Source organism: Sulfitobacter sp. L-8 (assembly GCF_056859255.1).
Genome location: NZ_JBSXOD010000056.1, coordinates 1 through 112,349 on the forward strand (window position 1 = coordinate 1; position 112,349 = coordinate 112,349).

A 112,349-nucleotide genomic window follows, 5' to 3' on the forward strand; every position below is an offset into this window, starting at 1 on the left:
TGTCGCCCACGAAGTCCTCAAGATGGTCGGGGAATAGAACCCCTTGCTCTCGATTATCACCTTCAATGAAACGCTTCATCCGACATCTCCTGATTACTCATTCAGAATAGCAGAAATATACGTTTCCACACAGCCTCGGCCATGATCGGCCTGATGAAAACCCTTGCCATGGAGCTGGGACCGTTTGGCATTCGCGCCAATGCAATCTGCCCCGGTGCGGTCGAAGGGCCGCGCATGGAAGGTGTGCTGAACCGAGAGGCCAAAGCCAAGGGGATGACCCGTGATCAGGTCTATGATGGATATGCGTCGGGCACATCAATGCGCAGCTTTGTCCAAGCCCGTGACATTGCCAATATGGCGGTGTTTTTGGGGTCAGACGGGGCGAGATTGGTTTCGGGTCAGGTGATTGCGGTGGACGGGCACACAGAAAACCCCGATCCGAAGTTATAGATTGCCTGGATACGTGCTGGCCCTTAGGTCAGATTCAGGCCAATAGAATTGCATGAACTACGTCATTCCCGATCTTTGGATCCTCGTCACCCTTGCGGCTGCGGTCTTTCAGACCGGCCGGTTCATGCTGCAAAAGTATCTTGCCACAGCCACGCTGTCGGCTGCGGGGGCTACATTTTCGCGGTTCTTGTATTCGGCACCGTTCATAGTTGCGGGCCTGGTTGGGTATCTAGGGTTAACCGGCACCGCGTTGCCGGTGATGCTACCTGAATTCTGGGCGTATGGGCTTATCGGCGGTACCGCCCAAATTCTCGCTACCATTTGCGTGGTTTTGCTCTTCAAGCAACGCAATTTTGCCGTTGGCATCACCTTCAAGAAAACCGAAGTCATATTGACGGTTCTGGTTGGCTGGATGGTCTTGGGCGAAGGTGTGACACTGCTTGGCTTTTCCGCCATCGGACTTGGCGTTGTAGGGCTGTTGCTGTTGTCGGGGGGCGCGAACGCGAAAGGCTTTGCCGTGCGCGACTTGCGTAACCGCGCGGCTGGATTGGGAATTGCGTCAGGGTTTCTGTTCGCGATTTCAGCAGTAAGCTATCGCGGCGCGTCGCTGGCGGTGCTGACTGAACTTCCGGTTTTGCGGGCAGGAGTCACACTGGCGGCCGTTGTCTGTATGCAAGCCGTCATCATGGCAGCTTATCTGCGGCTACGCGAGCCGGGGCAGATGCGCGATGTCTGGGCGGCACGAAATGTCGCCGTCTGGATCGGGCTGACCTCGATGGGCGGTTCGCTTTGCTGGTTTATCGCGTTTACCCTGCAAAACGCCGCCTATGTGAAGGCTCTCGGACAGGTTGAACTGATCCTGAGCGTGATGGCATCTACGATGTTTTTTCGCGAAAAGATAAACCTGCGCGAATGGATGGGGATGGCTGTGCTGGTAGGGTCAATTCTGATGCTGGTCGCAGCGACCTGAGCAGGGGCGTGTCCGAACGTCGAGGGCCACACCCGTCAGTCGACTTTTTGTCGAAGCAATGACTATTCCGGCATCGGTTGACCACGCAGGCGCATGAACAGGCTTTCTTCGTCGTTATTCTTGAAATAGGGCACCGAAACAGGTGGTGACGTTTCTTTGGCGCGTGCCTCGACCTCGGCCAGCACGACTTCGGTAATGAACGGCATATCAAAGGCGCGCGCATCGGACAGCGACACCCATTGAAGATGCGAAAGTTCATCACAGGCCGCGTCGAAATCATCAAGGTCCGTCGCCACGTCGTCGGCATCTACCAAAAAGAACCTGGCGTCGAAACGGCGCGGACGACCGGGGGGTGTCAGCGCACGAAACACAAATTGCAGCGGCGCGGCATGGGGAAGATACCCGCGTTCAGCAAAAGTGAGCCAATCCGCCGGTGGGGTTCCCTGCCAGTCGCCTTTTTGCCCAAGAATAAGCCCCGTTTCCTCCCAAAGCTCGCGAATTGCAGCTACAGCCAAGGCATGTGCAAGGTCGGCATCACTGTCTTCGGCCAAGCGATCGCGGCACATCCGGGGAAGATCGCTGGCAAGCGCTATCTGCGCATCGCCCAAATCAACCGCACCGCCCGGAAACACAAACTTGTTCGGCATGAACGCGGCCTTAGCCCCGCGTTGCCCCATCAGGATACGTGGGCTTTCATACCGGTCGCGTATCACGATCACCGTTGCGGCATTGCGGATCTGGCTTTTGTCGATGGTCATTGAACGGCCCCTAAGTTGACGTGCTTTCCGGGCCGAGGGACGGTTGGCTAATCGTCGTTGCCGAATCCGCCCATGCCCTTTGCCCACTGGAAGCCGATCATGGCTCCTTTCAGTCTTGGCAGAAGGTAAAGCGACAAGCCGACACAGCCAACAGCAAAAATTGTAAACAACGTCAGCGGTTCCGGGCGCCAGGTGACAAATACGATATGCAGGCTCGGGGCCATCAGATGCCCAACAATGAGAATTGTCAGATAAGCGGGCCCGTCATCGGCACGATGGTGAAACAGTTCCTCGCGGCACACCGTGCACACGTCATTCACCTTGAGATATCCCCGAAGCAGCGGACCGGCACCGCAATTTGGGCATTTCCTGCGCCAGCCCCGCAAAAGCGAATGCTTCAGGCCGCGCTGTTCTGATCGTAAATGTCCGATGTTTACCGTCTGATCTGTCATTGGCGGGTATCCTTGTTGCATGCTTACATGGGGGTAAACGGGACCAAAGGAAAGCAGCCAATGTACCGTTGCGGCGGGATGTCGCAAAGCAGGTGCAAAAAAAATCGATCAATAACGACGGAAGTTCCGGTTGGCATCGTTTGACCCAGTATCGCCGCGCCAAACACGGTGGGCGAAACTGAGATCACCAAAAAGGAAGAATACGATGACAAAACGACAAAATCTTCAAATCACCCTTCTTAGCGGTTTGATTGCAATCGGTGGCACGGCATTACTGGCCCAAGGCACACCTGGTAATGGCGCGTCGAGCCAGGACCGCTTTGTCCAGATGGACACCAACGGCGACGGGCAACTCAGCGCCGACGAAATGAAAGCGCATTCAGCGGAGCGCTTTGGCAAAGCCGACACTGATGGCGACGGTTTCCTGACTGCGGAGGAGATGCAGGCCGCAGCGGCGGCACGTCGTGCCGAACACAGTGCGCGGATGCTCAAGAAACTCGACAAGGATGGCAACGGATCTTTGTCCGCTACCGAGCTTGAGGCGATGGGCGAGGATCGCATGGGCGATCGTGCTGCCAAGATGATGAAACGCATGGATGCCAATAAAGACGGTAAGCTGTCTATGGAAGAAATGGCGGGGCGTCATTCCCCAGAGGATATGATCAAGAGAATGGATGCCGACAACAACGGTACCCTAAGTGCTGACGAATTCGCCAAGGCCCATATGGACGGTCGGCATGGTAAAAAAGGCATGGGCATGGGGATGAAAGACATGGACATGGATGACATGGACATGGAAGGCATGGAAATGAAAGACATGGACATGAAACACGGCGATGATGACGGCGATAAAAAGCCGGCGTCCGAGTAATCGGATGGCGCGGGCGTACTTGCATTGCATGCCCGCGCCAACTAGCTCGACGGTGATGAATGAACGCGCCTCCTCCGATGTGGACCGTGATGATCCCGTCGCCGCACTGTTGTCGCGCTATGCGCAGGGCGACTCCGCGGCGGCGCGGCTTTTGACCATACAACTGACGCCGCTTGCATACGGCCATGCGTTTCGGGTCTTGGGTGACGCCGCAGAGGCAGAAGATGTTGCGCAAGAGGCTCTCATGCGTCTTTGGAAAGTCGCACCCGACTGGCGCGAGGGCGACGCCAAGGTTTCGACGTGGCTGTACCGGGTCGTGGCGAACCTATGTATCGACAAGTTGCGCAAACGCGGTCGGGGTGCCATCCCCCTTGAGGATATCGCCGAACCTGCCGACCCGACCGAAAGCGCTGCGACGAAGTTGCAGCACAAAGCCCGCCGGGACGCTCTTCAATCCGCATTGAATGTCTTGCCAGAAAGACAGAGACAGGCCGTCGTGTTGCGCCATATCGACGGTTTGGCGAATTCTGAAATTGCAACGATTCTGGACGTGAGCATCGAAGCAGTAGAAAGTCTGACGGCACGCGGCAAGCAAGCGCTGGCCAAACTGTTGCGCGGGCGGCGCGACGCATTGGGGTATGACGATGACTAGATCTGACACAGATATGCTTGAAATTTTCTTTCAAGACGCCCGGGCCACGCCGCCGCGCATGCCTGGCGGTCTCATGGATCGAGCGTTGGCAGACGCTATCGATGCGCAACCTAAGCCCGCGTCGAAGGGGTGGCGTGGCCTATGGCGTGCGTTCGGCGGGGCACCGGCACTGGGGGGCGTGGTGACGGCGACCGCTGTCGGGTTTTGGCTCGGGGTATCTGCGCCAGGTCTGTTGCCTGATCTTGCCACCGAGATCATCACAGGGGACACGCTTGCCGCTGCTGACGACATCCGCGTTCCCGAATTGACGGCGTTCGGCTGGGACATAGACGGAGGATAGACCATGGCGGCAATGAAATCGCGCAACGACAAGATATTACGCTGGGCCCTGGGTCTGTCGCTTGGCACCAACCTGCTTATTGTGGGGCTTGTCGCCGGTACCGCCTACCGTTTCTCGGCTCCGCACATGGCTGGCGGGGGGTACAATATGCATGAATACGGAACGCCGTACCTGATGGCGATGCCCAGCGAACGGCGGAGGGAAATTTTTCAGGACGTGCGCGCTTCAAACGCTGACAAGTTCGTGACCAAAGCCGCCCGCCGGGGGCTGTATGATCAAGCCCTCGCCACCTTGCGAACTGACCCCTTCGACATTGATGCCATGAAGCAGGTGCTGAAAGAGCAACGCACGACAACGTTGAATGTGCAACAGATGGTACAAGACGCGTGGCTGGATGAAATTGCACAAATGGACAAAGCTTCCCGCAACGCCTATGCGGATCGGCTGCAAGCCATGCTGGAACGTGGGCCTATGCACGGCGGCGGACGTATGAAGCGTGATAACTGAACGGTGAACGTGGGATTTACCCACCCAATGCACCGTTTCGACAGCGCACGACCTTGCCAAAACCTTGCGCGAAAGGGTAGGCAAGGCGATCTTAAAGGAAAGCGCTGAACATGACCCTCGAATTCACAGACCCAAATGAAGTTCTGGCGACCGTCAAGGCGTCCTCCGGGCGCCGCCTGATAGGGCTGACGTCGCTCGGCGCGTTGGGCGTTTTCCTTGCATACATCGCTTTTACGTCTTCCCCCGGTCTGGGGTGGCAACTGTTCTTGCTGGTTTGTGGCGGGGCAGCGATCTGGATGGCTGATCGTATGCGGCGCGCGACTGCCAGCGTGATCGAATTGACGCCGACTGAACTGCGTGACGGCGATGGCACCGTCATCGCCCGCGTCGCGGATATCGAAGCTTTGGACAGAGGCGTATTTGCGTTCAAACCCTCGAACGGATTTTTGCTGCGTACAGCCGCAGGTACCCAAGACGGAAACGTGTGGCGGCCCGGGCTTTGGTGGCGGATAGGACGACGCGTTGGCATCGGTGGCATGACACCCGGCAGTCAGACAAAATTCATGTCCGAAATCATTTCGGCAATGATGGCAAGCCGCCCTTAGATACACAGGGCAGGGCGCTGCGCTGTAGCAACGCGGCGGATCTTTGGTTTGTTTTATGTCGCGCCCGAATACAGCACCCGTGGCGCATATCGCGGCCGGGTATAGACAAAGTTTTCGATATCCTGTGCCCCCAGGCCGACGTTGAACGGCGGCTTGTACTTGGTCCAGGTTTCGGTGATGACGATAAATTCACCATCCGGCATGACCGGGATACGTGATGTCCACGTCGACACATCGGCATCGTTCACCGGGGGTTTCAGCCCGCGTGAACGCGACCAGTGAACATAGAACCTCTTGTCGGCCAGACTGTATTGTAGCGATGTAATGCGCACGCTGGCTTGTTCTGATGATCGGGTCATGTAGTCCAGCAGCTGCTGCACGCCGTTCAGATAGTCGGCATCCAAGGGCAATGTCTCGCGCGAAATCATGTCTCCGATCGTATAGGCGGCTTTCTGGTTGGCATTGTATTCCTGATAGGTCTGAAAAAAGGCGAACATCGCAAGGTAGACCCAGAATACCATGGGTATCATGATCATCGCTTCGATTGAGGCGCTGCCTCTTTCATCTCGGCCAAATCGACTGATGTTGCATCGTGAAGGTACAAGCCTGCGCATCAATTCGGCTCCTGCACAAAGGAGGCGATTGCGATCATACGGCCCTGACCGGACCCGTCGGTTTCAAAGTCGAAACCATAGTTTGAGCCGGGGAGCATCGTATCAAACTTCACACAGGCCCTTAGCAACATAAGCTCGTGTTGTTTGCCAAGAACAAACCCGCGCTCCGGCTCCACCGGCAGGGATTTATCGACACAATCCGCCGTTTGGTTAAGCTGGCTGAAAGCGCGGGGGTCAACCTTGACCATTTCAAGGCGCAGGGTGTTTTCACAATCGCCAATGGTTCCGGCACCGCTGCAAATCATGTTTTTGATCATCGTATGCGTAATGGGGGAACGCGTGTGTAGCCGGATATAACGCACCGCGTCTTCCAGGCCCCGGTTCAGGTGAACCTGCCGCAACGAATAAAGGCTCATGTCGATCGACAGCAGGAAGATGCCGAACACCAGCGGCATCAGGATGACGAATTCGATCAGGACAACGGCACCGTCTTCCGCTTTGCGAAAACGCCCCAAAGCCGATTTGAACCGCCCCATCACTGTGTGAGCCTCAACTGATTGATCTGACGCGCGATTGCACGGAAGGCTTCGGACAGTTCGATACCCTCAACCCTGAAGAAATGGCTGGGTGATGACGCGCAGCTTTTCATGACATTCGCGCCGCGATCCTCAACTTCAAAGCCGATAGACCAGATGACAATGTTTTTCTGTTTGGCAGCGGTGCAAATGCTATTGAGAAGCTGGTCGCCTAGTGTGGGAGTGTATTTTCTCCACGAATACTTGTACCAGTCGCTGTAACTGACGGCGTTATACAGGTAGTAATTAAAGTTGTATTTGCTCCAGTGCACGACCTTGCTTGGCGTATTGTAATATTCGGCCGAGATGCGGTTCGATATCGAATTTTCGCCGTCGGTCATCAAGATGATGGTCTTGAGGGTTTCCGGATCATCATACGCCTTTGGACGTCCAGAGAATTTGCTGTCGACAAGTCCCGCTGCTACCAACCCGTCGTTGATACTGCGAAACGACGGATCAAGCATGGCAGTGGCCCATTTCATGCCCAGAAAGATCGACGTACCGGCCCGTGGCACCAAGGCGTTGATCTGGTTTTTCAGCACCGTATTGTTTTGGGACAACGGCGTGATGCGTTCATAGCTGGCGCGCGGGCAGACGGTGCTGCTGCGGTCGTTGCTCCGCCCGTCATAGTTCCACTGGAAATGTTGCGCTTGCTCGTGCGGTTTGCTGACGTCTAGTGCAGAGCTTTTGAATTCGGTTTCGTCGAATTCAACGCAGTGGGAAAAGTCGTGGGATTTATTCATCGGGATACGTTTCATGATCTCGGGACCAGCGTTGACCTGTTCGGAATAGGGAATCACCGAAACAGAAATCAGATCCTGGCTTTCCTTGGTCAGAACCGTATCCACGAACACAGAAGCCGCTTTGCGCAATTCAGAGATGCGGCCGTTCAGCGCCATGGAGCCCGAAATATCGAGAACCAGTGAAATTTCGACGTTTGCCACACGTTCTTCCGCTTGGCTTCTTGCTGGCACGCTCAAGGTCGGGTAACCGAACCGTCCCAAGAACTGGGTGGGCATTTCCATACTTGCATCGACCGTAACCGTGCGAAAGTTCAGACCGTTGGCAACCGTGACGTTTGACAGGTAATCGATCATTCCGGCCTTTGCGAAGTAATCCTTCACCACCGCAGACGGATCAAGCGTTTGATCAAGGTCAGCGGCCGCCAGCACAGCGCGGTCAGCTACTGCTTGCAGGCGCGACCGTTCCATCTCGTGACGCATGAAGTCCAGCTGAATACCGCCCACCAGCACCATCATCATGATCATGAAAAGCGCCAGAATGGTGAATACACCATCTTCCTCGCGAGCAAACCTGACGAGCCTGCGCCGCAAAGCGGGCTGTAACCGTGCTTTCGCTTCGTTGAACGTCATCATTCCTGTTCCCAATTGCCTGCGCGCGTTACAAGTCATCCCGCACAAGGACCCGTATGTGAGGTTTATGAAGGATGAAGGTGGCCGAAATAGGGCGAAATCACGTGTATTATGGACACATCCTGTCACGCTGCCGCAGGTGCAATTGATCTTACCAAGGGGCGCGGGGCGGGTGACGATGTTCACACGGTCTGGGAAATGGAATGTACGGAGCAGGCTTCAAAGTTTTCAAATCGCCTAAATTCTGTGCATTTTTGTCCCCTAAATCGCGTTTGCACCTTTATTACCGACGCCGTGCATGTTCAAACTGCGGCGCGGTGATGCATCATCACAAAGGTCACTTTGCCAAACAGGAGCAAACAAATGATCCTCGGAAATGAACCCAGCTTTCGCGATAGCGTCGACATTATGTTCAACAGGGCGGTGGCGCTCATGGATTTGTCGCCGGGACTGGAGGAAAAGATCAGGGTCTGCAATGCCACGTATACGGTGCGTTTCGGGGTGCGCCTGCGCGGCAGTATCCAAACATTCACCGGCTATCGGTCGGTGCATTCCGAACACATGGAGCCAGTGAAGGGCGGTATTCGCTATAGCCTTGGCGTGAACCAGAACGAAGTCGAAGCGCTGGCGGCCTTGATGACATATAAATGCGCTTTGGTGAACGCGCCATTCGGCGGCTCGAAAGGCGGGCTTTGTATTGATCCGCGCGAATATAACGAACACGAGTTGGAGCTGATAACGCGCCGCTTTGCCTATGAGTTGATCAAGCGAGACATGATCAACCCCGCGCAGAACGTGCCCGCGCCCGATATGGGCACGGGCGAACGGGAGATGGCGTGGATCGCCGACCAGTACAAGCGCATGAACACCACCGACATCAACGGGGCTGCATGTGTCACCGGTAAACCGATCATTTCCGGCGGCATTCAAGGGCGCACCGAGGCCACAGGCCGTGGTGTGCAATATGCATTGCACGCGTTTTTCCGGGATGTGGAGGGCATGGAAAAAGCAGGCCTTACCGGAGAGCTGGACGGCAAGCGCGTAGTGGTTCAGGGGCTGGGCAATGTCGGGTATCACGCAGCGAGATTTCTAAGCGAGGAAGACGGTTGCAAGATAACCGCGATTATTGAACGCGACGGGGCGTTGTTTGATGACAAAGGTCTGGATGTCGAGGAAGTTCACCGCTGGATCACGCAACATGGCACCGTAAAAGGCTACCCAGATGCGCCTTTGGAGGAGAATGGGGCGAAACTGCTTGAGGCGGAATGCGAAATCCTGATCCCGGCCGCGCTCGAGGGCGTGATCAACATGAGCAACGCGGAAGATATCAAGGCACCGCTGATCGTGGAAGCTGCAAACGGTCCGGTAACCGCAGGAGCGGATGAAATCCTGCGGGGCAAAGGAATCGTGATCATTCCGGATATGTACGCCAATGCCGGGGGGGTGACCGTGTCATATTTCGAGTGGGTCAAAAACCTGAGCCATATCCGCTTTGGCCGGATGCAGCGGCGTAACGAAGAAAGCCGTCACCAGTTATTGGTGGACGAACTTGAGCGTCTGAGCGCGGATAGCGGCATCGGCTGGCAGTTGAGCCCGAACTTCAAGGACAAATACCTGCGCGGTGCCGGAGAACTGGAGCTGGTACGGTCGGGGCTTTATGACACGATGAGCGATGCGTACCAGACCATGGCAGAGGTTTGGCACAACCGCACAGATGTCACCGATCTGCGCACCGCGGCGTATCTGGTGAGCATCGGCAAAGTAGCGGCCAGCTATCGCACCAAGGGGCTTTGACCGGGTCCGCGCATTGACGGCGTGCATGCGCCGTGGACTGTCCTGTTCACGGCGCGAATTTTTACGACGCAAATCGCACACGATCAACGCCACTGCCATTGCACCTTGACGCAGGAGACGATTGAGTAGCGCATATGGCGCTGGTGTGGGGATCATGGGTCAGGGGGGAGTATGCGGTTTTCAGGCTTGCGCGTGTTGCGCGAAGGATTGACTGGCAACAAAGGTTGGTCGCCACATTGGCGCGATGCCGACCCCAAGGCCGAATATGACGCGATCATCATCGGCGGTGGTGGGCATGGGCTGAGCACCGCGTATTATCTGGCAAAAGAACACGGGCTTACCAATGTAGCCGTTCTTGAGAAAGGTTATCTTGGCGGCGGAAACGTAGGGCGCAACACCACGATTGTACGCGCCAACTATTTCTTGCCCGGCAATTCCGAGTTTTATTCGCATTCGCTCAAGTTATGGGAGGGGCTGGAACAAGACCTGAACTATAACGTGATGCATTCGCAGCGGGGGTTGATCAATCTGTTCCATTCCGACGGGCAGCGTGACGCGTTTGCCCGGCGCGGCAACGCAATGATCAACCAAGGCGATGATGCCGTGCTGCTGGACCGCGCGGGCGTGCGCAAGCATTTGCCATACCTTGATTTCGACAATGCGCGATTCCCCATATATGGTGGTTTGCTGCATCCCCGGGGTGGGACGGCACGCCATGACGCGGTGGCATGGGGGTATGCGCGCGGCGCGTCCGAGCGCGGCGTTGATCTGATCCAGCAATGCGAAGTCACCGGGATCGATATCGAAAACGGACGTGTACGCGGCGTGCAGACCACGCTTGGTGCGATCCGGGCCAAGAAGGTCGGGATCGTGGTGGCCGGACGGTCGGGGCAGGTCGCGGCTATGGCAGGTATGCGTCTGCCGATTGAAAGCCACGTGTTGCAGGCGTTTGTGACCGAAGGGCTAAAACCGTGTATTGATCATGTCGTGAGTTTTGGCATGGGGCATTTTTATATTTCCCAGTCGGACAAAGGCGGGCTGGTCTTCGGGGGCGATCTGGATTTTTATGCATCATACGCGGCACGGGGCAACCTGCCGATGGCCGAACATGTCATGGAGGCGGGCATGGCGCTGATGCCGATGATCGGCAAGGCACGCGTGTTGCGCAGCTGGGGCGGGATCATGGACATGACGCCAGATGGCAGCCCGATCATCGACAAGACCGATACCCAAGGTTTGTTCATTGATTGCGGCTGGTGTTATGGTGGGTTCAAGGCGGTGCCGGGGTCCGGCTTCAGCTTTGCGCATTTGATGGCAACCGGTCATCACCACGGACCGGCAGCGCGCTATCGGCTGGACCGCTTCCGCACCGGCCGGGGGTTGATGGATGAAGAGGGCACCGGTTCCCAGCATAACCTGCATTAGGCGGTGGGTGTGGGAGCCTTCGGCGAGAGTTTATTTGGCAAAATGAAAGAGGGGCGGTTTCGGGCCCTGGGGAGAGTGGCATGAGGCTGGACTGTCCAATTTGTGGAAGCCGTGACCGGCGAGAGTTCTATTACCAGGGCGATGCCGTGCTGCTGGAGCGTCCCGCGCCGGATGCGGGGGCCGCGGCGTGGGACGGGTATCTGCATCTGCGTGCCAACCCTGCCGGAGAGACGCGCGATCTATGGCTGCATGAATCGGGATGCGGGGCGTGGTTGGTTGTCACACGTAACACGGTGACGCATGCGGTCGAGTCGGTGGAGCTTGCATCAGGCGTCAAGGAAGGTTTGCGATGAGGATCAGGGGCAGGGGGCTTGTCGACCGGTCCGACACCGTGACGTTCCGCTTTGACGGGCGCAGCTATGACGGGTTCGCGGGTGACACCGTGGCGTCGGCGTTGCTGGCGAATGGTGTCAGGCTGATGGGGCGATCGTTCAAGTATCATCGGCCGCGTGGCGTATTGACGGCGGGCAGCGAAGAGCCGAACGCCTTGGTCACTGTCGGGGTCGGCGCAGCTGCGGAGCCGAATGTGCGCGCTACGACTCAGGAGATTTTCGAGGGGTTGGAGGTGCGCAGCCAGAATGCGTGGCCGTCCCTGGATCTGGATCTGCTGGCGGTCAACAATCTGTTTGCGTCTTGGTTGGGCGCGGGGTTCTACTACAAGACTTTCATGTGGCCGAAGGCGTTCTGGGAGCGGGTGTATGAGCCCGTGATCCGGCGCGCGGCCGGGCTGGGGGGGCTTAGCGGAGAACCCGACCCGGACACCTATGAGAGGGCATTTGCGTTTTGCGATGTATTGGTTATCGGCGCGGGGCCCGCGGGGTTGATGGCGGCACTGACAGCAGCCCGCGCCGGCGCAGATGTCATCATTGCCGATGAAGACGCGCGACCAGGAGGTCGGCTGAATGCCGAGGTTCTGGAAATTGACGGTGAACCCGGGCATGTGTGGGCCGCGCGCGCCGTGGCCGAGTTGGAAAGCATGCGCAACGTTCGGGTGATGTCACGCACGACGGTCACGGGCGCATACGATCAGGGAACGTTTGGCGCGTTGGAGCGGGTGAACCAGCATCGAGGCGGGCGCGGTGACGGAGCCCCCTTGGCGTGTTTTTGGCGCATTGTTGCCAAGCACAGCATTCTGGCGGCTGGTGCGATAGAACGGCCGGTGGCGTTTCAGAACAACGACCGTCCCGGCATCATGACCGCCGGAGCTGTGCGCGCATACCTGAACCGGTGGGGCGTCAGCCCGGGCAGGGCAGTCACGGTATTTGCAAACAATGACGACGCACATCGCACGGCGCAGGATATGACCGCTGCCGGCGTGCGGGTGGCCGCTGTGATAGACAGTCGGGCGGAGGTGCGTTCGACTGCGGAATATCCGGTGTACCGGAATGCGCAGGTCAGCAATTCACAAGGAGGCAAGGAGCTGGAAAGCATCAGCATTCTTGTTAACGGGAAGACCGAAAAGATACAGACGGATTGTCTGGCGATGTCCGGGGGGTGGAATCCGTCTGTGCATTTGACGTGCCACATGAATGGTCGACCGACATGGCGCGCCGACATTCAGGCGTTCGTGCCGACCGAAGGGGCCGTACCCGGGATGACGACGGCGGGAGCATGCAGGGGTTCGTTTTCCACCCACGGGTGTCTGGCCGATGGAGTCGCAGCCGCCCGGCAGGTGTTGGACGCTTTGGGAAAAAAGGCACCCGATAGTGCTTTGCCTCAGACCGAGGACGCGCCCTATAACCTGGCACCGTTATGGGCTGTGGCAGGCAAGGGCCGTGCCTGGCTGGATTTCCAGAATGATGTCTGCGTGAAAGACGTCAAGCAGGCGGTGGTAGAGAACTTTCGGTCGGTAGAACATATGAAGCGCTATACGACGCAAGGTATGGCGACAGATCAGGGAAAGAATTCAAACGTCGCGGCATTGGCGGTGTTGGCCGACGCCACGGGGCGCGGGATACCGAAGACCGGCACCACGACGTTCCGTCCGCCCTATTCCCCGGTTTCGATTGCGGCGATGGGGGCGGGGGCGCAAGGCCAGGGGTTTGCCCCGCAGCGGTTTACCACCTCGCATCGTGCCGGTATCGCAGCGGGGGCACCGATGATCGAAACCGGCTTGTGGTATCGCCCCAGCTATTTTCCCAAACCGGGCGAAAAGACGTGGCGGCAATCTTGTGATCGTGAGGTAGGTCACGTGCGCAACGCCGTGGGGGTCTGTGATGTCTCGACGTTGGGCAAGATTGATATTCAGGGGCCCGATGCGGCGGCGCTGCTGGATCTTGTGTATGTCAACACGTTCTCCACCTTGAAGGTCGGGCGGGTCCGGTATGGGTTGATGCTGCGGGAAGACGGTACGGTCATGGATGACGGGACATGCGCCCGGTTGGGCACGACGCATTTTGTCATCACCACCACCACTGCAGCCGCGGGTACGGTAATGCGGCATCTGGAATTTGTGGCGCAATGTCTGCGTCCCGAGTGGCGGGTCGCGATGACATCCACCACCGAACAATGGGCGCAGTTCGCCGTGGCGGGGCCAAGATCCCGGGATTTGCTGAACGGATTGCTGGATGCGCCGATCGACAATGACACCTGGCCGTTCATGGCCTGCGGAGACGTATCGGTATTGGGCGTGGCCGCGCGGCTTTTCCGCATCTCGTTTTCGGGTGAACATGCCTATGAAATCGCTGTGGGCGCGCGTTACGGGGAGGCCCTGTTTCGCGAGTTGGTCGCGCGGGCTGAGGGGCTTGGGGGTGGAGCCTATGGCATGGAGGCGATGAACGTGTTGCGGATCGAAAAGGGGTTTATCACCCATGCCGAAATCCACGGTCGTACCACTGCTTTCGACGTGGGCATGGGCGCTATGATAAGCGCCACCAAGGATTGCATCGGGAAGGTCATGGCCGCGCGTCCTGGGTTGATGGACCGGGATCGCGAGCGGTTGGTCGGGTTCAAGCCGACAGGTGCCGTGAAGCAGCTGAGCGCTGGTGCGCATGTCTTTGCCGCAGGTAAGGAGGCAACACGCGAAAACGATCAAGGCTATATCACGTCGGTGGGCTTTTCCCCTTCCTATGGGACTTATATCGGTTTGGGTTTTGTCAAAAGTGGCCCTGAGCGCTATGGCGAGGTGATGCGCGTGGTCGACCATCTGCGCGAGCTGGACGTCGAGGTAGAGATATGTCCGCCGGTTTTTGTGGACCCCGAGGGGAGGCGCGCGCGTGGCTGAACTGAAAGCGAGGATGCCCTGTGAGGGTCTGCTGCCGTTAACGTTTGGCAGTGTGAACCTGGACGAAGCCGACCTGGGGGTGATGACCTCGGTCGTGCTTTTGGGCGAGGAAGCGGCCTTGTCTTCCGCGTTAAGTGATGCGCACGGGGTGGATTTTCCCAAGGCAAACCGGACTTCGGGCAAGGAGGGCGGGGTGCGCTGCATCTGGTTCGGACAGCGTCAGGCGATGTTGGTGGGCACGGCACCGGCAGATGCTTTGCAGGAACACGCGGCCCTGGTGGATCAAAGCGACGGATGGTGTGCAGTCACGGTCGAGGGAGAGGATGTGGAGCAGGTGTTGGAACGGCTTGTCCCCATCGACGTGCGCCGGATGCATTTCAAGCGTGGCTACACCGCGCGCACGCAAGTGGGGCATATGTCGGCGTCCGTCACGCGCACCGGGCCGCGGGCGTTTCTGATCCTTGTATTCCGATCCATGGCGGCTAGTTTGGTGCATGAACTAGGCCAAGCCATGCGGGCAGTCGCCTCGCGGCGCGGCGAAGGTTGAATTGATGTTGATATGTGGAGATGTGATGATGAAGGTATTATCAGTGACAATAATGGCGGCCTCTGTGAGCCTGGCTGCTCCGGCCTGGGCGGTCAGCAGCGACGCCGAGGTTAGTTGCGCCTATCAGGCAGATGTAGTGCAGGCAGTGCGTCAGGCCCGACTGGACCGGGTGAAAGAACGCGGCGTGGCAAAGCATGTCGCGGCGTCCGCCCCCGCCTGGCCCGCGAAGTACAACGCTGTCGTGCCTCTGGTCACCCCATGGGTTTATGAAATGAAAATGCGTGATGTCAAAGCCAATGATCTGGGGGCGGCCTGGAAAGAGATGTGCCTGGGCAGGTGAGGACATCGCCCGGCGGTGGGGGCAGGGAGGGGCCAGCCCCATCGCCCTGACGGGCGATCCCCCGGAGTTTATCTGGCAAAATGAAACGGTAGATCTACACGTTGGGTGCTGGACTTCGAGCCTCGTGCGGCGATATATACAGCTATGAGCCTGCCCCCTGGATTTTTGGATGAATTGCGCAGCCGCGCCAGCCTTTCACAGGTGGTGGGGCGCAAGGTCATGTGGGATCCACACAAGTCCAACCAGGGTAAAGGCGACATGTGGGCACCTTGCCCGTTTCATCAGGAGAAATCCGCCAGTTTCCACGTGGATGATCGCAAGGGCTTTTATTATTGTTTTGGCTGCCATGCCAAAGGCGATGCTATCTCGTTCGTGCGTGAAACCGAAAATGTGAGTTTTATGGAGGCGGTCGAGATCTTGGCCCGCGAAGCGGGAATGCCGGTGCCGCGGCAGGATCCCCGGGCACAACAAAAAGCTGACAAGCGTGGTCAGTTGACCGAGGTGATGGAGCTGGCAGTGCAGTACTTCCGGCTGCAACTGCGCACGGCACCGGCTGGTGGCGCGCGGGATTATCTGGCGAAACGCGGATTGACCGCCGACGCGCTGGAGCGGTGGGAAATCGGCTTTGCCCCCAATCAATGGCAGGGGTTATGGGACCATCTGAAGGCGAAAGACGTCGAGGATGCGTTGATTTTCGGTGCGGGGCTTGCCAAGCCTTCGACCAAGGGCGGGCGCGCTTATGATACGTTCCGCGGGCGGATCATGTATCCTATCCGCGATGCAAGGGGACGCGCGATCGCGTTTGGCGGGCGGGCAATGGACCCGGATGACCCCGCGAAATACCTGAACTCTCCGGAAACCGAGCTTTTTGACAAGGGGAGAAGCCTTTACAACGTGAAGGACGCCCGGGCCGCCGCCGGGCAGGGCAAGCCCTTGGTGGTTGCGGAAGGGTATATGGATGTCATCGCTTTGGTACAGGCGGGGTTTGGCGCGGCGGTGGCCCCATTGGGGACAGCGATAACCGAAAACCAATTACAGATGTTGTGGCGCATCGCACCCGAGCCGATCATCACATTGGACGGCGATGCCGCGGGTCAGCGCGCGGCGTTACGCCTGGTTGATCTGGCATTGCCCTTGCTTGAGGCGGGGCGTTCCCTGCGCTTTGCGGTGATGCCGGACGGGCTGGACCCTGATGACCTGCTACGGGCCCAGGGAGCCCCGGCGCTGCAGGATCTGTTGGACAATGCGATCCCTATGGTCCGCCTGCTGTGGCAGCGAGAAACCGAAGGTCGGGTTTTTGACAGTCCCGAACGCAAGGCCGCGCTTGACAAGTCGCTGCGCGAAAAAATCATGATGATTAAAGACCCGTCGATCCGCAGCCATTATGGGCAAGAGATCAAGGACCTGCGGTGGCAGTTGTTCCGACCACAAAGGAAGCCGGGCAGCTTTGCACCGGTGCCACGATCCGTTGGCGGCAGCGGGCAGGGACGCTGGAGCGCGGCCCCCATGGGACCCTCGCCGGGGGCTAAATCGTCGATGCTTGGAACCGCTGCGGGCGACGGCGCGACAGAGCATTTACGCGAAGCGGTCATTCTATGTGCGCTGCTGTGCTGCCCGCAACTGGTAGAGGAATTCGAAACCGGGCTGGCGACGATGCGTTGCCAGAATGCAGACCACCGCAGGATTCGTGATTTGATGATCCGCCATTCACATATATCACCTGACGCGTTGCGTGAAAAAATATACGACGCACTGGGTGCAGTGACCCTTGAAAACATGCTCGCGCAGCGCCACGTTGCCATTACACCATGCATTCGCAGCCCCGGCAATCTTGAGATCACGCGCATGACGGTAGCGGAAGAAATTGCCAAGCTGGAAGCTGCGAGGGGGCTGGACGCCGAGATCGCCGATGCGATGGAGGATTTGACGGGTGGTGCTGACGAGGGTTTGACATGGCGGCTGAGCGAAGCCGCGCGCAACGCAGACCGCGCGCAACGCAGCGGGCAAGAAGATACAGCCGAATATGATATCGGAGAAAACGGCGCGCATATCAGCCGAGAGGAGCGAAGTGCACTGGATGCACTGATCGGTACAATTCGCGGAAGACCCGCCAAAGATGAAAAATGAACCCAGCGTGGCTTTTTCGCCGGGATGTTTAACAAAATACAGGGTAACGGGTTTAAGAATCACCCAGAACCCCGCATGATTCTATGGAATCGAATCGCCGTAGGTGATTCGCGCCCATTCGCTGGAGGAAATTCATGGCCGCCAAAGATGCCAACGAAGACACGAAGTCTGACGACCAAGACGCCGGCCATTCGCTTGATATGAGCCAAGCCGCCGTCAAGAAGATGATCGGCGACGCGCGTGAAAAAGGTTACATCACCTACGATCAGCTCAATACTGTGCTGCCACCCGATCAAGTCAGTTCGGAGCAGATTGAAGATGTCATGTCGATGCTTTCGGAAATGGGCATCAACGTCATCGAGGATGAAGACGCCGAGGATGAAGAAGCCAAGGGTGGTACAGATCTGACCACCACGGACAGTAACCGCGACGTTGCGTTGTCGACGGGCACGTCCGAAAAGCTTGACCGGACGGATGACCCCGTGCGGATGTACCTGCGCGAGATGGGGTCGGTTGAACTGCTGAGCCGCGAGGGCGAGATCGCGATTGCCAAGCGGATCGAAGCAGGGCGCAATACGATGATCGCAGGGCTTTGCGAAAGCCCGCTGACCTTTCAGGCGATTACCATCTGGCGCGACGAGCTTTTGTCCGAAGACATCTTGTTGCGTGACGTTATCGACCTTGAAGCGACCTTTGGCACGCAGATGGGCGAAGAAGAGGATTCAACGCCCGTCGTACCCGCTGTCGGGCTCGAGACGAAGCCGACTGAATCGTCAAACGAAGTGGATGCCGACGGCAATCCGATTTCCAATGACGACGATGATGAGGATGATGATGAACAGGCCAACATGTCGTTGGCCGCCATGGAAGCCGCACTTAAACCACAGGTTCTTGAGGCGCTTGACATCATCGCTGATGATTACGTCAAGCTGAGCCAAATCCAGGATAGCCGCATATCGGCAACCTTGAACGAAGACGGTACTTTTTCAAAGGCCGACGAAGAAGAATATCAGCGTGTGCGGTCGGAAATTGTGTTGTTGGTGAATGAACTGCACCTGCACAACAACCGTATCGAAGCGTTGATCGACCAGCTTTATGGTATCAACCGCCGTATCATGCAGATTGACTCTGCGATGGTGAAATTGGCTGACCAGGCACGGATTAACCGTAAGGAATTCGTAGACAACTATCGCGGTTACGAGCTTGATCCGAACTGGATGGAGCGTATGGCCGAGAAGTCCGGCCGTGGCTGGCAGATGTTCATCGAACGCTCGGCCGACAAGGTGGACGAGCTGCGCTCGGATATGGCGCAGGTCGGGCAATATGTTGGTTTGGATATTTCCGAATTCCGTCGCATCGTGCAGCAGGTTCAGAAGGGCGAAAAAGAGGCCCGTCAGGCCAAGAAGGAAATGGTCGAGGCGAACCTGCGTTTGGTCATCTCGATCGCCAAAAAATACACCAACCGCGGTTTGCAGTTCCTTGATCTTATCCAGGAAGGCAACATCGGCCTGATGAAGGCCGTCGACAAGTTTGAATACCGTCGCGGCTACAAGTTTTCGACCTATGCGACATGGTGGATCAGGCAAGCGATCACGCGGTCGATCGCGGATCAGGCGCGTACCATCCGTATTCCTGTGCACATGATCGAAACGATCAATAAACTGGTCCGTACCGGTCGTCAGATGCTGCACGAGATCGGCCGCGAGCCGACGCCGGAGGAACTGGCCGAAAAGCTGCAAATGCCTTTGGAAAAGGTTCGCAAGGTGATGAAGATCGCCAAGGAACCGATTTCGCTGGAAACACCCATCGGCGACGAAGAGGACAGCCAGCTCGGTGATTTCATCGAGGACAAGAATGCCGTGCTGCCCTTGGACAGCGCCATTCAGGAAAACCTCAAGGAAACGACGACACGGGTGCTGGCATCGCTTACCCCGCGCGAGGAACGTGTTTTGCGGATGCGGTTTGGCATTGGCATGAATACCGACCATACTTTGGAAGAAGTTGGCCAGCAGTTCAGTGTTACGCGTGAACGTATTCGCCAGATCGAGGCAAAAGCGCTGCGTAAGCTCAAGCATCCAAGTCGTTCGCGCAAGTTGCGGTCGTTCCTGGATCAGTAAACGGTCAACGATTGCTGTAGAAGAAGGGGCGGATGTTTTGGCATCCGCCCCTTTGCGTTCCAGCCCTTTTGCATTCGACCGGATGGTTGTCGCAATGCGGCAAAACCTACGCATTCGATCGCACTGCGATGCTTCTCGGCCGGCCGCAGAACCGGGTCGCGGAACGTTGTCCGGTCGGGACAATGACAAAGCTGTGATTTTGCGAACGGTGAAACCATCCTTATCTCATGGTATCAATCTGTTCAGGAGCACCCGATGCGACGTATATTGGTTTCGGCAGTGCTGGTGGTTCTGCCTCTTGCTGCTGTGGCACAACCCTACACTGCGATAAATCGGCTCAAAGTTGTGCCGTTGACGGCCGCCGGGGATTTCGAAGTGATCGAAAATTACGGCGAAGGTCCACGGGGGATCTGGTGCGCCGCTGCAAGTTACGCCCGCGACCGGTTGGGCGCAGGAGGTCCGGCAGAACTCTACGTCAAATCCTCTCGGGGGCGATCCGTCAGCGGGTTAGGGCGCACCAGCGTCGTATTCACATTGAATCGCTCAGACCTGTTGGTGGCCCCCTCTAAATCATACTCGATATCCGTTAACCAACCGGGCCTTAGCCTGCCGGTAGGCCATGCTGTTCAGTTCTGTCAGGATTATATAATTCCGACACATATCTTTTAACACGAGGGTTGATCATGATTCGCTGCACCACATTTGCGCTTATCGCCATGTTGGCCGCCGGTCCTTCGAGCGCGAGCAACTACATATCCGATGGCAGTCTTGAATTCGCGCCACTGCCCGACGGCGTACAGATAACCGGAAATACCGGACGGGGGGCCCGGGGAACGTGGTGTGCGGCCGCGGATTATGCGGTGAACCGGCTTGATGCACGGCGAAGCCAGAAACTCTATGTGAGTGAGCCGCTCGCAAAGGGTTTGGGTCGCTCGAGCGCTGTAGGTTTTACGCTGAACCCGGCCAGTCTGACGCCGTCCAATGTTTTCATCGTCGGAGGATCCTTGACCCGGCGAGGGTCGGCGATGACCATCAGCCACGCGCTGGCGTTCTGTCCCGACGTTACTTTGCCAATTCGCTAGCCGCCAAAGAAGGGCGAAGTTTAGCCCGATGACTGGTTCATGATCACAGATTTCAAAGTATTCACGCAGGGGCAGGGCCTGTACGAATTCACCGACGACATCAGGCGGTGGCTGGCAGGCCAGCGTGATGGGTTGCTGACCTTGATGGTGCAGCATACATCCGCATCACTTTTGATCCAAGAGAACGCCGACCCCGACGTGCAAAGGGACTTGTTGGCCTTTTTTCAGCGCCGTGTACCACCATCAACGGATCCGTCCATGGCTTTCCTGCGTCACACTGCCGAAGGGCCGGATGATATGCCCGCCCATATCAAGGCGGCGGTTTTGCCGGTTAGCCTCGGTATTCCTGTCAGGGCGGGCCAGATGATGCTGGGCCAATGGCAGGGCATCTATCTCTTCGAACACCGCGACGCGCCTCATACCCGGCGCGTCGCGGCCCATTTCGCTTGATTGGTCAGCCGGTAGGCATAAGATGAATCTCGCGTATTGCGGCACGCGCGGGGGCGTCAAGTGCGTGCATGACCGCGGCGGCGACATCGTCGGGGTGCAGCTTGTCCGGTTTTTCTTCGTCAAAGAACGGCGTGTTTACCATGCCGGGGGAAACGACCATGCACCGCCCGCCCCACTCGGCCATCTCATCGGCTAGGTTGCCGGCAAACCCGTGGATAAAGAATTTTGTCGCGCCGTATATCGACCCTTTGATATGCCTGCGCCCGGCGGCGGACCCGGTTACGATATATTGTCCGGTTGTCTTACGCAGATAGGGCATCGCAAGATGCGCCGTATAGAGCGCCCCCATTATGTTCAGATCGACCATCGCTTTCCACTCTTCGGGGTTGCCGTTCTCAGTCCCGCTTTTCGACGTGCCTTTGCCTGCATTGGCAAACACCGCATCCAATTGGCCGAACCGGTTAACCAGCCTTTCGATTGCGTCGCGTTGATCTTCATAAACCGTGGCATCGCCGGTCAGCACCATGGCCTGTTCGCCAATCTCGGCGGCCAATTCGTCAAGCTTTGCCCGGCTGCGTGCGAAAAGGCCCACGTTCCAACCTGTGTGTGCCGCAGCGCGGGCGGTCGCCGCACCAATGCCGCTGGATGCGCCGGTGATGAATAACGTCTTGCTCATGGGATACCCTATCTGTCTTGAACTACGCAGGGTAAACGCGTGGCAGGGAAGATGGTTCAGGTGACCCGGTTGCCCTACAACATCTAGCTGTGCATTTCGCCTCTACCCAAAACCTCGCATAGGCCCTATAGTTATAGACAAGAGGGCGATGTGCCCCACAAGTGAGGCAGATCAGATAATAAAGGGGACCGGCCATGCGCTGCCCGTTTTGCGGAAATATCGACACACAAGTAAAAGACAGCCGCCCGGCAGAGGATCACGTATCCATCCGGCGCCGTCGCTTTTGCCCGGCATGCGGCGGCCGCTTCACCACCTACGAACGCGTGCAGCTGCGCGATCTTGTGGTGATCAAGACCTCCGGCAAACGAGAAGACTTCGACCGCGACAAGCTCGAACGCTCGATCCGCATTTCCATGCAGAAACGGCCAATTGACCCCGAACGCATCGACCAGATGATCAGCGGGATCGTGCGTCGTCTCGAAAGCATGGGCGAAACTGATATAGGGTCAAAACAGATCGGCGAGATCGTGATGGAAGCCTTGGCGCGTATCGACACCGTCGCATATGTGCGGTTCGCCAGCGTGTACAAGAACTTCCAGGCCGCGGATGATTTCGACAAGTTCGTTCAGGAACTGCGGCCCGATACCCCCACGGAAGAATAACATGTCACAAGACGCCCGCTATATGGCGTTGGCCCTGTCGTTGGGCCGACGCGGGCAGGGCAGTGTTTGGCCAAACCCGGCTGTGGGATGCGTGATCGTCAACAACAACCGCGTGGTCGGTCGTGGCTGGACCCAACCCGGCGGCAGGCCTCACGCAGAAACCCATGCGCTGTCCCAGGCGGGTGCGGCGGCTTATGGGGCGGTGGCCTACGTCACCCTGGAACCCTGCGCCCACACCGGTAAAACCCCACCCTGCGCTCAAGCTTTGATCAATGCAGGGGTGGCCCGTGTTGTCATCGCCTGTACCGACAGCGACCCGCGCGTCAGCGGCCGTGGCGTGGAAATGCTCAAAGCGGCCGGTATATGCGTCGAAACCGGCCTGCTCGAAGCTGAAGCCCGCGCCGACCACGCGGGATTTTTCCTGCGCATCAACGACGGCCGCCCGATGCTGACCCTCAAGCTGGCCACCAGCGTCGACGGTCGTATCGCCACCGCATCGGGCGAGAGCCAGTGGATCACCGGTGCCACGGCCCGACGTATGGTGCACGGCCTGCGAAGCCGCCACGACGCGGTAATGGTCGGTGGCGGAACCGTGCGCCAGGATGACCCCAGTCTGACCGTGCGCGACCTCGGCATCGACCGTCAGCCCACGCGCATTGTCATTTCCAACGGCCTCGATATCCCCTTGGACTCCAGGCTCGCGCAAACTGCCGCAGACATCCCGTTGATCCTGTGCCACGGTCCCGAAGCGCCGAAAAACCACATTCGCGACTGGCAGGACAGGGGGGCAACGCTGCTGTCATGTGACGCGCGGCAGGGTTACGTCGATCCTGTTGACATGATGCAAAAACTGGGCGCCTGCGGCCTGACCCGCATCTTCTGCGAGGGTGGCGGCCAAATCGCCGCTTCCCTGTTGAAATTTGACCTCGTCGACCGGTTGATCGGCTTTACTGCTGGCGTCACCATCGGGGCCGACGGACTCCCCGGTATCGCCCCCCTGCACGTGAACCGCCTGTCAAACGCACCGCGCTTCACCTTGGACAGTATAGCGCAGACAGGTGCCGATACTGTCCAGATCTGGTCGCGTCGCTAGGTCTTGTTCCAAATGGCTGCAAATCCCGGGGGGCCGGGGGCTGGCCCCCGGATCAATCGCTCGCTCTAGCGCCACAGATGCGCCTGACTGGCAAAAACCCCCTGACCCTTTGCCAGCAACCGGTTCGCCAGACCCGCGCGCAGGCCCGTGCCTGTTTCCAAACGGTCCAGCACGACCTCAACCGGGCAGGCCAGTCCGTTGAGAGGGTCGAAATAGCGCGGATAATCTATCAGAACAGCATGAACCAACCCTTCCAGCGTGATATTGGCGTGACGTCGCGCGGGCACATCGCCCCTGTCCTCCGTCAAACCCCACCCGGCGTAGAACGGTGCACCAAGGGTGACGACCTTGACCCCGCGCAACAGCGCCTCGAACCCCAGAAGTGAGGTCATCGTCCAGACTTCGTCGACATATGGCAGCAGGGCCGCGGGATCGGCTTGGCGCAATATGCGATCCGCGATACCTTCCGCTTCGATGTCGCCTTGCCGCAAACCGGCTTCGACGTCCGGGTGGGGTTTATACAGGATCACCGCATCGGGGTTGGCTGCCCGGGCGGCTTGCAACAGGCCCAGGTTGGTGGATACTCCCGTCGTGCCTGATTTGATGGATGCGTCATCTTCTACCTGTCCAGGTACCAAAATGCGCCGACCCTCCGGAAGGTCGGACCATTTGGCAGAGCCACCAAGATTGTATTTGCTCAGGCCTTTTTCGCGCAGTGCAGCGATCAGCCGCGTGGCGCGCTGCATCTGGTCAGGCCGCAGCTTCGACCGCTGATCGATCCACGCTTCAAGGCGACTGGCGCGGCGTGGGTCGTAATAGATACCCAGATCATCGCAGACCAGCGACAACGGCGGGATCAGGTCCGCCCCCAACCCGCGTGAGCGCAGAAATCCATCCTCCACGCGCCAGATGTTCGCTTGATCGGGGGTTGCCTTTCCTGCCCAGACCATCACCCGTTTATCACTGGTCGCTGCGGCAGCCGCTGCTGTGGCGGTATCGCGCGAAAAGGTGACCGGGGTCCATTTTCCGAAAAATCGCTGCAAGGGGCGGCGTTTCCATAGCCGCATCCCGGACGCGACCCATCCGCCGTGGTCTTCGCGCCATGCCCGACTTTGAGCGTCCATGATGTCTATCGCGGTATTCAGGTCGCACAGCTGATCGCGGTGCGGGTTATACCACTTGGGGTAAAGGATCATCGCCGCGGCGAAAATCTGTGCGCGGGTCAGTGTGCGCTGCCGCCGTTGCAGGGGAAATTCATCCTCGGTCAAGCCCCATCCTGCGTAAAACGGTTGGCCAAAGACGCGTGGTTTGTGGCCTGCGAAAATCGCTTCGAACCCCATCTGAGAGGACACCGTATAGACGCCAACCGCTCCTTCGAACAACCGCCACGGGCTGACGGCATCGGTCAGCAACGAGATATGTTCATTGGTGTCTTGCGGGCCAAAGTACCCCTGCCGATAGCCTTTTGCGGTTTCGGGGTGGGTTTTTATGATGATCCGCGCGCCAGGGTTTTCCTGTTGGGCGTAGACCAGCATCTCCAGAAACCGCGCACGGTCCGCACCCGACGCGGTCACCGAGGCATCGCCACGAGTCTGGTCGATCACCAACACGTAACCGGGGGCCGGCGCAGGATGAAGGGGGTCGAAGCCGTTGTATTTGGTCAAATGCGCCTCGATCATCCGCGCGATGGCGCCGCGCGCGCTGTTCAGCAGCTCCGTGTCATCCAGCGGATGCTTTGACAGCAACTGTTCAAGGTCCGAAGGCTGGGCCGGATCAAAGTGGTTCCCGCGATGGTCCACCAACAGCCCGACCGGGGGCTCTCCGGCTCTGCCAGGGAACAAGGATCGCAGCATGGCGTCTTCGACCCATACCAGCGGTACCCTGCGCTTGTCCGCGATGGCGATGCCACGATGCGCCGTTTTCGCGTTACCCCAGACAGCGACGGCATCACCTGGTCCGGGCAGTCCCAGATGGAGAGAATAGCCTGACAGTTGCAGAATCCGGCGTACGCGGCGCTGTGTTACAAACCCTCCATTAAACACAAAAAGCCGCCGGTCCTGTTCGGAACCGGCGGCAGGGAGAAAGCACGGGTAAGGCCCTTCAGCCATCTGTTAGATCAATTTTTTCTGACCAACGACGACAGGCCGTTTACCGAGTTGGCCGACCCGGTGATCGAAGAGATCACCTTGCTCCATTGGGTGAAGGGGGCTTCGGTCACGTATATGGTATCTCTGTCGCGGATAACGAAATCCCGCGCCATGAACATGCCATTGGGTTTGGTCAGGTCGAGGACATACACCATGCGCTGTGCACCTTGCAGATCGGTGCGGCCCAGAACCTGTTCCGCGACGGCCTGAGGCTCGTTGCGGAACACGAATACGCCGGTAGGGTCGGCCGTACCTGCGTTCAGACCACCGACTTGGGCGATCCCTTCAAGCGCGGACAGATTTTGCGTCTCGAACGGGACCTTTCGCTGTGCACCGGTCGCACCCAAAGCCACAAACGAACGTTTGTCTTCTTCGACCAGAATGCGATCACCCCCGCGCAGCGCAATGTCGAGCTCTGGATGATTGTAAAGATCTTCGAACCAGATCTGGCCGGTCTGTCCACCGCGTAAAACTGTGATCTGGGTAATTTCGGGCACGATTGACACGCCACCGGCCCGTGCCAGCATGGTAGACAACGTGCGCGTAGGCCGTTCGATGGCATAGACGCCTTGCGCCCCTACCGACCCGATCAAGGACACTGTCGCGCCGTCACCCGCCAGCCGACGTACCTGCACCTGAGGGTCGGGCGTCTGTTCGGACAAGCGCTGCGTGATGATCCTGCGTATGGCTTCGGGTGAATTCCCGGCTGCTCTGATACGTCCGGCATAGGGCACAAAGATGAAGCCCGAGCCATCGACCTGGACTTCCTCAAGCGTGGTGGCGTTTATGCCCTGCGCGGCCAACAGCCCGTCATCGACGTTTTCCCAGATCGTCAGGCCCAGCGTATCGCCGGGGTTGATCGTGTCAGACCCGATTTGACCGGCATTGATGAACGCCTGGCTGAATCCGAGCGCGGGGGTCACCGCTGTCGCGCGTGTCACACGGTCATTGACCGCCACGATGAAAGCGTCGCCCTCCCGTTGGACAGAGCCTGCGTAAATCTCGCGTTTGTTCGGCCCTACTTTTGGCAAGCCACATGAAGATAACACGGCGACCGCCGTCAATAGAACGATGGGACGTGCCCACCGGAAAGGTACGGATTTCACTGCCCGGTCTCCTCGACCTGATATTGTTCTGCCTCACATTCGCCAGTTTATTCGGCGTAATTACGTCAAGGCTATCTTAGTCCTGAACAAAAATCTACTGTCTGAGGGGATTTGCACTAGGTGACGACATGTAACTGTTGCCGAGGTGCCGCGGTTCCGGTTTCCAGAGCATCATACGGGTCTTCGCTCGCCAGCATCATATCGACCACCTGACGCATCAGCTGGGTGCGGGCCCGTGCCGCATAAAACCCCCCTGGGATCTGCGACGTTTCAAGCAGATAGCGCCTGTAGTCCTTGTATGCCTTGTTGTCCGGCCGCGCAGCGGCAGCAAAGAAATCGCTGATGGGCTGGTCCGAGACAAACTCGGGTTTTGCATAGACCGCATCACCGAACACCTTGAGCGGTATGCCGCGCCACAAAACCTGTTGGCCGGCGGTGGAATTGACCGTGACCGCCGTGCGCGCGTCATTCAACAATTGCGCCAGTTTGCCGCCGCGCACGTAATGGACACGATCAGCCACGCCAAGCTCGCGCGCCAGCTGCCTGATAACATGGCGCACGGGGACACGGCCATCCTCAAGCGGGTGTGCCTTCACGACCAGATGGTGATGGCGCGGTGCGCCTTTGGCAAACCCTTCGAGAACGACAGTCAGAAAGTCGGCCATTGTCTCGAAGGGGGAATGTTCTTGGAACGAACTGTCATGTTCAAGCTGAAGCAGCGCGAGGTGATAGGGAAACCCCCCCAGGCGAATGCGTAAGGTTGCGATCAGACGGTCCAGTGACAGGAACGGCATGAGCAGCAAACGCTTGACGTAAAGCTGGAATTCCTTGGTCACGGGAATGCTGCGGTGGGGGCGAAAATTACGGTAATCCCCGTTCCGGAAAAGTATGAACCAGTGATAGAGCGCCCCGTAGAAGACATGGTGGCGCATGTCGCCCCAATGGCCGGGTGGAAGCGGGGCTTCCATATCGGAATTCGCCAATGCGATCTGCATATGCTTGATGGTCATGTCCATCAAACGGGAGTTGCCGTTGGAACCGTCACGTTCGTAGGTCACCCAGTACGGGCGCATATAGCCTTCCTCGAAAACGTGCACGGTCAGGCCTCGTGCCTTGGCCTCGGCCACTGCCTGGGCGTGGATCGGGCGCGTGTCACCATAAAGCACGATATCAGTGACACCCTTGTCGGCGAGCAGCGCGACAAAGGTGTCTTTCCATTCGTCGGCAGCACCCCGGAACGGGATATAGCTGCGTGGATGGAACCAAAAGGCCCGATCGCCGGCATTGAACCCCACTCGCCAGACATCTGCCCCCGCCAGCCGCAGCATCTTGCCCAGCCGGTTGAAGAAGGGGCCGTGAGGCCCCTGAAGGAACAAGAATACCCGGTCTTTGGGTGCGGCGGCGGTCATTGCAATCTTTCGTCTTTGGAATGGATGCGGCTAGATAGCAACGGGATGCGGGCGGGAATGAGGCGACGGCGCGGTCTTGTCATGACGATTGCTGAGGGCTACTTCGGTAGGGGATCTATAGAAGAGGCGCGCGCATGTTTACAGGTATTATTACGGACATTGGCAAGATCACTTTGCTGGAACAGCAGGGCGATCTGCGGGCGCGTATCGAAACCGGGTACGATACCGATGGAATCGACATGGGGGCGTCCATCGCCAGCGACGGGGTCTGCCTGACCGTCGTGGATCTTGGGGCGGATTGGTACGAAGTTCAGATCAGCGCGGAGACGGTGACCAAGACCAATATTGGAGACTGGAAACCGGGCCGGCGTCTGAACCTGGAGAGAGCCTTGAAGGTCGGCGACGAATTGGGCGGGCACATCGTGTCGGGCCATGTAGACGGGGTGGCCGAGGTGATAGCGGCGCATGACGAAGGCGACAGTACCCGCGTGACGTTACGTGCGCCCAAGGCGCTGGCGCGTTTCATTGCGCCGAAGGGGTCAGTTGCCCTGAACGGGACCTCACTGACCGTGAACGAAGTCGATGGCTGTGATTTTGGCATCAACTTCATTCCACATACCAAGGAGGTGACCACATGGGGGGGCGTGGCCGTGGGTGATCGGATCAACCTCGAGATCGACACGCTGGCCCGGTACGTGGCGCGGCTGGCGGATATGTCATGATCGCGGGCATCGGGCACAACAAGGGTCCCAGCCTGGAGCGAGGACAGAAATGGCGGGCGTTCCAGTGGCAAAAGGCGCGCGAGGCCGCAATGCCCAGGACGATACCTTTGATGGTGGTAAAGATGCGCGTTGCACGCGCCCGGGAGCTGGGGTTGGATTACAAGGCTTATGCAGCGATCCGGCAAGCGACGGGACGCGATATTCTGGCACTGCTGTTTTCGTCAAATGCCCTGAAGGTGATGCGGGCGGATGCGCCGCGGATCCCGGTGCGCGAGGCTGACATTCTGGGGGCTGTGGAGAACGCTCAAAAGCTGGCTCTGGTGCATCTTCCGCTGAGCGCCGCCGCCGTGCATTCGGCGAACCCTGTCTTGGATCATGTCGATGCGGCACCGCGATTTACCGCAAGCTGGTCGCAGATGCGCGACCATCTGGGGGACATGGTGCAACGGCGCAAGCTGGTCGGAGATCAGGTGTTGATTGTCGGAGATACCGGGCTGGAACGCGATTGGGTGGCGGCTGCGCAGGCGGCCGGATATCTGGAGGCTTCGCGATATTTCGGAGCCTAACAGCAGCGGACCGGCAAGGTTGACGGCGTGTAAATGAGTTTAATTGGCAAAATGAAAATGAGGCGGGGGTGACCCTGCTCTGGCAAACGCGGCTGCGGTGGGTTATGTGCCAGTCTAGGCAAGGATTGAGGTAACGCCCATGCAGTTTGAGACACCGGGACCCGTTGAAGCAGAACTGTCTGCAGCTATCGCGCCCATCGAGGAGATCATCGAGGAAGCGCGGCAGGGCCGGATGTTCATTCTGGTCGATCATGAGGACCGTGAGAACGAGGGTGATCTGGTGATACCGGCGCAATTTGCCGATGCACAGGCGATCAACTTTATGGCGACGCATGGGCGCGGTCTGATTTGCCTGCCAATGACGCAGGACCGGGTGGACAGCCTGGGGCTGCCGATGATGGCGGTGAATAACTCCGCGCGTCACGAGACTGCATTTACCGTGTCGATCGAGGCGCGCGAAGGGGTGACCACCGGCATATCTGCCGCCGACCGGGCGCTGACCGTCAAGGTGGCGATAAACGAGGACATGGGGGCGGCTGATATTGCGACCCCCGGCCATGTGTTTCCGCTGCGGGCCCGCGATGGCGGAGTATTGGTGCGGGCAGGGCATACCGAAGCGGCGGTGGATATTTCGCGACTGGCTGGGTTGCATCCGTCGGGGGTGATTTGCGAGATCATGAAAGACGATGGCACCATGGCGCGTCTGCCCGACCTGGTGGCGTTCTCCGAGCAGCACGAGATGAAGATCGGAACCATCAGCGATCTGATTGCCTATCGCCACAAGCATGACAACCTGCTGGTTGAACGCGACAGCCGTACTGTGCATTCGGCTTATGGCGGCGAATGGAAGATGCAGATTTTCACCGACGAGATCAGCGGTACGGATCACGTCGTTCTCTCGAAGGGAGATCTGACCACATCCGAGCCGGTGCTGGTGCGTACCCATGCGATAAATGCGCTGGAAGATATTCTCGGTCTGGGACCGAGCCCAGCCGATGAACTGCCGCGCGCCATGCACATCATCGCGCAGGAAGGGCGCGGGGCCGTATTGTTATTTCGCGATCCCGAGCCGCGCTTGCGCTTTGAGAATGAAGAGGACGACCGGCCACGTACCGTCAAACGCACAGGGCTGGGGTCCCAGATCATGGCGTCGATGGGGTTGCACGAGCTGATACTGCTGACCGATAATCCCGACACGCGCTATCTTGGGCTGGACGCCTATAGCCTGAGCATCGTGGGCACGCGCCCCATTTCTACGGAGTGAAAACAATGGCTGCTGGAAATCACACCACATTGGCTACACCTAAATTTGACAAACCCGCGAAGCTGTTGATCGTGGTTTCGCCTTATTATTCCGACATCGCTGCAGGGCTGCTGGCGGGAGCCAAGGCCGAAATCGAGGCGGCGGGTGCCGAATGGGAAGTTGTCGAAATGCCCGGTGCACTTGAGATACCGACTGCCATTGGCATATCCGATCGCAAAAGCAATTTTGATGGATATGTCGCACTCGGATGCGTCATTCGCGGTGAAACCACCCATTACGATACCGTGTGCAATGACAGCAGCCGTGCCTTGCAGTTGATGGGGTTGCAGGGTCTGTGTATCGGAAACGGTATCCTGACCGTGGAGAACCACGACCAAGCCGCGGTACGGGCCGATCCGTCAGGGCAAAACAAGGGGGGCGGTGCCGCGGCTGCGGCCTTGCATCTTATCGCGCTCAGCCGTAAGTGGGGCGACATTCGCAAAGACATCGGTTTCAAGCCGCGCTCGGATGAATATCTGATGGCGGGCGACAATGACGGACCCAAGACAGCATGACATCCTCTGACGGCCTTTCGGGCAATCAAAAACGCAAGATGAAATCAGCCTCGAGGCTTTACGCGGTGCAGGCGTTGTTCCAGATGGAGCATTCCTCGCAAAGCTTTGATACCGTGCGGCACGAATTTCTTGAGCATCGCTTCGGTGCCACCTATGACGGTCAGGAAATGATCGATGGTGATATCCGCCTTTTTGCCCATGTGCTTGAAACAGCGGTGACCTACCAAGCGGCGATTGACCAGATGACCGACCGAGCGCTGGTCGCGAAGTGGCCGATCGCCCGGATTGATCCAACCTTGAGAGCCCTGTTTCGCGCCGCCGGGGCCGAACTGCGTGACCAAGGAACGCCGCCAAAGGTAATCATTACCGAATACGTAGACGTGGCACGCGCCTTCTTTGAAGGCAGCGAGGAGCCGAAGTTCGTGAATGCCGTTCTCGATCACATGGCCCGCGAGGCACGGCCAGAAGCGTTTTAGAGCAGTATCACCTATTCGGTCAGTGACCCTTCGCGTGGCTTACACTGCCCTGAGCCTTGTAAGCTGAGCCTGGTAACCCGCGCTTTACAGCTTGTGTGTGACGGGACCACCACTGCCGTTCGGTTTTATATTCCCGAGGACCTGTATGTACAGGTGGGCGCCAGATAAACGAACCAGGGCTCGAACAGAGCCAGCTCCCTCGGATTTGCTTAAGGCCACTGGAATGTAACGTATACAAACAGGGCAGAACCCGTCACATCCCACAGGTAGGATCGCTACGGTGCCGCTGCAAGGGGTATCTTGGTCTCAGGACGGTTTTTTGGTGAACCCATAGCTTTCCAGCTCTTCCGGTAGCAGTAAATATATCTCGTCGGATGGAGTAGCCAGCGCATGTCGCATCACCAGCGGGTCAATTCCCATCTGGTCGAGGTACTCCATCACCTCGCCTTGCCCGCGCTGTATATCTTCAACGGCAAGAAATGTCGGCAGCAACGTGTTTTCACCGAAGAAGTGTTGATGCACGCCTACGGAGGCATCTTCGGGGATCGTTCGACTGGTGCCGGCGGCCAGAAGATAGGGGCAGGCGGAATAGCAGATATCGCCGCTGCGTAATGCGGTCGTCATCCCCATTTGCCGCAGCGCCCGCCCCAGCACCAACGCATCGCGCACGGACCCCCCCGGAGAGTTGAGAAAAACACCCTCGGGCGTCGGTTCAAGGGCGGAAAGCTGTTTCTGTATCCGTTCGGCATCGCCGGCCTGTATGGTTCCTTCAAGCAGGACGCGTGTGCCGGCTTCGACCACGGTCAGTGTCAATCGGTCGGGCAGGGGGGACGCAGGCATGGGGATACCGCCCGGGCGGGCACGATCAGGCTGGAACCGCCGGGTCTGGTCGCCCGGGCGTATAGGGTCGTCAAGCGCGGGGGCACGGGGGCTGAGGCCCGGCATCCGCAACCCGTCGGCGATGTCATCCCAGAAAAGCAGCCCGGCAAGACCCAGTTGGAAGAACAGCACCGCGACCAGCACCCTTCCGACGTGGTTGCGTTTGGGGGTATCGGTGGAGTCATTCATTTGTGTTTCAGCGGCGTGACAAGCGAAGGATTCTCTTTGACGATGTCATCCGGCGGGTCGACAGGTTCGCCCTTCATCGCCGTATCCATATCGCGCATTGCAAGAACCGCCGCCCGTAGTTCGGCCAGGGTCAATGTCTCTTCGATGGCGATCCCTTCGCGGCCTTCGCGGATGGCACCCTGAGTGATCGCAAGGATAAAGACGAGGACAGCTGGCAACAGATCAATCGCGATTGCCCCGGCCCATGACGGCGCGAAATTCCGGGCGTATTTTATCACCGCATCGGCGCTTGAAATCGGCGTATAAGTGGTCTCCGCAGGGGAGGGCATCGCCAGTACATCCTGTGCGGCACTCTCGAGCGTGGCAGCCCGTTGCGCAAGGACCTCCAACACCGAGGAGATGGTGGATGCTTGGCTGCCACGTGATTCCACCGTGCCACCGTCAAGCTCGGGCAAAACGACAGAGGCCGACAGATCCTGCGCGGCCCGCTCTACCAAAGGGGCGACAGAAAGCTGCCGCAAACGGGTGATCAACCCCGCCAACCTGACGGCTTGTTCGGAAAACTCGACCGATCGCGCTTCGACGGGGCCGGGTTCGACCGTGAGTGCGCGCATTTGGCTCAATATCTGGTTCCCTTCCACGAAAGCCGAATTAACCAAAGGTGTCTGTGTGGCGATCTGCGCCTCCAACCCGGCCAGTTCTGACGATTTTTGGCGCAGCACGCGAAACACCGCACCGCGCCCCGCCAACCCCGACAGACCGCCGGTGGCTTCCTGCTCGCTCAAATCCTCGAAACTTTGCCGGACCCGGGCCACATCGCGCTCCAGCCCCTGCGCCGACAGGGCGATCTCGTGGGCACGTTCCAGTGAGCCTTGGTAATCCTGGACTGTCTCCGCCAAATGTTGTTCGACAGCAGCAGAGCCCGCCAGGGCGGCGGCATTCAACCAACTGGACATGGCAATGATCGCGACCGACCCCAAAGCCATCGCACTTAGTAACCCGACACGAGCCCGCGCGGTGCGCACTGCCGGAAAAAGGCGCAGCATATACGACCAGAAGACAAATATACCCACCGATACGGCGACTGAATAGGCGATAGCCGCAAAGGCCGACATGGCTCCGTTGTCATCCAGCAGGGATGATACGCCGAGATAGGTATAGATACCCGACGCAACAGCCAGTACGCCCAAAGCTGTGCCTGAAAAGGTCTCGAGCCAGGCCAGATGACCCTCCAGCTCCTTGGCATACCGTATACCGCGCTGCCGATGTGCCGGTTCTTCACGTAGCCGCGCCATATGTACCCACCCTTTTATTCGTGCGCTCTAAGATAGGGCTTACCGGCTTCGTTACCAAGGGTTCCTTACCGGGTTGCAGGATGTTCATGTATTGTTCATAGTGGGCCCCATGGCCTATGACGCTCCAGACCCACCGATACCGCAACACCCCGGTCAATTGCTTGCCCGGGGAGTCGCACGTCACCTGATGTCGCTGGGCTTCACCTGTGTCGAAGAACTGGTCCCCGCGCGCGGCCTGCGGGTCGACCTTATGGCGCTCGGCCCCAAAGGTGATATCTGGATCGTCGAGTGCAAGTCGAGCCGAGCCGACTTCATGTCCGACAGCAAATGGCAGGGTTATCTCGAATGGGCCGACCGGTTCTTCTGGGCCGTGGATGCTGATTTCGAAACGGACTTGCTGCCGGCAGACACGGGGCTGATCATCGCGGACGGGTATGGCGCGGAACTGGTGCGCATGGGCTGCGAATCCCGTCTGACCGCAGCGCGGCGCAAAAAGATGACACATCTCTTTGCCACCCACGCCGCGCGTCGTTTGCAGGTCCTGAAAGACCCGCACAGTTGCACCATCATGGATTGACACAGGCCTGATTTCCAAATGGGAAACCATCCCGGGGGTGACAGCGCTTTAGCGCTGTCGGGGGCTGGCCCCCTTCGGCGGTATCGCCAATTTCAACGTTTGCCTTTTGCACCCTTGCCGGCACGATGCGCGGCCGCCATGATCTCTTCCGCGATCTCAACCGCTTCGTCAGGGGTGAAATCCATGGGTATCTCAATCCCGCCCTCGGCTTCAATGAAAAGCCGTACCATCCCCTTGTCCGTGGGCCCAATTTGCAAATTTGCTTCAATGTCGCGTTCAGTGTCGATACCCATGAGGCCCTCCGAAGTGTTGCGAAATCCGTAACGCGGCACCGCGAAGAACGCAAGTTCGTCAGTGCGCGCGCCGATGGCCCCGCCAATGCCGCGGAATTCCGGCGGAAATGAAAAACCGACTGCTTAGGGTCTTGCAATCTTTTTGCATGGGCGCTAGATCGACCGCAGTGCCGCCTTAGCTCAGTTGGTTAGAGCGCCTGATTGTGGATCAGGAGGTCCCTGGTTCGAGACCAGGAGGTGGTACCACTCCCCCCCAGAAACGTGCTGCCTCGGGTCCGGGTATCGGCTTTCGGCTCGATACGCTCGGACTATTCGATGTTGACCGTCTGCCGAAGTTTCCCCGTCATCCGATCATAAATCAGTATCTGATTGTCTTGGGTAACGACCGCATACCAGTCCGGCCCTTGGGTAAACGCCAACGCCTTTTCGCCGACAGGCATGGAGATGGCTTTTGGTAAATCGGGGCTCTCGCTTGAGAACCGGATGACAAGCAACCCAATCACGATTAGAAGGCCGAAAATCATTGTGGCGGTCAACACCGTCACCAGCCTTCGCAGAAACTTGATGTTTGGGGGCTCGGAAGGATCTGTCATGTCGCACCGCCGTATCACATTTACCATTGCGGACACGCCGCCGCCCCGTCTTGATAAAGCGCTTGCCCGGGATGTGCCAGAGGATGCGAACTTGTCACGCACCCGTCTGGGGCGTTTGCTGGAACAGGGGGCAGTTCAGGTGGACGGCACTGTCGTTACCGACCCCCGTGCCCGCATCGAGGGTGGCCAAGAGATCACCGTCGAGGTCGAGGAGGCCGAACACAGCCACATTCTCGCCGAATCCATCCCGCTTGATGTGGTGTTCGAAGACGCCGACCTTATCGTGATAAACAAGCCTGCGGGTATGGTGGTTCATCCGGCACCGGGCAGCCCGTCTGGAACCTTGGTGAATGCGCTTTTGGGGCATTGCGGCGATGATTTGTCGGGTGTGGGGGGGATGAAACGCCCCGGCATTGTGCACCGGATCGATAAAGACACTACGGGCCTTCTGGTCGTCGCCAAATCCGATGCGGCCCATCACGGTCTGGCAAAACAGTTCGAAAAGCATACGGTCGAACGCTACTATCAAGCGTTGGTATATGGCGTACCTGATGCCAATGACCCGCGGCTACGCGGGGTAAGGGGTGCCAGCTTCGAGCCCGGAAACATCCTCAAGTTGACAACTCAGCTCGCCCGGCACCGCACTGACCGCCAACGGCAGGCTGTGCTGTTTCAAGGTGGACGCCATGCAGTGACGCGTGCGCGTACCATTGATCGCTTTGGCGCACCCGCTGTTCTGGCATTGATGGAATGCTGGCTCGAAACAGGACGAACTCACCAGATTCGGGTACACATGGCTCATGCGGGTCATTCCCTGGTCGGGGATCCGACCTACGGTGGCAAGCGCAAGTTGGCCAAGAATGCTTTACCGGACCTCGCTGCGCAGGCGGTAAAGGACTTTCCACGACAAGCGCTTCACGCCGCCGTTCTGGGCTTCGAACACCCGGTTTCGGGCACCAGGGTGCGGTTCGAGGCACCGCTGCCCGATGACATGACCGAATTATTGAGGTTGGTGGCGCTAACACAGCCTTAGCGCACGGTCTTGTGAAGACGATGCAGCATTACATTTTATTAATAAAATATGAGTCCAAACCCGGTCGGAACGCGTTTACCTTAGACTTGAAATCAGCAGGGGCGCTATCCATATGAATGTTAAGCCCAATAACATGAACATGGGCCCCTGAAATCGGGGAAAGGGACAAACAAATGGCTAACTATGCAAATCTGCCCGCACCGACACCGGAAGGCGGATTAAACCGGTACATGCAGGAAATTCGCAAATTCCCCCTGCTGGAACCGGAAGAGGAATACATGCTCGCCAAGCGGTGGGTCGAAGAACAGGATACCGAAGCGGCGCACCGGATGGTGACGTCACATTTGCGTCTGGCCGCCAAAATCGCGATGGGATATCGCGGCTATGGCCTGCCGCAAGCCGAAGTGATCTCGGAGGCAAACGTGGGCCTGATGCAGGCCGTCAAACGTTTTGATCCTGAAAAGGGCTTTCGGCTCGCGACTTATGCGATGTGGTGGATACGTGCGTCGATCCAGGAATATATTCTGAGATCTTGGAGCCTGGTGAAGCTTGGCACCACCTCTGGTCAGAAAAAGCTGTTTTTCAATCTGCGCAAGGCCAAAAATCGCATCGGTGCGTTGGAAGAGGGCGATATGCGCCCCGAAAACGTAGCGCGTATCGCTACCGATTTGGGCGTTACCGAAACCGAAGTCATCTCGATGAACCGCCGGATGTCCGGCGGGGACGCCTCCTTGAATGCCACCGTCGGTTCCGAGGGCGAGGGTACCATGCAATGGCAGGACTGGCTTGAGGACGAAGACGCTGATCAGGCCGGTGACTATGCTGAACGCGACGAACTGGAAACCCGCCGTGAAATGCTGGCCGATGCGCTGGATGTGTTGAACGACCGCGAAAAGGATATCTTGACTCAACGCCGGCTGTCCGATGAAGCCGTCACGCTTGAAGACCTGAGTTCACAGTACAACGTCAGCCGAGAGCGGATTCGGCAGATTGAAGTACGAGCGTTTGAAAAACTCCAGAAACGGATGCGGGATCTGGCGCGCGAAAAGGGCATGATCGGGACGTCCTGAGGCTTTTTGCGCGCCACGGAGCTTGGCCTGCCACGCCGACGACTTCCCGCGCAGGCTCCCCGCCCGCGGGGGAAATCGTTTGCAGTCCTCGCCCCCAAAGACAATAGTCCATCATCGGGAAGGCACGGGGGATTGAGGGTGAAACCATTACGCTGGGGTATTCTGGGCGCGGCGAATTTCGCTTTGCACCACATGGGGCCTGCCATCCATGCAGCCAAAGGGGCCTCCCTCTGTGCGTTGGCCACCTCCAACCCGACCAAGGCCGCTGCCTTTGGGGCGTTTGTGCCGGATATCAAGATTTATGAAAGCTACGACAGTCTGCTCGCGGCGAACGACATTGACGCAGTCTATATCCCGCTGCCCAATCATCTGCACGTAGAATGGACCCTCAGGGCATTGGAGGCAGGAAAACACGTTCTGTGTGAAAAGCCGATAACTTTGATGGCCAGCGACTTCGACAGGTTGATCGATGCAAGGGAAAACTCCGGTCTGCTGGTTGCCGAAGCATTCATGATCGTGCATCACCCGCAATGGGCCCGTGCCCGCGATATTGTCGCATCGGGGGTTCTGGGTCGGCTGCGCCATGTGGCCGCGACCTTCTCTTTTTTCAACGACGACGCGACAAATATACGTAACATCGCGGCCGCCGGCGGCGGAGGGTTGCGCGATATCGGCATCTACGCCTTTGGATCCACCCGGTTCGTGACGCGGCAAGAACCGCGGGTGATCACCCATGCCAAGGCCGCCTACGAAAACGGCGTGGATGTTTTCGCACAGGTTGCCGCCGAATTCGACGATTTCGACTTTTCGGCAACGATCTCGATGCGGATGTTTCCACGCCAGGAATTTGTGATCCATGGTGAAAAAGGCGTGTTGAAGCTAAGCTGCCCCTTCAATCCGTCGGTACATGCACAAGCCGAGCTTCACCTCGAAACCGATACGCACACCATCACCACGCAGCGGTTCCCAAGTATCAACCACTACGTCATGCAGGTCGAAGCCTTCGGCCGATCTGTTGCTCACGACAGTCCATATGCATGCCCGCTGGAGTTCAGCAAAGGTACCCAGCAGATGATCGACATGGTTTTTGCAGAACTGACTTGAGCCAGCGGCGAGGGGCTCTACCTATGTAAAGCAGCAAGGAGGGCACGCAAATGGCTGGAGGTTGGGCGAAAGACGGCGCGGTCAGCGAACAGATCGAAGCGTCGATCAACGATGAACTGGCACGCCTAAAGGCCCGTTCTGTGCCGCAAGGCGAAAGTTTTACCCATTGTGCCGAATGCGAAGAACCGATCCCCGAGGCACGGCGCATCGCACTTCCCGGCGTAAAACTATGTATTGATTGCGTGAGAGAGCGCGACGGACAAGTCCGGGCGCGTGGCGGCATCAACCGGCGTGGCAGTAAGGACAGTCAGCTCAAATAGCCGTTTTCGACGGGGCTCGGACATGGCCAAGCCCCGTCATGCTTCCAAATGGCTTGAAATCCTCGCCGAAGGCATAAAAACTCTTATGCCCGCGCCGGATCAATCCTCCATCGCTTCGAGTTCGTCGATAAAGCCTGAAATCATCGATAATCCCTTATCCCAGAATGCGGGGTCGGACGCATCAAGCCCGAACGGTGCCAAAAGCTCCTTGTGGTGTTTGGAGCCGCCAGCTTTCAGCATATCAAAGTATTTGTCCTCGAACCCCGGCTTGCCTTCTTCATAGACGGCGTAGAGTGCGTTCACCAACCCATCGCCAAAGGCATAGGCATAAACATAGAACGGCGAATGAATGAAATGCGGTATATATGCCCAAAAGGTTTCATATCCCTCCATATACTCGAATGCCGGCCCAAGGCTCTCGGCCTGCACAGACATCCACAGTGCATTGATATCGTCCGGCGTCAGTTCTCCCGACCGGCGGGCGTCATGCAGTTTGCATTCAAAGTCGTAGAAGGCAATCTGGCGCACGACGGTGTTGATCATATCTTCGACCTTGCCTGCCAACAGCACCTTGCGTTCGGAATTGGTCTTGGCCTTTTCCAGCATTTTGCGGAAGGTAAGCATTTCCCCGAACACGCTGGCCGTTTCCGCCAGGGTCAGCGGCGTCGACGATAGCATTTCGCCCTGACCCGCGGCCAATACCTGGTGAACGCCGTGGCCCAGCTCATGTGCCAGGGTCATGACATCGCGCGGCTTTCCAAGGTAGTTCAGCATGACATACGGATGAACGTCGGTCACCGTGGGATGGGCAAAAGCGCCCGGGGCCTTGCCGGGCTTTACTCCGGCATCGATCCAGCCGTCGCTAAAGAACGGTGCCGCGATCTCGCCCATGCGGGGGTCAAAGGCTTTATAGGCCTCCATTACGGTTGTTTCGGCCTGGTCCCAGCTAATCTGTTTTGGGTCTTCCAGGGGCAGGGGGGCGTTGCGGTCCCATACCTGCATCACATCCAGCCCAAGCCATTTACGCTTCAGTTCGTAGTAGCGGTGGCTAAGCTTTGGATAGGCTTTGACGACCGCATTACGCAACGCCTCGACGACCTCTGGCTCGACATGGTTTGACAGATGACGGCCAGTCTGAGGGGTGGGCATGCCACGCCAGCGGTCGATAACCTCTTTTTCCTTGGCTTGCGTGTTATGAATACGCGCGAAAGTCTTGATATTGCTTTGAAAGACATCCGCCAGCTCTCGTGCGGCGGCTTCGCGAAGATCGCGTTTCGGGTCGGTCAGAAGGTTCAGTACACCCTCGATGTTCAGCGGCTCGCCGTCGACTTCGAATTCCAGCCCCGCAATCGTTTCATCAAAAAGGCGTTCCCATGCGTCACCTACAACACCAAGATCGTGGAGAAATTTTTCCAGCTCGTCCGAAAGCTGGTAGTCTTTCATCGCCCGAATGCGGTCAAATACCGGCTTGTAGCGCGCAAGATCAGGTTTCTGATCCAGCAGGTTGCCAAGATGGTCATCCTCAAGACGGTTCAGTTCCAGAGTGAAGAACACCAAGGGCGTGGTGAAATTGGTGATCTTTTCCTGTACATCCGACATGAACTTCGCGCGACCGGCATCGGTGGTCAGCTGATAATAGCGCAACCCGGCATAAGACATGATACGACCGGCGATCTGGTTGATCTTTTCATTGCGCAACACACACTCTAGCAGCTCGTTGGCGTCCAGTTCGGCAAGCTTGCCTTCATAGTCTTCGGCGAAGCTGCGGCAGGCTTCCTCCAACCAGTCAAGGTCACGCTTGAGCTCGGGTGCGTCCTCACCTGTGTATAGATCGTCAAGATTCCATTCCGGCAGCTTGCCAAAGGCAGACGCCCCGGAGCCAGCGTTTGCATCTAGTACGGGTGCGGGTGGTTGAAACATGTTGTACCTCATTTTGACGTTAAGCCTACCTAAGCACCGGCTTCGGGCAAAGCAAGGCAGGGGGCCTCTGACTATCCGTAAATGCGTAGCATATCTTCCAGATCGTCCAACGAATTGGCTTCCTGGATAGGCTTGTCTTGGCGCCAGCGCAGCATGCGTGGAAATCGAAGCGCCACCCCTGACTTATGCCGGGTGCTGCGTTGGATACCTTCGAAAGCGATCTCGAATACATGGTGTGGGGTGACTTTGCGCACCGGGCCAAAACGCTCCAGCGTGTTTTTGCGCACCCATGCGGTGATTTTGCGAAACTCTGCGTCCGTCAAACCGCTGTACGCCTTGGTAAACGGGATAAGGTCGTTTCCATCCCAGACCGCAAAGGTAAAGTCGGTGAACAGGTTGGCGCGCCGACCGGACCCTGACTGTGCATAGATCATAACGGCATCGACGGTGAGCGGATCCAGCTTCCACTTCCACCAATCCCCCTTCTTGCGACCGGCCAGATAGGGGCTGTCCACACGTTTCAACATGAGCCCCTCTGCCTGCGCTTCACGCGCCATGGTGCGAATTTCGGCCAGCGCTTCCCATGAGCTGAACTCCAATTGCGGCGAAATCCGCAAGGGTGCTTCTGCGGGAACCACGGCCGACAGCTTCTCCAGCAAAGCGCGACGCGCGGAGAAGGGACGGGTGCGGATGTCCTGGCCTTGCCATTCAAGCAGGTCATAGGCGTGCAACACTACCGGCGCATCGGCCAGCAGCTTTTTCGGCACGGTTTTACGGCCAATTCGGGCCTGCAGGGTGTTGAACGAAGCCGGAGTAGGCTGGCCATCGGGCCACACCAGCAGTTCGCCGTCCAGTACCGTTCCATCGGGGATGAAATCGACTGTGCGTGCCAACTCCGGGAACCGGTCGGTCATCAGTTCTTCGCCGCGTGACCAGACGAAATACTGCCCGTCGCGCCGGATAAGCTGACCCCTGATCCCGTCCCATTTCCATTCGGCACGCCACTGCGACAGCTCTCCCAAGTCGTCTGGGGAACTCTCAAGCCCGTAAGCCAGATAAAACGGGTAGGGGCGTGATGCATCGGCGGATGCGTCATCGGCCTCGACCAGCTGGTGCCAAGTGGTGGTGTCAGGATGCCAATTACCCATCAATCGGTGTGCGAGCTCGGCTTCGGGTTTATCGGTGGCGCGCGCCAAGGCGCGGGTCATCAGTTTTTGGCTGATGCCGACGCGAAACCCGCCGGTGATGAGCTTGTTGAAAATAAACCTTTCGGTGCCGCCGAGGGTCGCCCACGCCTTTAAAACAAAGTCTTTGCGGGCATCCTCCGGCTGCGTATAGATTTCACGCAAAGATTTGATCCAGTCCGACAGCGGTTGATCATCGTGCGTTACAGTAGCAGGCAGAACCAGCGCGATGGTCTCGGCGAGGTCGCCAACAATGCTGTAGCTTTCTTCGAACAACCACAGCGGTATGCCTGCCTGCTCGGCGGCCCATTCGCGCAGCTTGGTCGTGGTTACGGCGCGCTTGGGGCGGCGCCCCGAGAAAAGCGCGATGGTCCAAAGACGGTCTGGGTCGTGGGCCTGCTCGAAATAATCCGCCAACGCGGCAACTTTGGTGTTGGTCTTGGTGCTTTGATCGATGGCGGTGAACAGTTGGGCAAAACGTTTCATTCTGTCCCGTCCTTGTCCAGACTTTCGCCTTCGAACTGGGTCGGCACGACCTGCGCGGTCCATCCACTGTCGTTCAGGTAGCGGCTGAAGACATCGGTGTAACCATGTGTCACGTATATATTTTCCGCGCCGGTTTCGCGAATTGCCGACATCAGCCCGCCCCAATCCGCATGGTCGGATATTACAAACCCCCGGTCACCCACCCGTCGCCTGCGCACCCCCCGGATCGCCATCCAGCCGCTGGCAAACGCGGTTTCTTGCGCGCCAAATCCCTTTGACCACGCACTGCCCAAGGCGGATGGCGGGGCGAGAACGATGGCGTTTGGGTGACTTTTCGGGTCAAGCTCGGCATTTGCCAAAATCGTATCGGGCAGCGCGATCCCCTGATCGCGTATGATGCGGTTGGTGTTTTCAATTGCCGTGTGCGTCAGGATCGGACCGATCGCGGGATCAAGCATCGTCAGCAGCCTTTGTGCCTTTCCCAGTGCATATGCCCCGAGGAACGCAGTCTTGCCATTCGCCGCGCATGTGGCCCACCAAGCGTTGATCTCGGCCGCGACCGTCGTTTGATCTGCCCAATTGAACACCGGCAGACCGAACGTGCTTTCGGTGATGAAGCTATGGCACTCGACGGGGCTGAACGGGTCCGAAAGGCCATCATCGACAACCTTGTAATCGCCCGAGGCGACCCAGACCTCGCCTTTTACCTCTACGCGGATCTGCGCGGACCCGGGAACATGGCCCGCCGGGTGGAACGAAACTTTGGCATCGCCAATCCGGCGTATCTCACCGTAACCGATGCCCTCTGCCGTGATATCCCCCAAGCGGTGTCGCATCACGGGTAAGGCAATATGGGTGGCAAGGTACCGCTGCATCCCCCAACGCGCATGATCCGAATGGCCATGGGTGATCAGCGCCCGATCTACCGGGCGCCAAGGGTCGATGTAGAAGTCACCTGCTGTGCAATATATGCCATTTTCGGTGAAGCTGAGAACGGGTGCATTGGTCATTCGCTAAACCTAGCGGTGACGGATCATTTGAACAGAGCGAGGGTTGAATTTTGATATGATGCGCAGCCGTTCGCGCGAGTGCCGCGGCGCGCGCACCCCCTAATGGCGGTTCACTTTCTGACATTTCCCAGAAATAGCCGCGTTATATCTTCGATCGCGGCGTCACGGATCTGGGGCTTCTCCATGAGGATTTCATGTTCAGCACCCTCCATGACCTGAAGCTTTCCACCCTTCCAGGTTGCCATGCGCTTGTGGACGCGATTGATCTGGACGATCCGTTCATTCGAGCCAAGGAAAGTCACACAGGGCAGGCTGGGTGCCGCGCGCAGGGCAAGGTGTTTGGTTTCCGACAGTGCCTCGCGGAGCCAGATAAAGCTGGGCCCGCCGAGCGAGAGTTCAGGATGGGCCGCCAGTTGATCACGCATCATCGCGTACATTTCCGGGTCGGTTGTCAGCATGTTGTTCTCGAACGGAGCGAGGGACACATAAGAAGCGTTCTGAATGCCGATCGGCAGCCGGGTGCCTTGGCCGATGCGGGGCATGAACAACGACAGGCCCGTAGCGACCAATCGCATATGGGGCGCGATGTGGATGCCCCACATAGGGGCGGTGAACGCCGCTGCCTGTACTGACAGGCCTTCCATGCTGGCGCGCAGCCCAATCGCGCCGCCCATCGAATGGGCCAGCAAAAAGAAAGGTCGGGGCAATTGCAAGGCACGCGCTGTGCGCATCATCAACGCAACATCTTTTTGGTAGTCGGAAAACAGGTCGACGTGTCCAATGCTCCGATCCGGTAACAGCCGGTCTGAAAGGCCCTGACCGCGCCAGTCGATCGTCACGACCGCAAGCCCGCGTTTGGCGAACTCCGCCGCGGTGACACCGTATTTTTCAGCATATTCCGTACGGCCAGGGAACAGAACGACAGTTCCCTTGGCCCCGGAGAGCGGCCAATGGACGACCCGCAGCCTTTTGCCATCCGACGTTTCGCCCCAATGCGCCTGTCCGGTATCCGGGCCAGGGGAAACGTCAGTGAAAAGAGGTGCGGGTGTCAGTGTCATTATGCCAGAACAGTGGCAAGCTTCATCGCCATGCCCATATCGCCGTCGATCTTGAGCTTGCCGCTCATGAAAGCGCTGGTCGGGTTGGTGTCACCCGACAAGATCGACTGAAAGGTTTCGGCATCGGCCGATAAGGTCACATCTGCTGCTTCATCGGCCGCGCGTGCGCCGGTTTCGTCGATCATAACGGTGCCTTCTCCTTCGATGTCGAACTTCGCGGTGCCGTCAAAGTCGGCCCCATCTAGCTTTTCGTTCAGAACAGTTACAGCTTCGTTCACAATATCGCTCATCATGCGCCCTTTTTTGGCAAATGGTGCCGTCACATCTGGAATTGCGGCGGCAGCCTGTTACATTCACTGTTGTTATGGCCAATCCTATCGTCAACCTCAAACATACCGTAGCGGCACTTGGTTTCTGGGTGTTGCTTGGGGGTGTTGTTTTTGCCCAGAATTCCGGGCCTGCACCGGATGAACTGCTGGACAAGTTACGAACTGCGTCCCCGGCCGAAGCGGGTCGAATCGAACGCGAGGTACAGATGGCATGGTCGCGGTCAGGTTCGGCAACAATGGATTTATTGTACGGTCGGGGCCGCGAAGCGATGCGCGACGGCAATACAAAGCTGGCGATCGAACACTTTACAGCGCTGACCGATCACGCTCCGGAATTTGCCGAGGGGTATCACGCACGTGCGCAAGCCTATTTTGCGGCAGGATTATACGGCCCGGCAATTGATGATCTGGAAACAGCGCTGATGTTGAACCCGGACCAGTATAACGCGATCTTCGGGTTGGGAGCGATATTGCAGGAATTTGGCAATCTTCGTGCTGCCGCCGATCTTTATCGCAAAGTCTTGGCGATCAACCCTCACCATGAAAATGCTCAACGGGCGCTGGACGGGCTTCGCCGTGACGGCGTCGGGCGCACTCTTTAACTAGTTCAAGGATTTTCTGGTGGCAGGTGAAAGTAGGGTCGTGGCCGTTTTGGGCCCGACAAATACCGGCAAGACGACATATGCAATCGAACGTATGCTGGCGCACCGAACTGGCGTGATCGGCCTGCCGCTGCGCCTGCTTGCGCGCGAGGTCTACGACCGCATCGTGGCGCTGCGCGGGCCATCCATTGTCGCGCTTGTGACAGGGGAGGAACGGATCGTACCCCCGCGCACCCAATATTGGGTCTGCACAGTCGAGGCGATGCCAGAAGGAATGGGAGCCGATCTGGTCGCGGTCGATGAGATACAGCTATGCGCTGACCCCGAGCGCGGCCATGTGTTTACCGACCGATTGCTACGGGCCCGAGGTCAGCACGAGACGTTGTTCATGGGGTCGGATACTATGCGCGGGACCATTGCGGCGCTGGTTCCAGAGGCGCAGTTCATGCGCCGAGAGCGCATGTCCGAATTGATCTATTCTGGTCAGAAAAAGATAAGTAGGATGCGACCTCGTAGTGCGATTGTAGGATTTTCGGTTGAAAATGTATATGCGATAGCCGAGCTGATACGGCGTCAAAAGGGGGGGGCCGCAGTCGTAATGGGCGCTCTGAGCCCGCGCACCCGCAACGCGCAGGTCGCGATGTATCAGAACGGCGAGGTGGACTATCTTGTGGCAACCGATGCCATCGGAATGGGCTTGAACCTTGATGTGGATCACGTCGCATTCTCGGCCCTGAGCAAGTTTGACGGACGGCGGATGCGCCCATTGGCACCTAATGAGCTGGCGCAGATAGCCGGGCGGGCAGGGCGCGGATTCAAAAGCGGAACATTCGGGGTTACGGGGGATGTCCCACCCCTGGATGATCATGTGGCCCGCGCCATAATGGACCATCAGTTTACCCCGCAGAACAAGATTAACTGGCGTAATCCTGCGCTACAGTTTGGATCGATTGATCGATTGATCAATACGCTAGAGATGGCCCCTGATCACGAACGCCTCTTCAAGGCCCGCGAGGCAGATGATCTGCGGGCGCTAAAGACATTGGCCGAGGATGCCGAAATCGCCGCGCGTTGCACTGACGGGCAATCGGTGCGGTTGCTATGGGATGTCTGCCGAATCCCCGACTTTCGTGGTATAAGTCATGCAGAGCATGCGAACCTGCTGGAACAGATATTCAACTATCTTCATCAGCACGGGTCCGTGCCCAATGATTGGCTTGCGCGACAAATTAAGCGCATTGATCGAACCGATGGCGATATTGATGCGTTATCTAAACGATTGGCGTTTATCCGCACCTGGACATACGTCACCCAACGCAAAGGCTGGACGAATGACGAAAGCCATTGGCGACACGAGGCGCGTGTCGTAGAAGACAGACTGTCGGACGCGCTGCACGAGCGTTTGACCCAGAGATTTGTAGATCGGCGCACATCCGTGCTTTTGCGCCGGCTAGGACAGAAGGAAGCCATGGTGGCCGAAGTAAACGAGACCGGTGAAGTAACCGTTGAGGGTGAATTCGTAGGCAAGCTGGACGGGTTCCGGTTTCGCCAGGACAAAGGCGCGGGTGTTGCGGAAGACAAGACGATCAAGGCGGCCTCGTTGCAGGCGCTGGCCCCGCAATTCCATCTTCGGGCGGATCGCTTTTACAACGCCCCGGATACCGAAATAGACTTTACCGAACAGGGCGGCCTGATGTGGGGGAGCGCTGCGGTCGGCAAGCTGGTGGCGGGTTCGGATCCGCTGAAACCCGGTATCGAGGTTTTTGTGGACGATGTGGCGGGCCCTGAGGTCTCTCAGAAGGTTCAACGTCGCTTGCAGCACTTCATTGATCGTAAGATCGCACTGTTGTTCGAGCCTCTGCTGGCGTTGTCGAAAGACGAGACCCTGACCGGTCTGGCGCGCGGTTTCGCATTTCGTCTGGTCGAGAATTTCGGCATCCTGCAACGTGCTGACGTAGCGGAAGATGTCAAATCCTTGGATCAGGACGCCCGAGGTGCGTTGCGCAAGCACGGCGTGCGATTCGGACAGTTCACCATTTTCATGCCGCTTGTTCTAAAGCCTGCACCGACAAGGTTGCGTTTGGTATTGTGGTCTCTTTCACAAAACCTGAGCGAATTCCCTGAATCGCCACCTCCGGGGCTGGTGACCATTCCCGTTGATGCGGGTGCCCCCCATGGTGCGGCCACGATGTCTGGCTATCGCAATGCCGGCAACCGGGCGATCCGTATTGATATGCTCGAGCGGCTTGCGGATATGTTGCGGTCAGAAGATTCGCGTGGCGGGTTCGAAGCCAATGCGGACATGCTGTCGATTACCGGCATGACACTGGAGCAGTTCGCCGCTTTGATGGAGGGGCTGGGATACAAGGCCGAGAAATCGGAGCGCACCAAGGTGAAGGCCGTCGATGTGGTGATGCCTCATGACGGCGCTGGTATGGCTGCGGACAAGGGGGCCGATGCGACGACCCCTGTGATGGATGTAGCCGCCGAACAGCCCATCGGGGGCATTATTTCCGATCCGATGCCGGCACCCGCAGACGACGTAGTGGCAGGCACTGCCGACATCCCCGATGAGGGGCTAGCACCTATTGCCGAAGAGCTTGCCGAGACTCCGGAAGTTGATGACTATATTCCGGAATCCGACCCGGCTGAGACCCCGCAAGGCACCGCGCCCGACGCGTCGATCGCCGGGGCCGATCTTGAGACATTTTATGTCTTCACGTGGGGGCGGGTACCTCGTGCTCATAACAATGGTCAGCGCCGCGCGGCGGGGGATCGCCCTCAGGGCAAAGGAAAGCCGGGCGGTCGCGGCAAAAAGGGTGCGCCACGCGGGGACAAAGCTGCCAGAGGTGGCAAACCGCAGCACCAAAATGCGCGGCCATCCCGCGCGGAAAAACCAATTGACCCCGATAATCCCTTTGCTGCTGCCCTGATGGGGCTGAAAGACAACAAATAATTGTCAGAAGCTACGCAAAAATTACGGCTGGACAAATGGCTGTGGCATGCGCGCTTCTTCAAGACCAGATCTTTGGCTGCCGCCCGCGTGCAAGCGGGCGCAGTCAGGGTGAACGGGCAGATCGTGAAGAAACGCGCTACTTTGGTCGTGGCGGGTGACGTGTTGACGTTTGAACTGGGTGATAACATACGTGTCATCCAGATCGACGCTATCGGTCACAGGCGCGGACCGGCCCCCGAGGCACAGACGCTTTATACTGATCTGTCACCTCCCCCGCTGCGATCAGAGAAAAAGATGTCAGAAAATCCGTCATTTGAGGGAAAAGGGCGCCCCAGCAAGCGCGATCGGCGCGTACTTGATCTTTCTCGGGCACGCCATCTTGAATGATAGGCTGTGCTGATTTAGCTAGACTTCCGAACCTGCCAAAAAAGTTGATGCCATGACCTATATCGTGAATGACGCCTGTATTGCCTGCAAGTACACAGACTGTGTCGAAGTGTGCCCGGTAGACTGCTTTTACGAGGGCGAGAACATGTTGGTCATTCACCCTGACGAATGCATCGATTGCGGCGTGTGTGAACCCGAATGCCCGGCTGATGCGATCCGTCCGGATACAGAGCCGGACATGGAAAAGTGGGTCGAATTCAACCGCAAATATTCCGAGATGTGGCCGGTGATTATCACCAAAAAAGACCCATTGCCCAATGCAGAAGAACACGATGGGGAAGACGGGAAGCTGGAGAAGTATTTTTCTGAAGCGCCCGGTGAAGGGGGTTGAGTGATTCGCTGATTTGTAAAAGAACAAGTTGCGTATCAGGGATCTTTGAAGGCCTAAAACGTATAGTATACAAAGATTTAATGTAATCTGCGAAATGCGCTGCTTTCGCGGAAGCGTTTTTTGTGATATGTTCATGTATAAATGACGTTGTGCAGATACCACCTATCAACCTTCCCCGTGGTTGAACCTGAAAATCTGAAGTGACGAAACTGGGCTGACGGCTTTCCAAGCCGATCGGCTGTTGTCTTTGTGGCAACGATATTTACCCCATGCGGGCTGTCCCCGCGCCCAAGGAGCTAAATTTATGAGTAAGTCGAAAAAGCTAGATTTCCGCCCCAATGAATTCGTCGTGTATCCGGCCCATGGTGTGGGCCAGATCGTGTCGGTCGAAGAGCAGGAGGTTGCAGGAATTTCGCTGGAATTGTTCGTTATCTCGTTCGAGAAGGACAAAATGACGCTTCGTGTGCCTACGCACAAAGCGACTGAAATCGGCATGCGCGCCCTTAGCAGCCCTGACGTGATCACCCATGCGATGAAAACGCTAAAGGGTAAGGCCAAGGTCAAGCGTGCGATGTGGTCCCGGCGCGCCCAGGAATACGAGCAAAAGATCAACTCGGGTGATTTGATCGCCATCGCCGAAGTCGTGCGCGATCTTCACCGTACCGACGACCAGCGCGAACAAAGCTATTCCGAGCGTCAGCTTTACGAGGCGGCGCTGGAACGTCTGACGCGCGAAGTTGCCGCCGTGGCAGGCGGGGATGAACTGGCCGCTGCAAAGCAGGTTGGCGATGTGTTGGAAAGCCGCGTAGCCGCTGCGTAATCCATCGTCTTTGGAATGAAAAACAAGCCGTGCCGGAAATATCGGGCACGGCTTGTATCATTTGCATTGATCAAGGATCGCTGAACCTGCTTCAGGCGCGCTTTTTTTCCTCTTCGTCGATGCGGTTCAAAAAGGCAGTCTCCAAATCTTTCTGTAGTTCTTTCGCGCGCGCCACATAGGCTTTGTTTTCACTGGGTGGAATGTCGGGACGCCACAGGGCGGCGAGCTCGCGCACAGACGCCCGGTCGTGAGAATAGAACATCCGCTGCGCTTCGGCGGCCTCGTATTCCGAGAGCCCGAGGTTTTCCAGTACGTATCGCCCCGCGCGGAGCGAGCTGTCGAACATCTCGCGTACAATGTCGTCCGCCCCCGCCTGATATTGCTGGTATACATCTGTCCGGTCATGCGCACGGGTCACGATGTGAAGGTCGGGACGTTCTTTGCGTGCATACGTGATCAATTGCAGCGCTGCCTTTTGGTTGTCGAGAGCGACTACCAGGACCTTGGCATCGCGCAGGCCCGCTTTACGCAGGATATCGGCACGCGTAGGGTCGCCCAGAAACGCTTTGAATCCAAAGCGGCGCATGACTGCTATGGTTTCGGGATTGTGATCCAACACCACCGTGTTGAACCCGCTTGCCTGCACCAGACGATTGACGATCTGCCCGAACCGTCCGATTCCGGCAATGATGACCGTACCCTGTTCATCGATTTCATCGGCCACTACAGGCCCGACTATGCGATCCATGTGTTTGCTGATTTGATCGTAGGTAATAAACAAAAGCGGGGTAATCAGCATTGAAAGCGCCACGACAAGAAGCAAGGTTTCCGCCACTTCATTTGGCATCACGCCGGTCGCGACCGAAAAGCTGACCAGGACAAAGCCAAATTCCCCGGCCTGTGCCAATCCCAGGGCAAACAGCCATTTATCGCGACCTTGCAGTTTGAACAGCGTGCCCAAGGCAAACAGGATCACTCCCTTGACGGCAATCACCAGCAAGGCCATGCCGACGATGATTATCGTGTCGGCTACCAAAAGCTCAAAGTTGATCCCGGCTCCGACTGTGATGAAGAAAAGACCCAGCAACAAACCCTTGAACGGCTCGAGATCGGTCTCGAGTTCGTGACGAAATTCGCTGCTGGCCAGGACCACACCCGCCATGAACGCACCAAGTGCGGGTGACAAGCCGACAAGCATCATCAGGAAAGAAATGCCCACAACAATAAGCAAGGCGAGGGCGGTATACATTTCACGCAGCTTGGCGGCATGAATATATCGAAAGACCGGGCGCGTGAAGAAAACGCCGGTAATAATGATCCCTGCGATGGCGCCGATGGTGACCAGGGTAATGGCCCAACCTGGCAAACCCTGCACCAGCGAAATCGCCGCCTGAGCCGTTTCTGCCCCCTGACCGACGGCCTGTGCGCCTCCGTGACCCGTGCCTTCAACCGCACCGGTCACTGTCTCATGCGGGGTGACGGAGATAGACCCATCCGGCATCATTTGCGCCGGGAGCTGCGTGACAAGCAGAGGCAGTAGCGCGAGAATAGGGATCACCGCGATATCCTGCGTTAACAGAACCGAAAAAACCGAACGTCCTCCGGCAGTTTGCATCAGCCCTTTTTCTGATAGGGTCTGCAGCACGATCGCCGTAGAGGAAAGCGACAGCGTCAGGCCGATCGCGATTGCGACCCCAATCGGTTGATCATACGCCATTGCAATGCCCATGAGCGCCGCCGCGCTCAGCACTACCTGTAAACCGCCAAGCCCCAAAAGCCGGTGCCGCATGTTCCATAAGGCACGCGGTTCAAGTTCGAGACCAATCAGAAACAGCATCATGACGACGCCAAATTCAGCAAAATGTTGCAAATCCTTGGTTTCTGACCCCACCAGACCGAAGGCGGGCCCGATAATAATACCGGCCGCCAAGTACCCTAAGACCGACCCAAGACCGAGCCGTGATGCAATGGGAACTGCGATGACCGCCGCAGCCAGGTAGATTGACGCTTGGAACAGGAATCCTTCCATAGGGTACTTTCTTTGGTTGGGTCTAAAGCGACCGATGCGTTAGGTGGGTAGGGGACCGTCATGTTTAAGTTGATCCATCACGATCTGACTGTGAACTTTCGCCACAGCCCGATGGGGCAGCAGAACTTCATGGATGAGGCGATTCAGGCTTGATAGATTTTCGCAGTAGACGCGCAGCAGGTAATCGGCATCCCCCGTCATGGTCCAGGCGCTGACGATCTCGTCATGGGTGGCTAACAGCCTGGCAAAGCTTGCCGAATGCTCGGGGCCGTGGGTGCCCAGATGCACCTGGATAAAACCCTGAACGGAAAGTCCGAGCCGTTCGGGATTCAGCTTTGCGGTATAGCCCTGTATATAGCCCTCAGTTTCGAGGCGCTGCCGTCGCCGTCCGGCTTGCGACGGGGACAGGTGTAAACGCTCACCCAACTCTTGCGCGGTCAGGTGGGCGTTCTTTTGCAGAGCTGCCAACAGCCGCCCATCTGTTTCGTCCAGGGTCATGCGGGTTTCTCGCGCTATTTTTCAGAAGTGTGCGTTAATTACGCAGACATATCCAGTCCTGCCTACATAAATGCGCAGAACACGCGCTTGATAGGCGGTATTTTTCCCATAGCTACTTCCCGAACAGGAGAATCCGATGGGTCCGTTTCCACATGACGCTGAAAAGTCGAAAATCACTCGGGACAATCCCGTGGGCTGCGACGGGTTCGAATTCGTGGAATTCGCCAGTGCCGATCCGCAAAAGCTGCGAGATCTGTTTTTACAGATGGGTTATACCCATGTTGCAAACCATAAATCCAAGTTGATCGAACTTTGGCAACAAGGCGACATCACCTATGTTCTGAACGCCGACCCTGACAGCTTTGCCGCGGGCTTTGTTCAGGAACACGGCCCTTGTGCGCCGTCAATGGGCTGGCGGGTCGTTGACGCGCGTCAGGCTCTGGCGCATGTGGTGGAACAAGGCGCAGAAGAATATACCGGGGCGGGCAAAGTTCTGGACGTACCCGCGATCAAGGGGATCGGCGGTTCGCTGATATATTTCGTTGATCAATACTACGACACGTCGCCTTATAACGAAGAATATAATTGGATCGCTCAGTCCAAGCCCGAAGGGGTAGGGTTTTATTACCTCGATCACCTGACGCACAACGTATTCAAGGGCAACATGGATGTGTGGTTCAAGTTTTATGGTGACCTGTTCAATTTTCGAGAAATCAGGTTCTTTGATATCCAGGGCAAGTTCACCGGTTTGACATCCCGGGCGTTGACCTCGCCGTGTGGGCGCATCCGTATCCCCATCAACGAGGATCGCGATGAGAAGGGACAGATTGTTGCGTACCTAAAGAAATACAACGGCGAAGGCATTCAGCACATCGCAGTGGGCGCGCGCGACATTTACGATGCCACGGACAAGATCGCGGAAAACGGTCTGAAATTCATGCCCGGCCCCCCGGCAGCCTATTACAGCCTCAGCAAAACCCGTGTTACGGACCATCAAGAGCCGCTGGATCGAATGCAGAAACATGGCATCCTGATTGATGGAGAAGGAGTGGTGGACGGAGGCGAAACCCGCATTCTGCTACAGATCTTTTCAAAGACGGTAATTGGACCGATCTTTTTCGAGTTCATCGAACGCAAAGGTGACGACGGTTTCGGAGAGGGTAACTTTAAGGCTTTGTTCGAAAGCATCGAACAAGAGCAAATTGACAGCGGTGAACTTCATCAGACATGACGCCGGTGTTCTAAGTACAAAGGGAAGCCCGCTAGCAGGACGCATTGGCCAACGCCTTGCTATCCCTGTTGAAAGCACGCGGGGGGCCGTTGCGCCGTCACGGATTAGCTGCGTGGCATCCTGAGCACGACGTCACGGCCTCGCCGCTTGTAGCGCAATTCATTGTCGCCAATCGCGAGCACCCGGCCCCCATCCAGTGTGTCCCCCACGGCGACTTTCTGGTACCGGCCGTTGCTTAGCCTGATAAGGGCGCGACGGCTCGACGGTTTGCCGTATACCCCGATCAAATTTATCTCGCGCAGCTTGATCGCATTTTTCACCGTCGCCTGTTTAGCCACCGACGCCTTGGACGGAAGCGACGGCTGCACAACCTTGGGCGCAATTGCTGATGCGGCGCTGGCCACCCGGGTAGGTGCAGGGGCCGCGGCTTCCGCCGGCTTGATCCGACGGGCAAAATCATCGGGGCGTGTATCGGGTCGGATCGAAGAGCGTACTGCAAAGGCCGTGGCATTTTCAAACGACGCCGCAGGATTGTCAGGTGTTGATGGCTCTGCTGTTTCCGCTACCGCTGGCTGCGCGGCCTCCGCTGCGATCTGTTGTGCCGACGCGGGGCGTTCTTCGGGGCGAAGCGCGGCCAGTTCGGTCCGCGTGAGCCCGTCCAATACCGAACGTTCGTTTTGTTCAACTAGATCTGCGGGGCGCACTTTGGGGCGAGATCCAGCAATTTTTTTATCAACAGCAGTCTCGGAAGGCTGTTCAGGCTGGGCCCGTTCGATCTGAGGCGGTACGACTACAGGCCGTCCCGCGAATACCATGACACCGTCGGGGTTGATCGCGCCTTTGCTGGTAGGAATAACCAACCCGTTTGAGTCCAAAGCAAAAGCCGTGCCCACCGCAGCGGGGGACGCGGGCTTTAGATCCATCTGGTCGCTCGCGAAAGATGCGGCGTCAGGCAAGGCAATTGCGTCGTTCGCTGTGCTTACGGGATCAATGCTGGTTAGATATAAATCATCCAGACCTATCATGGCAGAGGGGGTCGGCATTTCGGGTGCCATCACCCAGATGCCCGACGTGGCATATTTGGCATCTATATCCCGCGGCGTCATTTCTTTTGGAGCAGTCAGCTCGGGAACCCGCAAGGCATCCAACACTGCGCCGTCCGTATCGGTCAATGTCGGGTCAAGCGACGCCAAGACCGGTTCAGACGGTGGAACGACGTCTGTCGTTGTTTCATCCGTGGGCAGCGGGTCAGCTGTGGCTTGGACAGTGCTTTCGCGGCTACCAAACAACCGAGACAGCGCAATACCGTCATCCAGGAAGACTGACGCCCATGCGGCGACCCCGGCCAGAAAAAGCAACAGTACCATAGTCAAGAGCAACCCGAGGAACCGCGGTTTGCCTTTGACTTCGTGGGGTTTGCGTGCGCCGAACACTGTCATCCGGTCTGCTTCGGACGCAATGGATTGCCCCCCGGAACCGGCGGATGCACCTGCCTGTGCCGAACGCGCAATTTGGCTAGATGGAACGGCGGGGCTTTGCGCCTTTCGGCGGCTCAGGAAACCGCGTTTAACGGGCTTGTCCTGCGGTACCGGCGCAGTCGCCAAAAGCGAACTGCTATCAGGGACAGGGTGGGGGAGCACAGGTTTTTTAGAAGCAGGACCGATGTTGTTGCGGCTGGCGCCGCCAAGGTCAGGGGGGCTGCGTCGGCTGGCAAAAGCCGCCGTATCGCTGCCGGCGTCCTTGGGCTTGATATTGGTGACTTTCGGGGTCGCGCGGTCAGGCACGCCCACTGATGGCTGGGGCTGGGGTGAGGGGGATCGCGTGGCAGGACTTTGCGAACCAGCGACGGTTTGCCCGGGGTGTGGTGGAATGCCGGGGGTGCTGGCTTCGGGCGAAACCCGCTTGACCGGGTTTTCGGCCGTTCTTGGTGGCGCGTTGACCGGTTTTTCGCCTTGGTCACGCATGGTTTTTCCAGGCGCACCAGTGCCATTCTGTTCGCTATCTACAGCCTGTGATTCCGCCTCTTTCCGCGGAATTTCATTTTTCAAGTCGGGGCTTGGTCCCTCAACGCTCGCTTCGTCATCGGCGGCATCGGGGGGCTTGGGCGCAGTGGGCGTGTCATGCGGCGTTGCGGGATCAGCAGATTCAGGCTCACCGGCATTGCCAATGATTGTCACCGTTTCGGTGTCGCGTTCAACATCGTCGCCATCCTCAAGAAGCGAACTTGCCGAATTGGTCTTGCCGAAAAAGGGTTCGCCCAGAAACTCTTCGCCACTGGGTTGGGCGGCGAAACTGACGGGATGGAACCGATATTCAGTTGCGAACGCCTCTGCCTCTGCCAGTGTCTCTCGCGCCACGGCTGCGATGTGCGTCTGCGCGCCGTTCACACTGATGTCAAACACCAGATCTTTGACATCGTAAGGCGTGGCCCCTTCCAATGCGTGTTCGGCCTGGCGTAGTCGCGCCGCATCCGACAGCCCGGGTGTCGCGATGGTCATGTATTTAATCTGATCGTTCGGAATCAGAAGCTTGGTGCGTACACCCGCGGGTTCCAGGGCCGCAGCGGTCTTGCGTAAGATAGCCAGTTCACCGGCGAGGTCGTCGCTGTCCAATGCAACATCCCCGACAACTCGCCAGCCCCCCATCGCGCGGCGTGCAAGACGGATACCTTCAAAAGAGAGAGACAGGGCAAAGTTTGGCTTCATGACAACGCTTTATTTCGAGGTTCAGAAAAGGTCTTTAGTGGCAGACGATGGTTTCTCAGCTTTTAACACGCGACTGCGACCCAAAATAGAGATGCCTCACTTAGGATCAAGAATAGAGCAGTAGTTTGCCTATGGAAAGGGTGCAGCGGCGACAGGACTTGCAGCCATTGGCCCGGCTCTCCACAACAAGATGTCACGGATTTTTAGCAGTCGAAGGTTGAGGAAATGCAAATACTGAAGATGGCCGTCATCATATGGGGCGTGCTTGCTACTGTGGTTCAGGCTCAGGAAACCATCCCCGGGATTACTGTGAACGGCGAAAGCGTCGTATCGCAAGCGCCTGATATGGCGACGCTCAGCCTGGGCGTCAGCGAGCGTGCGCCAACCGCGTCTGAGGCAATGGCCAATACATCGGGAAAAGTGCGGGGTATTCTGGCCAAGCTCGATACCTTGCAGGTCGCGGGTCTGGACCGGCAGACCAGTGGTCTGTATCTGCGTCCGGTCTATGACGAACGGTCCCGTGATGGCAGCACATCGGTACAGGTCGTAGGCTATGAGGCGGGTAATACCGTTCGAGTGACTGTGCGCGACCTGACCAAGCTGGGGCTTTTGCTGGATGCGGTGGTCGCCGAGGGCGCGAATGATTTCAATGGTCTGCAATTCGGTATCCGAGATAACTCCCAATCATTGCTCGAGGCGCGAAAGAACGCCGTTGACGATGCCATAGCTAAGGCGACGCAACTGGCCTCTGCGGCGGGTGTAAAGCTTGGAGATGTGATCAGCATGTCCGAAAGCAGTCAGGGCTATAGGCCAATGGAAATGCGCGTTTCACAGATGAAAAGCATGGATACGCCAATCGAGACAGGCGAAGTTGATGTGCGGGTGCAAGTCACCGTGCATTTTGCCATCGAACAAGGTGAATGATCAAGCGGACCGTAAGGTGGCGCTGTTCCCGGCAGACTTCAATTCTCTGCCGGGGTAATATGCAAATTCAATGGCTTAGCTGGTGGCTTTGGTCAATGCCTGGTCCAGGTCAGCGATCAGGTCATTGGCATCTTCCGTGCCGATCGACACGCGCACGACATTGGCACTGGCGCCTGCGGCCTCTTGTTGTTCAGCGCTCAGCTGTCGGTGCGTGGTGGATGCAGAGTGGATGATCAGCGAACGGGTGTCACCCAGGTTGGCGACATGGCTGAATATTTCCAACGCGTTCACCAGCTTGACGCAAGCATCGTACCCGCCCTTGACAGCAAAGGTGAACAGGCCGCCGGCCCCTTTCGGGCAAACCGATTTCGCTCTCTCGAAATAGGGTGATGATTTAAGGCCCGCATAGGTCACGTAATCAACGCGGTCATCATTTTCGAGCCAAGTGGCAATCTTCATCGCATTTTCGACATGACGGTCCATTCTCAGCGACAAAGTTTCCGTACCCATCAAGGTATAGTGAGCAGCCTGAGGGTTCATTGTCATGCCCAAATCCCGCAAACCGATGGCGATGCTATGAAAGGTAAAGGCAAGCGGACCAAAGGTCTCGTGGAATTTGAGGCCGTGATACGCTGGTTCGGGTTGGCTGAATGATGGAAACTTATCATTTGCCGACCAGTCGAATTTACCTGAATCGACGACGCAACCTCCCATTACCGTGCCGTTGCCGGTCAGGTATTTGGTTGTCGAATGTACCACGAGCGTCGCGCCAAGTTCGATGGGCCGGCATAGATATGGCGTGGCCGTGGTGTTATCAATAATCAAAGGGATACCCGCATCATCCGCCACGTCGGCAATGGCGCGCACATCCATGATATAACCGCCCGGGTTGGCAATCGCTTCGCCGAATATGGCGCGCGTGTCATCGTCAACAGCCGCTTTCACAGCGTCAACGTCGTCGAAGTCGACAAACTTGCACGACCAGCCGAAACGTTTGATCGTCTGGCTGAATTGCGTGACCGTCCCGCCATACAACCGCGTCGAGGCGATGATGTTCTTGCCCGGTCCCATCAGGGGAAAGAGCGCCATGATCTGCGCGGCATGCCCTGACGAACAGCAAACAGCACCAACGCCCCCTTCCAGGGTGGCGATACGTTCTTGCAACACAGCAACGGTCGGGTTGGTCAGGCGCGAATAGATAAAGCCCACTTCCTGCAGGTTGAACAGCGCGGCTGCATGATCGGCATCGCGGAACACATAGGCAGTGGTCTGGTAAATCGGCGTCTGGCGCGCACCTGTCGCTGGATCAGGCTTTGCACCTGCGTGAATCTGCAATGTGTCGAAACCATATGTGGGGTCGTTTGTCATGTGTGCTCTCCCGTATGTTGCTTGCGATATGGTTAGGGGAACGAAGATTCCGTTACAAGTGATTGTCGCTTGGTGCAAGGCGGGCGCACATCCTGTCGCGGCGACCGCCTAGCGCATCCAGTACCCGTTAGATTTCAGTCGATTGCGGATGGCCTGTTCCTTGCGGGGCAACTTGTTTTGGTCAAACAAGGCCCGGGCTTTTCGTCCCCGTCCCTGATACACCATCCGCTTGATCGGCTCATAGCCTTTCAACACTTTCTTAAGCTTGTTCGGTGCCGTGACGGTCTCAAGCGTATCGATCGCGAGTTGGTGTTCACGGGCGTAGAGGAGCGGCAAAAGCCGGTAGTGGCAACTGACCTGCCCATCTATCAAACCTGTCGGCAGCGTACTGCGGCCTCCGCCCAGGGAATGGATCACCAGGGGCAGGGCGATCTGATCCAGCCATGGATCGAAGGATTGCGCGCAAAGCTCGTCAGGGGGGGCATCACGGATTTCCAAGGCAAATTTCAAAAACTGGTCCCCGAATTCATGCGGACACCGGTAAAAGAAAAAACCCGCGTTAAAGTACAGATAGCGTTGCCAGTATTCATCAGGTTGACCCCGATCCAGACTGCTTTCGAAATCCAGCCCGAATTTGTCGTAAAGCGATTTCCATAGACCGGTATATTGTGGCCCATACAACTGCGGCACTGGCCAGGTGTTGGTCCGTCGCAGCGATGCAGAGGGCCGGTCAAAATCAAACGGAACCGATGTGATATCGCCGGTGATCAACGTGTCGGTGTCGAAAAACACAAACGGTTCGTCTTTGGGCAGGGCCGTCAGCATTTCGATCTTGTTGCCGTAAGGATAGGCGGTGCCAAAGTGGTTGCTTTGGAAGGGGATGATTTCCGCCCCCAAGTTGTTGAGCGCGCCACGGATTTCGGGATCCTTGATCGTGGGGTCTTCTGACCAAAGGTCGCCGGGCTGCGGTTCCATGATCAACAGACGCCCATGGAAATCCGGACTGGTGTGGCGCAGGGACGCAGCGAACAACAATGCTTCATAGGACAACCGACCGCGCTGACCAACAATCGCGATATTGAAATCTTGTGCTTGGGCGGGGGCTTGGGGCAAATCCGGAAACCTAGTTGCGTCATCAGTGGAACTGTAGATGCAAAACAAGATTCACAAAAGACACGAATTGGCCCGACAGGCGCAACGGGGTAAACCCCTAGCGCGATAAGCCGTATATTTGAGGAGGGAAAATGGTGGGCGACCCTGGAATCGAACCAGGCGTGCGTCTCCGCGAGGGAGTTACAGTCCCCTGCCACACCTTGCGGCCTGTCGCCCACTTTCACCCTGCGCATTGCACAGGACGTGGAGGCGTGATTACAAGCGGTCCGTATAGGCGTCAAGGCGAAAACCGGGGCGAAGTGCAGGGAAATTTTCCGTGCGAGACAGGATAGAAGGTTCCGTGATGAAAAAACCTAAGTGGGTTGTGCAAAAAGAGCAGGAAAAAAAGGTCGAAGCGAGCCAGACGGTGTGGCTTTTCGGTCTGCATGCGGTGCGCGATGCACTGGAGAATCCTGAGCGGGAAAAATTAAAATTAATGGTCACGCCCAATGCGCAGGCCAAGTTGGAAGAGGCAATCGCCAAGGCAGGGGTCACGCCCGAGGTCGTGGACCCGCGAAAATTCCGTCCGCCGCTTGATTCCGGATCGGTTCATCAGGGGGCGGTGCTTGAGGTGAAGCCGCTAAGCTGGGGAAGTGTGAAGGAAGTGTGCATCGGTGCGGTCGCCCCCCGTGTGTTGCTGCTGGACCGTGTGACGGACCCTCATAACGTCGGAGCGATCCTGCGTTCTGCCGAAGTGCTCGGGGCGTCGGCTGTGATCGGGATGCGTCATCATGCGGCACCTGAAACGGGCGCGCTCGCCAAATCGGCCAGTGGTGCGCTGGAGAGACAGCCGTATCTACGGGTGCGCAACTTGGCAGACACAATCAAAGAACTGCAAAATATGGGCTATCTGGTGCTGGGGCTGGACGGCGAAGCCGATATGACCGTGGAAACGGCGCTGGAGGGCAAGCGCGACCGGCCCGTCGCGTTGGTTCTGGGGGCCGAAGGACCTGGGCTGCGTGAAAAGACTAAAGAAACCGTCGATGCGCTGGTACGGATTGACGCAGGGGGTGGGTTTGGCTCGCTCAATGTCTCGAACGCGGCGGCGATCGCCTTATATGCTTCTCGGGCGCACACTTAAGGCTGCTGTTCGATTAACGGTATGGTTCGCGGCTAAGGAGAGACCGGTTGAATTACCCAACCCGAATCGCGACATGCTGCTTTTGCGGAAGTAAGGCGGCATTGACGTTGGGCGAGGGCAGGCATGAGCTTGCCTGCGCAAACTGTGGTGCCCCCTTGCACGATCTGAAATCCATTCCTGTAAAGCCACCGACGAAAGCGACACGGCCTGTTTTGCGGCAGTTTCCACAGATTAAGCAAAAGAAGGTGAAACAGAAACGCGTTAAGAAGAAGAAATCATGGCTTCAAAAGCTGGCCTATGAGGTCGCCGATGCAGTGGAGGATGTTTTTGACTAGTCTGCGTGCCGCATCGGCAGGTTTTGGCTTGTTTTTCAGCGAACTGTTCACGGATTTGTCAAAAGGTCTTTGAATCACGTATCGAATTCATACCTTGTTATCAGGACGGCAAGCCCGGAACGCTTGTCGGTCACTATACTGTCCCTCGTTCCGTACCTATGCGCCCTATGGTTATCGCCATAAGGGCGCTTTTTTTATGCCCGTGGATGTGCAAAGTAAAGCCATGACATATTCCGACGAAACGTTGAAAAAGATTCTCACGCAAACAAAACGTATTGCGGTGGTCGGCGTTTCAATGAATCCGGTGCGGCCAAGCTATTATGTTGCGCGGTACCTAAAGTTAAAGGGATATCAGGTCGTGCCTGTGAACCCAGGGCACGCTGGAGACACGCTGTTCGGCGAGACAATTGTCGGTAGCCTGTCGGATGTCGAAGGCGAGGTCGATATGGTTGATATTTTTCGCCGATCCGACGCTGTTCCTGGGATCGTGACCGAGGCACTGGATGCCTTTCCGAGGCTTGGGACAATCTGGATGCAGCTTGGCGTGCAACACGCCGAAGCCGCTCAACTGGCCGAGGCGCGTGGCGTTACCGTGATCCAGAACAGATGCCCGAAAATCGAATATCAACGTCTCTTTGGCGAACTGCGCATGGGAGGTTTCGCGACCGGGATCATTTCCAGCAAGCTTTAACATCCGGTGCTGTGGGTGGCGTAGCCAGTGCCCCCGAAGTGATGCGATGCCAACCTTGGGTAGAGTAGCCTTGCCCTGTCGCCTAGCGCGAGGCTTTTTCCGCGATACCGCTTCTGGACTGACGCGCGGCGAGTTCATCAAGGACATCTGTCAACTCGACATCGCGCGACGCGAGCATCACCAAGAGGTGGTACAGAACATCCGCGGCCTCGGATGTCAGCGCGGCCTGGTCGCCTTTCACCGCTTCAATGATCGCTTCGACGGCTTCTTCGCCAAATTTCTCGGCGCATTTTTCAGGACCCTTTGCCAGCAATTGCGCGGTCCAACTGTCCGTCGGATCAGCCGTCTTGCGGGCCTTGATCGTTTCAAAAAGGTCGTTGAGCGTCATGTGAGCCTCATCGTGATGCCTGCGGCAGCCATGTGCTGTTTCGCCTGGGCTACGGTGAATTCACCAAAGTGGAAAATCGATGCAGCGAGAACCGCTGATGCGCCTCCTTCGATGACACCGTCAACAAGGTGATCAAGGGTGCCGACGCCGCCCGAGGCGATGACAGGCACGCTTACCGCGTCTGAAATCGCACGGGTGAGGGGTAGGTTGAACCCCTGTCTGGTCCCGTCGCGATCCATCGAGGTCAAGAGAATCTCTCCGGCTCCTTTCGCGGTCACCAGCCGGGCGAACTCCACAGCATCGATACCTGTCGGTTTGCGCCCGCCGTGGGTAAAAATCTCCCATTTGCCGGGGGCGGTGGTTTTGGCGTCGATGGCACAGACGATGCACTGGCTGCCGAACTGATCCGCCGCCTCAGCGATCACGTCGGGGTTGGCAACTGCCGCAGAGTTGAAGCTGACCTTGTCTGCACCGGCCAACAGCAAGGCACGCACATCCGCCAAGCTGCGCACGCCGCCCCCTACCGTCAGTGGAATGTAGCAATGTTCGGCGGTACGCGTGACGAGGTCGAACATGGTTCCGCGGTTTTCATGAGTGGCATGGATGTCAAGAAAACACAGTTCATCGGCCCCGGCGGCGTCATAGGCGATGGCGGCATCAACCGGGTCGCCCGCATCGCGCAGGCCCACAAAATTGACGCCTTTGACCACACGACCGTCGGCGACATCCAGGCAGGGAATGATACGGGTTTTTAGCATGGTGTTTCCATAGCGGGAGGCATGGCTGATGGCAAGCCGCTGGAGGGCGGTCCGCCCTCCAGACCTCCCGAGGATTTAAGACCATTTGGAAGATCAGGCCAGTGCTTTCAGGGCCTCGGCCAGATCAATGGCACCGTCATACAAAGCACGACCCGAAATGGCACCCGAGATCACATTGGTGGCTTTGAGGGCTTGCAGATCGGCCAACGAGCTTACGCCCCCGGAGGCGATGATCGGTATGTCGACTGCGCGGGCGAGCGCCGCCGTTGCGTCGATATTGGGCCCGCCCATCGCGCCATCGCGCAGGATGTCGGTGTAGATTATCGCGGCGACGCCGGCATCTTCGAAGGAACGCGCCAGGTCGGTGACACGCACATCGGTTTCCTCGGCCCATCCTTTGGTGGCAACGCGACCGTTGCGCGCATCAATCCCCACGGCAACCTGATTTGGAAAAGCACGCGCGGCTTCACGTACCAATCCCGGGTCTTCAACCGCGACTGTTCCCAGAATCACGCGAGCCAGCCCTTTGTCCAGCCACGCCTCGATTGTCGCCATGTCGCGGATACCACCGCCCAATTGTGCGGGAACATTGCAGGTTTTCAATATCGCCTCGACGGGGGCGGCATTCACCGGCGTGCCTGCGAAGGCCCCGTTCAGATCAACCAGGTGTAACCATGAGCAGCCGGCGTCGACAAAGGCGCGGGCCTGAGCTGCCGGGTCATCGTTGAAAACGGTAGACTGGTCCATTTCACCATGAACAAGACGAACTGCCTGACCATCTTTGAGGTCGATTGCGGGGTATAGGATCATGAAATTCGCCCTTGCGCTGTGGGAGTTGTGGGCCAGATCGCACGAGGGGAGAGAATTTGCAACGGATCGCGAGTAGCCGTTACGTTAACCTTGCCTGAATCGTCAATCTCGCCCCAATGTGTGACAATGTAGGGAGGTTAAATCATGAAAAAAACAATACTGGCGACCGTGGTCGGCATCACATGGGCAGGAGCTGCACTGGCGACGGATCCCGCCATCGGCGTTTGGAAGACCCAGCCCGACGAGGGCGCTTATGCCTATGTCGAGATGGTCCCTTGTGGGGCGGCGATCTGCGGGACAATCCAGAGAACGTTCAAGGATGAAGGCGAATACATGTCGGAAAACCTGGGCAAAAAGTTGGTGATTGATATGGTGCCCGATGGAAACGGCGATTACGCAGGCAAGGTATGGCGGCCTTCCAACAACAAGATCTATAACGGGAAAATGTCGGTTTCGGGGAATAATCTCAAGCTGTCGGGCTGCGTTGCGGGCGGGTTGATATGTTCCAAACAATCCTGGCAGCGCGTACAGTAGCCGCGTCGGGCGAAAGCAAAGCGATAGGGTAATTGAACGAATCGGGGCGCAGGCGTATGATAGGCTGCGCCTTGGTTTTTTGGTGCGCTATCGAAAAACTGTAAGGCACGTGTCGCTTGGGGGAGTGATACAATGCTATTGTTTAAATCAATATTGCTTGCCGCTGTCGTCACGGGGGTATCTGCCCCGGTTTTTTCCGATGTTGTGGAACGGGTCTGGCGATCCAAGCCGGACCAGAACGGATTGGTCATACATGTTCGCGCCAAGCCATGTGGGACGGCACTGTGTGGTACGGTTGAACGTGCCAAAGACCGCTACGGTTACGAGAAAAGATCAACGGCCGTTGGCAAACGCGTTTTCTGGGATATGAAGCCCCAGGCTGACGGAAGCTATGTGGGCACGTTCCTGGAACCATCTGCGTCGAAAAAGCAGATCGCGACAATGCTGGTGAACGGAAACGCGATGAAGTTGCAAAAATGCGCCGACGGGCAGTGCGACGAGATGGTCTGGACGCGCTTGCGTTGACGGAAAGCGAAAACCTCTGACTAAGGCCGCCAGCTGAGGAAGTTGGCGATCATGCGTAAACCCGTCGTCTGGCTTTTTTCGGGGTGAAACTGCATGCCCAGCATCGTGTCCCGCCCGACCACTGCCGTTACATCGCCAGCATAGTCGACATGAGCAAGCCGTTGCTCCGAGTTGGACACATTCATCTGATAGCTATGGACAAAATAGGTGTGGGTACCCGTTTCTACACCTTCGAAAACCGGGTGAGGATGATCAATGATCAAATCATTCCACCCCATGTGAGGGACCTTCAAACCGGGGTCTTCGGGGGAAATTCTGGTCACTTCGCCGGTAATCCACCCCAGCCCTGCCGTATCTTCATACTCACGACCCCATGTCGCCATCAGCTGCATACCGACGCAGATGCCCAAAAAGGGCCGGGCCTTTACCTCGACGGCTTCGACAATAGCTGCGTAAACACCGCTCTGACCCTTGAGCGAAGCCATGCAAGCGGGAAAGGCGCCATCGCCCGGCAAGACCAGACGATCTGCGCGCGCGACGACATCGGCGTCCGCAGTGACGACTACCTGCCCGGCGTCGGTTTCGCGCGCCATGCGTTCAAATGCCTTGTGAGCCGAATGCAAGTTGCCGGATTCGTAGTCTATTATCGCCGTCAACATGGTTTACAATGCACCCTTGGTTGACGGGATGTCACCGGATTTGCGTGGGTCAATCTCGGTGGCCTGGCGCAACGCATGTGCGACAGATTTGAAAGCGGCTTCTGTTATGTGGTGGCTATTGATACCGTGTAGCATATCGACATGCAGGGTGATCCCACCATGGGTGCTGAGGGCCTGAAAAAATTCACGTACCAGTTCAGTGTCGAAATCACCGATCTTCGCCGTCGGGATAGCTACGTTCCAGATCAGAAAGGGGCGGGCTGACAGGTCAAGCGCGGTCCGAAGCAATGCGTCGTCCATCGGCAGCAGGCAAGAACCATAACGTCGGATGCCGCGTTTGTCGCCAAGCGCAGAGGTCAGTGCCTGACCCAACGCGATGCCTACATCCTCGACTGTGTGGTGGGCATCGATATGCAAATCACCTTTCGCGGTGATCTTCATATCGATCAGAGAATGCCGCGCCAATTGATCGAGCATATGGTCAAAAAAACCCACGCCGGTGTTGTTTGCATATGATCCGGTACCATCGAGGTCGATTTCGACGGTGATGTCAGTTTCAGCAGTTGAGCGTTTGATGGTGGACTGGCGCATGTGAGTTCTCCGTCTTTACGGCCTTATAGCAGGGTAGATCGCCACGCCAAGACCAAGTGACCGATCGAAGTGCGCCGAAGAGCGATTGAGTCATTGCAGCGCATACCCCCATATGTCAGCTTGAGCGCAGCATAACCAGCCGAAAGCGTCTTCATGTCGACCTGCGTCTTTATCCAAATCCGTTGCCGTCCCGGGACCACCTATCGTGTTGCAGAAGAAATTGCGCTTCGTGAGATCCATTCGGAGCTTTATTCTACGTCAGGTGATTTCGACTTGTTGATGAAGTTGTACATCCCTAAGGGCGAGGATGTAGGCGTTTATATAAATGATCATTTGCTGGACATAGACGGTATCGAACGGTCGTTGACCACGATGACGTTTAAAGTGTTTTGAACGTTCGCGTCGTTCTGCTGGCAGGATTGATTTTTGTTGCCCCGGCCGCATCAGCCCGCATTTACAAAGGGGAAGAAGCAGCCGCACTGCGCTGCGCAAACACCCTTGCCTATACGGCAGTGTTGTTGTCGCAAGCAGATTTGATCGGGCCTGACGAAACAAAAGTCATGTTGGGCATCACTGTTTTGATCCTTGAAAAGCATGTTACAGGCACACGCGCCGAAAAAAAAAGCGCGTTGGCGATAATGCGTAATCGGCGTGACCTAACGCAGACGCTAACGGATTATCAGACCAATGCAGCCAAATGCCTGGTTCAATTCCCGATAAACTAACTTATCACGCTGCGGCGCATTTTGTCGCATAACGCATCCGAGCGCGGCTCAACGCCCTTTCAAATGTCTTTTTCACGCGTTGCGTGCGGTTTGCGTTTGGCGGTATCGGAGTTCCGACCGATAGCGTGATGGACAAAGGTGCATCATCGCCGCCAATCGGCGCACGATGGTCCAGCTTTTCTTGAAGCGCTTCCTCGATCGCATCCCATTCTGGCAGGTCCGGGTCGCGTGTGATGCACAGAAATGACCCGGCACCTTCATAGCACATCAGCAGGTGCGGGCATTTGATCACTTCGGTCAGGGCTGTGCCTACATCCGATAATATCGCGAGAAATTCCTTGGACGAGGTTTTGTTGAACAACGGTTCAGACTCGTCAACGGCGACGCAAAAGACCTGACACTTTTCCAGATCATTTCGATCAAGCTGGGTAATGTAATTGCCTAACGAGAAGGATAGTATCAGGCGGTTTGTATCGGCAAGGTGCAGCTTTTCGGCGTGATCAAAGTCATGACGACCACGCTCATCGTTTTGCGGAATGTCGTCTTTGCCTATTCTTTTGATCGTCTTGGCGTTGAGAAGTAGACGCTCTGCGACCCGGATGCGATTTGAAATATCTTTTAGGTTGAATGGCTTGGCGATATAGTCATTCGCCCCGGAGGCAAACGCATTTTCAATCGAGACTGAATCGGTCTTGGCGGTCAGCATTAAAATCGGCTTGCTCTCGTAACCGGGAAGGGTGCGGATACGCTTGCACAGTTCGATGCCGTCCATTTCGGGCATGTCAACGTCGAGAAGGAAACAATCGAAAGGTTTTCGCTGAGCCTTGATCGCATCAAGCGCTGCGTGGCCAGATGGTGCTGTGTGGACATCTGTCAGATCAGTATTCGCAAAGATCGAGGGAAAAAGTTCGCGGATAAACGGATCATCATCTACGGCTAATATCTTCACTATTTAATCCTCACATACTCAGCAATGTATCAGTGGATATCAAAATACCCGCAGTAGACTAATCGATAGTAAACAATCTCGGCGAGAATATGGCGATGGTTAATTTTCGATTTACGAAAAGACCTTGAATCCGATGGAAGGCGACAGTCAGGCATGAGATCCATAGGCTATCAAATTTTACGCCCGCTTCAAAGGTGCCGCAATATCGGCACATTCTCGACATAGATTAGATTGTATATACCGACTGTAGAAACCATTCTGGACGTTGTCATGCCAAATTCTCTGATGCTCTTCCCCCTTGTTATCGCGATTGCAGTGTCAGGCTGTACTGCCCCAAATGTGGGGGCGGGTGATTGGACGGCACAGAAGGTTAGCCCGTTGTCTTTTCAAGATGGCTTTCAAGACGAAACGATAATGGTCGAGCAGGCTCGCGCACTTGATGAATTAATGCAGGATATTGTCCGCAGCTCCACCATCAAGCATGCCGCGGTAGGGGCCGCGGTGGGCTGTGGACTGGTGGTGGTAGCAGGGTCAAACGCGGCGGGATGCGCAAAAGCAGCCGCTGCGGGGGGGCTGGTTGGTGCGATCAGCGGTAATATTTCGGGAAAACGCAAAGTGAATCAGCGCGTCGAACTTGTTTCTGCCAACGCTCTGGTGCGCAGTATTCGCAAGTCGAATGACAAGCTGGGGCAGGTCAATGAAAACTTGCCCGCCATGCTGGCGCGTCAGGACGACGAAATGAAAACCCTGATGGATCTCAAGGCAAGCGGGAGCATCGACACGAAGGTATATCAGATGCGGCTGGCCGCCATCCGCGAAAACCGGGCCAAGCTTGCCCAGGCCTTGCTGCTCAGTTCGCAGCAGGCCAGCACCGCCAAAGACAACTTGCACGAAGCTGCTTCGCAAGGGCAGTCCGGGCTCGAGTGGCACATCAACGCTATCGACCGGATGGAACGCGAGACACTTTCGGCCAGGTCCCTGATATCGCTTCTATAATCGGCTGGCTTTGCAACGATAGGCCGGCATTCAGGCTGCTGGGGAACCTACTGACGGCGACGCACCGCCGACCTTGTTTCGTCGCTGTCTAAAAGCCGGGTATCAGCTTACTTATGCTGCGTTGATCAAAGGTTGTCCCGCGTTCCCGGCCAAAATTGACCTTTCCGCCGATCCCGACGAAAGGTGAACTTTCGTTGACGCCGTAAGTATTTGTTTTTCCGATGCCTGCTTCGACAAACAGATTAATATCCGTGGATAATTCGCGATCCAGTTTGACGCTGGTGCGGGTTACTCCCAGACGGTTGACCTCGGCATGGCTCCCGGTGATGCCGAGACCGTTCATCATCAGATAGCGTGCAGACACACCAAACGCATTCGTGTCATCGCGGGTCGCATTGACCCGACCAAGGTACCCTTCATATTCGATCGAGCCTGTTTCAACGCCGAACTCGAGACCGTAAAAGGTCATGTGTTGGCCCAAGGTCTTTTCCCGCGTCACAAAGGCACCGAAGGAATTGTAGGCATCGAATTTATAGATGGCGTGAGCACCGAAGTTGGTCGCGTTAGTGCCGGTGTACGCAGCACGATTGTGCCCCAAGTCGATTTGCGCGTTTATAAGCGGTGAAACCTCAAGCTCAAGGGATCCCTCGAACCCCAGCCTTCTAAAGCTTGTGTCACCGGTGAACGCCGATAAATCGACGCGCGCGGACCCACCTACCAGCTCGATTGCGTTGGCGGTAGAGGCCGCGAATAAGATGGCGCTTGTGAGCGCGATAATTAGTTTAGACATGTTTTTACTGCTCTTGATGTTGACCCATTTGCGGGTTCATTCATTCATTGTTCGATCAGCAGTCTCTGCGCTCTGTTGTGATCGCATTGATTGCACTATCTGCATCTACCGCCAATCGCACGAGCCGATCAAGAAAAGATTCGCGATCCCAATGTTTACTGGCTGGCGAGGCAGGCTTGCTAGAATATCTGCGAAGCTTGTGGGCGTAGGGCAAGGGAAAATCAAAAAGACCACCACGGCTCAAACACACAAAGGCCGCCCGAAGGCGGCCCTGTTAACTTTGCTGGGTTGCAAAGAACCAGTTGGAGCGGGCGAAGAGATTCGAACTCTCGACCCTAACCTTGGCAAGGTTATGCTCTACCCCTGAGCTACGCCCGCATCCTCTGGTGAGCCGTGATTTACCGTCAGCGGCCCTGGGCTGCAAGAGGAAAAAGACAAATTTGGGCATTTAATTCAAGCGATTTTCAGGCGGGGCCATGGCCTGCGTTTCTATGGCCACGCAAAGGCGGCAGGTCCGCTTGTTCGGGTTTTAAACTGGCCCTGGCATAAGGCTGTGCGCGACAAAAAAAGGGCCCCAACCGCCGTTGGAGCCCCGAATCTTTTTCACAGCATATGATTAGTGGCTGTGTTGCTTGTCCCAGTCTTCCTGCTTGGGCAGGATCTCGAACGTATGCTCCGGAGGCGGGCTAGGGAGCGTCCATTCAAGTGTATCGGCGAATTCGTTCCAAGGATTTGCCGCAGTGCTCCGCGCACCTTTTGTCAAGGTATAGAGCATGACGCCGAGGAAGAAGACGAACGAGGCAAAGCTGAGGAAAGCACCGATAGATGACCACAGGTTCCAGTATGCGAACGCTTCGGGGTAGTCGATGTAGCGGCGCGGCATACCCTGACGACCCAGGAAGTGTTGTGGGAAGAAGGTCAGGTTCGCGCCGATGAACATTGCCCAGAAGTGCAACTTACCTGCCCATTCAGGGTACATACGCCCCGACATTTTGGGCAGATAAAAGTAAATGCCGGCAAAGATGGCGAATACGGCACCAAGGCTCATCACATAGTGGAAGTGCGCCACGACATAGTAGGTATCATGGTAATACCGGTCGACGGCAGCCTGCGACAGCACGATGCCCGTCACACCACCAACGGTGAACAGAAACAGGAAGCCAAACGCCCAAAGCATCGGCGTCTTGAATTCAACAGATCCGCCCCACATGGTCGCGATCCAGCTGAATACCTTCACCCCTGTGGGAACAGCAATTACCATCGTTGCCAACATGAAGTAGGCTTGCTGGTTCAACGAAAGACCGACCGTATACATGTGGTGCGCCCAGACGACAAAACCGAGTGCGCCAATCGCAATGATCGCCCATACCATCGGAAGATACCCGAAAATTGGCTTGCGGCTGAATGTTGCGATAACGTGGCTGATGATGCCGAAACCCGGAAGGATGATGATGTAGACTTCAGGGTGCCCGAAGAACCACAGAATATGTTGATAAAGCACTGGATCGCCGCCACCTGCGGGATCGAAGAATGCAAAACCAAAGTTGCGATCCATCAGCAGCATGGTGATCGCACCGGCGAGCACGGGCAGTGACAGCAAGATCAACCAGCTTGTGACGAAGATCGACCAGCTGAAAAGTGGCACCTTAAACAGCGTCATGCCAGGCGCGCGCATGTTCAGGAATGTCGTAATCATGTTGATCGCGCCCAGAATGGAAGACGCGCCCGACACGTGTACGGCGAAGATTGCGAAATCCATCGACATACCGCCTTCGCGGACAGACAATGGCGGGTAAAGAACCCAACCCACACCGGACCCGAGCTGACCGTTGCCGCCTGGTGTCAGGACGGAAATCACCGCCAGGGTTGTACCACCGACGTAAAGCCAGAATGAAAGGTTGTTCATCCGGGGAAAGGCCATATCCGGTGCGCCGATCTGCAACGGCATGAAATAGTTGCCGAATCCCCCGAAAAGCGCGGGAATGACGACGAAGAACATCATCAAGATGCCGTGCCCGGTGATCAATACGTTCCAAAGATGCCCGTTGGGCGTACATGTGGCGCTGCTGTCTGCAATCAAGCGCGCACCTTCCATACACATGTACTGTACGCCAGGGTGCATAAGCTCCAGGCGCATATAGACAGTGAAGGAAACAGAGATAAAGCCAACAAGGGCTGAGACAAACAGGTACAAGATACCAATGTCTTTGTGGTTTGTGGACATGAACCAGCGTGTGAAAAAACCACGCTCGTCGTGATGGTCTTGCCCGTGAATGGCTGCGTCTGCCATGCGGTGCCTCCTGCAATTGGTGAGCCAACTCACGTTCCAACAGGGAACGCGCATTGAATTGACGTTCGTTCTAGTGCGGCTTGCCTTTAGGGGCAATGGCCCCGTTTGACGCAGGGCACGAAAATATCAGGCAAACCGCGATTGGCCTGCAAGCAGGGGCGAATGTGCAACACAGCCTTGGTCCTACGGCACCATACAACCCATTTTGGTTGCATGATCTTACCACAAACTGAATCAGACCAAGATAAATATTGTCGATTCCGTCAAAAAAGCCCTGAAGCGGTGCATGCCCGAGCGGTTCTGGCGCGCATTGACCGTAAAAACCTTTTACCGGTCAGCCGAACCCTGGACCCGCTCGGCTGAGAGAATCTTGTTAAGTAGGGTCAAACACGTCTTCAAATTGGGCTCTGAGTGCCACATCGACAGATGCCATTGTGACGGGAAGACCCAGATCCACCAAAGATGTCACCCCGTGTTGGCTGATTCCACAGGGAACGATACCACTGAAGTGATTTAGGTCAGGGTCGACGTTAATACTGATACCGTGAAAACTGACCCACTTTCGCAACCGGATACCGATCGCTGCGATCTTGTCCTCTGCCACATGTCCGTCCGGGCCCAAAGGTCGATCGGGCCGCTCGACCCAGACACCGACGCGACCGTCGCGAATTTGACCTTTGACATTGAATGTATCCAGCGTCGCGATGACCCACGCCTCGAGCTGTTGCACAAATCGCCTCACATCGCGGCCGCGCCTGCCCACATCCAACATGACATAAACAACGCGCTGACCCGGCCCATGATAGGTATACTGCCCACCGCGGCGGGTGTCATAGACGGGAAACCTTGTCGGCTCGGCGAGATCCTTCGGCTTGGCTGAGGTCCCCGCAGTATATATCGGGGGGTGTTCGACGAGCCAGATGCATTCCGAGGCTTCTCCCGCGGCGATGTGAAGCGCGCGGGTTTCCATCCAGGCCTCGGCCTCCCGAAAGTCGGTCAGGCCGTCCGATATGATCCATTCTACCATAGCGTAGCTCTACCCAGTGCGGGTCGCAAAGAAAAGGCTGGATGTCACCACGCTGCGTTGTCTGACCAGATACTGGTGCAGGTTGCCGGCTCGCTGAAGCATCCCGGAATGGTCCCTCAGATCTGCACCGCTGTGACGCCAGAGATACCGTATCGTGGGTCAACGGCACTATTGCGCATCCCCTCAAGGGTCCGCCGCCATATTGCTACGCTCTAGACCGTATAAAACCGTCGTGGTTTCGATGGGAATGAAAAATCCTATCGATTGTCTCTTCACAAGGTGCCAGAGTTTGTCTAAACGACCTTCACCATCCATGGCGTGCGGTCGTGGCGGAATGGTAGACGCGCAGCGTTGAGGTCGCTGTGGGGTAACACCCGTGAGAGTTCGAGTCTCTCCGACCGCACCACAAAACCCTGTTTCATTGATCATGCATCGCGTCGTGTTTCGGGCTCCGTCATCGGTCGTCTTGGCGTTGCTTGCAGCGCCGGAAGTTCAGGGCAGCTTGCGCGGACAGGATGCATGTCGCGCCGCCGAACTTTGCTGATGTGAATTCGGGACACTTGATCATCTGATACAGCGATGCCCGGTCCAGCCGGGCTGTCGCGGCGGCTTGCACTATCTGATCACGTTAATTTCCCAACGCCCCTCGCAGATCCGCCTTGAGATCCTCGATATCTTCGATTCCCACCGACAGACGCAGCAGGCCCTCCGGTATTCCCGTATGTGGTTCTATGGTGTGGCGATGCTCGACGAGGCTCTCGACACCCCCAAGCGATGTCGCGCGGTGAAAAAGGTTCAGCCGTCCCGCAACCTGCAAAGCCACATCTGCGCCGCCCCGGACAACGCATGACAGCAGGGACCCGTATCCACCTGCCATCTGGCTGGTGGCCAGTTTGTGCCCGGCGTGGGTCGCAAGCCCCGGGTAAAGCACGGCCTCGACCTGCGGTTGCTCGGCCAGAAACTCCGCCACGGCCAGTGCATTTTGCGTCATCTGCCGCATCCGCAGGGGGAGGGTGCGCATGCCGCGTACCAAGAGCCATGCTTCAAACGGGCCAATCACGGCACCTGTATCATGCCGGTCAACCTTGATATCGTTCCAGACCTTCGGCTCTGTATCGCGCACCGCCAAAACGCCAGCCAATACATCTGAATGACCATTGATGCCCTTGGTCGCGGAATGCATCACGATATCCGCCCCCAAGCTTAGCGGCTTTTGCAAGATCGGCGTAGCGGCGGTACTGTCTACCACCAGTATCCCGCCCGCGGCATGTGCGGCCTGCGCGGCAGCCTCGATGTCAACAATGCGCAGCCACGGGTTAGACGGGGTTTCTATCAATGCGAGCGTCGGTTTGAATGTCTCGCACAGTCGCGTGAAAGCATCTGTATCTGATGCCTCAACCTCGCGCAGCTCGATCTCCCGCCGTGCGCAAAAGTCGCGCACCCACTTTGTGGTCCCCCAATATATCTGGCTTTGCATCAACACGCGCCCGCCGTTGGGGACCGTGCGGAAAGCGGCGGCGATGGCGGCCATGCCTGACGGAAACAGCAACGCGTCCGCAGCTCCCTCGAGTTGCGCCAAAACGTTCTCGGCCACCCTTACAATATCGCTCTGATCACGCAGATAGATGTTGTCGGGTCGCAATGGCTGGTAATCTTCGCCGCGCAAGTACGTTGTCGCCATGGGTAACGCAGGCACCACGCCACCGCTATGCGTGTCAACGGCACCAGCGGCTTGGGCCGCGATTGTGGCGGGGTTCAGGCGGGACATATCACGCATTACAGGGCCATTCCTTAAAGCTGCATATTTTCAATCTTCGGTATCTAGCCCGAGCGGTCGGCCAATCGCCACCCCGAAAACTCTAGCACCGGCCGGACCTTTCATTTTGCCTCTTAAACTCCCGCCGGAGGCACCCGACCTTTACGCGCGCGATACCGTTGGCTGGTTCAGGAACACCGATCAGACTTGTCCTTTACGTCCCCGCAGTCTATCCCGCGCAGAAATCACACCCCCAAAACAGAGGTATCCTCGTATGATCCCCCGTTATTCCCGCCCCGAGATGGTCGCAATCTGGTCACCCGAAACCAAGTTCCGCATCTGGTTCGAGATCGAGGCACATGCCTGCGATGCCATGGCCGATCTCGGCGTCATTCCGCGGGCCAATGCCGAGGCGGTCTGGAAAGCCAGGGATGCTGAATTCGACGTCGCGCGCATTGACGAAATAGAGGCTATGACGAAACATGATGTTATCGCCTTTCTGACCCACCTTGCGGAACATGTCGGCAGCGACGAAGCGCGTTTCGTACATCAGGGAATGACCTCGTCCGACGTATTGGATACCTGTTTCAACGTGCAGCTGACCCGCGCCGCGGATATCTTGATCGCGGATATGCATGCGCTGCTCGCGGCGCTGAAACGCCGCGCGATGGAACATAAAAGTACGGTACGTGTGGGGCGCAGTCATGGTATCCATGCTGAACCGACCACCATGGGGCTGACATTCGCGCGTTTCTATGCCGAGATGGACCGCAACCTGACGCGCCTCAGAACCGCCCGTTCCGAAATTGCGACCGGGGCCATCTCGGGCGCTGTCGGGACCTTTGCAAACATCGACCCCCGGGTCGAAGAGCACGTGTGCGAACAACTGGGCCTTACCCCCGAACCGATCAGCACGCAAATCATACCGCGCGACCGCCATGCCGCATTCTTTGCCGCGCTCGGCGTTATCGCCAGCTCGATCGAAAATGTCGCGACCGAAGTCCGTCATATGCAACGCACCGAGGTGCTGGAAGGGGCGGAGTTCTTCTCGGCTGGGCAAAAAGGCTCATCCGCGATGCCACACAAGAAAAATCCGGTATTGACCGAAAACCTGACGGGTCTGGCCCGGACCATTCGGATGGCGGTCATCCCGGCTATGGAAAATGTCACCATGTGGCATGAACGCGACATCGCGCACTCCAGTGTAGAGCGGGCCATCGGCCCGGATACCACCATTACCCTTGATTTCGCGCTGCACCGATTGACCGGCGTCATCGACAACATGTTGATCTACCCGGATAACATGCTGGCCAATATGAACAAATTCAGCGGATTGGTGATGTCGCAGCGTGTTCTGCTGGCGTTGACCCAAGCCGGTGTCAGCCGCGAGGACAGCTATCGTCTGGTTCAGCGCAACGCGATGAAAGTCTGGGAAGAGGGTAAGGATTTCAAAACCGAACTTCTGGCAGATGACGAGGTCTTGGCCGCATTGAGCCCCGAAGAGATCGAAGCCAAGTTCGATCTCGGGTATCACACAAAACATGTGGATACGATTTTCAACCGGGTTTTCAAAGACTGACGGTAGCGGGCCCGGCACCGGGAGCGATCACGACTGACAAACCCCTTTGAGATCGTGGCAAGGGCGTGTACCCTGTGTCTGCATCTCAAAGGAGTAGTCTGATGAAACCTGGAATAGCAAATGCGTCGCTCAAGGCGCGCCCGGCCGTTTGGGTCACGTTGGCTCTGGTCGTTCTGCCCTCATTTGCTTCCGCGACCTGTTCATCCGACCAGCACGCGATGTCTTGCGCTGAGGGTACGGTGTATGATGCAGAACGTGGAAGTTGTGTAAGTTCAGTGAATTCATGAAGCTTTGCAGTGCTGCTTCGGCCTTGGCCGATCAGCAGGGCGCGACTGCGGCAATCATGACCCTGGCCAATGTCAATCACGGCAACCTGATCGGCTGCGTGTACATGCCACTGTAAAGCCCAACTGTTCGCCGTTTTGGCGGTACTCGCGGTACAGGCCGCCAAATGGTCAGGCAGGGCACGAGATGCCGTTGGGCTATTTGCCTATTGCCCTGCTTGTTGCTGCCGTCCACGCACGCTAAGAAATGAAAGCTCCTGTGCGCAGGGGCGCTTTCTCATCGTTAGTCGAGGCATATGGCCCCCTTAGCATCCCCCTCTAAAGACCCTGTCGGTCGACGTATCGGGCATTACCTGACCAATGCCGTGATCGTGGGCCTGGTTCGCTTTGCGTTGATGATTCCCTACAGTGCACGCCTGTCCTTTGTCGGATGGATGGTCGAGCGCGTTGTCGGTCCTCTTGCGGGGTACCGCAAGCGGGCTCGCCAAAACCTTGCTATGATATGGCCCGAAATTTCCGACGATCGACGCGACGAAATCGCTGACAGATGTCTTAACAACGTCGGTCGCAGCTTTATCGAAAATTATTCGCCGCGTGAATTCCCGGACCGCATGGCGAAGAATACGCCAACCGGGGCAGGGGTTTCAGCGCTCGAACAGGCCGCGGCCACCGGTCGGGCTGTGATCTTGGTCACGGGTCATTACGGAAATTACGAAGCAACCCGAGCATGTCTGGTCGCGAGGGGCTATGATATCGGCGGGCTCTACCGGGATATGAAAAACCCCTACTTCAACGCGCACTACGTGAAAACGATGGAGGCGTTCGGCGGGCCGGTGTTTGCGCAGGGGCGACGCGGTACGGCGGGTTTTGTGCGGCATCTCAAACAGGGTGGTCAGCTTGTATTGCTGTTCGATCAACATGTTTTTGGTGCCCCCCAGCTGGATTTTCTGGGCGAACCCGCGAACACGGCGCTATCGGCAGCCGAACTGGCCCTTCGATATGATGCGCTGTTGATCCCGTTTTATGGTATCCGGCAAGCTGACGGGCTGTCCTTTGAGACGGTGTTGGAAGGACCGATCCCCCATACCGATGCGTTGACCATGACCCAATTGCTGAATGATAGCCTTGCCGCGCGGATCATCGCAGATCCTGAACAGTGGTTCTGGGTGCATCGCCGTTGGCGTATCAACGACAACTAGACAGGTTTACCGAAGTCGCGCTGCGGCTGCGATAGGTCCGGCTTCGCCTTGTTGAACCAAAACCACGACCGGAAGGTCACCTGCCAGCTTGGCGTTGGTGTCAAAGGCCTTTTGGCCGCCCCATCGGCCCAGAACCTGCCAATCCTGTACGATGTTGTAATTCTCGATGGTGTTGCCCGCGTTTTCACCTCTTTTGACCTCGGTCGTGGCGTATGGACGATACCGCAACATGTGCAGGGTATAGGGGCCAGCCGCTCCGGCCAGGGGCTCGACGTGAATATGGACAACCCCCGCTGCGCGAACCAGATCAAGTTTGACCGTCACCGGATCTTGCCGGTGTTGCTCTATCGCGCGGCTCAAGGCCATCGGTTTGGTTCCGACCACGTCGGTGGTACCGTTGACCACCATTTCAGGGGTATATATGGATGTGCGCCCCGCAGCCGAAGCATAGGCCCGTTGGCGTTGCCCGTGCAACGGATCGCCAAACGGATCCTTCCAGCCGATATAGTCCCAGTAATCCACATGAAGCGCCAATGCGATCACGTCATCCCTCTCGGATAGCTCTTTCAGAACATGATCAGCCAGAGGACACGCCGAACACCCTTGCGAGGTAAATAGCTCCACTACTACGGGTCGATTTTGCGCGGCCACCGGGGCACCGGCAAATAGCCCAACGGCAAGGAGTATCGAAGTCAGACGTTTCATAGGTAGCACAACTTTCAAGCTATGTTTCTTTTTGTAGACCGGACTATCTTAGATTGCCATTCAAGCTTTGTTGACCCGATGTTACGTCAAATTACGTGGGGGGTGGTTATTTTTGTACACAACGGTATACATCTGTTATATCCAGCGCTTATAACTGTTGAAATGTATTGCCTGATAAGGCATTCAGGCCGCAAGTCACCGCACTTTTTAACCCATAAAGGGAGCCATCCATGACCATTTTTGTTGGCAAGGACACCGCCAAAACCCGTAAGACCCTTACCTCGGGCAGCCAATCCATCGCCTATTATTCGATTCCTGCTGCACAGGAAGCCGGTCTGGGTGATTTCTCCAACTTGCCTGCCGCGTTGAAGGTGGTTCTGGAAAACATGCTTCGTTTCGAAGACGGCAAAACGGTCACCGTCGATGACATCAAGGCGTTCGCCGAATGGGGCGCGAATGGTGGCAAGAACCCACGCGAAATCGCCTATCGTCCCGCACGCGTGCTGATGCAGGATTTCACCGGCGTTCCCGCCGTGGTTGACCTTGCGGCGATGCGCGACGGGCTGGTGGCCTTGGGTGGCGATGCGGACAAGATCAACCCGCTCAACCCGGTTGATCTGGTCATCGACCATTCGGTCATGATCGACGAATTTGGCAATCCGCGTGCGTTCCAGATGAACGTTGACCGCGAGTACGAACGTAACATCGAACGCTATACCTTTCTTAAATGGGGCCAGAAGGCGTTTAACAACTTTCGCGTTGTGCCCCCCGGCACTGGCATCTGCCACCAGGTCAACCTGGAGTATCTGGCGCAGACTGTCTGGACTGACAAAGACCAAAACGGTGTCGAAGTTGCTTACCCTGATACGTTGGTCGGTACCGATAGCCACACCACCATGGTCAACGGCATGGCCGTTCTGGGCTGGGGTGTTGGCGGGATCGAGGCCGAGGCCGCGATGTTGGGTCAGCCGATCTCCATGCTGATTCCCGAGGTTATCGGGTTCGAGCTGACCGGTGCCATGATGGAGGGCACCACCGGGACCGATCTGGTGCTGAAAGTGGTCGAGATGCTGCGCGAAAAAGGTGTGGTGAACAAATTCGTCGAATTCTATGGTGCCGGCCTTGATAGCCTGCCCTTGGCGGACCGCGCGACAATCGCCAACATGGCACCGGAATATGGTGCGACCTGTGGTTTCTTCCCGATTGATGGCGAAACGCTGCGGTACATGCGCACCACGGGCCGCGACGAAGGCCGGATCGCGCTTGTCGAAGCGTACGCCAAGGAAAACGGCATGTGGCGCGGTGACGACTATGCGCCGATCTATACTGACACGTTGTCGCTCGATATGGGTACGATCGTGCCTGCGATCTCGGGTCCGAAACGTCCGCAAGACTATATCGCTCTGACGACGGCCCACACTGCATTTGCCGATTACGTCAAAGGGGTACGCGAGGGCAAGGATGCTTCGGCAAGTTCGGAAGTGCGGTGGGAAGGCGAGGGCGGTCAGCCCGAGCCGTGCGACATCCCGGGTGATGAAGGCAATCACAAGCGTGGCTTTGTTCTGACGGATGACGGACATTACCAATTGCATGACGGTTCTATCGTCATCGCTTCGATCACATCGTGCACCAACACGTCCAACCCATATGTGATGATCGGTGCGGGCCTTGTCGCGCGCAAAGCCCGCGCGTTGGGGCTTACCCGCAAGCCTTGGGTCAAAACCTCGCTGGCCCCTGGGTCTCAGGTTGTGTCGCACTACCTCGAAGCCGCCGGCCTGCAAGAGGACCTGGATGCCATCGGGTTCAACCTGGTCGGCTATGGTTGCACCACCTGTATCGGCAACTCCGGTCCCTTGGAGCCCGAGATCAGCAAGGCGATCAACGACTATGATCTGATAGGCACCTCGATCCTGTCGGGTAACCGCAACTTTGAAGGGCGTATTTCGCCCGATGTGCGTGCCAACTATCTGGCGTCGCCGCCGCTGGTCGTGGCTTATGCGCTGGTGGGTGACATGAACGTCGATCTTGCGAATAGCCCGCTGGGTCAGGATCAGAACGGCAACGACGTTTATTTGAAAGATATTTGGCCCACGACGCAGGAAGTGGCCGAGCTGGTTGAAAAAACCGTTACCCGCGAAGCCTTTCAAGAAAAATACGCGGATGTGTTCAAGGGCGATGAAAAGTGGCAGTCGGTCGAAACGACGGACGCTAAAACCTATGACTGGCCACCGACCTCGACCTATGTGCAAAACCCGCCTTATTTTCAGAACATGTCACCAGAGCCGGGCGTAATCACCAACATCAATGACGCCAAAGTTCTGGCGGTTCTGGGTGATATGATCACCACCGACCATATTTCGCCTGCCGGGTCGTTCAAGGAAACAACGCCTGCGGGGCAATATCTGGTTGATCGTCAGGTGCCGGTGCGCGAATTCAACTCATACGGCAGCCGCCGGGGCAACCACGAGGTGATGATGCGCGGCACCTTTGCCAACATCCGCATCAAGAACGAGATGCTGGATGGTGTCGAAGGGGGCTATACCAAAGGGCCCGATGGCAAACAGACGTCGATCTTTGACGCTGCGATGGCCTATCAGAACATGGGCACGCCGCTGGTTATCTTTGGTGGTGAACAATACGGGGCCGGGTCTTCGCGAGATTGGGCAGCCAAAGGTACTGCCTTGCTCGGCGTGAAGGCGGTAATTGCCGAAAGCTTTGAACGTATCCACCGGTCCAACCTTGTGGGGATGGGTGTAATCCCGTTTGAGTTCACCAATGGCGACACCCGCAAGACCCTGGGCCTGACGGGCGAAGAAACCGTATCGATCAGTGGTCTGGATACGATCAAGCCTTTGCAGGAAGTGCCCTGCAAAATCACCATGGCCGATGGCACGGTCAAAGACATCATGATCAAATGCCGGATCGATACCGCGATCGAAATTGAATATATCGAACACGGTGGCGTTCTTCATTATGTTCTGCGCGATCTGGCCAAATCAGCCTGATCCTGAAAACACATCGCGCAGTCTGACTGGGCACCAAGCGAAACACCCGCCGCACCTACCTGGGCGGGTGTTTTGTATCAACTCATCGTTTTTTCGCAATTTTCTTGGTTTTGGGTGCATGAATTGACATAGATACCACCGGATTTGGTATTCACATTTCCATATTTGCCTAAGACACTGTTTGCTGAGCGATGACTGTTTCCGATATGGACCCCATGACGTTACTGCGCAGATTGCCGAGGTTGCGGCCTGCTGCACCGTGGGCCTAGAAACAGCGAATTGTCTTTGGATGACAGGAGCACCGCATGAAGTGGAAGAATTCAGACGGGTACAAGCGATCTCTTAAGGCGTCCTGCGCCGCACTCGCTTGGGTCTGGGTTGGTGGAACGGGTTTTGCGGCGACGCTCGATATTACGGGTCTCGACAAGAATTCCGATGTTTACGCAGCAGTTTCGGGCGGGTCTTTGTTGCGCGAGCAAACCGCTGAGGATGTCGTGGCATCGACGCAGGAGCTTTTGGCCGCTGCACAGGCGGATTATGCCCGCTTGTTGGCGGTGCTGTATGATCAGGGTTATTTTGCTTCGGTCATCAAGATTACCCTGGATGGTGTGGATGCGTCCGCGATTCCGCCTGTTAAACCGCCGCGCCAGATCAATCGCGCGGTGATTGCGGTGGACACAGGGAAGAAATTCAGCTTCGCCAAGGCCGAGATCAAGCCACTGGCAAAAGACACCGAATTGCCGGAAGAATTTGCGGTAGGGAAAACCGCGCGACTGGGTGTGATGAAAGACACCGTGGCCGCCGGGATCGAGGGATGGCGCAACTTGGGTCACGCCAAGGCCGCCTTGGCCGATCAACAGCTTACCGCGCGCGTCCCTGACGCCACGATCAGCGCGACCTTGCGGCTTGATCCGGGGCCTCGGCTGCGGTTCGGCGACTTGACGGTGAAAGGCGAAAGCGACGTTCGGCTGCGCCGGATCGTCAAGATTGCAGGTTTGCCCACCGGCGAAGTCTATTCGCAAGAGCAATTGGATATGGCAGCGACCCGGTTGCGCCGCACCGGGGCGTTCAGTTCGGTTGCCATGCTTGAATCCGATCAGATTGTCGCACCCGACAAGTTGCCGATCACGGCGCAGGTTGCAGATGCGCCCAAGCGGCGTTTTGGTTTTGGTGCTGAACTGTCGTCGATTGCGGGGCTTAAGGTAAGCAGTTACTGGCTGCATCGTAACTTGCTTGGGGGCGCCGAAAGCCTGCGTGTCGAGGGTGATATATCTGGCATTGCCGGTAATTCCGGTGGGGTGGATTATCGTCTGGCCACCCGGTTTGAACGCCCAGCTACCTTCAATGCAGATACGAATTTCTATGCTCTTGCCGAGATCGAACAACTTGACGAAGTCAACTTTTTCTCGCGCCAGTTGGACCTGGAAACCGGCATCGAACGGATCGCGAGCAAGGAACGGACGTATTCGTTCGGGATAGGGTTGCGCACCGCTCAGACACGCGATGCTTTCGGAACCAACAGGTACACGCTGTTTACATTGCCGCTGAGTGCGACCCACGATTACCGTGATGAACGGCTAGATGCGAAAAGTGGGTATTATGCAAAGGCGAGTCTGACACCATTCCTGGCTTTATCAGGCTCTGCCAACGGGTTGCGCAGTTATGTTGATGTGCGCGGGTACAAAACATTCGGTACGGAACGCCCGCTGACATTCGCGCTTCGTGGTCAATTGGGGTCGGTATACGGGCCGACGCTCGCCCAGGCTCCTGCTGATTACCTGTTCTACTCAGGTGGCGGTGGTACTGTTCGCGGGCAACCCTACCAGTCGTTAGGGGTCGATCTGGGCAACGGCAAGACCGTAGGCGGGCGCAGTTTTGTCGGAGTCTCGGCAGAGGCGCGCTTTCAGATACGAAAAAAGGTTGGTGTCGTCGCTTTTGCCGATGCAGGATATATTGGTGCCGAAGAGTTTTTCGATGGATCGGGAAGATGGCAGTCAGGCGCGGGGCTTGGCCTGCGCTATGCCACGGGTATCGGCCCGATCCGCGTTGACCTGGCCGTACCGGTTTCCGGCCCCGCAACAAACGAGAATTTTCAGGTTTATATTGGTATTGGACAATCGTTTTGATCCTTCTCATGCGCAAACTAGCAGTTCTGATCATGGTCTTTTTCGCGACGGTTGCGACCGCTCAAGAAGGCGACAAAGGGTTTTTGACCCGCACCATTCAAAACGCGCTTAGCGGGGCCGGGCGCACGGTAAGCATCGATGGATTCGCCGGCGCGCTGAGTTCGCGTGCACGGTTCGACACGATGACGATATCTGACGATCAGGGTGTATGGCTTACCCTTGAGGGGGTCGAGCTGGATTGGAACAGGTCAGCGCTGTTGCGGGGCCGCTTGGAGGTTCAGGCCCTGACAGCCAAACGGCTGACGGTGCCGCGCTTGCCCGTGGCCCAACCCACCGGGCTGCCAGACCCCGAAGCCAAACCCTTTACCTTTCCCACCATTCCCGATCTGCCGGTGGTGATCGACATTGCGGATTTCTCGGTGGACGAAATCAACCTCGGCGCTCCGGTTCTGGGTGAACCTGCTCAGCTGACGGTCAAGGCGAACGCATTGATCAACGATGAAATGGCAAAGGTGGATGTGCAGGCGCGCCGCACTGACGGCAAGCTGGGGGAATTCAACATCAAGGCCAATCTGGAACGTGGACAGAACGTTCTGGACCTGTTGGTGAACCTGAAAGAAGAATCTCGGGGTATTGTTGCACGCACGCTCAAAATTCCGGATGAACCATCGGTTGATCTGACCGTCGCGGGGCAAGGGCCCTTGTCGAACTTCAAGACCGACATCAATCTGTCCACCGATGGCGAGCCGCGCATCGAGGGTCAGGTGGTGGTCGCGGAGCAAGGCGACAGCACCAACCCTGACAGGCGGATCAGGGCCGACCTGAGCGGGGACGTCACGGCTTTAATTCTATCCAAATATCGCGAATTCTTTGGTCCCGACGTTGCATTGACCGTGGATTCGCTGGTGCAGGCAGATGGCGGCGTTGACATCAGTGACTTCACTCTCAAGGCGCAATCCGCCGATCTAAAGGGTAAAGTCACACTAAACAGCGATAAATGGCCTAGTCTGATCGACATTACCGGCACCGTCGCAAGCGCTGATGGAAGCCGAGTGCTCCTGCCGGTCGCGGGCGGTGACACATACGTGCGCAGCGTTGCTCTGGATGTGAAGTACGATGCGGCCGATGGCGACGCGATCAGTGCAAAATTCGATGTAGCGGAGCTTGCCACCGATGCCCTGGCGATTGAAAGCACCCAACTGGAGATGAACGGAACGTTGGAGGGCAGTGCAGGTACTGTCGGCGAATTCAATGGCGCGCTTGATTTTTCGGCCGACGGGATGGTGTTGACGAACCCGGCCATGTCCGAAGCCATCGGCACGTCGTTGAAGGGCAGTACGCTGATTGCCTATATCCAGGGAAAACCGGTGCAGATCACCGAACTTGACCTGACCGGAACAGATTACAGCCTGGCCGGAGACCTATCTATCAGCGGGGCCGCGGACAGCTTTTTGACCCAGCTCAACGCGCGCCTCGAAGCAACTGATATCAGTCGGTTTTCCGCGCTTGCCGGGCGGGAGCTTGCGGGCGGTGCCTCTGTCGATATCACCGGACAGGTGGCACCGCTTGACGGGACCTTCAATCTGAACATTGCGGGCCTGACCCAGGATCTGAAACTTGGCATCCCACAGGCCGACGCTGTGCTGGCGGGCGAAACCACGCTGAGCGTCGCGGCATCCCGCGATGAAACCGGCACTTTTGTTCGCGACCTTGTGTTGAAAAATGCCGCTGTTTCCGCCACCGGTGGCGCAGAACTGCGCAGTGATAATTCTCAGGCGCGGTTCGAAGCGACCTTGGCCGATATCAGCTTGGTTGTGCCTCAGTATTCCGGTCCGGTGAAAATCACGGCCCAAGCCGACCAGGATACCCGGGGTTGGACGATCGACGCGCAGACAGATGGCCCTTATGGGGCCGAACTGACCGCCAAGGGGTTGGCTACGGGGGAAAACGCCGCAATCAATTTCACTGCAAAGGTTCCCGAGCTCAAGGATTTCGTCCCTGACGCCCCTATCGGCGGAAAGGTCGCCTTGGACGGTGTACTGCGCCAGACCCCTGAAGGCTGGCAGGTCGACACCAAGGCATCCGCGCCTGACGATATCGTGGCGTCTGTCAAAGGTCTTGTAATGCCGCTGGATCTGAGCTTTGAAGCTTCCGTTCCACATGTTCAGACGTTCGTTCCGCAAGTTTCAGGTGGCGTCGTGGCCACTGGTACTCTCAAACAGCTTGATCAGGGGTTCCAGATCGATGCCAAGGCGACCGGTCCTTATGATGCGCAGGTTGCGGTGCAGGGGATGCTGACCCCGATGATCGACATTGCGTTTGACGCGTCCATCCCCAACGTCGGGCAGATCGTGCCGCAGGTGAATGGGCCGGTAAGTGCCTCTGGCACAGTGCGGCAAACCGATAAAGGCTTTTTCGTCAATACCAACGCCACAGGGCCGCATGGCGCACGCGCGATGGTCGAAGGGTTGGCCACTGGCCCCGATATGTCTCTTACGTTTGATGTGTCGGTGCCCAACGTCCAGCCTTTCGTGCCGACTGTTTCTGGTCCACTTTCCGCGAAAGGGTCGGTTCGCCAGACCGCGTCCGGCATCGCAATCAATACCAACGCAACGGGCCCCTATGCTGCGCGTGCGTCGATCCAAGGGACCGTGACCGGTGACCAACCGTCGTTGGATTTTGATGTGACAGTGCCCAACCTTGCGGCCATTGTGCCCAAACTGGCGGGACCTTTGAACGTGAAAGGCAATGCGCGACAAGACAGCACGGGCTGGCACGTCGACACAAATGCCACGGGGCCGTCGGGCACCCGCGCCACAGTGTCGGGCCTGGTGGCTAATAATGGCAACCTGAATTTGGATATCCAAGGTAACGCGCCTTTGGGCCTGTCGGCCCCGTTCATCGCGCCGCGAAACCTTCAGGGGCAGGCAACTTTCGACCTCAAAGTTGATGGCCCGCCTCAACTCGGTTCGGTCTCGGGCAAGATCCGGACCAGCAACGCATCCCTTTCGGCACCGAATCTGCGCATCACCCTCCAAGACATTGCGGCCTCTATCGAACTGGCGAACAACCGCGCACAGATCAACCTGTCTGCGCGCAATTCCGACGGTGGTCAGGTCAATGTTGCAGGTGCGATAACCCTGACAGGTTCGTTGCCCGCCGATCTCGATGTGCGTCTAGGCGATTTGGTCCTGATTGACCCTGCGCTTTACCGGACATCATTGAACGGTAATTTGCGCATCACAGGGCCCTTGACAGCAGGGGCGCAAATCAACGGTCAGATCGACGTCGGCGAAACCGAGATTTCGGTGCCTTCGACGGGGTTGACCAGCATAGGTGACATTCCGCAAATCGACTTTGTCGGGGCAACCGCTGATGTGATTGCAACCAGACGCAAGGCTGGGTTAGGCGGGCCGGATGCTGGCAAGGACGTCGCGGCACCTTCAACCGGTCCCGGTTTCGGTCTAAACATCCGTATCAATGCGCCGCGCCGTATCTTTGTGCGTGGTCGCGGTTTGGATGCCGAACTTGGCGGTAGCCTGCTTCTTACTGGGACGACCAACCGGATCATATCCGCTGGCCGCTTCGATCTGGTGCGCGGGCGCCTTGATATCCTGGGCAAGCGGTTTGAACTGACCGAAGGTGCGGTGCAATTCGAAGGTGACCTTGTCCCATATCTGCGCTTCGTGACATCTACCACCACCGCGACCGGCGAAGTCCGCATCATCATTGAAGGCAAGGCTACCGCTCCCGTGGTTTCGTTTGCATCCACGCCCGAATCACCACAGGACGAGGTGCTGTCCCAATTACTGTTTGGACGCAACATCTCGGAAATTTCGGCGTTTCAGGCGCTGCAATTGGCCAGCGCTGTCGCGACCCTTGCCGGACGGGGAGGCGCGGGGATCATTTCCAATCTTCGCGCAGGTTTCGGGTTGGATAATCTCGATGTGACCACCACCGACAGCGGTGCCACGGCGGTACGTGCAGGCAAATACATATCCGAGAATGTTTACACTGACGTGACGGCCGCTTCGGATGGAACGGCGGATGTTTCCATCAACCTTGATCTTACCAAAAGCCTTCGCGCAAAAGGGACGGTCGGGTCGGATGGCGACACCGGCATAGGGCTGTTTTTCCAGAAAGATTACTAAGGCAGTTATTCAGAAGCGGTGAACACACCGAAACGTCCCTGCTCAAACAACAGTGCGGGGGCGTTTTCGTCGGGGTGGAAAGCCGCGTATTGGACTTGGCCCAAGATCACGGAATGATCGCCCGCCGGATGTATCGCAAAGGTTTCGCAATGAAAGGTGGCAAGGCACCCCGGCAGCGTTGGTGCCCCGTTGGGCCCCGCCGACCAGTTCAGCCCCTCAAAGGCATGGCCGGAAATGGCAAAGCTGTCCGCCAGGTCTTTCTGGTCGGCCCCGAGTATATGCACTGCAAAATGCGCCGCTTGCGTGAATGCGTCGTGACGTTTCGAACTAAGCGCCGGCGACCACAAGACCAGCGGCGGGTCCAGCGACACCGATGAAAACGAATTCGCGGTCATTCCCAGCGGCCCGAGCGGGGTTTGCACGGTAATCACGGTTACTCCCGTGCCGAACCGGCCAAATGCACGGCGCAATTCGACCGTTGCGTCGGGAAGCGGGATGAAAGCTTGCATAGGATCACTCATGGCGCAGCGGTGCCACGGGGGCCGTCATTTGTCCAGACAGCAAAACCCCGCCACCGACGATACCATGGGGCTTTTGCTGGAACCTAAATCACAGCGCGGGGTTATTCCCGTACTGAGGGGCGAGCCTGTCACACCTGACAATCGCCTGTCGGAGAAGGGGGCTGGAGCGTGAGGTTCCAGTATCCGCCAGCAGGCACCCGAATGCCGACGCTCATACTATATACATGCGGAATTTTCCGCTGGAAGGAATTGAATATGACCTTGAACATCAATCGCTTTATGCCCGTAAAACTTACCGTGGCAGCACTGGTTACCGGTGCGGCACTTTCTACCCCGGCTTTCGCGCAGAATGGCGAATCTGTCGACCATACCGAAATCGGCTCGCTTAGCTGCGATGTCGGTGATGGCACAGGTTTCATCTTTGGTTCCACGCGTGAACTCACTTGTACGTTCAACCCAATCCAAGAGGGTCTCCCGGACGAGAAATATATCGGCAACATCAAACGTTACGGCATCGACATCGGCAAGACGCAGAACGGTCAGATGTCATGGCTGGTGTTGGCGCCAACCGAAGCAGAGCCTTACGAAGGCGGCTTGGACGGTAGCTATCAAGGCGTGTCGGCCGAAGCCACGGTCGGTGTCGGTCTAGGCGCTAACGTCATGGTCGGTGGCTCCGAAGATACGCTGGCCTTGCAGCCGATCAGCGTCAACACCCAGAATGGTCTGAACTTTGCCATCGGTGTCGGAGAAATCACTCTCCAACGTATCCCTGAATAAGACGCATTCCTGAACAAGGTGCCGCCACTGTTCGGCAGAACCTTCAGAAAAAGGGGCATCCAGATGGATGCCCCTTTTTTTGTGGTCGCGGCTGCGGGACCTTGCGGCCTAGCGGTTCATCCGATTGGCAATCAGTTCGTCGACCACCTCGGGTTCGGCAAGAGTGGATGTATCACCAAGCGAGCCAAAGTCGTTTTCGGCGATTTTTCGCAAGATGCGCCGCATGATCTTCCCCGAACGGGTTTTCGGCAAGTCTGGTGCCCACTGGATCATGTCCGGCGACGCAATAGGGCCGATCTCGTTGCGCACCCAGTTGCGCAGCTCGCCGCGCAGTTCCTCCGACGGCGTCTCACCACTCATCAGGGATACGTAACAATAGATACCTTGTCCCTTGATGGCATGGGGGAATCCAACGACCGCCGCTTCGGCAACTTTGGGGTGGGCGACCAGCGCGCTTTCCACCTCGGCGGTTCCCATGCGGTGCCCCGACACGTTGATGACATCATCCACTCGCCCGGTTATCCAGTAATCGCCGTCCTCATCGCGGCGGCACCCGTCACCGGTGAAATAATAGCCTTTGTAATCACTGAAATACGTCTGTTCAAAGCGGTCATGGTCACCCCAGACCGTACGCATCTGACCGGGCCAGCTATCGGCGATACACAGCACCCCTTCGACGTCATTACCCTCGATCACGTCACCCGTCGTAGGTTCCAGCACCACCGGCTTGATCCCGAAAAACGGCTTCATGGCGGCACCGGGCTTGGTCGCGTGGGCACCCGGAAGCGGCGTCATCAGATGGCCGCCCGTTTCGGTTTGCCACCAGGTATCCACAATAGGGCAGGACCCTTTGCCGACCACATCATTGTACCAGTTCCAGGCTTCCGGGTTGATCGGTTCTCCGACTGTGCCAAGCAGCTTGAGGCTGCTTAGATCGCACCCATCAACAAAAGACCGGCCTTTCCCCATCAGGGCCCGTATCGCGGTGGGCGCGGTGTAAAACTGGTTCACCTTGTGCTTTTCGCAAATCTGCCAAAACCGGCTGGCATCGGGATAGGTCGGCACGCCTTCGAACATCAAAGTCGTCGCGCCGTTGGCAAGCGGGCCATAAACGATATAGCTGTGCCCGGTCACCCAGCCCACGTCGGCGGTGCACCAGTATACATCACCGTCATGGTAATCGAAGGTTACCTCGTGGGTCAGCGCCGCATAGACCAGATAGCCGCCAGAGCTGTGCACCACGCCCTTCGGTTGCCCGGTCGATCCAGAAGTATACAGGATGAACAACGGATCCTCGGCATTCATCGGTTCGGGGGCACAGGCGGATTCGGCCGTCTTGGACCGCGCCGTATAGTCGACGTCGCGCGCGTCATTCCAGGCCACGTCGCCGCCGGTGCGGCGCACCACCAGGCATTTGACCGAAGCGTCACATGATGCCAAGGCCTTGTCGGCGTTTGCCTTCAACGGGGTTGCCTTGCCGCCGCGTGGGGCGAAATCAGCGGTGATCACCACCTTGGCATCAGATCCCTTGATCCGGGCCGCCAGCGCATCCGGTGAAAATCCGGCGAACACGATCGAATGGATCGCCCCGATGCGCGCGCAGGCCAGCATCGCATAGGCCGCTTCGGGGATCATCGGCATATAGATGATAACACGATCTCCCTTGGCAACGCCCAGATCCCGCAGAATGTTGGCCATCTTGCAGGTCTGGGTATGCAACTGCTTGTAAGTGATGTGCTGTGCCGCCTCGTCAGGGCTGTCAGGCTCCCAAATGATCGCTGTCTGGTCGCCCCTTGTCTCGAGATGCCGGTCAATACAATTGGCGCTAACATTCAACGTGCCATCTGCAAACCAGTTTATCTTGACGTTTCCCAAGGTGAAATCGACATCGCGGACAGTCGAGAAAGGCGACATCCAGTCGATGCGCTGCGCCTGTTCGCGCCAGAACCCATCTGAATCCTCGATCGATGCCTTGTACATGGCCTCATATTTGGCAGCGTCTACATGTGCGCCAGCAGCCATATCGGCAGACGGTGGATACTTCATTGTGTCGGCGTGTGACATGGTTCCTCCCTCAGAACTCTGGTCGCCCCGGCTAAATCAAGGGCGACCCTCCCGGCTCGGATCATAACGTGAACTGAAAAGAAGGGAATAAGTATCTGGAAACGTGACTTTTGTTTGTAAATTTTTTTCATATCCCATCTTTGGCTGGTAAATTTATGCTCCCTGTGCAGAATTTTGACAACTAAAGCCAGCTATTGCGTGTCAACGTTGGGCTTGTACGCGTGCCCGTAGCTTCCAAATGGCTCTAAATCCTCGCCGAAGGCATCCTCGTGAACCACTCACGGCGTCTTGAGGGGTTGGCAGCCCGGTTCCCTCACGATAGTCTTGCGGCCAAGCGGGCAACAACCGCGCGCATCTAGGGAGATAACCATGAATAAACTACTGAACGGCGCAGCGGTTTGCGCCCTGACTTTCGCGTTGGCTTCGCAAGCAGCCGCAACCGAATGGAACGCCTCCGTCTGGGGTAAACGTCGGGCCTTCACCGAACATGTTGAAAAAATTGCCGAATTGGTTTCCGAAAAGACCAATGGCGAATTCACCATCAATGTCAGCTACGGTGGCTTGTCGAAAAACTCCGATAACCTCGACGGCATTTCGATCGGTGCCTTCGAGATGGCGCAGTTCTGCGCCGGTTATCATCCAGACAAGAACCGTGCGATCACCGTTCTGGAATTGCCGTTTTTGGGGGTCGACACCCTGAAAGAAGAAGTCGCGGTTTCGCGCGCGGTCTATGCCCACCCCGCTGTAGCCAAGGAAATGGCGCAGTGGAATGCACGCATGTTGATGACCTCCCCCATGCCGCAGTATAATCTGGTCGGTACGGGCGAACCGCGCGATACACTTGAATCCTTTGAAGGCATGCGCGTCCGCGCGACCGGTGGCCTGGGCAAAGCGTTTGAGGCGGTCGGGGCCGTTCCTACTTCGGTGACCGCAACCGAAGCATATAATGCCATGGAGTCCGGTGTCGTCGACACGGTCGCCTTCGCGCAGCACGCTCACCTGAGCTATGGCACGATCAACAAGGCCGATTGGTGGACAGCGAACCTGAACCCAGGCACGGTCAACTGTCCGGTCGTTGTCAACATCGACGCATATGATGCGCTGTCTGATGCTGAACGCGAAGCGCTGGACGGTTCGGTAGACGAGGCGCTGGATTACTATCTGGAAAACTACGCCAAGCTTCTGGCCCGGTGGGACGAGATCCTGGAAGAAAAAGGCGTCAAGAAAGTGATGTTCACCCCCGAAGTATTGGCGGAATTTAAAGCCAAGGCCGCCGATCCTGCCCGCGAGGCATGGGTCAAGGACATGGAAGCCCAAGGCATTCCGGGCCAGGAGTTGTATGACCTGGTGATGACCACACTGGAAAAAGAACGCGCGTCCAACTAAGACGTGAATATCGGGCCGTGCTTTCTCTGCACGGCCTTTTTCTATTCGATTTCTCCTTAAACCCGAAAGGAATACCCCCATGGCCGGATCATCCGCCGTGCTGGAAGATGGCAGTCTGCTAAGCCGTATCGATAGAGTTTTGTTACGTCTGGAAACGCTCTTTGCAATGATTTCCGGGCTTGCAGTGTTCATGCTGATGGTGCTTGCGGTCTGGTCCGTGAGCGGACGAAAGTTCTTTGCATCACCTCTGCCTGGTTATGTGGATTGGATCGAATTTGCGATGCCGCTTATCGCCATCATGGGCATTTCATATACCCAACGAAACGGCGGGCATGTTCGCATGGATATTCTGATCGGGCAGCTCCGGGGCCGGGCCCTGTGGGCCGCCGAGATGTTCTCGGTCGTGGTTATTCTGATATTGATGCTGGCCTTGATCTGGGGATCATGGGCACATTTTCAACGCAGTTTTGATTTCTCGTCCCCGCTATGGAGCCGGGACAGTTCAATCGACATCGGTCTGCCGATCTGGCCGGCTAAATTGGTCGTGCCCGTGGCGTTCAGCGTGCTGGCATTGCGCCTGGTCCTGCAAATCTGGGGATACGGCAGGGCGCTTGTGCTGGGCCTGGACCACCCTGTGGCAGTGCCGTTGATACAATCCGCCGCGGAACAGGCGATGGCGGAAGCCGAACATCTGGATGGACGGGACTGATGATGGATCCTATTGAAATTGGCCTTTGGGTCTCGGCCGGCATGCTGCTGATGGTCGTTCTTGGAATGCGGGTGGCCTTTGCCGCGGCTATGGCGGGGCTTATTGGTCTGATCTGGATTTTCTGGGCCAAAAAAGGTATGCAGTGGTCAGAGCTGGACTGGGCGCTGACCGTCGCTATCAAGACCGCGGGGCAGGTGCCGCATTCGAAAGTGTCGAGCCAGACGCTAAGTTTGATTCCCACCTTTATTCTGATCGGGTTTCTGGCCTATTACGCGGGCCTTACACGGGCGTTGTTCGAGGCCGCCAAACGCTGGATCGCGTGGCTGCCTGGCGGTCTGGCCGTATCAACCGTTTTCGCTACCGCCGGTTTCGCGGCGGTATCTGGCGCTTCGGTTGCCACAGCGGCGGTCTTTGCGCGCATCGCGATCCCCGAAATGCTGGCGATTGGCTATAACAAGAAATTCGCGGCCGGGGTGGTGGCGGCGGGCGGAACCTTGGCCTCCTTGATTCCCCCATCCGCGATCTTGGTCATCTACGCGATCATCGTCGAACAGGATGTGGGCAAACTGTTGCTTGCAGGGTTCATTCCGGGTGCTTTCTCGGCGGTGGTCTATGCGATCTTGATCGTCGGCATCGCGACGATCTGGAAAAATGTAGGCCCCCCGGTCGGCGGTTTCACCTGGAAACAGCGTTTTGCGTCCTTGCCCGCGGCTCTGCCGATTTTCGCTGTGGTGATCATCATCATCTTCTTCGTATACAACCCTTTCGGCGACGCCTGGGGCACCCCGACCGAAGGCGGTGCAGTCGGGGCGTTCATCGTTTTTCTGATGGCGCTTTATCGTGGGATGCGTTGGCCCGAGTTGAAAGACGCGCTTCTTGAGACAGCCAAGCTGACCGTGATGATCTTCACGATCATCTGGGGCGTGTTGATCTATGTGCGTTTTCTGGGTTTTGCCGATCTGCCCGGGGCGTTTGCCGATTGGATATCGTCGCTGGATGCGTCGCCGATTCTGATACTTGTGTTCATTCTGTTGGCTTATGCCGTCCTTGGGATGTTCATGGATGCCATCGGCATGTTGCTGTTGACGCTACCGGTCGTTTATCCGGCGGTGATGGCGCTGAACGGCGGCGAATTTGTGTCTGCGGCCGACAGTGCATTCGGCATGTCAGGCCCGATGTGCGCGATCTGGTTCGGCATACTCGTCGTCAAGATGGCAGAGTTCTGTCTGATCACTCCTCCGATCGGTTTGAACTGCTTTGTCGTGGCCGGCGTACGACCCGACCTAAGCGTTCAGGACGTGTTCAAGGGCGTGGCACCGTTCTTTGTCGCGGACGCCGTCACCATCGCGTTGCTCGTGGCTTTCCCCGGTATCGTGCTTTGGCTGCCATCACTGGCTGGTTGATGCTTTCGGAGGCTGCCGCATATCATCGGGGGCGACCTGTTCAGCGGACAGGAAGTTCCCGATGGTCTGCAGCGGTTCAAAGTTTTCGCAGACCACCTTGAACACCACAAGAAACGGTACCGCAACCAAGGCCCCCGCGATGCCCCATAGCCACCCCCAGAACACCACCGTAAGAAACACTGCGACGGTGTTCATCTCCAACCGTCGGCCAATCAACCACGGCGTGATGATCTGCCCTTCGAGCGTTGTCAAAAACAGATACCCCAGCGGTGCCAGCATCGCGTAGCCCACGCTGTCGAAGGTCACCAACGAAAATCCCGCGACCAGTACCACCCCGGCGATACCGCCGATATAGGGCAGGAAGTTCAACATGAACGCGGCGATACCCCAGATATAAGCCGAAGGAAGGCCGAGCGCTGTCAGGTAGATCCCGACGACAGTGCCAAGTCCGGCATTGATTGTGGCGATCGTCAGCAGGTAACGCGAAACGCGCTTTTCAACGTCGTAAACTGTCTGAAGCGCACGCTTCTTGCCGGTGAGCGTCGGCATGGATTGAACCATCTTCAGATAAAACAGCTCTCCTGATCCCAAAAGGAAAAGCGCAAGGATCAAGATGACGGCCAACGATGCGCCGGCACTGCTGACGGTATCCATCGCGGTATCAAGCAGACCCGGCTGACGCACGATGACTTCTTGCGGGCCCTGCGCATCCTCTTGTGCCCCCAGTTTGTCGACCTCTTCGGAAGCAGAGCGCATGGTCTCGACCGCGTCACTGACCCCGCTAAGCTTTTCCTTTATTTCCTGCCCCATCTGGGGAATCTCATTGCTCCAGGACGCGACAGTTCCCGCAGACAGCAAGACGACCGCGAGGATCACCATTGCCGTTCCGAACACGAGCAGAAAGGCGGATACCGCGTAGGGGATACCAATACGGAACATCGCCCTGACAACAGGGCTAAGGGTGAGGGCGAGCAAAAAGCCTAATAATATCGGGAGAATAAGATCTTTGGCAAAATATGCGGTGACGAAAAGGGATATCAGGACCAACAGCTGAAGCGACCGCCGGATTGAGGCAATGTGTTCCAAGGCAAGCTCCGATGTTTGGTATTGGGACTACAACGCACGGCATCCGAAAAGGTTCACACGGATGTGAAAAACGTTTGGCACGCTTTCAAAACGGTCTCGCCGTGCCGCGGGAATTGTGTTGAGGTGCCGCAAGATTTTCTTATCGGAGTGTCCGCCATGCCTGTAATGCCTCTTGGTCTTGATCCATCGCTTTGCTTTATAAATGGCGATTGGGTACCTTCCACCGGTGGGGCGCATGCGGCTCTGATCAATCCATCCGATGGCAGCACCTTGTGTGATATCGCACGCGGTACAGACGAGGATATCGACCGGGCCGTCACAGCGGCATCCGAGGCTTTGCGCAGTGAGTGGGGTAAAGCGACCGCCGCCGAGCGTGGACGGGTTCTGGCCAAAATAGGTCACGGCATGTTGCAACACATCGACGAACTCGCGCAGCTTGAAGCGATGGATGTGGGCAAGCCGCTTAAACAGGCCCGCGCCGATGTTGTGGCGCTGGCGCGGTACATGGAATTTTATGCCGGGGCCTGCGACAAGGTGCATGGTGAAACGATACCATATCTGGATGGCTACACCGTTTATACCTTGCGCGAACCGCATGGTGTGACAGGGCATATCATCCCGTGGAATTATCCGATGCAGATCATTGGCCGTTCGGTCGGCGCGGCGCTGGCCATGGGCAATGCCGCCGTGCTGAAGCCAGCGGAAGAAGCCTGCCTGACCGCGCTTGCCTTTGCTGAAATCGCGCGCGCGGCGGGGTTGCCTCGGGGGGCGCTGAATGTGGTACCCGGGCTTGGGGCCGAAGCAGGTGCCGCGTTGACACGACATTCCGGGGTTAATCATGTGTCGTTCACAGGGTCGGTCGGGGTCGGCAAGCTTATACAGGAAACCACAGCCCGCAACGTGGTCCCTGTCACGCTCGAATTGGGGGGAAAAAGCCCGCAGTTGGTGTTTGATGATGCAGACATCGACGCGGCCCTGCCGTTTTTGGTAAATGCAGGGGTCCAGAATGCCGGTCAGACCTGTTCGGCTGCGTCGCGCATTTTGGTGCAACGCGGGGCGTATGATCGTGTTGTGGCGGAAATGGGTAAACGCTACGACGCCTTTCGTGTCGGCCCGGCGATGGATGACCTCGATGTGGGGCCGCTGATCTCGGCAAGACAGAAAGCCATCGTCGAAGGCTATCTGGCCCAGGGTGACGGGCTCGAGGTCGCAGGACGCGGCAAGATCGTCGCGAACGCCCCGTCCGGCGGTGCGTACGTCGCACCGGTTCTGTACGCGGGGGTTTGCCCCGATCATGTGTTGGCGCAAGAAGAAATCTTTGGTCCTGTGCAGGTGATCATTCCGTTCGAGACCGAGCAAGAAGCGTTGGAAATCGCGAATGGCACCCAATACGGCCTGGTCGCTGCGGTATGGTCGCAAAACGGCGGGCGTCAAATGCGATTGGCCAAACAACTGCGGGCAGGCCAGGTATTTTTGAACAATTACGGCGCGGGCGGCGGGGTCGAATTGCCATTCGGGGGGACCGGCCTATCTGGGCATGGGCGCGAAAAAGGCTTCGAGGCGCTCTACGGTTTTTCGACCCTCAAGACCATCGCAGCCTATCATATGTAAGAATCACCTTCACAAACCTGGCGACCCCTAGTAGCAACAAAGACACTTTGGTCCGGGCGGTACTGCCGTCCGGTTAAAAGGGAACGTGGTGAGGCACCGGCCAATGCCACGACTGCCCCCGCAACTGTGAGCGGCGAGCGATACCGGCATACGCCACTGTCACGCATCACGTGATGGGAAGGTCCGGTTCAGCATCGACCCGCAAGTCAGGAGACCTGCCGAAGTGTTCACCCTGCTGAGGGCGCGAGGGGCGCATCGGCTGCGGACACTCCGCTGTGGTGGCTTTACCGTCGGCGCGTGGGAAACCTTTGTCGGCCTTTTAGTTGCCAGGCAGCCCGAGGCGGTTGCGACACAAAGGGAGAATTTGTTTTGAAACACAGCTCGCATGGTCTGATCGTGATGCCGCCGCAGGTGGGGGACGGGGCCACAGGTCTGACCGGGTTATATAGTGGGCTGGACTTGGCCAAGACGCGGGTATCCATGCAGGGTGCGGCGTCATGAGCCGACTTGCCCTGACCTTGTGGGCCATCGTCGCGGCGCTTTTCACCGTTTCCCTGCTGATCGGCCCAGCCGAGGCGACCATCGGACACAGTCTGCGGGCACTGGTCGCGGGGGACGGGGGGCCGATGACGGTCGTCATGCGCGAGATCCGGCTGCCCCGTGCACTGCTGGCGGTACTTATCGGTGGATCGTTGGGGTTGGCAGGTGCGGCGATGCAAGGCTACCTGCGCAACCCGCTGGCTGACCCGGGGTTGATCGGAGTGTCGGGGTCAGCTGCCTTGGGCGCGGTGATTTCGATCCAGACCGGGCTTGCAGCCGCGTTTTTCCTTGCGCTGCCTCTGATGGCACTGGTCGGTGCCCTGACGGGGGTGTTGCTTGTGTTGCTGCTGGCGGGGCCTCGTGGATCGTCGCTGGCGCTTATTCTTGCTGGCATCGCAATTTCCGCATTTGCCGGGGCGCTGACATCGCTTGTGCTGAACCTGTCGCCGAACCCGTATGCAGCAAGCGAGATCGTTTTCTGGATGATGGGATCACTGGCTGACCGGTCCATGCTTCATGTCTGGATATCATTGCCGCTGATCGTGTTGGGGGCCGGTCTTCTGGCGACTTTGTCACGTGGACTGGACGCTTTGACATTGGGCGAAGATGCCGCCGAAGCCATGGGGATCAACCTGACCCGACTGCGCCTGTCGGTCATCCTGGGCACAGCTGCTGTGGTGGGCGCGTCCACTGCAGTGGCAGGGGCCATCGGCTTTGTCGGGCTGGTCATGCCACATCTTTTGCGCGGCTTCGTGCAGGCGCGTCCGGGCGCGTTGCTTTGGGCGTCCACACTGGGCGGGGCGGGGATGATCCTTGCCGCGGATATTTTGGTACGCGTGGTGATACCGGAGAGAGACCTCAAACTGGGCGTTGTCACGGCGCTGGTCGGGGCACCGCTGTTCCTGCATCTGATTTATCGCACGCGGAGGTCAGGGCTATGACGTTGCTATGTCTGAAGGGTTTCTCGGTACGCAGGGGTGGCAAATGTGTGCTGCGCGGTATCGATCTTTCCATAGAGGCCGGCGAAGTTGTAGGGCTGATCGGGCCAAACGGGGCAGGTAAAACCACGTTGATGCGCGCAGCGCTCGGCTTGATTCCTTCGGAAGGCTACAGTTCGCTGGCGGCCCTGCCGGCGCGGGAACGGGGCCGCAACGCCGCGTGGATGCCACAAGCAAGAGAGATCGCATGGCCGGTTCGCGTGGAAACGCTGATCCGGCTGGGGCGTACCCCCTATCTTGGGGCGGGGCAAAAACTGACCGATGCGGACCACCGCGCCGTCGACAGGGCGATCGGGCGGATGGACCTTGGCGATTATCGGCAACGTGTCGCAACACAGTTGTCGGGGGGGGAACAGGCCCGCGTACTGATTGCCCGCAGCCTGGCGCAGGAAGCTCCGTTGCTGATGGCCGATGAACCCACCGCCGGGTTGGATCCGGCCCACCAGATTGCCACGATGCAAAGCTTTGCTGCTTTGGCGACCGAGGGCAAGTCGGTTCTGGTATCGCTGCACGATCTTGGAATGGCAGCCCGTCACTGTACCCGTCTGGTGATCCTGGGCCAAGGCGGCATCGCGGCTGACGGACCCGCGCGTGCAGTCCTGACTCCCGATTTGATCAAGGCCGCCTTTGGGATCAGCGCCCATCTTGAAGACACGCCAAACGGCATAATCTTTCAACCGTTGGAGGTTTTGCAATGACCCCGCAAATGCTTGAGTTCCTGAATACGGGCGGGCCCGCCTTATGGGCAATTGCCGTCTTGTCCATATTGGTCATGGCGATCGTTCTTTGGAAGCTTTGGCGTCTGTCGCTGATGGGTGCCTGGTCGGCCGGGCAGGCGGAGAAGATGCTCGCGGCACGTGATTTCACCAACCCCAAAGGGCTGCGTTCGCGTTTCGCAGCCGAGGTTGCTACGGCGCGTCGCTTTCCAGAGGCGCTTGCGCGCGAAGAAGTGACGCGCCTGGCCCAGCGACACCTTGCGCAGATGCGCGGCGGTTTGCGCCCGCTGGAGCTGATCGTGACCATAGCCCCGCTGATCGGGCTTCTGGGCACTGTTCTGGGGATGATCGAAGCCTTCCAGGCGCTTGAAACCACCGGCGGTCAAGCCGACCCGTCGGTGCTGGCGGGCGGCATATGGGAGGCGCTCCTGACCACAGCCGCTGGCATGGCGGTGGCGATCCCTGCCGCCGTCGCGCTGAGCTGGTTCGAGGCCATTGCCGAGCGTGTGCAGCGCGATCTGGAGGATATCGCCACACGGATGTTCATTCAGCACGATGCAGCGGCCTGATGTTTGTCTTCGCCCCACAGCGGCGCAGCCGCAGGCCCAGCCTAACCCCGATGATCGATGTGGTATTCCTGCTGTTGGTGTTCTTCATGCTGGCGTCGCAATTTGGCCAGGATGCAGCAGTGCGCCTGTCGGGCGCAGGTGCGGGTGATGGCTATGCCGGGCCGCCACGCCTGGTTGATATTTCCGCGGACACCCTGGCGCTGAACGGCAGATTGGTCGCGTTGTCCGGCTTGGCCGAAGCACTGACGCCGTTGACGACCACGCGGGAAGATACGGTTGTGCTGCGCGCCGCAGACGGTGCGTCGGTCCAGCGTTTGCTTGACGTGGCGCAGGTCCTGGAACGCGCCGGTTTTGCCAGGCTGGTGGTGGTGGAGTAACCCGATGCGATTTTCCATGCCCCCCCGACGATCCGCATCCGAATCCGTGGTCCCGATGATCAATGTGGTATTTCTGCTGCTGATCTTCTTCATGATGTCGGCCACGATCATGCCTGCTCCGCCATTTGATGTAAGTTTGCCTGAAACGGACGCCCAAATCGCCGTCGCGGGCGAAATGGACATCTATGTTTCCGCAAGCGGAGAGGTCTCGTTCCAGGGCGCGTTGAACGATGCCGCTTGGGCAGTGCTTGCCGCTCAACCTGCCGTCAGCACCGTGACCCTGCGGGCTGACGCTGACCTTTCGGCGCAAAAACTGGCACGGGTGGTGTCCAGGTTGGCGCGGATCGGCCATACACAGATCGAAATAGCGATACGCGTGCCATGAAAAATGTCGTCGAGTTTCTTGCTTTTCTGGGGGCCGCCACCGCTTTGCATCTCTCTGTGGGGTATTGGGGGGCGGGTACCGACATGCCAGCCGGAGAGGCAGGCGATGCAACAGTGACGCTGACTGCGGCCTCCGCTTCGGTGCAGATGATGGTCGCGCAGTGGGACCGCCCGCCGGATCTGGTGCAGCGGGTGGTTGTTCCTGCACCTGGTGGCGATGATACGTCCGCGCCGTCGTTTACCCACGATGACACCTACCTACCCAATCCCCGCGCCGCTTTGCCGGTCTTGGAGCATCCCGCGCAGTCCTTGCCCCAGATTGACCACAGCGTACCACCCCCCCCGCAGCCCGAGCTGGCCAAGACCCGGCCGCGCTTGCGGCCTTTGCAGACGACCCCTCCGGCCAGCCAAGCGCAGCCGAGGATCGCCCCCAAAACCGCTCCACCCAAAACCACGGGACCCAAAACCGCGGCACACAAATCTTCGCAAGGTGCCAAACCTCAAAAAGCTGCCGGAGCCGGTGCCGGAGCGTCCAAGGAAAGATCCAGCACCGGCTCGGCTTCCCGGAAAAAACAAACCAGCAGCCCCAAACTAATGGCACAGTGGGGGGGCAAAATCCGCAGCAGTATCGAACGGCGCAAACGCTATCCCGCAGGGACGCGCGCCCGGGGAACGGTCACATTGTCCATCGCGGTTCATAATAGCGGCGCGGTGGCGGGGATCGCGGTGCAGCGTTCGTCCGGCGTGGCCCAAATCGATCGCGCCGCCGTTGCCGCGGTCAAGGCAGCCCGGCTTCCCGCTGCCCCCGCGGGGGTGACCGCAGGGCGGTATAACTTCACTCTCCCCATGAAATTCGCGCCGTAACTGTTCGCCAGAACCCAGTTTCTAGGAGGTGCGTTCGACGGCTATCAGGCCAAGCGCCCTGGCTGTGTCCAGCGCCAGTACGGGGCTGTCAGGCCCGCCCAAACCTATCTGGTAACGCCGCATGGCTCGACGTGTCGGGTCATCCAACGCCCCTGTTATGTCGCCATCATACGCCTCGCGCGCCTCCAGGGCGCGTTGCAGGGTCGAAATGAAGTCTGGCGTCCATTGATCGGGGCAGGGTGTCTCAAACCAGTTATCCTGCCTTGACCTCACGATTTCCTGGAGCGTTTCTGTTTTGTAAACAGGCAAGGTCTGTATTTCGCCGGTCGCGCTGATCTGCGCCGGCTTGACCTGTCGCTGTTTGGTCACGGTCTCGATCACGGCGGGCGATATCGTGCGGCCCCAGCAGGTGCCGGGTGGTGCGCCTGCCGGGCCCTGACTGGTCGCCTCGCGCACCCCCGGCTCGTCAGCCTGCACGGGTTCTTGAGGTTGGCCACAGCTCGACAGCGCGACCATGCTGATGATCAGCGCTGGCGCGGTGATTAGTCTTGCGTTTGATAAGAACTGCACGCCCCTGCCTTTGAAGGTCTGATAATTCCCCCCAAGCTAACGGCTTTTAAAAGCGATGCCTAGATCATTGACGGTCCGTGCAGGTGTTTTGCGACGTCCGGTGCGGATCATGGTCAAAAGGGACTGGCGAAGCCCTGGCGGGCTGGGTACACAGGGTCAAATTCTTTTGATCGGAAAGGGCACGTCATGGCCAAAATAACCTATGTAGAACACAATGGCACAGAACATGTTGTCGATGTCGCCAATGGCCTGACTGTCATGGAAGGCGCGCGCGACAATAACATACCGGGCATCGAAGCCGATTGCGGCGGGGCCTGTGCATGCTCGACCTGTCACGTATACATCGACCCCGACTGGGTCGAGAAAGTCCCCGCAAAAGACGACATGGAAGAGGATATGCTCGATTTCGCCTACGAGCCCGATCCCGAGCGTTCACGTCTGACCTGCCAGATCAAAGTCACCGACGCGCTGGACGGTTTGCGCGTACAGATGCCGGAAAAGCAGATATAATGCTGAGCCTGGCGCGGCTTGCGGCCGCCGCATCCTTGGCCGTTTCTGTATGGCCAAACGCAAGCGCGGCCGAAACCATCATCAGCGCACGCTACACGGATCCGACCACCCGCTATGATCATGGTATTCTCGGTGATGCCGTGGAATGGGGCGCTCTCGAGGTGACGCTCGATAACGCGACCACGCGCCGTTTCGTCCTACCCGAAACCCTGGTCTACGAAGATACGTCACCCCGACTTGCAGACCTCGACCAGGACGGCTCTCCCGAAGTCATCGTGGTGGAAACCAGCCTGACACGCGGGGCGCGTCTGGCAATCTATGGACCATCAGGACGGCTCGCCCGGACCGAACACATCGGCCGGAAAAATCGATGGCTGGCACCGATCGGAGCGGCCGACTTCACCGGCGATGGACGCCTCGAAGTCGCGATGGTCGTAACCCCGCACCTTGCGGGGCGGGTCGAACTGCTTGCCTATGACGGTACCGAGCTTGAAACAATCGCCACGACAAGCGGCTTTACCAATCACCGGATCGGGGACCGGCTAATCGCCGGCGGTATCCGCGATTGCGGCGACGGCCCGCAAATCCTTCTGGCTCAAATGCCTTGGCGTGACACAGGCGACAGCCCGATGGTGGCTCTCGGACTGCAAGACCGTATGCTTGTGCCGGTCCCTTTCTCGGTTCCGTTCACGGATGACAACGTGACCAAAGCACAAGCCTGTACTCTTGCCCCTGAATGACCGCGTACAGACCCTGCCGCAAGCGGGTTTAACTTCCAAATGGTCAAAAATCCTGGGGGTCCGGGGGCCAGCCCCCGGTAACCGCCTCTAAGACAACGCGCGCCAGCCGATATCGCGTCGGTAAAAGCCGCCGGGCCAATCAATTGCCTCGACCAGACGATACGCTTTGGCCTGTGCGTCGGCCAAACTGTCGCCCCGTACCGTGACATTCAACACTCGACCGCCCGCCGAAACGATCTGGCCGTCCTGTTCCGCGGTCCCGGCATGAAAGACCATGTGGCTGCTGTCTTCCGGCAGGCGGTCCAGGCCCGTGATCGGGCTGCCTTTCTCATAGGCTCCCGGATAGCCTCGTGCCGCCATCACCACGGTCACCGCATGATCCTCGGCCCAGTTCACCCGCATTTCCCCCAGACGCGATTCTGCCGCTGCGTGTAAAAGATCGAACGCCTGCGCACCCAGGCGCATCATCAGAACCTGGCATTCCGGGTCACCGAACCGCGCGTTGTATTCAACCAGTCGCGGCGCACCGTCCTTGATCATGAGCCCCGCATAGAGAACCCCTTGATATGGGGTGCCGCGTTTTGCCATTTCGGCCATGGTCGGGCGAATGATCTCGTCCAGCGCGCGCTCGGCGATCGCATCGGTCAGGACCGGGGCGGGGGAATACGCGCCCATCCCCCCTGTATTCGGTCCGGTGTCGCCGTCACCGACCCGCTTGTGGTCCTGGGCCGTGCCGATCGGCAACACGGTCGCACCGTCGCACAACACAAAAAACGAAGCTTCCTCGCCCTCCATGAATTCCTCGATCACCACCTCAGCCCCCGCTTGGCCGAAAGTGCCGTCGAACATGGTATCCACCGCTGCTGCGGCTTCGGCGTCGGTCTGCGCGATGATCACGCCTTTGCCCGCCGCAAGCCCGTCGGCCTTGATGACAATCGGTGCAGGGTGCTGCGCCAGATAGGCGTGCGCCGAAGCGGCATCGGTGAAATGGCCGTACGCTGCGGTCGGAGCTTTGGCCGCAGCGCAGATTTCCTTGGTAAATGCTTTTGACGCCTCAAGTGCAGCTGCTGCTTTGGACGGGCCAAACACAAGAATACCTGCGGCGCGCAAATCGTCGGCGACGCCGGCGGCCAGTGGCGCTTCTGGTCCGATGATTACAAAGTCGATGTTGTTTTCGTCAACGAATCCAACAACCTCTGGCCCGTCGTTGATATCGAGAGACGCGCAGTCCGCGATAGCGGCAATCCCGGCATTGCCCGGTGCCACGATAAGCTTGTCACATTTGGGGTTCTGCAATACTGCCCAAGCGAGACTGTGCTCGCGCCCGCCACTGCCCAGAATTAGGATGTTCATGGTCGCACTCCCTTGGCCTTGAATGCTATGCGTTCTAAGCTGGGACCAACAAAGAAACAAGGACACCCGGATGGATCTGATCGACGACCCCCGACAGGGCCAGAACAGCCCTGAATTCACCGTGACCGAGCTTTCGGGGGCGATCAAACGCGTAATTGAAGGGGAATTTGGCCACGTCAGGATTCGGGGCGAAGTCGGGCGTGTCAGCCGACCTCGGTCCGGGCACATATATCTTGACCTCAAGGATGACAGTTCCGTCATCTCAGGGGTGATCTGGAAAGGGGTGTCCGCACGGCTCGAAACCCAACCGGAAGAAGGGATGGAGGTGATCGCGACCGGACGCGTGACCACTTTTGGCGGCCAGTCAAAATACCAGATCGTGATCGAAGACATCAAACCAGCCGGGATGGGTGCCTTGATGGCGCTGCTGGAAAAACGCAAGGCTGCGCTGGCGGCTGAAGGCTTGTTCAAGCCTGAACGCAAGCGGCCGCTTCCGTACTTGCCGGATGTGATCGGCGTCGTGACCTCACCTTCGGGGGCGGTCATCCGCGATATCCTGCATCGGTTGCGCGACCGGTTTCCGCGCAAGGTGTTGATCTGGCCCGTGGCCGTACAGGGCGCGAAATGTGCCCCCGAGGTCGCGCGTGCCATCCAGGGTTTCAATGCACTCAGCCCGGGCGGTGCGCTTCCCAGGCCCGACCTGCTTATCGTGGCGCGGGGCGGCGGATCTGTCGAAGACCTTTGGGGTTTCAACGAGGAAATCGTCGCCCGTGCCGCTGCGGCATCCGACATTCCGCTGATTTCGGCTGTCGGGCATGAAACCGATACCACGCTGATCGATTACGTGTCGGACCGGCGGGCCCCGACACCCACCGCGGCCGCAGAGCTGGCCGTGCCGGTGCGGCATGAACTGGTTGCCTGGCTGGACGGGCAAGAGGCCCGCATGACCCACGCGCTGAGCCAAGGGCTGATCCGCCGTGACCAGCGGTTGCGTGACATGGGCCGGGCTTTGCCGCGCCCCGACACGTTGCTTGATGGGCCCCGGCAAAAGCTGGACATGCTTGGCGCTCGGTTGGGGCCTGCCCTGACTGCCGGAGTGCAAAAGCGCAATGTGCGATTGGCGAACATGTCGGGGGCCTTGCGTCCCGGTACGCTGCGCCGTGCCCTGCAATCTGAACAACGCAGGTTTTTGGCACTCGTCGGGCGTTTTCGTCCCGATGCCTTGGGGCTAGATCAAAGGCGCAAGCTGGAAGCCGCGACAGTGCGCTTTCGCCCCGAGGTGCTGCTACAGGATTACAAGCGTAAGCTGGATGCCTTGACGGTGCGGTTTCGACCGGAAGCACTGGTGCAGGACCAAATGCGCAAATCCCAGTTGTTTCAGGTTCTTGCGCGCCGTCTTTCAGAGGCGGGTCAACGCCAGACCCAAGGGTGGCGCAAACAGGTTGCCGGGCTGGAGCGACTGCATGAAACGCTCAGTTACAAATCGACGCTCGCACGGGGCTATGCCGTTGTACGGGGTGACGGCGATGTGGTGACGACGAAAAAGGCGGCTCAGGATGCCGCGTCACTTGAGATTGAATTCGCCGATGGAAGAATGCAGGTGGGCGGCAAACCCTCGCCACGCAAAGCCTCTGGCAACCCGCCCGAGCAGGGGACGCTTTTCTAACCGCGGCGAATCAACACTAACCGCGGAGAATTTTCGACAATAGCTTTAGACGCCGACTTTGGGGCCGAGACAGGTAAACTCTTTGTCGCTGTCCTGCGCTTCGTAAAGCTCTGTTGTGTCCAGATTGTTCTCGAACTTAGCGATCAACCCGCGTGCGCTTGCCGAGAAACTCCAGCATTGCGGGGCGGGGGTGTCGTCATAGGTAAAACAGATCAATCCGTTGTCTTCGTACCATGATCCCTGTTTGCATTCGCCATCCAGAAAAGACCATTCGACGCGTCGATTTTTCAGATAGCGTTCGGCCCCGTAGGTCTGACCGCTTTGAGCGTAAAACAACGTTTTGCCACGCGTGTAGTTGTCAAATTCTTCGGCGGTCATGACAGATTGGGCCGCAAGTGGCGCGGTAAGCAGCAATGTAAGCGAAAGGACGGCCAAGTGTTTCATGATACCAGCCTGCCAGAAAGCAGGGCGCTGATCCAGTGCAGATCAACCTGTGTCAGTGCTAGGATTGCCAACGTGCGACCCGCCGGTCCATGACCCGCCGCCAGACCGGGGGGACCAGCGCCAAAACCGCCATCACCGGCAGCGACCGTGGCAGGATCGGCATGGTTGCCGGTTCAATCCGAAGCGAGGGAAAGGCCCGGGCCGGGTGCATATGGTGGTCTGAATGGCGCGGCGCGTTAAGCATCATCGCCGACGAATACCATGCAGGGGCGTTCCAACTGTGTCGGGCACCGATCGGTTCCGGCCGACCGTCCGGGCGAACGTCGCGCCGAAGACCGTAATGCTGAACGTAGTCGGACAACAGCAACTGCATTTGTGCATAAAACGCTAGTGCCAGCAGCACCAGAATACCTTCCCACCCGGCAATCAGCCCGGCTGCGACCAGTGTCGCTGCGGAACCTGTGAGGTAATAGACATACGGGTGGGGCAGGTGCGACGGTTCTGCACGGCGGGCTCTTTGTTGCGTATCGGCACGTAGCCCGGCAAGAAACTCACCGCGCCAAGCGCGCGCCGCATAGCTGTAAAACCCTTCGCCCAATGGTGCCGAATTCGGGTCAGCATCAGTAGCGGCATGAACGTGATGGACGCGTAAGTGCGCCGACACATGATGGCCATACAACAGCGAACTGTACACTGCCGCCCCCAGCCGCCGGGGCCAACGCGATGCCGTATGTATAAGTTCGTGCGCGTTGGAGTTCGAAATCTGACCGAAGTACAAGCCAAGTCCTATGAAAACCACGACCTTGCCTGCGGTTGTCAAGGTATCGTCTACCCCCAGTGCCCAGATGCCCAAGGGTAACAAGCCAAAGTGCACTGCTGCCAACGTCAGGTTCAATCCGCGCCCCGTCGTGCCTGCGTCGGGCAGGCCGTGTGGGATACGGTCAACAACGAACACCAGTGCAGAGATCGACACCAAAGCCAAAAGGGGCCATGGCCCGCCAAACACGAAAGCCAGTGTCAAAAGAACCGCTGGCGTCAGGCTGGCCAAGGCATACCAGATCATCGAGACTTCTCCGTTATGAGATAGAAGTTTCTTATAGGTTAAATGTGGTCCGCAAAAGGGTGCAGGCGGTGATAGCCACCGCGTAAAGGGTAAGGAAAACGTCGTTTTCCGCCTGCGCGGCGGGACGCGATTTTGATAGCGTGACCGCAACGGGATTGCGAAGGGGCCGACAGATGGCATTGGATGATAACGATACTTCGGGCAGCGACCGTCCCCAAGCGGGCGTCTGGAAATCAGGCAAGGGCCGGGGGCGTGTTCATACCAAGGGGCGTCAACTGCAAGATCGCGCTTGGGAACAGGTCCGCGCGTTGCTGGGAGACAAGCCGCGGCGCGCCGATTTGCTGATAGAACATCTGCACCTGATCCAGGATGAATACGGCCATCTTTCGGCGGCACATCTGCGCGCACTCGCAGAAGAGATGCGGATGAGCATGGCCGAGGTATACGAGGTCGCGACGTTCTATGCGCATTTCGATGTGGTCAAGGAAGGCGAAGCGCCGCCTCCGGCCCTGACCATCCGCGTCTGCGATTCCCTTTCGTGCGAACTGGCTGGTGCGCAGGCGTTGAAAGCCGCGCTGGAAGATGGCTTGGACGCATCGAAGGTGCGTGTGGTGCGGGCACCGTGCATGGGGCGCTGCGACACGGCCCCCGCGCTTGAAATCGGGCACAATTTCGTCGACCACGCGACACCTGAAAAGGTTCACAAGGTGATCGCGGCAAGCGACACCCATGTGCACCTTCCCGATTATGAAACTTTCGCCGATTACGCAGGCCAGGGCGGGTATGAAACCCTGACAGAGCTGCGGAAAAATGGCGATTGGCAAGCGGTGCAGCAAAAGCTGCTGGATGCGGGATTGCGTGGCCTTGGCGGGGCGGGTTTCCCGTCTGGCAAGAAATGGGGTTTCGTGCGCGCCAATCCCGGACCACGTTATCTGGCGGTCAATGGCGACGAAGGCGAACCGGGCACGTTCAAGGATCGCTGTTACCTTGAACGCGACCCGCACATGTTTCTTGAGGGAATGCTGATCGCCGCATGGGCTATCGAGGCCGAAAAAATATTTTTATATATGCGCGATGAATACCCCCAGATTTTGGCGGTGCTGCGTCGGGAAATCGCGGAATTGGAAGCATCGGGGATTGTCGCGCCGGGTTATATCGACCTGCGGCGCGGGGCCGGGGCCTATATTTGTGGTGAAGAATCCGCGATGATCGAAAGTATCGAGGGCAAACGCGGGATGCCGCGCCACCGGCCCCCTTATGTGGCGCAGGTCGGGGTATTTGGTCGCCCGACGCTGGTGCACAACGTCGAGACCTTGCATTGGGTGACACGGGTATGTCGCGAGGGCCCGCAGGTACTGAACGGTACCGAGCGAAACGGCCGCAAAGGATTGCGTAGCTATTCAGTTTCGGGGCGTGTCGCAAAACCCGGTATGTATGTGTTGCCCGCCGGATCTACGATCACAGATGTGATTGATGCGGCCGGTGGCATGGCCGACGGCCAGGTGTTCAAAGCCTATCAGCCGGGGGGGCCTTCGTCAGGCTTGCTACCGGCGTCGATGTCGGACGTCGTTCTGGATTTTGATACGTTGCAGCCGCATGGATCGTTTATCGGGTCGGCGGCTGTGGTGATCTTGTCCGAGCAAGACAGCGCCAAGGCTGCCGCGTTGAATATGCTGCGCTTTTTTGAAGACGAAAGCTGCGGCCAATGTACGCCGTGCCGGGTGGGCTGTGAGAAGGCCGTGAAGCTGATGCAGGCTGATAAATGGGACCAACCTTTACTGGAAGAGCTTTCAACCGTGATGGTCGACGCGTCAATCTGTGGGCTGGGGCAGGCTGCCCCGAACCCGATCCGGCTGGTGATGAAACATTTCCCGGACGAGGTATAATACCTAATGACACTGCCACGCCTTACCAACCCACGGTTTCAGACCGAACAGGGGTTCCGGGTAACCGTTCAGGTCCCAGAACTCCACTCGCAAAAGATCATTGATGCCGTGCTGGCTGTCGCGAATTTAAAGTACGGGGATTATGACCGCGTCACGTTCAGCACCGTTTCAGGATCGCAGCAGTTCAGGTCCCTTGGTAGCGGTCGCAATGCGGCGACCGACGACGTGATGGCTGTCCCTTGCGTTGAGGTGTCGTTCTTTCTGCCAGATGATGAGGCCGATACCATCAAGGTTCTCACACAGGTATACGCGGCGCATCCTTATGAAGAACCAGTAGTTTTCGTTGCTCCGTGCCTCCGTTGCCTACATGTACGGGGAACAGACGAAGACAACCCCAACAGGTTCTGGAACAGCGACCCCGAGGACTGGGTGCCGCACGAACATCGCTAGTTGATTCGCTTGTTGCCTGTCGACCCTAGTTCTTGACCACCAAACAGGCACATCCCGACGCGCGCATCTTGTCGCAGAGGCCTTGCGCTGCCGATTGGGTGTCAGATCCGTATTGGGCGAAATAAAACCCCTTGCGGCGTGCAACGCGGTTTTTCTTGAACACCATATCCAGTTTTCTTCCCTTCAATGGCCCGCGGCAGCTTGCGGTCTGCGCTGTGGCTTTGGTTTTGGCTTGAGCCGTACTGTTGCCGAATGAAACCTGGACACCCCACGGTTTCAAGACAGGTTTCGGCGGCGTGACTTTGAGGGGGGATATACGTCTGTTGCGGGCCATTTCATAACACGCGGGCAAGAAGGGTTTGGTTTTCGAGAGCCGAAAGTCCGGGTTTTTCGGGGCCGCGTCGCGCCACTGCTCCGCGGTTAGCCCGGTGATGATCGGCACATAGTCGATCGTTTCCGATGCCAGCCCCGCACCGCCCAGAAAACCTTCGGCTCGGCGTTCCCCGCCGTTGTAACCGATCGCGGCCAAGCCTTCGTTCCCGTATTTCTTTGCCATTTCAGCCAGGTATTGCGCCGAATGCTCCAGCGCATCTGCGGGGTTGTATGGATCTTTCAGACCCCGCAACGCAGCGGTAGATGGTATGAACTGTGCTATACCGCGCGCGTTCGCATGGCTCAGCGCATTTTGATCAAAACGGCTTTCCTGCCAGATGAGCCGCGCAAAGAAGTCGCGATTCAAGCCATGTCTATCCGCAAAAATCTGGATTGCGTTACAGGTGTCATAGACGAAGTATTCGGGCCTGATGCAATGAGACTGACCCCATTTGGTGCCGGAGCAAAATCGGTGGTCCGGCTCTGCCTGAACCATCTGGCCTAGCCAAATAAAGGGAATGAGAAACAAAAAACGCATTTAATCTTGGTGCGCGAGCCTGGGCACGCTGTCAATCGCAGATGCGACCCTTCCATCCTGCCCATCGAGCCTATAGATCATGGCAAACGCCTGAGTATTCGGAGAGCACGGTTGGCCTTTTTCAAAAAGTTGAAAACCAAATTATTCAAGTCGTCGTCCAAGATCGACGAAGGGCTGGAGGCGATTGTCGATGATGGGGGCGTGGTTGATGGGCCCGGTGGTGCCGACGATGCTCCTGTCGATCAGGTGATGGCCGCACCGGGTGTCGCTGTCGAGACTCTGCCCGAGGCCGTGGATGACGAGCCGGCACCGATTCCAGCCGACGAAAGCGACGATCCGCAACCGGTACCTTTGTCCAGTGCGGGCGTCCCGCCCGAGAACGAGGCAG

General features: G+C 57.7%; 108 protein-coding genes, 4 tRNA genes, 1 other RNA gene, 1 pseudogene and 1 riboswitch (1 of these 115 running past the window's edge). Of the genes and pseudogenes, 69 read left to right on the forward strand and 45 right to left on the reverse strand.

Annotation, left to right across the window (positions count from 1 at the left end):
• Window positions 1-138: 138 nt before the first annotated feature.
• Together AC13DE_RS16740 and AC13DE_RS16745 are read left to right on the forward strand one after the other, a co-directional pair.
• Window positions 139-450: pseudogene (locus AC13DE_RS16740) on the forward strand (SDR family oxidoreductase); the annotation flags it as partial.
• A gap of 52 nt (window positions 451-502) precedes the next feature.
• Window positions 503-1,420: an EamA family transporter gene (locus tag AC13DE_RS16745; protein WP_446312970.1), complete on the forward strand. Its 918-nt coding sequence runs from the start codon at window positions 503-505 to the stop codon at window positions 1,418-1,420.
• A gap of 62 nt (window positions 1,421-1,482) precedes the next feature.
• On the opposite strand, the gene AC13DE_RS16750 is transcribed toward AC13DE_RS16745, so the two are convergent.
• Together AC13DE_RS16750 and AC13DE_RS16755 are read right to left on the reverse strand one after the other, a co-directional pair.
• Complete coding sequence (locus AC13DE_RS16750; RefSeq protein ID WP_483048478.1) at window positions 1,483-2,178, reverse strand: NUDIX hydrolase; 696 nt, start codon at window positions 2,176-2,178, stop codon at window positions 1,483-1,485.
• A gap of 47 nt (window positions 2,179-2,225) precedes the next feature.
• Window positions 2,226-2,630 carry a DUF983 domain-containing protein gene (locus AC13DE_RS16755; protein WP_446312969.1) on the reverse strand — a complete coding sequence of 135 codons (405 nt, stop codon included), beginning with the start codon at window positions 2,628-2,630 and terminating at the stop codon, window positions 2,226-2,228.
• Between the two features lie 205 nt (window positions 2,631-2,835).
• Here AC13DE_RS16755 and AC13DE_RS16760 point away from each other — a divergent pair, with 205 nt between their 5' ends.
• The 5 genes from AC13DE_RS16760 (at window position 2,836) to AC13DE_RS16780 (ending at window position 5,605) form a co-directional block, all read left to right on the forward strand.
• Window positions 2,836-3,501, forward strand: a complete 666-nt coding sequence (locus tag AC13DE_RS16760) for an EF-hand domain-containing protein (protein ID WP_483048479.1) — start codon at window positions 2,836-2,838, stop codon at window positions 3,499-3,501.
• A gap of 28 nt (window positions 3,502-3,529) precedes the next feature.
• Complete coding sequence (locus AC13DE_RS16765; protein WP_483048480.1) at window positions 3,530-4,153, forward strand: RNA polymerase sigma factor; 624 nt, start codon at window positions 3,530-3,532, stop codon at window positions 4,151-4,153.
• Window positions 4,146-4,493, forward strand: a complete 348-nt coding sequence (locus tag AC13DE_RS16770) for a hypothetical protein (protein ID WP_446295419.1) — start codon at window positions 4,146-4,148, stop codon at window positions 4,491-4,493. Before AC13DE_RS16765 ends, AC13DE_RS16770 begins: the two co-directional genes overlap by 8 nt.
• Window positions 4,494-4,496: 3 nt before the next feature.
• Window positions 4,497-5,000 carry a periplasmic heavy metal sensor gene (locus AC13DE_RS16775; protein ID WP_446295418.1) on the forward strand — a complete coding sequence of 168 codons (504 nt, stop codon included), beginning with the start codon at window positions 4,497-4,499 and terminating at the stop codon, window positions 4,998-5,000.
• A gap of 110 nt (window positions 5,001-5,110) precedes the next feature.
• The gene (locus AC13DE_RS16780; protein ID WP_446312964.1) at window positions 5,111-5,605 is read left to right on the forward strand and encodes a hypothetical protein; all 495 of its coding nucleotides are present in this window, start codon (window positions 5,111-5,113) and stop codon (window positions 5,603-5,605) included.
• Between the two features lie 53 nt (window positions 5,606-5,658).
• Here AC13DE_RS16780 and AC13DE_RS16785 read toward each other — a convergent pair whose 3' ends face one another.
• Genes AC13DE_RS16785 through AC13DE_RS16795 form a run of 3 tightly spaced genes read right to left on the reverse strand, consistent with a single transcriptional unit; the run spans window position 5,659 to window position 8,170 of the window.
• Complete coding sequence (locus AC13DE_RS16785) at window positions 5,659-6,219, reverse strand: TadE/TadG family type IV pilus assembly protein (protein WP_446295416.1); 561 nt, start codon at window positions 6,217-6,219, stop codon at window positions 5,659-5,661.
• Window positions 6,219-6,755, reverse strand: coding sequence for a TadE/TadG family type IV pilus assembly protein (locus tag AC13DE_RS16790; RefSeq protein ID WP_446295449.1), 537 nt, complete (start codon window positions 6,753-6,755; stop codon window positions 6,219-6,221). The genes AC13DE_RS16785 and AC13DE_RS16790 overlap by 1 nt, the downstream gene beginning before the upstream one ends.
• Window positions 6,755-8,170: a TadE/TadG family type IV pilus assembly protein gene (locus AC13DE_RS16795; RefSeq protein WP_483048481.1), complete on the reverse strand. Its 1,416-nt coding sequence runs from the start codon at window positions 8,168-8,170 to the stop codon at window positions 6,755-6,757. Before AC13DE_RS16795 ends, AC13DE_RS16790 begins: the two co-directional genes overlap by 1 nt.
• Window positions 8,171-8,530: 360 nt before the next feature.
• On the opposite strand from AC13DE_RS16795, the gene AC13DE_RS16800 reads away from it, so the two are divergent.
• The 11 genes from AC13DE_RS16800 to AC13DE_RS16850 all read left to right on the forward strand — a co-directional run bounded on the left by AC13DE_RS16800 (window position 8,531) and on the right by AC13DE_RS16850 (window position 21,332).
• Window positions 8,531-9,961, forward strand: a complete 1,431-nt coding sequence (locus tag AC13DE_RS16800; RefSeq protein ID WP_483048482.1) for a Glu/Leu/Phe/Val family dehydrogenase — start codon at window positions 8,531-8,533, stop codon at window positions 9,959-9,961.
• A gap of 171 nt (window positions 9,962-10,132) precedes the next feature.
• Window positions 10,133-11,386 (forward strand): sarcosine oxidase subunit beta family protein, encoded by a 1,254-nt coding sequence (locus AC13DE_RS16805; RefSeq protein ID WP_483048483.1) that lies wholly within the window; start codon window positions 10,133-10,135, stop codon window positions 11,384-11,386.
• 80 nt (window positions 11,387-11,466) lie between these two features.
• The gene (locus tag AC13DE_RS16810) at window positions 11,467-11,739 is read left to right on the forward strand and encodes a sarcosine oxidase subunit delta (protein WP_446295412.1); all 273 of its coding nucleotides are present in this window, start codon (window positions 11,467-11,469) and stop codon (window positions 11,737-11,739) included.
• Window positions 11,736-14,669: a sarcosine oxidase subunit alpha family protein gene (locus tag AC13DE_RS16815; protein WP_483048484.1), complete on the forward strand. Its 2,934-nt coding sequence runs from the start codon at window positions 11,736-11,738 to the stop codon at window positions 14,667-14,669. Before AC13DE_RS16810 ends, AC13DE_RS16815 begins: the two co-directional genes overlap by 4 nt.
• A complete protein-coding gene (locus AC13DE_RS16820) occupies window positions 14,662-15,216 on the forward strand; it encodes a sarcosine oxidase subunit gamma (RefSeq protein ID WP_483048485.1) in 555 nt (184 codons plus the stop codon). The genes AC13DE_RS16815 and AC13DE_RS16820 overlap by 8 nt, the downstream gene beginning before the upstream one ends.
• Window positions 15,217-15,244: 28 nt before the next feature.
• Window positions 15,245-15,556 carry a hypothetical protein gene (locus AC13DE_RS16825; protein WP_413842339.1) on the forward strand — a complete coding sequence of 104 codons (312 nt, stop codon included), beginning with the start codon at window positions 15,245-15,247 and terminating at the stop codon, window positions 15,554-15,556.
• 144 nt (window positions 15,557-15,700) lie between these two features.
• Window positions 15,701-17,683 carry a DNA primase gene (gene dnaG / locus AC13DE_RS16830; RefSeq protein WP_483048486.1) on the forward strand — a complete coding sequence of 661 codons (1,983 nt, stop codon included), beginning with the start codon at window positions 15,701-15,703 and terminating at the stop codon, window positions 17,681-17,683.
• A 134-nt stretch (window positions 17,684-17,817) separates the two neighbouring features.
• Window positions 17,818-19,800, forward strand: a complete 1,983-nt coding sequence (gene rpoD / locus AC13DE_RS16835) for an RNA polymerase sigma factor RpoD (protein WP_446295407.1) — start codon at window positions 17,818-17,820, stop codon at window positions 19,798-19,800.
• A 255-nt stretch (window positions 19,801-20,055) separates the two neighbouring features.
• A complete protein-coding gene (locus AC13DE_RS16840; protein ID WP_483048487.1) occupies window positions 20,056-20,469 on the forward strand; it encodes a hypothetical protein in 414 nt (137 codons plus the stop codon).
• Between the two features lie 14 nt (window positions 20,470-20,483).
• A complete protein-coding gene (locus AC13DE_RS16845; protein WP_483048488.1) occupies window positions 20,484-20,882 on the forward strand; it encodes a hypothetical protein in 399 nt (132 codons plus the stop codon).
• Between the two features lie 39 nt (window positions 20,883-20,921).
• A complete protein-coding gene (locus AC13DE_RS16850; RefSeq protein WP_446296151.1) occupies window positions 20,922-21,332 on the forward strand; it encodes a secondary thiamine-phosphate synthase enzyme YjbQ in 411 nt (136 codons plus the stop codon).
• A gap of 4 nt (window positions 21,333-21,336) precedes the next feature.
• On the opposite strand, the gene AC13DE_RS16855 is transcribed toward AC13DE_RS16850, so the two are convergent.
• On the reverse strand, window positions 21,337-22,008 hold the full coding sequence (locus AC13DE_RS16855) for an SDR family oxidoreductase (protein WP_483048489.1): 672 nt from the start codon (window positions 22,006-22,008) through the stop codon (window positions 21,337-21,339).
• Window positions 22,009-22,202: 194 nt separating this feature from the next.
• On the opposite strand from AC13DE_RS16855, the gene nrdR reads away from it, so the two are divergent.
• Together nrdR and ribD are read left to right on the forward strand one after the other, a co-directional pair.
• Entirely contained in the window at window positions 22,203-22,670 is a 468-nt protein-coding gene (nrdR, locus tag AC13DE_RS16860) for a transcriptional regulator NrdR (protein ID WP_446296155.1), read from the forward strand.
• 1 nt (window position 22,671) lies between these two features.
• Window positions 22,672-23,763 carry a bifunctional diaminohydroxyphosphoribosylaminopyrimidine deaminase/5-amino-6-(5-phosphoribosylamino)uracil reductase RibD gene (ribD, locus tag AC13DE_RS16865; protein WP_483048490.1) on the forward strand — a complete coding sequence of 364 codons (1,092 nt, stop codon included), beginning with the start codon at window positions 22,672-22,674 and terminating at the stop codon, window positions 23,761-23,763.
• Window positions 23,764-23,828: 65 nt separating this feature from the next.
• Here the strand turns inward: ribD and AC13DE_RS16870 are convergent, their stop codons facing one another.
• The 3 genes from AC13DE_RS16870 to AC13DE_RS16880 form a co-directional block, all read right to left on the reverse strand.
• A complete protein-coding gene (locus tag AC13DE_RS16870; protein WP_483048491.1) occupies window positions 23,829-25,871 on the reverse strand; it encodes a capsular polysaccharide biosynthesis protein in 2,043 nt (680 codons plus the stop codon).
• A gap of 8 nt (window positions 25,872-25,879) precedes the next feature.
• Window positions 25,880-27,016, reverse strand: coding sequence for a polysaccharide biosynthesis/export family protein (locus AC13DE_RS16875; RefSeq protein ID WP_446312951.1), 1,137 nt, complete (start codon window positions 27,014-27,016; stop codon window positions 25,880-25,882).
• A gap of 116 nt (window positions 27,017-27,132) precedes the next feature.
• Window positions 27,133-28,425, reverse strand: a complete 1,293-nt coding sequence (locus AC13DE_RS16880; protein WP_446296164.1) for a capsule biosynthesis protein — start codon at window positions 28,423-28,425, stop codon at window positions 27,133-27,135.
• Window positions 28,426-28,559: 134 nt separating this feature from the next.
• Between AC13DE_RS16880 and AC13DE_RS16885 the strand changes: the two genes are divergently transcribed.
• The 5 genes from AC13DE_RS16885 (at window position 28,560) to nusB (ending at window position 32,007) form a co-directional block, all read left to right on the forward strand.
• Window positions 28,560-29,147, forward strand: a complete 588-nt coding sequence (locus AC13DE_RS16885; RefSeq protein ID WP_446312949.1) for a riboflavin synthase — start codon at window positions 28,560-28,562, stop codon at window positions 29,145-29,147.
• Window positions 29,144-29,713: a hypothetical protein gene (locus AC13DE_RS16890; protein WP_446312948.1), complete on the forward strand. Its 570-nt coding sequence runs from the start codon at window positions 29,144-29,146 to the stop codon at window positions 29,711-29,713. Before AC13DE_RS16885 ends, AC13DE_RS16890 begins: the two co-directional genes overlap by 4 nt.
• Before the next feature lie 139 nt (window positions 29,714-29,852).
• The gene (ribB, locus tag AC13DE_RS16895; RefSeq protein ID WP_483048492.1) at window positions 29,853-30,977 is read left to right on the forward strand and encodes a 3,4-dihydroxy-2-butanone-4-phosphate synthase; all 1,125 of its coding nucleotides are present in this window, start codon (window positions 29,853-29,855) and stop codon (window positions 30,975-30,977) included.
• A 5-nt stretch (window positions 30,978-30,982) separates the two neighbouring features.
• Complete coding sequence (locus AC13DE_RS16900; protein ID WP_446296170.1) at window positions 30,983-31,531, forward strand: 6,7-dimethyl-8-ribityllumazine synthase; 549 nt, start codon at window positions 30,983-30,985, stop codon at window positions 31,529-31,531.
• Complete coding sequence (nusB, locus tag AC13DE_RS16905; RefSeq protein WP_483048493.1) at window positions 31,528-32,007, forward strand: transcription antitermination factor NusB; 480 nt, start codon at window positions 31,528-31,530, stop codon at window positions 32,005-32,007. Before AC13DE_RS16900 ends, nusB begins: the two co-directional genes overlap by 4 nt.
• 99 nt (window positions 32,008-32,106) lie before the next feature.
• On the opposite strand, the gene ssrS is transcribed toward nusB, so the two are convergent.
• The 3 genes from ssrS to AC13DE_RS16920 form a co-directional block, all read right to left on the reverse strand.
• A non-coding RNA gene (ssrS, locus tag AC13DE_RS16910) (6S RNA) lies at window positions 32,107-32,260 on the reverse strand.
• Between the two features lie 53 nt (window positions 32,261-32,313).
• Window positions 32,314-33,075: a COG3904 family protein gene (locus AC13DE_RS16915; RefSeq protein ID WP_446313826.1), complete on the reverse strand. Its 762-nt coding sequence runs from the start codon at window positions 33,073-33,075 to the stop codon at window positions 32,314-32,316.
• Window positions 33,072-34,370: a hypothetical protein gene (locus AC13DE_RS16920; protein ID WP_446313827.1), complete on the reverse strand. Its 1,299-nt coding sequence runs from the start codon at window positions 34,368-34,370 to the stop codon at window positions 33,072-33,074. Before AC13DE_RS16920 ends, AC13DE_RS16915 begins: the two co-directional genes overlap by 4 nt.
• Window positions 34,371-34,479: 109 nt before the next feature.
• Here AC13DE_RS16920 and AC13DE_RS16925 point away from each other — a divergent pair, with 109 nt between their 5' ends.
• Entirely contained in the window at window positions 34,480-34,947 is a 468-nt protein-coding gene (locus AC13DE_RS16925; protein WP_483048494.1) for an MmcB family DNA repair protein, read from the forward strand.
• Window positions 34,948-35,039: 92 nt separating this feature from the next.
• Here AC13DE_RS16925 and AC13DE_RS16930 read toward each other — a convergent pair whose 3' ends face one another.
• On the reverse strand, window positions 35,040-35,240 hold the full coding sequence (locus tag AC13DE_RS16930; RefSeq protein ID WP_446296179.1) for a DUF6324 family protein: 201 nt from the start codon (window positions 35,238-35,240) through the stop codon (window positions 35,040-35,042).
• Window positions 35,241-35,409: 169 nt separating this feature from the next.
• On the opposite strand from AC13DE_RS16930, the gene AC13DE_RS16935 reads away from it, so the two are divergent.
• A tRNA-His gene (locus tag AC13DE_RS16935) sits at window positions 35,410-35,486 on the forward strand.
• A gap of 62 nt (window positions 35,487-35,548) precedes the next feature.
• Here AC13DE_RS16935 and AC13DE_RS16940 read toward each other — a convergent pair.
• Window positions 35,549-35,833, reverse strand: a complete 285-nt coding sequence (locus AC13DE_RS16940; RefSeq protein WP_446296181.1) for a DUF6476 family protein — start codon at window positions 35,831-35,833, stop codon at window positions 35,549-35,551.
• Between AC13DE_RS16940 and AC13DE_RS16945 the strand changes: the two genes are divergently transcribed.
• From AC13DE_RS16945 to AC13DE_RS16960, 4 genes are all read left to right on the forward strand, one after another.
• Complete coding sequence (locus tag AC13DE_RS16945; protein WP_483048495.1) at window positions 35,832-36,866, forward strand: RluA family pseudouridine synthase; 1,035 nt, start codon at window positions 35,832-35,834, stop codon at window positions 36,864-36,866. The genes AC13DE_RS16940 and AC13DE_RS16945 overlap by 2 nt on opposite strands.
• A 173-nt stretch (window positions 36,867-37,039) precedes the next feature.
• Window positions 37,040-37,936 (forward strand): RNA polymerase sigma factor RpoH, encoded by an 897-nt coding sequence (gene rpoH / locus AC13DE_RS16950; protein WP_446306133.1) that lies wholly within the window; start codon window positions 37,040-37,042, stop codon window positions 37,934-37,936.
• A 138-nt stretch (window positions 37,937-38,074) separates the two neighbouring features.
• A complete protein-coding gene (locus tag AC13DE_RS16955) occupies window positions 38,075-39,040 on the forward strand; it encodes a Gfo/Idh/MocA family protein (RefSeq protein ID WP_483048496.1) in 966 nt (321 codons plus the stop codon).
• Window positions 39,041-39,090: 50 nt separating this feature from the next.
• Window positions 39,091-39,360, forward strand: coding sequence for a DksA/TraR family C4-type zinc finger protein (locus tag AC13DE_RS16960; RefSeq protein WP_446295137.1), 270 nt, complete (start codon window positions 39,091-39,093; stop codon window positions 39,358-39,360).
• Between the two features lie 99 nt (window positions 39,361-39,459).
• Here AC13DE_RS16960 and AC13DE_RS16965 read toward each other — a convergent pair whose 3' ends face one another.
• The 5 genes from AC13DE_RS16965 to AC13DE_RS16985 form a co-directional block, all read right to left on the reverse strand.
• Complete coding sequence (locus AC13DE_RS16965) at window positions 39,460-41,280, reverse strand: M3 family oligoendopeptidase (protein WP_483048497.1); 1,821 nt, start codon at window positions 41,278-41,280, stop codon at window positions 39,460-39,462.
• A 71-nt stretch (window positions 41,281-41,351) separates the two neighbouring features.
• Window positions 41,352-42,950, reverse strand: coding sequence for an ATP-dependent DNA ligase (locus AC13DE_RS16970; RefSeq protein ID WP_483048498.1), 1,599 nt, complete (start codon window positions 42,948-42,950; stop codon window positions 41,352-41,354).
• The gene (locus tag AC13DE_RS16975; protein ID WP_483048499.1) at window positions 42,947-43,960 is read right to left on the reverse strand and encodes a ligase-associated DNA damage response exonuclease; all 1,014 of its coding nucleotides are present in this window, start codon (window positions 43,958-43,960) and stop codon (window positions 42,947-42,949) included. The genes AC13DE_RS16970 and AC13DE_RS16975 overlap by 4 nt, the downstream gene beginning before the upstream one ends.
• A 110-nt stretch (window positions 43,961-44,070) precedes the next feature.
• Window positions 44,071-45,018 carry an alpha/beta fold hydrolase gene (locus AC13DE_RS16980; protein WP_483048500.1) on the reverse strand — a complete coding sequence of 316 codons (948 nt, stop codon included), beginning with the start codon at window positions 45,016-45,018 and terminating at the stop codon, window positions 44,071-44,073.
• Window positions 45,018-45,308: an SCP2 sterol-binding domain-containing protein gene (locus AC13DE_RS16985; protein ID WP_446295142.1), complete on the reverse strand. Its 291-nt coding sequence runs from the start codon at window positions 45,306-45,308 to the stop codon at window positions 45,018-45,020. Before AC13DE_RS16985 ends, AC13DE_RS16980 begins: the two co-directional genes overlap by 1 nt.
• 74 nt (window positions 45,309-45,382) lie before the next feature.
• Here AC13DE_RS16985 and AC13DE_RS16990 point away from each other — a divergent pair, with 74 nt between their 5' ends.
• The 5 genes from AC13DE_RS16990 to AC13DE_RS17010 all read left to right on the forward strand — a co-directional run bounded on the left by AC13DE_RS16990 (window position 45,383) and on the right by AC13DE_RS17010 (window position 50,503).
• Window positions 45,383-45,949: a tetratricopeptide repeat protein gene (locus AC13DE_RS16990; RefSeq protein ID WP_446313835.1), complete on the forward strand. Its 567-nt coding sequence runs from the start codon at window positions 45,383-45,385 to the stop codon at window positions 45,947-45,949.
• Window positions 45,950-45,968: 19 nt separating this feature from the next.
• Window positions 45,969-48,905: a helicase-related protein gene (locus tag AC13DE_RS16995; RefSeq protein WP_483048501.1), complete on the forward strand. Its 2,937-nt coding sequence runs from the start codon at window positions 45,969-45,971 to the stop codon at window positions 48,903-48,905.
• Window positions 48,906-49,292 carry an RNA-binding S4 domain-containing protein gene (locus tag AC13DE_RS17000; protein WP_446295145.1) on the forward strand — a complete coding sequence of 129 codons (387 nt, stop codon included), beginning with the start codon at window positions 48,906-48,908 and terminating at the stop codon, window positions 49,290-49,292.
• Window positions 49,293-49,344: 52 nt separating this feature from the next.
• Window positions 49,345-49,683, forward strand: a complete 339-nt coding sequence (fdxA, locus tag AC13DE_RS17005; protein WP_446295147.1) for a ferredoxin FdxA — start codon at window positions 49,345-49,347, stop codon at window positions 49,681-49,683.
• A 304-nt stretch (window positions 49,684-49,987) separates the two neighbouring features.
• Window positions 49,988-50,503, forward strand: coding sequence for a CarD family transcriptional regulator (locus AC13DE_RS17010; protein WP_446306544.1), 516 nt, complete (start codon window positions 49,988-49,990; stop codon window positions 50,501-50,503).
• Between the two features lie 91 nt (window positions 50,504-50,594).
• On the opposite strand, the gene AC13DE_RS17015 is transcribed toward AC13DE_RS17010, so the two are convergent.
• Window positions 50,595-52,532, reverse strand: coding sequence for a cation:proton antiporter domain-containing protein (locus AC13DE_RS17015; protein WP_483048502.1), 1,938 nt, complete (start codon window positions 52,530-52,532; stop codon window positions 50,595-50,597).
• A gap of 39 nt (window positions 52,533-52,571) precedes the next feature.
• On the reverse strand, window positions 52,572-53,030 hold the full coding sequence (locus tag AC13DE_RS17020; protein ID WP_446312236.1) for an Lrp/AsnC family transcriptional regulator: 459 nt from the start codon (window positions 53,028-53,030) through the stop codon (window positions 52,572-52,574).
• Window positions 53,031-53,166: 136 nt separating this feature from the next.
• On the opposite strand from AC13DE_RS17020, the gene hppD reads away from it, so the two are divergent.
• The gene (gene hppD, locus AC13DE_RS17025) at window positions 53,167-54,261 is read left to right on the forward strand and encodes a 4-hydroxyphenylpyruvate dioxygenase (protein ID WP_483048503.1); all 1,095 of its coding nucleotides are present in this window, start codon (window positions 53,167-53,169) and stop codon (window positions 54,259-54,261) included.
• Window positions 54,262-54,365: 104 nt separating this feature from the next.
• Here the strand turns inward: hppD and AC13DE_RS17030 are convergent, their stop codons facing one another.
• A complete protein-coding gene (locus AC13DE_RS17030; protein WP_483048504.1) occupies window positions 54,366-56,966 on the reverse strand; it encodes a hypothetical protein in 2,601 nt (866 codons plus the stop codon).
• A 225-nt stretch (window positions 56,967-57,191) separates the two neighbouring features.
• Here AC13DE_RS17030 and AC13DE_RS17035 point away from each other — a divergent pair, with 225 nt between their 5' ends.
• Window positions 57,192-57,890 carry an SIMPL domain-containing protein gene (locus AC13DE_RS17035; RefSeq protein WP_483048505.1) on the forward strand — a complete coding sequence of 233 codons (699 nt, stop codon included), beginning with the start codon at window positions 57,192-57,194 and terminating at the stop codon, window positions 57,888-57,890.
• A gap of 75 nt (window positions 57,891-57,965) precedes the next feature.
• Here the strand turns inward: AC13DE_RS17035 and AC13DE_RS17040 are convergent, their stop codons facing one another.
• From AC13DE_RS17040 to AC13DE_RS17050, 3 genes are all read right to left on the reverse strand, one after another.
• Complete coding sequence (locus AC13DE_RS17040; protein ID WP_446312232.1) at window positions 57,966-59,258, reverse strand: O-acetylhomoserine aminocarboxypropyltransferase/cysteine synthase family protein; 1,293 nt, start codon at window positions 59,256-59,258, stop codon at window positions 57,966-57,968.
• Between the two features lie 108 nt (window positions 59,259-59,366).
• Window positions 59,367-60,371 carry a hypothetical protein gene (locus AC13DE_RS17045; RefSeq protein ID WP_446312231.1) on the reverse strand — a complete coding sequence of 335 codons (1,005 nt, stop codon included), beginning with the start codon at window positions 60,369-60,371 and terminating at the stop codon, window positions 59,367-59,369.
• A 132-nt stretch (window positions 60,372-60,503) separates the two neighbouring features.
• Window positions 60,504-60,587 (reverse strand) — tRNA-Tyr (locus tag AC13DE_RS17050).
• A 127-nt stretch (window positions 60,588-60,714) separates the two neighbouring features.
• Here AC13DE_RS17050 and rlmB point away from each other — a divergent pair.
• The 3 genes from rlmB to AC13DE_RS17065 all read left to right on the forward strand — a co-directional run bounded on the left by rlmB (window position 60,715) and on the right by AC13DE_RS17065 (window position 62,517).
• On the forward strand, window positions 60,715-61,491 hold the full coding sequence (rlmB, locus tag AC13DE_RS17055; RefSeq protein ID WP_483048506.1) for a 23S rRNA (guanosine(2251)-2'-O)-methyltransferase RlmB: 777 nt from the start codon (window positions 60,715-60,717) through the stop codon (window positions 61,489-61,491).
• A 155-nt stretch (window positions 61,492-61,646) separates the two neighbouring features.
• A complete protein-coding gene (locus tag AC13DE_RS17060) occupies window positions 61,647-61,826 on the forward strand; it encodes a hypothetical protein (protein ID WP_483048507.1) in 180 nt (59 codons plus the stop codon).
• Between the two features lie 223 nt (window positions 61,827-62,049).
• A complete protein-coding gene (locus AC13DE_RS17065) occupies window positions 62,050-62,517 on the forward strand; it encodes a CoA-binding protein (protein ID WP_483048508.1) in 468 nt (155 codons plus the stop codon).
• An 82-nt stretch (window positions 62,518-62,599) separates the two neighbouring features.
• Here the strand turns inward: AC13DE_RS17065 and AC13DE_RS17070 are convergent, their stop codons facing one another.
• The 3 genes from AC13DE_RS17070 to hisA form a co-directional block, all read right to left on the reverse strand.
• On the reverse strand, window positions 62,600-62,905 hold the full coding sequence (locus tag AC13DE_RS17070; RefSeq protein WP_446312268.1) for a phosphoribosyl-ATP diphosphatase: 306 nt from the start codon (window positions 62,903-62,905) through the stop codon (window positions 62,600-62,602).
• Window positions 62,902-63,663 (reverse strand): imidazole glycerol phosphate synthase subunit HisF, encoded by a 762-nt coding sequence (hisF, locus tag AC13DE_RS17075; RefSeq protein ID WP_483048509.1) that lies wholly within the window; start codon window positions 63,661-63,663, stop codon window positions 62,902-62,904. Before hisF ends, AC13DE_RS17070 begins: the two co-directional genes overlap by 4 nt.
• 93 nt (window positions 63,664-63,756) lie before the next feature.
• Window positions 63,757-64,473 carry a 1-(5-phosphoribosyl)-5-[(5-phosphoribosylamino)methylideneamino]imidazole-4-carboxamide isomerase gene (gene hisA, locus AC13DE_RS17080; RefSeq protein WP_446306477.1) on the reverse strand — a complete coding sequence of 239 codons (717 nt, stop codon included), beginning with the start codon at window positions 64,471-64,473 and terminating at the stop codon, window positions 63,757-63,759.
• Between the two features lie 144 nt (window positions 64,474-64,617).
• Between hisA and AC13DE_RS17085 the strand changes: the two genes are divergently transcribed.
• Both AC13DE_RS17085 and AC13DE_RS17090 read left to right on the forward strand, forming a co-directional pair.
• Window positions 64,618-65,007: a DUF2147 domain-containing protein gene (locus AC13DE_RS17085; protein WP_483048510.1), complete on the forward strand. Its 390-nt coding sequence runs from the start codon at window positions 64,618-64,620 to the stop codon at window positions 65,005-65,007.
• Window positions 65,008-65,139: 132 nt separating this feature from the next.
• Complete coding sequence (locus AC13DE_RS17090; RefSeq protein ID WP_483048511.1) at window positions 65,140-65,532, forward strand: DUF2147 domain-containing protein; 393 nt, start codon at window positions 65,140-65,142, stop codon at window positions 65,530-65,532.
• A gap of 20 nt (window positions 65,533-65,552) precedes the next feature.
• Here AC13DE_RS17090 and hisH read toward each other — a convergent pair whose 3' ends face one another.
• Together hisH and hisB are read right to left on the reverse strand one after the other, a co-directional pair.
• Window positions 65,553-66,191, reverse strand: coding sequence for an imidazole glycerol phosphate synthase subunit HisH (hisH, locus tag AC13DE_RS17095; RefSeq protein ID WP_483048512.1), 639 nt, complete (start codon window positions 66,189-66,191; stop codon window positions 65,553-65,555).
• 3 nt (window positions 66,192-66,194) lie between these two features.
• The gene (gene hisB / locus AC13DE_RS17100) at window positions 66,195-66,782 is read right to left on the reverse strand and encodes an imidazoleglycerol-phosphate dehydratase HisB (protein ID WP_446306481.1); all 588 of its coding nucleotides are present in this window, start codon (window positions 66,780-66,782) and stop codon (window positions 66,195-66,197) included.
• 153 nt (window positions 66,783-66,935) lie between these two features.
• Between hisB and AC13DE_RS17105 the strand changes: the two genes are divergently transcribed.
• Window positions 66,936-67,175: an Lrp/AsnC ligand binding domain-containing protein gene (locus AC13DE_RS17105; RefSeq protein ID WP_176249542.1), complete on the forward strand. Its 240-nt coding sequence runs from the start codon at window positions 66,936-66,938 to the stop codon at window positions 67,173-67,175.
• 336 nt (window positions 67,176-67,511) lie between these two features.
• On the opposite strand, the gene AC13DE_RS17110 is transcribed toward AC13DE_RS17105, so the two are convergent.
• Window positions 67,512-68,456, reverse strand: a complete 945-nt coding sequence (locus AC13DE_RS17110; RefSeq protein ID WP_483048513.1) for a response regulator — start codon at window positions 68,454-68,456, stop codon at window positions 67,512-67,514.
• A gap of 270 nt (window positions 68,457-68,726) precedes the next feature.
• Between AC13DE_RS17110 and AC13DE_RS17115 the strand changes: the two genes are divergently transcribed.
• On the forward strand, window positions 68,727-69,452 hold the full coding sequence (locus tag AC13DE_RS17115) for a hypothetical protein (protein WP_483048514.1): 726 nt from the start codon (window positions 68,727-68,729) through the stop codon (window positions 69,450-69,452).
• 88 nt (window positions 69,453-69,540) lie between these two features.
• Here AC13DE_RS17115 and AC13DE_RS17120 read toward each other — a convergent pair whose 3' ends face one another.
• From AC13DE_RS17120 to lipB, 4 genes are all read right to left on the reverse strand, one after another.
• A complete protein-coding gene (locus AC13DE_RS17120; protein ID WP_483048515.1) occupies window positions 69,541-70,242 on the reverse strand; it encodes a hypothetical protein in 702 nt (233 codons plus the stop codon).
• A gap of 303 nt (window positions 70,243-70,545) precedes the next feature.
• Window positions 70,546-70,620: transfer RNA gene (locus tag AC13DE_RS17125), tRNA-Gly, on the reverse strand.
• A gap of 238 nt (window positions 70,621-70,858) precedes the next feature.
• Entirely contained in the window at window positions 70,859-72,532 is a 1,674-nt protein-coding gene (locus AC13DE_RS17130) for a cytochrome c oxidase subunit I (protein ID WP_446297586.1), read from the reverse strand.
• Between the two features lie 373 nt (window positions 72,533-72,905).
• Window positions 72,906-73,559, reverse strand: a complete 654-nt coding sequence (lipB, locus tag AC13DE_RS17135) for a lipoyl(octanoyl) transferase LipB (protein ID WP_446297587.1) — start codon at window positions 73,557-73,559, stop codon at window positions 72,906-72,908.
• Window positions 73,560-73,879: 320 nt separating this feature from the next.
• Between lipB and AC13DE_RS17140 the strand changes: the two genes are divergently transcribed.
• Window positions 73,880-73,965: transfer RNA gene (locus AC13DE_RS17140), tRNA-Leu, on the forward strand.
• Between the two features lie 222 nt (window positions 73,966-74,187).
• Here the strand turns inward: AC13DE_RS17140 and AC13DE_RS17145 are convergent.
• Entirely contained in the window at window positions 74,188-75,336 is a 1,149-nt protein-coding gene (locus AC13DE_RS17145; RefSeq protein WP_483048516.1) for a trans-sulfuration enzyme family protein, read from the reverse strand.
• A 253-nt stretch (window positions 75,337-75,589) separates the two neighbouring features.
• Here AC13DE_RS17145 and purB point away from each other — a divergent pair, with 253 nt between their 5' ends.
• Together purB and AC13DE_RS17155 are read left to right on the forward strand one after the other, a co-directional pair.
• Window positions 75,590-76,894: an adenylosuccinate lyase gene (gene purB, locus AC13DE_RS17150; RefSeq protein WP_483048517.1), complete on the forward strand. Its 1,305-nt coding sequence runs from the start codon at window positions 75,590-75,592 to the stop codon at window positions 76,892-76,894.
• 580 nt (window positions 76,895-77,474) lie between these two features.
• A complete protein-coding gene (locus AC13DE_RS17155; protein WP_483048518.1) occupies window positions 77,475-78,377 on the forward strand; it encodes a lysophospholipid acyltransferase family protein in 903 nt (300 codons plus the stop codon).
• A 6-nt stretch (window positions 78,378-78,383) separates the two neighbouring features.
• On the opposite strand, the gene AC13DE_RS17160 is transcribed toward AC13DE_RS17155, so the two are convergent.
• The gene (locus AC13DE_RS17160) at window positions 78,384-79,082 is read right to left on the reverse strand and encodes a DUF1223 domain-containing protein (RefSeq protein ID WP_446297143.1); all 699 of its coding nucleotides are present in this window, start codon (window positions 79,080-79,082) and stop codon (window positions 78,384-78,386) included.
• A gap of 230 nt (window positions 79,083-79,312) precedes the next feature.
• Between AC13DE_RS17160 and acnA the strand changes: the two genes are divergently transcribed.
• The 3 genes from acnA to AC13DE_RS17175 all read left to right on the forward strand — a co-directional run bounded on the left by acnA (window position 79,313) and on the right by AC13DE_RS17175 (window position 88,364).
• Window positions 79,313-82,087 (forward strand): aconitate hydratase AcnA, encoded by a 2,775-nt coding sequence (gene acnA, locus AC13DE_RS17165; RefSeq protein ID WP_483048519.1) that lies wholly within the window; start codon window positions 79,313-79,315, stop codon window positions 82,085-82,087.
• Window positions 82,088-82,392: 305 nt separating this feature from the next.
• Window positions 82,393-84,213, forward strand: coding sequence for an autotransporter assembly complex protein TamA (locus AC13DE_RS17170; protein WP_446297141.1), 1,821 nt, complete (start codon window positions 82,393-82,395; stop codon window positions 84,211-84,213).
• 8 nt (window positions 84,214-84,221) lie between these two features.
• Complete coding sequence (locus tag AC13DE_RS17175; RefSeq protein WP_483048520.1) at window positions 84,222-88,364, forward strand: translocation/assembly module TamB domain-containing protein; 4,143 nt, start codon at window positions 84,222-84,224, stop codon at window positions 88,362-88,364.
• A 5-nt stretch (window positions 88,365-88,369) separates the two neighbouring features.
• On the opposite strand, the gene AC13DE_RS17180 is transcribed toward AC13DE_RS17175, so the two are convergent.
• Window positions 88,370-88,873: a flavin reductase family protein gene (locus tag AC13DE_RS17180; RefSeq protein ID WP_483048521.1), complete on the reverse strand. Its 504-nt coding sequence runs from the start codon at window positions 88,871-88,873 to the stop codon at window positions 88,370-88,372.
• Window positions 88,874-89,140: 267 nt separating this feature from the next.
• Between AC13DE_RS17180 and AC13DE_RS17185 the strand changes: the two genes are divergently transcribed.
• Window positions 89,141-89,662 carry a DUF992 domain-containing protein gene (locus AC13DE_RS17185; RefSeq protein WP_446297138.1) on the forward strand — a complete coding sequence of 174 codons (522 nt, stop codon included), beginning with the start codon at window positions 89,141-89,143 and terminating at the stop codon, window positions 89,660-89,662.
• 108 nt (window positions 89,663-89,770) lie between these two features.
• Here the strand turns inward: AC13DE_RS17185 and acs are convergent, their stop codons facing one another.
• Window positions 89,771-91,726 carry an acetate--CoA ligase gene (acs, locus tag AC13DE_RS17190; protein ID WP_483048522.1) on the reverse strand — a complete coding sequence of 652 codons (1,956 nt, stop codon included), beginning with the start codon at window positions 91,724-91,726 and terminating at the stop codon, window positions 89,771-89,773.
• Window positions 91,727-92,095: 369 nt separating this feature from the next.
• Between acs and AC13DE_RS17195 the strand changes: the two genes are divergently transcribed.
• From AC13DE_RS17195 to AC13DE_RS17205, 3 genes are all read left to right on the forward strand, one after another.
• Entirely contained in the window at window positions 92,096-93,112 is a 1,017-nt protein-coding gene (locus AC13DE_RS17195; protein ID WP_483048523.1) for a C4-dicarboxylate TRAP transporter substrate-binding protein, read from the forward strand.
• A gap of 79 nt (window positions 93,113-93,191) precedes the next feature.
• Window positions 93,192-93,821, forward strand: a complete 630-nt coding sequence (locus AC13DE_RS17200; protein WP_446297135.1) for a TRAP transporter small permease subunit — start codon at window positions 93,192-93,194, stop codon at window positions 93,819-93,821.
• A 2-nt stretch (window positions 93,822-93,823) separates the two neighbouring features.
• Window positions 93,824-95,224, forward strand: a complete 1,401-nt coding sequence (locus AC13DE_RS17205; protein ID WP_446297149.1) for a TRAP transporter large permease — start codon at window positions 93,824-93,826, stop codon at window positions 95,222-95,224.
• On the opposite strand, the gene AC13DE_RS17210 is transcribed toward AC13DE_RS17205, so the two are convergent.
• Window positions 95,210-96,310, reverse strand: a complete 1,101-nt coding sequence (locus AC13DE_RS17210; RefSeq protein ID WP_446312680.1) for an AI-2E family transporter — start codon at window positions 96,308-96,310, stop codon at window positions 95,210-95,212. The two genes, AC13DE_RS17205 and AC13DE_RS17210, sit on opposite strands and share 15 nt — an antisense overlap.
• 156 nt (window positions 96,311-96,466) lie before the next feature.
• Here AC13DE_RS17210 and AC13DE_RS17215 point away from each other — a divergent pair, with 156 nt between their 5' ends.
• From AC13DE_RS17215 to AC13DE_RS17250, 8 genes are all read left to right on the forward strand, one after another.
• On the forward strand, window positions 96,467-97,921 hold the full coding sequence (locus AC13DE_RS17215) for an aldehyde dehydrogenase family protein (RefSeq protein WP_446312679.1): 1,455 nt from the start codon (window positions 96,467-96,469) through the stop codon (window positions 97,919-97,921).
• Between the two features lie 31 nt (window positions 97,922-97,952).
• Window positions 97,953-98,158: riboswitch (cobalamin riboswitch) on the forward strand.
• Window positions 98,159-98,290: 132 nt separating this feature from the next.
• On the forward strand, window positions 98,291-98,422 hold the full coding sequence (locus AC13DE_RS17220) for a hypothetical protein (protein WP_483048524.1): 132 nt from the start codon (window positions 98,291-98,293) through the stop codon (window positions 98,420-98,422).
• Window positions 98,419-99,402 (forward strand): FecCD family ABC transporter permease, encoded by a 984-nt coding sequence (locus tag AC13DE_RS17225; protein WP_483048525.1) that lies wholly within the window; start codon window positions 98,419-98,421, stop codon window positions 99,400-99,402. Before AC13DE_RS17220 ends, AC13DE_RS17225 begins: the two co-directional genes overlap by 4 nt.
• Window positions 99,399-100,157, forward strand: a complete 759-nt coding sequence (locus AC13DE_RS17230) for an ABC transporter ATP-binding protein (RefSeq protein ID WP_483048526.1) — start codon at window positions 99,399-99,401, stop codon at window positions 100,155-100,157. Before AC13DE_RS17225 ends, AC13DE_RS17230 begins: the two co-directional genes overlap by 4 nt.
• Window positions 100,154-100,744 (forward strand): MotA/TolQ/ExbB proton channel family protein, encoded by a 591-nt coding sequence (locus AC13DE_RS17235; protein WP_483048527.1) that lies wholly within the window; start codon window positions 100,154-100,156, stop codon window positions 100,742-100,744. The genes AC13DE_RS17230 and AC13DE_RS17235 overlap by 4 nt, the downstream gene beginning before the upstream one ends.
• Window positions 100,744-101,121 (forward strand): ExbD/TolR family protein, encoded by a 378-nt coding sequence (locus tag AC13DE_RS17240; protein ID WP_483048528.1) that lies wholly within the window; start codon window positions 100,744-100,746, stop codon window positions 101,119-101,121. Before AC13DE_RS17235 ends, AC13DE_RS17240 begins: the two co-directional genes overlap by 1 nt.
• Window positions 101,122-101,125: 4 nt before the next feature.
• A complete protein-coding gene (locus tag AC13DE_RS17245; protein WP_483048529.1) occupies window positions 101,126-101,506 on the forward strand; it encodes an ExbD/TolR family protein in 381 nt (126 codons plus the stop codon).
• Window positions 101,503-102,369 carry an energy transducer TonB family protein gene (locus AC13DE_RS17250; RefSeq protein WP_483048530.1) on the forward strand — a complete coding sequence of 289 codons (867 nt, stop codon included), beginning with the start codon at window positions 101,503-101,505 and terminating at the stop codon, window positions 102,367-102,369. The genes AC13DE_RS17245 and AC13DE_RS17250 overlap by 4 nt, the downstream gene beginning before the upstream one ends.
• A 21-nt stretch (window positions 102,370-102,390) precedes the next feature.
• On the opposite strand, the gene AC13DE_RS17255 is transcribed toward AC13DE_RS17250, so the two are convergent.
• Window positions 102,391-102,939 carry a peptidoglycan-binding domain-containing protein gene (locus AC13DE_RS17255; RefSeq protein ID WP_483048531.1) on the reverse strand — a complete coding sequence of 183 codons (549 nt, stop codon included), beginning with the start codon at window positions 102,937-102,939 and terminating at the stop codon, window positions 102,391-102,393.
• 186 nt (window positions 102,940-103,125) lie between these two features.
• Here AC13DE_RS17255 and AC13DE_RS17260 point away from each other — a divergent pair, with 186 nt between their 5' ends.
• Together AC13DE_RS17260 and AC13DE_RS17265 are read left to right on the forward strand one after the other, a co-directional pair.
• A complete protein-coding gene (locus AC13DE_RS17260; protein ID WP_483048532.1) occupies window positions 103,126-103,449 on the forward strand; it encodes a 2Fe-2S iron-sulfur cluster-binding protein in 324 nt (107 codons plus the stop codon).
• Entirely contained in the window at window positions 103,449-104,189 is a 741-nt protein-coding gene (locus AC13DE_RS17265) for an FG-GAP repeat domain-containing protein (RefSeq protein WP_483048533.1), read from the forward strand. The genes AC13DE_RS17260 and AC13DE_RS17265 overlap by 1 nt, the downstream gene beginning before the upstream one ends.
• Before the next feature lie 87 nt (window positions 104,190-104,276).
• Here AC13DE_RS17265 and purD read toward each other — a convergent pair whose 3' ends face one another.
• Window positions 104,277-105,542: a phosphoribosylamine--glycine ligase gene (gene purD, locus AC13DE_RS17270; protein WP_483048534.1), complete on the reverse strand. Its 1,266-nt coding sequence runs from the start codon at window positions 105,540-105,542 to the stop codon at window positions 104,277-104,279.
• 70 nt (window positions 105,543-105,612) lie between these two features.
• Here purD and xseA point away from each other — a divergent pair, with 70 nt between their 5' ends.
• Window positions 105,613-107,208, forward strand: coding sequence for an exodeoxyribonuclease VII large subunit (gene xseA, locus AC13DE_RS17275; RefSeq protein WP_483048535.1), 1,596 nt, complete (start codon window positions 105,613-105,615; stop codon window positions 107,206-107,208).
• Between the two features lie 45 nt (window positions 107,209-107,253).
• Here xseA and AC13DE_RS17280 read toward each other — a convergent pair whose 3' ends face one another.
• Together AC13DE_RS17280 and AC13DE_RS17285 are read right to left on the reverse strand one after the other, a co-directional pair.
• The gene (locus AC13DE_RS17280) at window positions 107,254-107,652 is read right to left on the reverse strand and encodes a hypothetical protein (protein WP_483048536.1); all 399 of its coding nucleotides are present in this window, start codon (window positions 107,650-107,652) and stop codon (window positions 107,254-107,256) included.
• 58 nt (window positions 107,653-107,710) lie between these two features.
• Window positions 107,711-108,715 carry an alkane 1-monooxygenase gene (locus AC13DE_RS17285; RefSeq protein ID WP_483048537.1) on the reverse strand — a complete coding sequence of 335 codons (1,005 nt, stop codon included), beginning with the start codon at window positions 108,713-108,715 and terminating at the stop codon, window positions 107,711-107,713.
• A 173-nt stretch (window positions 108,716-108,888) separates the two neighbouring features.
• Here AC13DE_RS17285 and AC13DE_RS17290 point away from each other — a divergent pair, with 173 nt between their 5' ends.
• Window positions 108,889-110,601: an NAD(P)H-dependent oxidoreductase subunit E gene (locus AC13DE_RS17290; protein WP_483048538.1), complete on the forward strand. Its 1,713-nt coding sequence runs from the start codon at window positions 108,889-108,891 to the stop codon at window positions 110,599-110,601.
• Window positions 110,602-110,607: 6 nt separating this feature from the next.
• A complete protein-coding gene (locus AC13DE_RS17295) occupies window positions 110,608-111,051 on the forward strand; it encodes a YqfO family protein (RefSeq protein WP_483048539.1) in 444 nt (147 codons plus the stop codon).
• A 25-nt stretch (window positions 111,052-111,076) separates the two neighbouring features.
• Here AC13DE_RS17295 and AC13DE_RS17300 read toward each other — a convergent pair whose 3' ends face one another.
• Window positions 111,077-111,961, reverse strand: a complete 885-nt coding sequence (locus AC13DE_RS17300) for a lytic transglycosylase domain-containing protein (protein ID WP_446297116.1) — start codon at window positions 111,959-111,961, stop codon at window positions 111,077-111,079.
• 111 nt (window positions 111,962-112,072) lie between these two features.
• Here AC13DE_RS17300 and ftsY point away from each other — a divergent pair, with 111 nt between their 5' ends.
• Window positions 112,073-112,349, forward strand: partial view of a signal recognition particle-docking protein FtsY gene (gene ftsY, locus AC13DE_RS17305; RefSeq protein ID WP_446315777.1) — the start only. It continues 908 nt past the right edge of the window; only the first 277 of its 1,185 coding nucleotides appear in the window; the start codon lies at window positions 112,073-112,075; its stop codon lies off the right edge, out of view.

Excerpts from the sequence above, each read along its gene's own strand:
- AC13DE_RS16745 (WP_446312970.1), top strand. The coding sequence starts at position 503 with ATGAACTACGTCATTCCCGATCTTTGGATCCTCGTCACCCTTGCGGCT.
- AC13DE_RS16750 (WP_483048478.1), bottom strand. The coding sequence starts at position 2,178 with ATGACCATCGACAAAAGCCAGATCCGCAATGCCGCAACGGTGATCGTG.
- AC13DE_RS16755 (WP_446312969.1), bottom strand. The coding sequence starts at position 2,630 with ATGACAGATCAGACGGTAAACATCGGACATTTACGATCAGAACAGCGC.
- AC13DE_RS16760 (WP_483048479.1), top strand. The coding sequence starts at position 2,836 with ATGACAAAACGACAAAATCTTCAAATCACCCTTCTTAGCGGTTTGATT.
- AC13DE_RS16765 (WP_483048480.1), top strand. The coding sequence starts at position 3,530 with ATGCCCGCGCCAACTAGCTCGACGGTGATGAATGAACGCGCCTCCTCC.
- AC13DE_RS16770 (WP_446295419.1), top strand. The coding sequence starts at position 4,146 with ATGACTAGATCTGACACAGATATGCTTGAAATTTTCTTTCAAGACGCC.
- AC13DE_RS16775 (WP_446295418.1), top strand. The coding sequence starts at position 4,497 with ATGGCGGCAATGAAATCGCGCAACGACAAGATATTACGCTGGGCCCTG.
- AC13DE_RS16780 (WP_446312964.1), top strand. The coding sequence starts at position 5,111 with ATGACCCTCGAATTCACAGACCCAAATGAAGTTCTGGCGACCGTCAAG.
- AC13DE_RS16785 (WP_446295416.1), bottom strand. The coding sequence starts at position 6,219 with ATGCGCAGGCTTGTACCTTCACGATGCAACATCAGTCGATTTGGCCGA.
- AC13DE_RS16790 (WP_446295449.1), bottom strand. The coding sequence starts at position 6,755 with ATGGGGCGGTTCAAATCGGCTTTGGGGCGTTTTCGCAAAGCGGAAGAC.
- AC13DE_RS16795 (WP_483048481.1), bottom strand. The coding sequence starts at position 8,170 with ATGATGACGTTCAACGAAGCGAAAGCACGGTTACAGCCCGCTTTGCGG.
- AC13DE_RS16800 (WP_483048482.1), top strand. The coding sequence starts at position 8,531 with ATGATCCTCGGAAATGAACCCAGCTTTCGCGATAGCGTCGACATTATG.
- AC13DE_RS16805 (WP_483048483.1), top strand. The coding sequence starts at position 10,133 with ATGCGGTTTTCAGGCTTGCGCGTGTTGCGCGAAGGATTGACTGGCAAC.
- AC13DE_RS16810 (WP_446295412.1), top strand. The coding sequence starts at position 11,467 with ATGAGGCTGGACTGTCCAATTTGTGGAAGCCGTGACCGGCGAGAGTTC.
- AC13DE_RS16815 (WP_483048484.1), top strand. The coding sequence starts at position 11,736 with ATGAGGATCAGGGGCAGGGGGCTTGTCGACCGGTCCGACACCGTGACG.
- AC13DE_RS16825 (WP_413842339.1), top strand. The coding sequence starts at position 15,245 with ATGAAGGTATTATCAGTGACAATAATGGCGGCCTCTGTGAGCCTGGCT.
- dnaG (WP_483048486.1), top strand. The coding sequence starts at position 15,701 with ATGAGCCTGCCCCCTGGATTTTTGGATGAATTGCGCAGCCGCGCCAGC.
- rpoD (WP_446295407.1), top strand. The coding sequence starts at position 17,818 with ATGGCCGCCAAAGATGCCAACGAAGACACGAAGTCTGACGACCAAGAC.
- AC13DE_RS16840 (WP_483048487.1), top strand. The coding sequence starts at position 20,056 with ATGCGACGTATATTGGTTTCGGCAGTGCTGGTGGTTCTGCCTCTTGCT.
- AC13DE_RS16845 (WP_483048488.1), top strand. The coding sequence starts at position 20,484 with ATGATTCGCTGCACCACATTTGCGCTTATCGCCATGTTGGCCGCCGGT.
- AC13DE_RS16850 (WP_446296151.1), top strand. The coding sequence starts at position 20,922 with ATGATCACAGATTTCAAAGTATTCACGCAGGGGCAGGGCCTGTACGAA.
- AC13DE_RS16855 (WP_483048489.1), bottom strand. The coding sequence starts at position 22,008 with ATGAGCAAGACGTTATTCATCACCGGCGCATCCAGCGGCATTGGTGCG.
- nrdR (WP_446296155.1), top strand. The coding sequence starts at position 22,203 with ATGCGCTGCCCGTTTTGCGGAAATATCGACACACAAGTAAAAGACAGC.
- ribD (WP_483048490.1), top strand. The coding sequence starts at position 22,672 with ATGTCACAAGACGCCCGCTATATGGCGTTGGCCCTGTCGTTGGGCCGA.
- AC13DE_RS16870 (WP_483048491.1), bottom strand. The coding sequence starts at position 25,871 with ATGGCTGAAGGGCCTTACCCGTGCTTTCTCCCTGCCGCCGGTTCCGAA.
- AC13DE_RS16880 (WP_446296164.1), bottom strand. The coding sequence starts at position 28,425 with ATGACCGCCGCCGCACCCAAAGACCGGGTATTCTTGTTCCTTCAGGGG.
- AC13DE_RS16885 (WP_446312949.1), top strand. The coding sequence starts at position 28,560 with ATGTTTACAGGTATTATTACGGACATTGGCAAGATCACTTTGCTGGAA.
- AC13DE_RS16890 (WP_446312948.1), top strand. The coding sequence starts at position 29,144 with ATGATCGCGGGCATCGGGCACAACAAGGGTCCCAGCCTGGAGCGAGGA.
- ribB (WP_483048492.1), top strand. The coding sequence starts at position 29,853 with ATGCAGTTTGAGACACCGGGACCCGTTGAAGCAGAACTGTCTGCAGCT.
- AC13DE_RS16900 (WP_446296170.1), top strand. The coding sequence starts at position 30,983 with ATGGCTGCTGGAAATCACACCACATTGGCTACACCTAAATTTGACAAA.
- nusB (WP_483048493.1), top strand. The coding sequence starts at position 31,528 with ATGACATCCTCTGACGGCCTTTCGGGCAATCAAAAACGCAAGATGAAA.
- AC13DE_RS16915 (WP_446313826.1), bottom strand. The coding sequence starts at position 33,075 with ATGAATGACTCCACCGATACCCCCAAACGCAACCACGTCGGAAGGGTG.
- AC13DE_RS16920 (WP_446313827.1), bottom strand. The coding sequence starts at position 34,370 with ATGGCGCGGCTACGTGAAGAACCGGCACATCGGCAGCGCGGTATACGG.
- AC13DE_RS16925 (WP_483048494.1), top strand. The coding sequence starts at position 34,480 with ATGGCCTATGACGCTCCAGACCCACCGATACCGCAACACCCCGGTCAA.
- AC13DE_RS16930 (WP_446296179.1), bottom strand. The coding sequence starts at position 35,240 with ATGGGTATCGACACTGAACGCGACATTGAAGCAAATTTGCAAATTGGG.
- AC13DE_RS16945 (WP_483048495.1), top strand. The coding sequence starts at position 35,832 with ATGTCGCACCGCCGTATCACATTTACCATTGCGGACACGCCGCCGCCC.
- AC13DE_RS16940 (WP_446296181.1), bottom strand. The coding sequence starts at position 35,833 with ATGACAGATCCTTCCGAGCCCCCAAACATCAAGTTTCTGCGAAGGCTG.
- rpoH (WP_446306133.1), top strand. The coding sequence starts at position 37,040 with ATGGCTAACTATGCAAATCTGCCCGCACCGACACCGGAAGGCGGATTA.
- AC13DE_RS16960 (WP_446295137.1), top strand. The coding sequence starts at position 39,091 with ATGGCTGGAGGTTGGGCGAAAGACGGCGCGGTCAGCGAACAGATCGAA.
- AC13DE_RS16965 (WP_483048497.1), bottom strand. The coding sequence starts at position 41,280 with ATGTTTCAACCACCCGCACCCGTACTAGATGCAAACGCTGGCTCCGGG.
- AC13DE_RS16970 (WP_483048498.1), bottom strand. The coding sequence starts at position 42,950 with ATGAAACGTTTTGCCCAACTGTTCACCGCCATCGATCAAAGCACCAAG.
- AC13DE_RS16975 (WP_483048499.1), bottom strand. The coding sequence starts at position 43,960 with ATGACCAATGCACCCGTTCTCAGCTTCACCGAAAATGGCATATATTGC.
- AC13DE_RS16980 (WP_483048500.1), bottom strand. The coding sequence starts at position 45,018 with ATGACACTGACACCCGCACCTCTTTTCACTGACGTTTCCCCTGGCCCG.
- AC13DE_RS16985 (WP_446295142.1), bottom strand. The coding sequence starts at position 45,308 with ATGAGCGATATTGTGAACGAAGCTGTAACTGTTCTGAACGAAAAGCTA.
- AC13DE_RS16990 (WP_446313835.1), top strand. The coding sequence starts at position 45,383 with ATGGCCAATCCTATCGTCAACCTCAAACATACCGTAGCGGCACTTGGT.
- fdxA (WP_446295147.1), top strand. The coding sequence starts at position 49,345 with ATGACCTATATCGTGAATGACGCCTGTATTGCCTGCAAGTACACAGAC.
- AC13DE_RS17010 (WP_446306544.1), top strand. The coding sequence starts at position 49,988 with ATGAGTAAGTCGAAAAAGCTAGATTTCCGCCCCAATGAATTCGTCGTG.
- AC13DE_RS17015 (WP_483048502.1), bottom strand. The coding sequence starts at position 52,532 with ATGGAAGGATTCCTGTTCCAAGCGTCAATCTACCTGGCTGCGGCGGTC.
- AC13DE_RS17020 (WP_446312236.1), bottom strand. The coding sequence starts at position 53,030 with ATGACCCTGGACGAAACAGATGGGCGGCTGTTGGCAGCTCTGCAAAAG.
- hppD (WP_483048503.1), top strand. The coding sequence starts at position 53,167 with ATGGGTCCGTTTCCACATGACGCTGAAAAGTCGAAAATCACTCGGGAC.
- AC13DE_RS17030 (WP_483048504.1), bottom strand. The coding sequence starts at position 56,966 with ATGAAGCCAAACTTTGCCCTGTCTCTCTCTTTTGAAGGTATCCGTCTT.
- AC13DE_RS17035 (WP_483048505.1), top strand. The coding sequence starts at position 57,192 with ATGCAAATACTGAAGATGGCCGTCATCATATGGGGCGTGCTTGCTACT.
- AC13DE_RS17040 (WP_446312232.1), bottom strand. The coding sequence starts at position 59,258 with ATGACAAACGACCCCACATATGGTTTCGACACATTGCAGATTCACGCA.
- rlmB (WP_483048506.1), top strand. The coding sequence starts at position 60,715 with ATGAAAAAACCTAAGTGGGTTGTGCAAAAAGAGCAGGAAAAAAAGGTC.
- AC13DE_RS17065 (WP_483048508.1), top strand. The coding sequence starts at position 62,050 with ATGACATATTCCGACGAAACGTTGAAAAAGATTCTCACGCAAACAAAA.
- AC13DE_RS17070 (WP_446312268.1), bottom strand. The coding sequence starts at position 62,905 with ATGACGCTCAACGACCTTTTTGAAACGATCAAGGCCCGCAAGACGGCT.
- hisF (WP_483048509.1), bottom strand. The coding sequence starts at position 63,663 with ATGCTAAAAACCCGTATCATTCCCTGCCTGGATGTCGCCGACGGTCGT.
- hisA (WP_446306477.1), bottom strand. The coding sequence starts at position 64,473 with ATGATCCTATACCCCGCAATCGACCTCAAAGATGGTCAGGCAGTTCGT.
- AC13DE_RS17085 (WP_483048510.1), top strand. The coding sequence starts at position 64,618 with ATGAAAAAAACAATACTGGCGACCGTGGTCGGCATCACATGGGCAGGA.
- AC13DE_RS17090 (WP_483048511.1), top strand. The coding sequence starts at position 65,140 with ATGCTATTGTTTAAATCAATATTGCTTGCCGCTGTCGTCACGGGGGTA.
- hisH (WP_483048512.1), bottom strand. The coding sequence starts at position 66,191 with ATGTTGACGGCGATAATAGACTACGAATCCGGCAACTTGCATTCGGCT.
- hisB (WP_446306481.1), bottom strand. The coding sequence starts at position 66,782 with ATGCGCCAGTCCACCATCAAACGCTCAACTGCTGAAACTGACATCACC.
- AC13DE_RS17105 (WP_176249542.1), top strand. The coding sequence starts at position 66,936 with ATGTCGACCTGCGTCTTTATCCAAATCCGTTGCCGTCCCGGGACCACC.
- AC13DE_RS17115 (WP_483048514.1), top strand. The coding sequence starts at position 68,727 with ATGCCAAATTCTCTGATGCTCTTCCCCCTTGTTATCGCGATTGCAGTG.
- AC13DE_RS17120 (WP_483048515.1), bottom strand. The coding sequence starts at position 70,242 with ATGTCTAAACTAATTATCGCGCTCACAAGCGCCATCTTATTCGCGGCC.
- AC13DE_RS17130 (WP_446297586.1), bottom strand. The coding sequence starts at position 72,532 with ATGGCAGACGCAGCCATTCACGGGCAAGACCATCACGACGAGCGTGGT.
- lipB (WP_446297587.1), bottom strand. The coding sequence starts at position 73,559 with ATGGTAGAATGGATCATATCGGACGGCCTGACCGACTTTCGGGAGGCC.
- AC13DE_RS17145 (WP_483048516.1), bottom strand. The coding sequence starts at position 75,336 with ATGCGTGATATGTCCCGCCTGAACCCCGCCACAATCGCGGCCCAAGCC.
- purB (WP_483048517.1), top strand. The coding sequence starts at position 75,590 with ATGATCCCCCGTTATTCCCGCCCCGAGATGGTCGCAATCTGGTCACCC.
- AC13DE_RS17155 (WP_483048518.1), top strand. The coding sequence starts at position 77,475 with ATGGCCCCCTTAGCATCCCCCTCTAAAGACCCTGTCGGTCGACGTATC.
- AC13DE_RS17160 (WP_446297143.1), bottom strand. The coding sequence starts at position 79,082 with ATGAAACGTCTGACTTCGATACTCCTTGCCGTTGGGCTATTTGCCGGT.
- acnA (WP_483048519.1), top strand. The coding sequence starts at position 79,313 with ATGACCATTTTTGTTGGCAAGGACACCGCCAAAACCCGTAAGACCCTT.
- AC13DE_RS17170 (WP_446297141.1), top strand. The coding sequence starts at position 82,393 with ATGAAGTGGAAGAATTCAGACGGGTACAAGCGATCTCTTAAGGCGTCC.
- AC13DE_RS17175 (WP_483048520.1), top strand. The coding sequence starts at position 84,222 with ATGCGCAAACTAGCAGTTCTGATCATGGTCTTTTTCGCGACGGTTGCG.
- AC13DE_RS17180 (WP_483048521.1), bottom strand. The coding sequence starts at position 88,873 with ATGCAAGCTTTCATCCCGCTTCCCGACGCAACGGTCGAATTGCGCCGT.
- AC13DE_RS17185 (WP_446297138.1), top strand. The coding sequence starts at position 89,141 with ATGACCTTGAACATCAATCGCTTTATGCCCGTAAAACTTACCGTGGCA.
- acs (WP_483048522.1), bottom strand. The coding sequence starts at position 91,726 with ATGTCACACGCCGACACAATGAAGTATCCACCGTCTGCCGATATGGCT.
- AC13DE_RS17195 (WP_483048523.1), top strand. The coding sequence starts at position 92,096 with ATGAATAAACTACTGAACGGCGCAGCGGTTTGCGCCCTGACTTTCGCG.
- AC13DE_RS17200 (WP_446297135.1), top strand. The coding sequence starts at position 93,192 with ATGGCCGGATCATCCGCCGTGCTGGAAGATGGCAGTCTGCTAAGCCGT.
- AC13DE_RS17205 (WP_446297149.1), top strand. The coding sequence starts at position 93,824 with ATGGATCCTATTGAAATTGGCCTTTGGGTCTCGGCCGGCATGCTGCTG.
- AC13DE_RS17215 (WP_446312679.1), top strand. The coding sequence starts at position 96,467 with ATGCCTGTAATGCCTCTTGGTCTTGATCCATCGCTTTGCTTTATAAAT.
- AC13DE_RS17225 (WP_483048525.1), top strand. The coding sequence starts at position 98,419 with ATGAGCCGACTTGCCCTGACCTTGTGGGCCATCGTCGCGGCGCTTTTC.
- AC13DE_RS17230 (WP_483048526.1), top strand. The coding sequence starts at position 99,399 with ATGACGTTGCTATGTCTGAAGGGTTTCTCGGTACGCAGGGGTGGCAAA.
- AC13DE_RS17235 (WP_483048527.1), top strand. The coding sequence starts at position 100,154 with ATGACCCCGCAAATGCTTGAGTTCCTGAATACGGGCGGGCCCGCCTTA.
- AC13DE_RS17240 (WP_483048528.1), top strand. The coding sequence starts at position 100,744 with ATGTTTGTCTTCGCCCCACAGCGGCGCAGCCGCAGGCCCAGCCTAACC.
- AC13DE_RS17245 (WP_483048529.1), top strand. The coding sequence starts at position 101,126 with ATGCGATTTTCCATGCCCCCCCGACGATCCGCATCCGAATCCGTGGTC.
- AC13DE_RS17250 (WP_483048530.1), top strand. The coding sequence starts at position 101,503 with ATGAAAAATGTCGTCGAGTTTCTTGCTTTTCTGGGGGCCGCCACCGCT.
- AC13DE_RS17260 (WP_483048532.1), top strand. The coding sequence starts at position 103,126 with ATGGCCAAAATAACCTATGTAGAACACAATGGCACAGAACATGTTGTC.
- AC13DE_RS17265 (WP_483048533.1), top strand. The coding sequence starts at position 103,449 with ATGCTGAGCCTGGCGCGGCTTGCGGCCGCCGCATCCTTGGCCGTTTCT.
- purD (WP_483048534.1), bottom strand. The coding sequence starts at position 105,542 with ATGAACATCCTAATTCTGGGCAGTGGCGGGCGCGAGCACAGTCTCGCT.
- xseA (WP_483048535.1), top strand. The coding sequence starts at position 105,613 with ATGGATCTGATCGACGACCCCCGACAGGGCCAGAACAGCCCTGAATTC.
- AC13DE_RS17280 (WP_483048536.1), bottom strand. The coding sequence starts at position 107,652 with ATGAAACACTTGGCCGTCCTTTCGCTTACATTGCTGCTTACCGCGCCA.
- AC13DE_RS17285 (WP_483048537.1), bottom strand. The coding sequence starts at position 108,715 with ATGATCTGGTATGCCTTGGCCAGCCTGACGCCAGCGGTTCTTTTGACA.
- AC13DE_RS17290 (WP_483048538.1), top strand. The coding sequence starts at position 108,889 with ATGGCATTGGATGATAACGATACTTCGGGCAGCGACCGTCCCCAAGCG.
- AC13DE_RS17295 (WP_483048539.1), top strand. The coding sequence starts at position 110,608 with ATGACACTGCCACGCCTTACCAACCCACGGTTTCAGACCGAACAGGGG.
- AC13DE_RS17300 (WP_446297116.1), bottom strand. The coding sequence starts at position 111,961 with ATGCGTTTTTTGTTTCTCATTCCCTTTATTTGGCTAGGCCAGATGGTT.